The 115343-nt window shown below is 31.6% G+C and carries 96 protein-coding genes, 1 tRNA gene and 11 pseudogenes (2 of these 108 cut by a window edge); 79 read left to right on the plus strand and 29 right to left on the minus strand.

Annotated elements, in window-relative coordinates:
- Positions 1-716 carry the 3' portion of a choloylglycine hydrolase gene (gene bsh / locus IGM13_RS01985; protein ID WP_002355428.1) on the plus strand. It extends 259 nt beyond the left edge of the window, so 716 of the gene's 975 nt are visible here — the last part of the coding sequence; its start codon lies off the left edge, out of view; it ends in the stop codon at positions 714-716.
- Positions 717-1384: 668 nt separating this feature from the next.
- On the opposite strand, the pseudogene IGM13_RS01990 reads toward bsh, so the two are convergent.
- Together IGM13_RS01990 and IGM13_RS01995 are read right to left on the minus strand one after the other, a co-directional pair.
- A pseudogene (locus IGM13_RS01990) lies at positions 1385-1993 on the minus strand (IS6 family transposase); the annotation flags it as partial.
- Between the two features lie 31 nt (positions 1994-2024).
- Positions 2025-2210, minus strand: a complete 186-nt coding sequence (locus IGM13_RS01995) for a hypothetical protein (RefSeq protein WP_002358660.1) — start codon at positions 2208-2210, stop codon at positions 2025-2027.
- A gap of 29 nt (positions 2211-2239) precedes the next feature.
- Here IGM13_RS01995 and IGM13_RS02000 point away from each other — a divergent pair, with 29 nt between their 5' ends.
- The 3 genes from IGM13_RS02000 to IGM13_RS02010 all read left to right on the plus strand — a co-directional run bounded on the left by IGM13_RS02000 (position 2240) and on the right by IGM13_RS02010 (position 4698).
- Entirely contained in the window at positions 2240-2569 is a 330-nt protein-coding gene (locus IGM13_RS02000) for an LPXTG cell wall anchor domain-containing protein (protein ID WP_002358661.1), read from the plus strand.
- A 127-nt stretch (positions 2570-2696) separates the two neighbouring features.
- Positions 2697-3635, plus strand: a complete 939-nt coding sequence (locus IGM13_RS02005; protein ID WP_002370935.1) for a 2-dehydropantoate 2-reductase — start codon at positions 2697-2699, stop codon at positions 3633-3635.
- Positions 3636-3660: 25 nt separating this feature from the next.
- Complete coding sequence (locus tag IGM13_RS02010; protein ID WP_002355369.1) at positions 3661-4698, plus strand: PTS sugar transporter subunit IIC; 1038 nt, start codon at positions 3661-3663, stop codon at positions 4696-4698.
- 304 nt (positions 4699-5002) lie between these two features.
- Here IGM13_RS02010 and IGM13_RS02015 read toward each other — a convergent pair.
- Positions 5003-5888: pseudogene (locus IGM13_RS02015) on the minus strand (IS256 family transposase); the annotation flags it as partial.
- A gap of 129 nt (positions 5889-6017) precedes the next feature.
- Between IGM13_RS02015 and IGM13_RS02020 the strand changes: the two are divergent.
- Both IGM13_RS02020 and IGM13_RS02025 read left to right on the plus strand, forming a co-directional pair.
- Positions 6018-6662, plus strand: a complete 645-nt coding sequence (locus tag IGM13_RS02020) for an IS6 family transposase (RefSeq protein ID WP_002377952.1) — start codon at positions 6018-6020, stop codon at positions 6660-6662.
- A 172-nt stretch (positions 6663-6834) separates the two neighbouring features.
- The gene (locus IGM13_RS02025; protein WP_002403043.1) at positions 6835-7149 is read left to right on the plus strand and encodes a hypothetical protein; all 315 of its coding nucleotides are present in this window, start codon (positions 6835-6837) and stop codon (positions 7147-7149) included.
- A 337-nt stretch (positions 7150-7486) separates the two neighbouring features.
- On the opposite strand, the gene cylR2 is transcribed toward IGM13_RS02025, so the two are convergent.
- Complete coding sequence (gene cylR2 / locus IGM13_RS02030; protein WP_002370931.1) at positions 7487-7687, minus strand: cytolysin regulator CylR2; 201 nt, start codon at positions 7685-7687, stop codon at positions 7487-7489.
- A gap of 403 nt (positions 7688-8090) precedes the next feature.
- Between cylR2 and cylL-L the strand changes: the two genes are divergently transcribed.
- The 16 genes from cylL-L to IGM13_RS02110 all read left to right on the plus strand — a co-directional run bounded on the left by cylL-L (position 8091) and on the right by IGM13_RS02110 (position 28670).
- A complete protein-coding gene (gene cylL-L, locus IGM13_RS02035) occupies positions 8091-8297 on the plus strand; it encodes a lanthipeptide cytolysin subunit CylL-L (protein ID WP_002358485.1) in 207 nt (68 codons plus the stop codon).
- Positions 8298-8330: 33 nt separating this feature from the next.
- A complete protein-coding gene (gene cylL-S, locus IGM13_RS02040; protein WP_002358181.1) occupies positions 8331-8522 on the plus strand; it encodes a lanthipeptide cytolysin subunit CylL-S in 192 nt (63 codons plus the stop codon).
- A 60-nt stretch (positions 8523-8582) separates the two neighbouring features.
- Complete coding sequence (locus tag IGM13_RS02045) at positions 8583-11564, plus strand: type 2 lanthipeptide synthetase LanM family protein (RefSeq protein ID WP_002370929.1); 2982 nt, start codon at positions 8583-8585, stop codon at positions 11562-11564.
- Positions 11565-11575: 11 nt separating this feature from the next.
- Entirely contained in the window at positions 11576-13720 is a 2145-nt protein-coding gene (locus IGM13_RS02050; RefSeq protein ID WP_002370927.1) for a peptidase domain-containing ABC transporter, read from the plus strand.
- Complete coding sequence (locus tag IGM13_RS02055; protein WP_002368283.1) at positions 13717-14955, plus strand: S8 family serine peptidase; 1239 nt, start codon at positions 13717-13719, stop codon at positions 14953-14955. The genes IGM13_RS02050 and IGM13_RS02055 overlap by 4 nt, the downstream gene beginning before the upstream one ends.
- The gene (locus IGM13_RS02060) at positions 14956-15939 is read left to right on the plus strand and encodes a site-2 protease family protein (RefSeq protein WP_002368282.1); all 984 of its coding nucleotides are present in this window, start codon (positions 14956-14958) and stop codon (positions 15937-15939) included.
- A gap of 352 nt (positions 15940-16291) precedes the next feature.
- On the plus strand, positions 16292-16855 hold the full coding sequence (locus IGM13_RS02065; protein WP_002370925.1) for a hypothetical protein: 564 nt from the start codon (positions 16292-16294) through the stop codon (positions 16853-16855).
- 436 nt (positions 16856-17291) lie between these two features.
- Positions 17292-17759 carry a hypothetical protein gene (locus IGM13_RS02070; protein WP_002370921.1) on the plus strand — a complete coding sequence of 156 codons (468 nt, stop codon included), beginning with the start codon at positions 17292-17294 and terminating at the stop codon, positions 17757-17759.
- Positions 17760-17836: 77 nt separating this feature from the next.
- Positions 17837-18418: a hypothetical protein gene (locus IGM13_RS02075; RefSeq protein ID WP_002401490.1), complete on the plus strand. Its 582-nt coding sequence runs from the start codon at positions 17837-17839 to the stop codon at positions 18416-18418.
- Between the two features lie 94 nt (positions 18419-18512).
- Positions 18513-18719 (plus strand): S41 family peptidase, encoded by a 207-nt coding sequence (locus IGM13_RS02080; RefSeq protein ID WP_229017897.1) that lies wholly within the window; start codon positions 18513-18515, stop codon positions 18717-18719.
- Between the two features lie 269 nt (positions 18720-18988).
- Complete coding sequence (gene amaP / locus IGM13_RS02085) at positions 18989-19555, plus strand: alkaline shock response membrane anchor protein AmaP (RefSeq protein ID WP_010706722.1); 567 nt, start codon at positions 18989-18991, stop codon at positions 19553-19555.
- 16 nt (positions 19556-19571) lie between these two features.
- Positions 19572-19763, plus strand: a complete 192-nt coding sequence (locus tag IGM13_RS02090; protein ID WP_002358517.1) for a DUF2273 domain-containing protein — start codon at positions 19572-19574, stop codon at positions 19761-19763.
- 28 nt (positions 19764-19791) lie between these two features.
- Positions 19792-20328 (plus strand): Asp23/Gls24 family envelope stress response protein, encoded by a 537-nt coding sequence (locus IGM13_RS02095; RefSeq protein WP_002358518.1) that lies wholly within the window; start codon positions 19792-19794, stop codon positions 20326-20328.
- 274 nt (positions 20329-20602) lie between these two features.
- Positions 20603-26716, plus strand: a complete 6114-nt coding sequence (locus IGM13_RS02100; protein ID WP_430598721.1) for a Rib/alpha-like domain-containing protein — start codon at positions 20603-20605, stop codon at positions 26714-26716.
- A 199-nt stretch (positions 26717-26915) separates the two neighbouring features.
- Positions 26916-28124, plus strand: a complete 1209-nt coding sequence (locus IGM13_RS02105) for a YSIRK-targeted surface antigen transcriptional regulator (protein WP_002358521.1) — start codon at positions 26916-26918, stop codon at positions 28122-28124.
- Positions 28125-28253: 129 nt separating this feature from the next.
- Positions 28254-28670, plus strand: coding sequence for a hypothetical protein (locus tag IGM13_RS02110; protein ID WP_002358522.1), 417 nt, complete (start codon positions 28254-28256; stop codon positions 28668-28670).
- Between the two features lie 135 nt (positions 28671-28805).
- On the opposite strand, the pseudogene IGM13_RS02115 reads toward IGM13_RS02110, so the two are convergent.
- Positions 28806-28907, minus strand: a pseudogene (locus IGM13_RS02115) (IS30-like element ISEnfa364 family transposase); the annotation flags it as partial.
- On the opposite strand from IGM13_RS02115, the gene IGM13_RS02120 reads away from it, so the two are divergent.
- Positions 28895-29632 (plus strand): hypothetical protein, encoded by a 738-nt coding sequence (locus IGM13_RS02120; protein WP_002401428.1) that lies wholly within the window; start codon positions 28895-28897, stop codon positions 29630-29632. The pseudogene IGM13_RS02115 and the gene IGM13_RS02120 overlap by 13 nt on opposite strands.
- Before the next feature lie 45 nt (positions 29633-29677).
- On the opposite strand, the gene IGM13_RS02125 is transcribed toward IGM13_RS02120, so the two are convergent.
- Positions 29678-30298, minus strand: coding sequence for a recombinase family protein (locus IGM13_RS02125; RefSeq protein WP_033591050.1), 621 nt, complete (start codon positions 30296-30298; stop codon positions 29678-29680).
- 183 nt (positions 30299-30481) lie between these two features.
- Here IGM13_RS02125 and IGM13_RS02130 point away from each other — a divergent pair.
- Positions 30482-31101 (plus strand): annotated as a pseudogene (locus IGM13_RS02130) (recombinase family protein).
- Between the two features lie 746 nt (positions 31102-31847).
- Here IGM13_RS02130 and IGM13_RS02135 read toward each other — a convergent pair.
- Positions 31848-32666: a MurR/RpiR family transcriptional regulator gene (locus tag IGM13_RS02135; RefSeq protein ID WP_002358531.1), complete on the minus strand. Its 819-nt coding sequence runs from the start codon at positions 32664-32666 to the stop codon at positions 31848-31850.
- A gap of 155 nt (positions 32667-32821) precedes the next feature.
- Here IGM13_RS02135 and IGM13_RS02140 point away from each other — a divergent pair, with 155 nt between their 5' ends.
- From IGM13_RS02140 to IGM13_RS02150, 3 genes are read left to right on the plus strand one after another with little or no spacing between them, the layout of a single operon-like run.
- A complete protein-coding gene (locus IGM13_RS02140; protein ID WP_002358533.1) occupies positions 32822-33529 on the plus strand; it encodes an N-acetylmannosamine-6-phosphate 2-epimerase in 708 nt (235 codons plus the stop codon).
- Positions 33522-35024: a PTS transporter subunit EIIC gene (locus tag IGM13_RS02145; RefSeq protein ID WP_002358534.1), complete on the plus strand. Its 1503-nt coding sequence runs from the start codon at positions 33522-33524 to the stop codon at positions 35022-35024. The genes IGM13_RS02140 and IGM13_RS02145 overlap by 8 nt, the downstream gene beginning before the upstream one ends.
- Positions 35025-35034: 10 nt before the next feature.
- Complete coding sequence (locus tag IGM13_RS02150) at positions 35035-35517, plus strand: PTS sugar transporter subunit IIA (RefSeq protein WP_002358535.1); 483 nt, start codon at positions 35035-35037, stop codon at positions 35515-35517.
- Between the two features lie 632 nt (positions 35518-36149).
- Here IGM13_RS02150 and IGM13_RS02155 read toward each other — a convergent pair.
- Both IGM13_RS02155 and IGM13_RS02160 read right to left on the minus strand, forming a co-directional pair.
- Positions 36150-36914, minus strand: coding sequence for a YibE/F family protein (locus IGM13_RS02155; RefSeq protein WP_002358536.1), 765 nt, complete (start codon positions 36912-36914; stop codon positions 36150-36152).
- Positions 36911-37966: a YibE/F family protein gene (locus IGM13_RS02160; protein WP_002401430.1), complete on the minus strand. Its 1056-nt coding sequence runs from the start codon at positions 37964-37966 to the stop codon at positions 36911-36913. Before IGM13_RS02160 ends, IGM13_RS02155 begins: the two co-directional genes overlap by 4 nt.
- A 338-nt stretch (positions 37967-38304) precedes the next feature.
- On the opposite strand from IGM13_RS02160, the gene rpmF (IGM13_RS02165) reads away from it, so the two are divergent.
- The 5 genes from rpmF (IGM13_RS02165) (at position 38305) to IGM13_RS02185 (ending at position 41833) form a co-directional block, all read left to right on the plus strand.
- Positions 38305-38478, plus strand: a complete 174-nt coding sequence (rpmF, locus tag IGM13_RS02165; protein WP_002358539.1) for a 50S ribosomal protein L32 — start codon at positions 38305-38307, stop codon at positions 38476-38478.
- 21 nt (positions 38479-38499) lie between these two features.
- Entirely contained in the window at positions 38500-38877 is a 378-nt protein-coding gene (locus IGM13_RS02170) for a hypothetical protein (protein ID WP_002382844.1), read from the plus strand.
- A gap of 51 nt (positions 38878-38928) precedes the next feature.
- A complete protein-coding gene (locus tag IGM13_RS02175) occupies positions 38929-39333 on the plus strand; it encodes a NusG domain II-containing protein (protein WP_002358541.1) in 405 nt (134 codons plus the stop codon).
- 193 nt (positions 39334-39526) lie between these two features.
- Positions 39527-40597 (plus strand): ammonium transporter, encoded by a 1071-nt coding sequence (locus IGM13_RS02180; protein WP_010710139.1) that lies wholly within the window; start codon positions 39527-39529, stop codon positions 40595-40597.
- Between the two features lie 102 nt (positions 40598-40699).
- The gene (locus IGM13_RS02185; protein WP_002377959.1) at positions 40700-41833 is read left to right on the plus strand and encodes an NAD(P)/FAD-dependent oxidoreductase; all 1134 of its coding nucleotides are present in this window, start codon (positions 40700-40702) and stop codon (positions 41831-41833) included.
- A 1068-nt stretch (positions 41834-42901) separates the two neighbouring features.
- On the opposite strand, the pseudogene IGM13_RS02190 reads toward IGM13_RS02185, so the two are convergent.
- From IGM13_RS02190 to IGM13_RS02200, 3 genes and pseudogenes are all read right to left on the minus strand, one after another.
- Positions 42902-43216, minus strand: a pseudogene (locus IGM13_RS02190) (transposase); the annotation flags it as partial.
- Positions 43217-43318: 102 nt separating this feature from the next.
- Positions 43319-43594, minus strand: a complete 276-nt coding sequence (locus IGM13_RS02195) for an IS3 family transposase (protein WP_002367939.1) — start codon at positions 43592-43594, stop codon at positions 43319-43321.
- A 507-nt stretch (positions 43595-44101) separates the two neighbouring features.
- Entirely contained in the window at positions 44102-45268 is a 1167-nt protein-coding gene (locus IGM13_RS02200) for an ROK family transcriptional regulator (RefSeq protein WP_002358549.1), read from the minus strand.
- A gap of 357 nt (positions 45269-45625) precedes the next feature.
- On the opposite strand from IGM13_RS02200, the gene IGM13_RS02205 reads away from it, so the two are divergent.
- The 7 genes from IGM13_RS02205 (at position 45626) to xylB (ending at position 53181) form a co-directional block, all read left to right on the plus strand.
- Positions 45626-47701 carry a glycoside hydrolase family 31 protein gene (locus IGM13_RS02205; RefSeq protein ID WP_002382850.1) on the plus strand — a complete coding sequence of 692 codons (2076 nt, stop codon included), beginning with the start codon at positions 45626-45628 and terminating at the stop codon, positions 47699-47701.
- Positions 47701-48486, plus strand: a complete 786-nt coding sequence (locus IGM13_RS02210; RefSeq protein WP_002358551.1) for a PTS mannose/fructose/sorbose/N-acetylgalactosamine transporter subunit IIC — start codon at positions 47701-47703, stop codon at positions 48484-48486. The genes IGM13_RS02205 and IGM13_RS02210 overlap by 1 nt, the downstream gene beginning before the upstream one ends.
- Positions 48479-49291 (plus strand): PTS system mannose/fructose/sorbose family transporter subunit IID, encoded by an 813-nt coding sequence (locus IGM13_RS02215; protein WP_002358552.1) that lies wholly within the window; start codon positions 48479-48481, stop codon positions 49289-49291. The genes IGM13_RS02210 and IGM13_RS02215 overlap by 8 nt, the downstream gene beginning before the upstream one ends.
- A gap of 24 nt (positions 49292-49315) precedes the next feature.
- A complete protein-coding gene (locus IGM13_RS02220; RefSeq protein ID WP_002358553.1) occupies positions 49316-49798 on the plus strand; it encodes a PTS sugar transporter subunit IIB in 483 nt (160 codons plus the stop codon).
- An 11-nt stretch (positions 49799-49809) separates the two neighbouring features.
- The gene (locus IGM13_RS02225) at positions 49810-50217 is read left to right on the plus strand and encodes a PTS sugar transporter subunit IIA (protein ID WP_002358554.1); all 408 of its coding nucleotides are present in this window, start codon (positions 49810-49812) and stop codon (positions 50215-50217) included.
- Between the two features lie 104 nt (positions 50218-50321).
- Positions 50322-51629 carry a xylose isomerase gene (gene xylA / locus IGM13_RS02230; protein ID WP_002358555.1) on the plus strand — a complete coding sequence of 436 codons (1308 nt, stop codon included), beginning with the start codon at positions 50322-50324 and terminating at the stop codon, positions 51627-51629.
- A gap of 61 nt (positions 51630-51690) precedes the next feature.
- Entirely contained in the window at positions 51691-53181 is a 1491-nt protein-coding gene (gene xylB, locus IGM13_RS02235; protein ID WP_002358556.1) for a xylulokinase, read from the plus strand.
- An 883-nt stretch (positions 53182-54064) separates the two neighbouring features.
- On the opposite strand, the gene IGM13_RS02240 is transcribed toward xylB, so the two are convergent.
- A complete protein-coding gene (locus tag IGM13_RS02240) occupies positions 54065-55648 on the minus strand; it encodes a putative polysaccharide biosynthesis protein (protein ID WP_002377961.1) in 1584 nt (527 codons plus the stop codon).
- 2057 nt (positions 55649-57705) lie between these two features.
- Between IGM13_RS02240 and IGM13_RS02245 the strand changes: the two genes are divergently transcribed.
- The 33 genes and pseudogenes from IGM13_RS02245 (at position 57706) to IGM13_RS02405 (ending at position 97250) form a co-directional block, all read left to right on the plus strand.
- On the plus strand, positions 57706-58062 hold the full coding sequence (locus IGM13_RS02245) for a hypothetical protein (RefSeq protein WP_002377964.1): 357 nt from the start codon (positions 57706-57708) through the stop codon (positions 58060-58062).
- 1088 nt (positions 58063-59150) lie between these two features.
- Entirely contained in the window at positions 59151-59396 is a 246-nt protein-coding gene (locus IGM13_RS02250; protein WP_002377967.1) for a hypothetical protein, read from the plus strand.
- Between the two features lie 485 nt (positions 59397-59881).
- Entirely contained in the window at positions 59882-61558 is a 1677-nt protein-coding gene (gene kdpA, locus IGM13_RS02255) for a potassium-transporting ATPase subunit KdpA (protein WP_002377968.1), read from the plus strand.
- A 15-nt stretch (positions 61559-61573) separates the two neighbouring features.
- A complete protein-coding gene (kdpB, locus tag IGM13_RS02260) occupies positions 61574-63604 on the plus strand; it encodes a potassium-transporting ATPase subunit KdpB (protein ID WP_002377969.1) in 2031 nt (676 codons plus the stop codon).
- A gap of 13 nt (positions 63605-63617) precedes the next feature.
- Complete coding sequence (locus IGM13_RS02265) at positions 63618-64148, plus strand: potassium-transporting ATPase subunit C (protein ID WP_002377970.1); 531 nt, start codon at positions 63618-63620, stop codon at positions 64146-64148.
- Positions 64149-64216: 68 nt separating this feature from the next.
- Positions 64217-66787 (plus strand): sensor histidine kinase, encoded by a 2571-nt coding sequence (locus IGM13_RS02270; protein WP_002382887.1) that lies wholly within the window; start codon positions 64217-64219, stop codon positions 66785-66787.
- Between the two features lie 11 nt (positions 66788-66798).
- A complete protein-coding gene (locus IGM13_RS02275) occupies positions 66799-67488 on the plus strand; it encodes a response regulator transcription factor (protein WP_002358569.1) in 690 nt (229 codons plus the stop codon).
- 1631 nt (positions 67489-69119) lie between these two features.
- Positions 69120-69193 (plus strand) — tRNA-Ile (locus tag IGM13_RS02280).
- 2369 nt (positions 69194-71562) lie between these two features.
- On the plus strand, positions 71563-71832 hold the full coding sequence (locus tag IGM13_RS02285) for a hypothetical protein (RefSeq protein ID WP_156189865.1): 270 nt from the start codon (positions 71563-71565) through the stop codon (positions 71830-71832).
- Between the two features lie 12 nt (positions 71833-71844).
- Positions 71845-72105: a PTS sugar transporter subunit IIA gene (locus IGM13_RS02290; protein WP_002358571.1), complete on the plus strand. Its 261-nt coding sequence runs from the start codon at positions 71845-71847 to the stop codon at positions 72103-72105.
- A 470-nt stretch (positions 72106-72575) separates the two neighbouring features.
- Positions 72576-75029, plus strand: a complete 2454-nt coding sequence (locus tag IGM13_RS02295) for a hypothetical protein (protein WP_430598722.1) — start codon at positions 72576-72578, stop codon at positions 75027-75029.
- A gap of 77 nt (positions 75030-75106) precedes the next feature.
- The gene (locus IGM13_RS02300; RefSeq protein WP_002377972.1) at positions 75107-75211 is read left to right on the plus strand and encodes an LPXTG cell wall anchor domain-containing protein; all 105 of its coding nucleotides are present in this window, start codon (positions 75107-75109) and stop codon (positions 75209-75211) included.
- Positions 75212-75624: 413 nt separating this feature from the next.
- Complete coding sequence (locus IGM13_RS02305) at positions 75625-76344, plus strand: metal ABC transporter ATP-binding protein (protein WP_002377973.1); 720 nt, start codon at positions 75625-75627, stop codon at positions 76342-76344.
- A gap of 1 nt (position 76345) precedes the next feature.
- Positions 76346-77188: a metal ABC transporter permease gene (locus tag IGM13_RS02310; protein WP_002358574.1), complete on the plus strand. Its 843-nt coding sequence runs from the start codon at positions 76346-76348 to the stop codon at positions 77186-77188.
- Positions 77185-78135, plus strand: coding sequence for a metal ABC transporter substrate-binding protein (locus IGM13_RS02315; protein ID WP_002377974.1), 951 nt, complete (start codon positions 77185-77187; stop codon positions 78133-78135). The genes IGM13_RS02310 and IGM13_RS02315 overlap by 4 nt, the downstream gene beginning before the upstream one ends.
- 14 nt (positions 78136-78149) lie before the next feature.
- Positions 78150-78383: a metal-dependent transcriptional regulator gene (locus tag IGM13_RS02320; protein WP_002297302.1), complete on the plus strand. Its 234-nt coding sequence runs from the start codon at positions 78150-78152 to the stop codon at positions 78381-78383.
- A gap of 330 nt (positions 78384-78713) precedes the next feature.
- Complete coding sequence (locus IGM13_RS02325; RefSeq protein ID WP_071621209.1) at positions 78714-79298, plus strand: TetR/AcrR family transcriptional regulator; 585 nt, start codon at positions 78714-78716, stop codon at positions 79296-79298.
- A 129-nt stretch (positions 79299-79427) separates the two neighbouring features.
- On the plus strand, positions 79428-80096 hold the full coding sequence (locus tag IGM13_RS02330; RefSeq protein WP_086269736.1) for an energy-coupling factor transporter transmembrane component T: 669 nt from the start codon (positions 79428-79430) through the stop codon (positions 80094-80096).
- A gap of 1 nt (position 80097) precedes the next feature.
- Positions 80098-80553: pseudogene (locus IGM13_RS02335) on the plus strand (ABC transporter ATP-binding protein); the annotation flags it as partial.
- Positions 80554-80943: 390 nt separating this feature from the next.
- Positions 80944-81522: pseudogene (locus IGM13_RS02340) on the plus strand (ATP-binding cassette domain-containing protein); the annotation flags it as partial.
- Positions 81523-81539: 17 nt separating this feature from the next.
- Positions 81540-82109 carry an MptD family putative ECF transporter S component gene (locus IGM13_RS02345; protein ID WP_002358581.1) on the plus strand — a complete coding sequence of 190 codons (570 nt, stop codon included), beginning with the start codon at positions 81540-81542 and terminating at the stop codon, positions 82107-82109.
- 109 nt (positions 82110-82218) lie between these two features.
- Positions 82219-83973, plus strand: a complete 1755-nt coding sequence (locus IGM13_RS02350; protein WP_002358583.1) for an ABC transporter ATP-binding protein — start codon at positions 82219-82221, stop codon at positions 83971-83973.
- Positions 83957-85699, plus strand: a complete 1743-nt coding sequence (locus IGM13_RS02355) for an ABC transporter ATP-binding protein (RefSeq protein WP_002358584.1) — start codon at positions 83957-83959, stop codon at positions 85697-85699. Before IGM13_RS02350 ends, IGM13_RS02355 begins: the two co-directional genes overlap by 17 nt.
- Before the next feature lie 522 nt (positions 85700-86221).
- The gene (rpsN, locus tag IGM13_RS02360) at positions 86222-86491 is read left to right on the plus strand and encodes a 30S ribosomal protein S14 (protein WP_002297316.1); all 270 of its coding nucleotides are present in this window, start codon (positions 86222-86224) and stop codon (positions 86489-86491) included.
- A gap of 14 nt (positions 86492-86505) precedes the next feature.
- Complete coding sequence (rpmF, locus tag IGM13_RS02365) at positions 86506-86685, plus strand: 50S ribosomal protein L32 (protein ID WP_002297318.1); 180 nt, start codon at positions 86506-86508, stop codon at positions 86683-86685.
- A 31-nt stretch (positions 86686-86716) separates the two neighbouring features.
- The gene (locus IGM13_RS02370; protein WP_002358585.1) at positions 86717-87094 is read left to right on the plus strand and encodes a hypothetical protein; all 378 of its coding nucleotides are present in this window, start codon (positions 86717-86719) and stop codon (positions 87092-87094) included.
- Positions 87095-87114: 20 nt separating this feature from the next.
- The gene (gene rpmG / locus IGM13_RS02375) at positions 87115-87264 is read left to right on the plus strand and encodes a 50S ribosomal protein L33 (RefSeq protein ID WP_002358586.1); all 150 of its coding nucleotides are present in this window, start codon (positions 87115-87117) and stop codon (positions 87262-87264) included.
- A gap of 23 nt (positions 87265-87287) precedes the next feature.
- Positions 87288-87443 (plus strand): annotated as a pseudogene (locus IGM13_RS02380) (GTP-binding protein); the annotation flags it as partial.
- 347 nt (positions 87444-87790) lie between these two features.
- Positions 87791-89341 (plus strand): polysaccharide deacetylase family protein, encoded by a 1551-nt coding sequence (locus IGM13_RS02385; protein ID WP_002382901.1) that lies wholly within the window; start codon positions 87791-87793, stop codon positions 89339-89341.
- A gap of 364 nt (positions 89342-89705) precedes the next feature.
- Complete coding sequence (locus tag IGM13_RS02390) at positions 89706-93716, plus strand: GA-like domain-containing protein (protein WP_002404367.1); 4011 nt, start codon at positions 89706-89708, stop codon at positions 93714-93716.
- 803 nt (positions 93717-94519) lie between these two features.
- The gene (locus IGM13_RS02395) at positions 94520-94924 is read left to right on the plus strand and encodes a DUF7006 family protein (protein WP_002358592.1); all 405 of its coding nucleotides are present in this window, start codon (positions 94520-94522) and stop codon (positions 94922-94924) included.
- Between the two features lie 337 nt (positions 94925-95261).
- A pseudogene (locus IGM13_RS02400) lies at positions 95262-96778 on the plus strand (IS1182 family transposase); the annotation flags it as partial.
- 241 nt (positions 96779-97019) lie between these two features.
- Complete coding sequence (locus tag IGM13_RS02405; protein ID WP_002358594.1) at positions 97020-97250, plus strand: hypothetical protein; 231 nt, start codon at positions 97020-97022, stop codon at positions 97248-97250.
- 136 nt (positions 97251-97386) lie between these two features.
- Here IGM13_RS02405 and IGM13_RS02410 read toward each other — a convergent pair whose 3' ends face one another.
- The 13 genes and pseudogenes from IGM13_RS02410 to IGM13_RS02470 form a co-directional block, all read right to left on the minus strand.
- Positions 97387-98010: a TetR/AcrR family transcriptional regulator gene (locus tag IGM13_RS02410; protein WP_002358595.1), complete on the minus strand. Its 624-nt coding sequence runs from the start codon at positions 98008-98010 to the stop codon at positions 97387-97389.
- A 7-nt stretch (positions 98011-98017) separates the two neighbouring features.
- A complete protein-coding gene (locus tag IGM13_RS02415) occupies positions 98018-98662 on the minus strand; it encodes a TetR/AcrR family transcriptional regulator (protein WP_002358596.1) in 645 nt (214 codons plus the stop codon).
- 531 nt (positions 98663-99193) lie between these two features.
- Positions 99194-100369: pseudogene (locus tag IGM13_RS02420) on the minus strand (IS3 family transposase).
- A 241-nt stretch (positions 100370-100610) separates the two neighbouring features.
- Positions 100611-101096 (minus strand): hypothetical protein, encoded by a 486-nt coding sequence (locus IGM13_RS02425; protein ID WP_002358598.1) that lies wholly within the window; start codon positions 101094-101096, stop codon positions 100611-100613.
- 378 nt (positions 101097-101474) lie between these two features.
- On the minus strand, positions 101475-102053 hold the full coding sequence (locus IGM13_RS02430) for an Asp23/Gls24 family envelope stress response protein (protein ID WP_002358599.1): 579 nt from the start codon (positions 102051-102053) through the stop codon (positions 101475-101477).
- Positions 102054-102107: 54 nt separating this feature from the next.
- Positions 102108-102290 (minus strand): DUF2273 domain-containing protein, encoded by a 183-nt coding sequence (locus IGM13_RS02435; protein ID WP_002358600.1) that lies wholly within the window; start codon positions 102288-102290, stop codon positions 102108-102110.
- Between the two features lie 9 nt (positions 102291-102299).
- Entirely contained in the window at positions 102300-102860 is a 561-nt protein-coding gene (amaP, locus tag IGM13_RS02440) for an alkaline shock response membrane anchor protein AmaP (protein WP_002358601.1), read from the minus strand.
- A 717-nt stretch (positions 102861-103577) separates the two neighbouring features.
- Entirely contained in the window at positions 103578-104045 is a 468-nt protein-coding gene (locus IGM13_RS02445; protein WP_002358602.1) for a Dps family protein, read from the minus strand.
- A 134-nt stretch (positions 104046-104179) separates the two neighbouring features.
- Positions 104180-104713: an IbrB-like domain-containing protein gene (locus tag IGM13_RS02450; protein ID WP_002358603.1), complete on the minus strand. Its 534-nt coding sequence runs from the start codon at positions 104711-104713 to the stop codon at positions 104180-104182.
- Positions 104700-105125, minus strand: coding sequence for a hypothetical protein (locus tag IGM13_RS02455; protein WP_002358605.1), 426 nt, complete (start codon positions 105123-105125; stop codon positions 104700-104702). The genes IGM13_RS02450 and IGM13_RS02455 overlap by 14 nt, the downstream gene beginning before the upstream one ends.
- Positions 105122-106393 (minus strand): DUF3440 domain-containing protein, encoded by a 1272-nt coding sequence (locus IGM13_RS02460; RefSeq protein ID WP_002358606.1) that lies wholly within the window; start codon positions 106391-106393, stop codon positions 105122-105124. Before IGM13_RS02460 ends, IGM13_RS02455 begins: the two co-directional genes overlap by 4 nt.
- 969 nt (positions 106394-107362) lie before the next feature.
- A complete protein-coding gene (locus tag IGM13_RS02465) occupies positions 107363-107833 on the minus strand; it encodes an EF0163 family protein (protein ID WP_002399752.1) in 471 nt (156 codons plus the stop codon).
- A 199-nt stretch (positions 107834-108032) separates the two neighbouring features.
- A complete protein-coding gene (locus IGM13_RS02470; protein WP_229017899.1) occupies positions 108033-108248 on the minus strand; it encodes a hypothetical protein in 216 nt (71 codons plus the stop codon).
- Between the two features lie 975 nt (positions 108249-109223).
- Here IGM13_RS02470 and tnpA point away from each other — a divergent pair.
- Positions 109224-109667, plus strand: a pseudogene (tnpA, locus tag IGM13_RS02475) (IS200/IS605 family transposase); the annotation flags it as partial.
- A gap of 125 nt (positions 109668-109792) precedes the next feature.
- Here the strand turns inward: tnpA and IGM13_RS02480 are convergent.
- Genes IGM13_RS02480 through IGM13_RS02490 form a run of 3 tightly spaced genes read right to left on the minus strand, consistent with a single transcriptional unit; the run spans position 109793 to position 112479 of the window.
- A complete protein-coding gene (locus IGM13_RS02480) occupies positions 109793-110773 on the minus strand; it encodes an ornithine cyclodeaminase family protein (protein ID WP_002358614.1) in 981 nt (326 codons plus the stop codon).
- Positions 110774-110785: 12 nt separating this feature from the next.
- Positions 110786-111664 carry a sulfite exporter TauE/SafE family protein gene (locus IGM13_RS02485; protein WP_002382920.1) on the minus strand — a complete coding sequence of 293 codons (879 nt, stop codon included), beginning with the start codon at positions 111662-111664 and terminating at the stop codon, positions 110786-110788.
- Between the two features lie 14 nt (positions 111665-111678).
- Positions 111679-112479, minus strand: a complete 801-nt coding sequence (locus IGM13_RS02490; protein ID WP_002358617.1) for a TrmB family transcriptional regulator — start codon at positions 112477-112479, stop codon at positions 111679-111681.
- Between the two features lie 965 nt (positions 112480-113444).
- Here IGM13_RS02490 and IGM13_RS02495 point away from each other — a divergent pair.
- The 6 genes from IGM13_RS02495 to IGM13_RS02520 all read left to right on the plus strand — a co-directional run.
- Complete coding sequence (locus IGM13_RS02495; RefSeq protein WP_002400034.1) at positions 113445-113609, plus strand: hypothetical protein; 165 nt, start codon at positions 113445-113447, stop codon at positions 113607-113609.
- 155 nt (positions 113610-113764) lie between these two features.
- Positions 113765-114169, plus strand: a complete 405-nt coding sequence (locus IGM13_RS02500) for a PTS system mannose/fructose/sorbose family transporter subunit IID (protein WP_002370897.1) — start codon at positions 113765-113767, stop codon at positions 114167-114169.
- A 13-nt stretch (positions 114170-114182) separates the two neighbouring features.
- Positions 114183-114503 (plus strand): PTS system mannose/fructose/sorbose family transporter subunit IID, encoded by a 321-nt coding sequence (locus IGM13_RS02505; protein ID WP_002382925.1) that lies wholly within the window; start codon positions 114183-114185, stop codon positions 114501-114503.
- Between the two features lie 129 nt (positions 114504-114632).
- Positions 114633-114842, plus strand: a complete 210-nt coding sequence (locus tag IGM13_RS02510) for a hypothetical protein (RefSeq protein ID WP_010706711.1) — start codon at positions 114633-114635, stop codon at positions 114840-114842.
- A 78-nt stretch (positions 114843-114920) separates the two neighbouring features.
- Positions 114921-115259: a heparinase II/III family protein gene (locus IGM13_RS02515; RefSeq protein ID WP_224567184.1), complete on the plus strand. Its 339-nt coding sequence runs from the start codon at positions 114921-114923 to the stop codon at positions 115257-115259.
- A gap of 62 nt (positions 115260-115321) precedes the next feature.
- A protein-coding gene (locus IGM13_RS02520) for a heparinase II/III domain-containing protein (protein WP_010706710.1) crosses the window boundary here: on the plus strand, positions 115322-115343 show its 5' end (the start). It continues 527 nt past the right edge of the window; only the first 22 of its 549 coding nucleotides appear in the window; the start codon lies at positions 115322-115324; the stop codon falls past the right edge of the window.

A 115343-nucleotide genomic window follows, 5' to 3' on the forward strand; every position in this document is an offset into this window, starting at 1 on the left:
AAAAAATTGAAGAAGGAAAAGAAAATGTTTCTCCATTTGAGTTTATTCCTTGGGTATTGGGCCAATGCTCTACTGTAGATGAAGCAAAAAAATTATTGAAGAATCTTAATTTAGTAAATATTAATTTTAGTGATGAACTTCCGTTATCCCCTCTCCATTGGCTGTTGGCTGATAAAGAGCAATCTATTGTGGTTGAAAGCACGAAAGAAGGCTTACGTGTATTTGATAATCCTGTAGGCGTATTAACAAATAACCCAACATTTGATTACCAATTATTTAATTTAAACAATTATCGTGTACTTTCAACTAGAACTCCAAAAAATAATTTTTCAGATCAAATAGAGTTAGATATTTATAGTAGAGGAATGGGTGGTATTGGGTTGCCAGGAGATTTATCATCAGTATCTAGATTTGTAAAAGCAACTTTTACTAAGTTAAATTCTGTATCAAGAAGTTCAGAATATGAAAGTATTAGCCAATTTTTTCATATTTTAAGTTCTGTCGAACAACAAAAAGGATTGTGTGATGTTGGTGATGAAAAATATGAGTATACGATTTATTCTTCATGTTGTAACCTGGAAAAGGGAATTTATTACTATCGTACGTATGACAATAGTCAAATTACTGCTGTGGATATGAATAAGGAAAATTTAGAGAAGGATAGCTTAATTGTTTATCCAATGGTGGAAACACAACAAATTAACTATGCTAATTAATTTGTTGTAATTCTTGTTTTTATAAGTATTTTCGAAATGAGTTTAAATAAACGGGAATAATAGAAGAGTAGATTTAAGTTATTGATAACTACTAGGTAATTGATGATAAATTAAACAAATTAGATGCTTTAAGGAAAGATGACAAAAAAGTACAGTATTACATGAAAAAGTGGATTTTTGAGAAAAAAAGGGTTTAACAATTAATATCAAAAACAACTATTCTTATAAAACGAATAGTTGTTTTTTTGTATTCATATTTTCTATAAAAAAATGAATAGTAAACACTTGTAATTTTTTAATAAGAAGAATAGCTTGTTATAAGAGTAACTACGATTGTCCGCATAATTTTTTTGAAGTGTAAAAAAAATATAGAGTTATAAATGTGATAGGTGTATTAGTATTTATTTAAAAGACTAAAAAATGTGAAGGAGTTTGAATCGAAATGAAAAAAGTATGTGCTATTTTAATGATTTCTGCGTCAGTTTTAGGAATGGTGCCCAGTAATGTACCAATTTTTACAGCAGAAATAAATTATGCGCATGAAAATGAATTACAAATGAATCCGTTTGTTATAGCGTTTGTCGATAAAGTGAAGGGTTCTGTTGCAAAGTTTGAAAATCAAACGCGCCCTCTCTGAACTCCAAATATCTTAGGCTGGTATTCCCATTAACCTTGATTTCAGTAGACACCGAAAATCCGAAGAGCGTTCCATTTCTTCGGTTCTTTTTATATATTCCTCGAATGGTCTCCATGCCCTTAATCGTGGAAGAGGCTGTACGGAGACTTTGATAAAATTTATTCCGTCGTTTAATAGGTCGATGGTCTTGTTCTATTAAATTGTTAAGATACTTCACAGTTCGGTGCTCTGTCTTAGTATATAAACCCACACTCTGTAACTTTCTAAAGGCGGAGCCAAGAGAAGGTGCTTTATCGGTCACAATTGCTTGCGTATCCCGTTTCTTTCGTAACCAGATATCTAAGGTTAAGCCGTCCGCATCAATTGCACGATAAAGATAATGCCAACGTCCCTTAATTTTGATATAGGTTTCGTCCATTTTCCATGAATAGAAGGATTGTCTATTTTTCTTCTTCCAAAGATCATAGAGGACTTTGCTGTACTCTTGCACCCAACGATAAATCGTAGTATGACAAACATTTATTCCACGATCATATAACAATTCCTGAACTTCACGATAGCTTAGATTGTAACGCAGGTAGTAACCAACAGCGACAATAATGACGTCTTTTTTGAATTGTTTGCCTTTAAAATGATTCATTACTCTGTCCTCTCTGTCTTTTTTCTCAATTTTACACTAAAATAGATTTTTTGGAAAACTTTGCAACAGAACCTTTTTTTGCAATAGAATTACTAATGGGAAAACAAATTAATGCGATAACCAGACCGATAGCAATTTCGTGAAAAATAATTGTTATTAAGAATAAAACTATACTAGATATGAATAAACTTAAAACATGTATTTTATCTTCTTTCATAGGATCCTCCCGTTATTGTCATACAATAGTTGTTTGATTTATATTTTAAATTATCAATAAAAGAAAAGCTAGGAAAAAAGCATTCAAACGAAAACCCAGTTAATACAGATACAGGCGTTGTGATTGTCGCAGTTGAAGATAGTAAACCGATTATTCAATTAGCAGACGGAACAACAAAGAAAGTTGAAGCTAAAGAAATTGGAGCAGACGTTCAAAAAGACGGAACAGTAACGGTTAAAGGTTCAGACGGAAGAATGAAAGTTTTACCAAAAACAGGAGAAACAGAAAATATTGCATTGTCTGTCCTAGGTTCATTAATGGTATTAGGATCAGCATTCATTTTTAAAAAGAGAATCTAATTAAGTATTTATAAAAGCATGGTCGCAAGTTTTACACTCTCCTACTTGAAGTTTCCGAATGAAAACTCTATAATGAGAAATGTGAAAATGTTCACTTATTATAAATTAAGTTTGGAGGCTTTTATTTATGAAAATTGCAATTGCAGGGGCCGGCGCGATGGGTTCCCGGTTCGGACTGATGTTGAAACAAGGTGGTAACGATGTTTTGCTAATCGACGGCTGGCAGGAGCATATCAATGCCATCAAAGAAAACGGATTGAAGGCTAATTATAATGGCGAAGAAATTACTGTTAAAGTCTCAATTGTTAATCAGAATGAGGTGCCCACTGGTGAGCAATTTGATTTGATTATCTTATTCACGAAGGCAATGCAGTTGGAAAAAATGCTGCAGGATGTTAAACCATTAATTGCTGATCACACAGAAGTTTTGTGTCTTTTAAACGGTATCGGTCATGAAGACGTAATCGAAAAATTCGTACCGATGGAAAAAATCTTTATCGGCAACACCATGTGGACTGCTGGTCTAGAAGGTCCCGGCAAGGCTAAATTATTTGGCAGCGGGTCTGTTGAATTGCAAAATCTAGGTATTGGCCAAGAAGAATCAGCGAAAAAATTGGCGGAAACTTTGTCCGCGTCTGGTTTAAATGCCAAATATTCCGACAACATTCATTATTCAATTTATCGTAAAGCTTGTGTCAATGGTACGATGAATGGCTTATGCACGATTTTAGACGTCAATATGGCGGGGCTTGGTGCAACCAAACCTGCTCATGACATGGTAGTGACTATTGTTAACGAATTTGCAGCTGTTGCTGCCAAAGAAAACGTCAACTTAGACATTCCCGAAGTAATCGAACATGTAGAAACTTGTTTTGACCCGACTACGATTGGTATGCATTTCCCATCGATGCACCAAGACTTGATAAAAAATAACCGTTTGACCGAGATTGACTACATCAACGGAGCCATTTCTCGTAAAGGTAAAAAATATGGAGTAGTAACTCCTTACTGTGATTTCTTAACGCAACTGGTTCATAGTAAAGAAGAAATTCTAGGAGCGAAATAGTAATCATTAGAAAGAGGATGAGAAAATGGAAGAAAAATTAACTCCAAAAATATTTTTAAATAAAGTATTAGCGGGTACCGCAACGGGGATCATCGTAGGGTTGATTCCTAACGCGGTATTGGCAGCAATTTTGAAATTATTTGGTGAAAATACCTTAGCAGTAACGATCACACAAATGGCAGTTATTTTCCAACTAGCTACTCCACTATTGATTGGCGCTTTGATTGCGGTGCAGTTTGGCTTCAAACCAATGCAAATGTTAGTAGTTGCCGGTGCAGCTTTCGTTGGCTCCGGTGTTGTGAAATTCAATCCTGACACAGCTACTTATATCGGTGCTGGTACCGGAGACATCATCAATACCATGATTACTGCATCAATCGCTGTCGGCATGATCTTGTTGATCGGCGAAAAATTTGGGTCCGTGGCAATTGTTGCAACACCAATCGTTGTTGGTATCGGCGCTGGTCTAATCGGCTATTATTTATATCCTTACGTAACCAAGATTACTGCCGCTATCGGTGACTTAATTAATACCTTTACTACTTTGCAACCAATTTTGATGTCAATCTTGATTGCATGTTCCTTTGCTTTCTTGATTATCTCGCCGATCTCTACAGTTGCCATTGGTATGGCAATTCAATTGAACGGTGTTTCTGCTGGTGCAGCCGCTATGGGTGTTGCCGCAACAACAGTTGTCTTGGTAGTTAACTCTTGGAAAGTCAACAAACCAGGGGTTACTTTGGCCATCGCATTGGGTGCTATGAAAATGATGATGCCAAACTTGTTTAGGAAACCAATTATCTTGGTGCCATGTCTATTCACCGCTATCATCTCAGCAATTCCAGTAGCGTTATTCTCAGTCTCAGGGACTCCTGCTTCTGCTGGTTTCGGTTTGGTAGGGTTGGTAGGTCCGTTGGCTTCATTGGACGCCGGTTTGAGTATTATTCTACTATTAATCAGCTGGTTTGTTGTACCAATCGTAGCTGCTTTCGTAGGTCAAATCTTATTTGAAAAAATCTTGAAATTGTATGATCGTAAAGATGTTTTCGAATTTTTAGGATAGTCAACTAGAAAAAGTGTGAGCCTTGTGCTCACGCTTTTTTGTGCAATTGAAGTTGGTGAATCTCAGCGAAAAGAGAAAGGTACCTTAAATAGTGTGTTTCTGGTCAATAGCACAATGAAATATCTAAATACATTATGAACTGCTTTTCGTTTTATGAAGAGCAGTTTGTGCTATTTGAGAAATTGCTCAATTTAATCATTAAGTAGTTTCATCAATGGTGACTATGCTACTGCAATTCTTGTTGTACCAACCGGGAGCGTCAATAATTTTGTGTAAATAACTCGTCCTTCTGCAAAATAATGGGTTACTCAGTAAACATTGAAGCTAATGTATCCGTCACTTGTTGGAAGCCTTTATGGCTTCTATTTAAGAATTTTTGATTGTATGTATCAAAGATGGATACTAGGAAACGCTCTAGTGATTCTTCATTTTGAAACTGCTCTTTTCTGCGGCTGTATTTCTTGATTTGTTTATTGAAAGATTCGATTAAATTAGTTGAGTAAATGCTTCGGCGGATACCAGGCGGAAACTCATAAAAAGTCAATAAATCTTGATTTTTTATCAGTGACTGCGTCACTTTAGGATAAGTTTTCTGCCACTTCTCAATCATACTCCCTAAAAAGGTATTTGCCTCTTCCTTTGAGCTAGCTTGATAAACAGCCTTAAAATCATCACAGATTTCTTTTCGATCTTTGACACGTACTTTATGAGCAATATTACGGTAAACGTGAACACAGCAATGTTGGTATTTAGCTTTAGGATAAATCTGGTGAATCGTATCTTTCATGCCTTTTAAGCCATCGGTAATAAACAGTAAGACATCATGAATCCCTCTGGAGTAAATGTCCTGTAACAACTCATTCCAAACGTAGGTCGATTCAGTCGGAGCAATCGCATAACTTAGTACTTCTTTAGTGCCGTCTTCTCGTATACCAATGGCAATATAGATTGCTTCTTTGGAGACGGTTTGCCGTTTTAAAGAAATATAAGTAGCATCCATGAAAATAGCGACATACTTATCATTTAGAGTTCTAACTTTAAATGCATTTACTTCTTCAGTCTGCGATTTCCGACATGGTAATACCTTTTCGGAAGAGGTGAATGACGGTCTCCTCTAAGGTATCATTCGTCCGTCTATAAGCAGGAACAGTCTGTTGCTTGAACTCGCCGTTGCGGTCGCGCGGAATTCTGTGAATGTGTTGTGGTAACGGTTCTGTTGCAAAGTTTTAAATCTACTATCAAATAAGGTAGAATAATAGAAAAAGATAGCAGGAGGAATGACGGTGAATCATTTTAAAGGAAAGCAATTTCAGTAGGATGTGATTATTGTAGCCGTGGGCTACTATCTTCGTTATAACCTTAGCTATCGTGAAGTTCAAGAAATCTTATATGATCGTGGCATTAACGTTTCTCATACGACGATTTATCGTTGGGTGCAAGAATATGGCAAACTACTCTATCAAATTTGGAAAAAGAAAAATAAACAATCCTTTTATTCATGGAAAATGGATGAAACGTACATCAAAATTAAAGGAAAATGGCATTATTTGTATCGAGCCATCGATGCAGATGGTTTAACCTTGGATATTTGGTTACGTAAAAAACGGGACACACAAGCAGCCTATGCTTTTCTTAAGCGGTTAGTGAAGCAGTTTGATGAACCGAAGGTTGTAGTCACAGATAAAGCCCCCTCTATTACAAGTGCCTTTAAGAAACTAAAAGAATACGGCTTTTATCAAGGGACAGAACATCGTACCATTAAATACCTGAATAATTTGATTGAACAAGACCATCGTCCAGTAAAGAGACGCAATAAATTCTATCGAAGTTTACGCACTGCCTCTACCACGATTAAAGGCATGGAAGCCATTCGAGGATTATATAAGAAAACCCGAAAAGAAGGTACTCTCTTCGGGTTTTCGGTCTGTACTGAAATCAAGGTATTATTGGGAATCCCAGCTTAAATCATAGATACCGTAAGGGATTTTATTCTTTATTTAAAACTTTGCAACAGAACCCGCGGTAGGTTATGTGTCAAAAACAGCGGTTTGCCTTTTCTGTGTTTACCTTTTATCTTTTACATTTGTTTATGCTAGTGCGTTAAGTCACCAAAAGGAATCTTTTGAACGACAAAGTATGATATTAGCCGGTGATTTAAAAGATCTAGTGAACCGTGACACGGTGACCGTGCATAGTACCTCTTTATTTAAGGATTCGCCAGTATTTGTCAATAGTTCGAAGAATTATCCTATATTAAAAGAACTGGTTCCACCAAATGAAGCCCTTTATTGGCCAAATCAGTTTTTATTTAGAACGTACACTGGCTTAAATGTGAACATGGAGATCTTTGATATTAACGCGTTGAATAAAGAAGAAAGTGACTTAATGAAATCTAATTATTACCACGACATTTATGTAAAAGATTCAGAAGTATTTGTCCATGTTAAATAATCTTGAAATAAAAGTAATATCAAGGCAATTGAAAGGCTAAAATAAGTTATAACCTTAGAGACTGTCTCCCCCAAAAAAAGAGATAGTCTTTACTATACATTTGAGCCTAGTTTTTATTTAAATGAATGTAATCATAAGTGAGGGTTTTACTGATAAAAAATCAGTTATGATTAAAGTATAAAACAACAGTCATAATTATTTATGCTTTAAAATATAAACTGTTACTATGCCAACAATTATTCCTAAAAATAAAATCAGAAGGGATATAAACTTTTTCTTCATACGAAGCACCTTTCTTTTAATTTAAATATTCTGTGGTGAAATTTAAAAATCTTTTTTATTCAGGTTGCCATTGAAAAATATCTTCTAGTGGAGTATCCAGGTAGTAAGCAATTTTTAATGCTAACTGTAAAGAAGGGTTATATTTATTTTTTTCTATACCATTAATAGTTTGTCTGCTAACTTCTAATAAAGCAGCTAATTCACTTTGGCTAATTTTTTTTTTCTCTCTAATTAATTTTAAGTTATTGATTATCATTTATGAAGTCCTCTTGTTGAAAAAAAGTAGTAACAGAGAGTGCAATATCATTGATAGAGAGAAGTAATAGTAGATAAAATTAAATAGATAGTTTTTAGTAATAACATTAGGTAGTAAAAGAAAAATAGCAATTACTATAAGTATGGAAAAGTTAATAAATAAGTACATGTAAGTAGATGTTAAAGAAATTGTATATAAAATTCGCTCATCTTTTTTTGAATCAGTCAGATTAAAAACAAAGTAGACTACAGAAATGATATCCAATAAAAAAATAAAAATAGCCATTTTGATTCCTCCTTTTTGTCAAGTGTCACTTGACAAAAGATTAAAAGCTCTATAATATTAAATTGTAACATATTATGTTATGCAATATACAACAATTTTATGATGGAGGGTAAGAATTATGGAAAATTTAAGTGTAGTTCCTAGTTTTGAAGAACTAAGTGTTGAGGAAATGGAAGCGATTCAAGGTAGTGGAGATGTTCAGGCTGAGACAACACCGGTGTGTGCTGTTGCGGCGACAGCTGCAGCAAGTAGTGCTGCTTGTGGCTGGGTTGGTGGCGGTATTTTTACTGGAGTAACTGTAGTTGTGTCTTTAAAACATTGTTAAAATATACTATAAAACTTAGTGAGGTGAAGCACAGTGCTAAATAAGGAAAATCAAGAAAACTATTACTCTAATAAATTAGAACTTGTTGGTCCTTCTTTTGAAGAGTTAAGTTTAGAAGAAATGGAAGCGATTCAAGGTAGTGGAGATGTTCAGGCTGAGACAACTCCAGCATGTTTTACCATAGGCTTAGGAGTAGGTGCATTATTTTCAGCTAAATTTTGCTAATTTATATATTAAGAGGGCTAGTGAAACTAGCCCTCTTATACATAAAAAAGGAGTGCTTACATGGAAGATAATTTAATAAATGTTTTAAGCATAAATGAAAGATGTTTTTTACTAAAGCAAAGTGGTAAAGAGAAGTACGACATTAAAAATTTACAAGCTTGGAAAGAAAGAAAAAGTGTTCTTAAACAAGATGATTTAGACTACTTGATTAAATATAAATATGAATCACTGGATAATTTTGGATTAGGAATAACACCTATTGAAAACTTTCCTGATAAAGAAGTTGCAATTCAATACATTAAAGATCAATCATGGTATATTTTTTTTGAATCCATTTTAGATTCTTATAATGATAGTGAAGAGAAATTATTAGAAGTAGATGCTAGTTATCCTTTTAGATATTTCTTACAGTATGCTCGTTTATTTTTACTTGATTTAAACTCAGAGTTAAATATTTGTACAAAAGAATTCATTATTAATTTATTAGAAACTTTAACACAAGAGCTTATTCACTTAACAAGTAAAACATTAGTGCTAGATTTGCATACTTTTAAAAAAAATGAACCTCTAAAGGGAAATGATAGTAGCAAGCGATTTATCTATTATCTAAAAAAAAGATTTAACTCTAAAAAAGATATAATAGCTTTTTATACATGCTATCCTGAGTTGATGCGTATTACTGTTGTTAGAATGAGATATTTTTTAGATAATACTAAACAAATGCTTATAAGAGTGACTGAAGATTTACCTAGCATACAAAATTGTTTTAACATACAATCCTCAGAGCTTAACTCTATATCAGAATCACAGGGAGACTCTCATAGTCGCGGAAAAACTGTTTCTACACTAACTTTTTCTGATGGAAAGAAGATAGTATACAAGCCAAAGATTAATAGCGAGAATAAATTAAGAGATTTTTTTGAATTTTTAAATAAAGAATTAGAGGCAGATATTTATATAGTTAAAAAAGTTACTAGAAATACCTATTTCTATGAAGAATATATAGATAATATAGAAATAAATAACATAGAAGAAGTAAAAAAATATTATGAAAGGTATGGTAAACTAATCGGAATAGCTTTCTTATTTAATGTTACAGACTTACACTATGAGAATATAATCGCTCATGGAGAATACCCTGTTATCATAGATAACGAAACTTTTTTTCAACAAAATATTCCTATAGAGTTTGGTAATAGCGCAACAGTAGATGCTAAATATAAATATTTAGATTCTATAATGGTGACAGGGCTAGTACCATATTTAGCGATGAAAGATAAGTCAGATTCGAAGGATGAAGGGGTTAACCTTAGTGCGTTAAACTTTAAAGAGCAAAGCGTACCGTTCAAGATATTAAAAATTAAAAATACATTTACTGATGAAATGCGTTTTGAATATCAAACACACATTATGGATACTGCAAAAAATACTCCAATTATGAATAATGAAAAAATTAGTTTTATCAGCTATGAAAAATATATAGTTACTGGTATGAAAAGTATTTTAATGAAAGCAAAGGATTCTAAGAAAAAAATATTGGCATATATTAATAATAATTTACAAAATCTTATAGTTAGAAATGTAATCAGACCAACTCAAAGATATGCTGATATGTTGGAATTTTCATACCATCCTAATTGCTTTTCTAATGCAATAGAGAGAGAAAAAGTACTTCATAATATGTGGGCCTATCCATATAAGAATAAAAAGGTAGTTCATTACGAATTTTCAGACTTAATAGATGGAGACATACCCATTTTTTATAACAATATCTCAAAAACATCATTAATAGCTAGTGACGGGTGCTTAGTAGAAGATTTTTATCAAGAAAGCGCTCTGAATAGATGCCTAAATAAAATAAATGATCTTTGTGATGAAGATATTTCTATTCAAACCGTTTGGCTAGAAATTGCTTTGAATATTTATAATCCATATAAATATATTAATGATTTGAAAAATCAAAATTCAAATAAATATATTTATACTGGCTTAGAGCTAAACGGTAAAATTATTCAAGCATGTCAGAAGATAGAGAAAAAAATTTTCAAGAGAGCTATTTTTAATAAAAAAACCAATACTGTAAATTGGATTGACATAAAGTTGGATCAAGATTGGAATGTGGGAATCCTAAATAATAATATGTACGATGGATTGCCTGGTATATTCATATTTTATGTGGCTCTTAAATACATTACAAAGAATCATAAATATGACTATGTAATTGAATGTATAAAAAATTCAATTTATACAATACCATCTGAAGATATATTGTCAGCTTTTTTTGGAAAAGGAAGTTTAATATATCCTTTACTTGTAGATTACCGCTTAAATAATGATATAAACTCTTTAAATGTAGCCGTAGAAATTGCAGACATGTTGATTGAAAAGAAACCGATAAATAATGGCGAGTTAAAAAATGATTGGATCCACGGGCATAATAGTATAATAAAAGTTTTATTATTGTTATCCGAGATAACAGAGGATGAAAAATATAGAAAATTTTCATTAGAAATTTTTGAAAAATTATCCGAAGAACCCTATTTTAATTTCAGAGGATTCGGACACGGTATATATAGCTATGTCCATCTTCTATCAAAATTCAATAGGATAGATAAGGCAAATTCTTTACTTCATAAAATTAAAGAATCATACTTTGAAGAAGAACCTAAAAACAATAGTTGGTGTAAGGGAACTGTAGGTGAACTTTTAGCGACAATTGAATTATATGATGATAACATTTCAAATATAGATATTAATAAAACCATAGCATATAAAAATAAAGATTGTCTGTGCCATGGAAATGCAGGTACTTTAGAAGGGCTAATTCAATTAGCTAAAAAAGATCCTGAAACTTATCAGTATAAAAAAAATAAACTTATTAGCTATATGCTAAATGATTTTGAAAAAAATAATACACTAAAGGTTGCCGGAAGTGAGTATTTAGAATCACTAGGATTCTTTGTAGGAATCAGTGGTGTGGGTTATGAATTATTGAGAAACCTAGATTCTGAAATTCCGAATGCATTACTTTTTGAGTTATAAGAGGTGTAATTATGAAAAGATTGAAGTACGTTGCGCAAGGAGAGCATAGTGAATGTGCTTTGGCATGTATCACTATGCTACTTAATTATTATGGTAATCAAAGTACACTAGTAGAACTAAGGGAAAAATATGGGGTGCCCAAAGGAGGACTAACTATCAAGAATATTCGTACTGTCTTTGACGAATATGGATTTGATGTATCGACATTTAAATCAAGTTTTTCAAATTATTTAGATCTTCCGACTCCTGTAATAAGTTATTGGAATAATCAACATTTTGTGGTCATAGAGAAAATAAAAAAGAAGAAAGTATTAATCTTAGATCCTGCAAGTAATAAACGCTGGATTGATATTTCAGAATTCAAAAAAAATTTTTCAAATATATTAATATACGCACATAAGAAAAAGACTAAAAAAGAAGGCAAAAGGAAACAGTTTTTTTTAAAGTCATTTATTTTTACAAAATTCAAAAGATATTTCTTTAGTTTAATAATATTATCATTTGTTTCACAACTTTTATTACTCTTAATTCCTATTGCAACAAAGTATTCGATAGATAATATTAGATCTTTTCAAGAAATTCCTACCTATGTTCTGTTATTAATATTAACTAGTTTTTTTTCTGTTTTATATGTAGTTCAATACTTAAAAAGCTCTGTAGTAGCAGAATTTCAGTATGAATTTGATTTTAAATTAATGTTTTCTTATATTGATAAACTTTTTAGTATGCCACTAATGTATTTTAGTAATAGATCAACTGGAGAATTAGTGTTTAGAGCGAACTTAAATATTTATATTAGGCAAATATTGTCTCAAAAGGTAATAACAACTTTAATAGATAGTCTTTTTTTAGGGATATATTTGTTTTTAATGGTTAACTATTCTATTTTACTGACAATAATAGCTCTTGTTCTAATCTCTTTAATAGCTTTTTTAAGTATTATAAATTCGCATACAATAAAAAGATTTGTAGATAAAGAAATAATGGAACAAGGAAACGTCCAGAGAATTATTACAGAAGCAATTGAAGGAATTGAAACCATTAAATCTGCTAATGCAGAAAAGAGTTTTTTGTTAAATTGGAAAAACATGTTTACGTCTCAACTATTAATTACAAAAAATAAAAATAGATATATAGCTATTTTTGGAATATTACCAGAAATCATACAAAGTGTAATGCCAGCTCTATTTTTAATAATAGGTATTAAATTAATAATCAACAATTCTTTGTCATTAGGATCACTAATTGGTTTTGTTTCTATAGTAACAATGGTTATGAAGCCAATTCTAAGTTTGGTTTCCTCTTATAATGACTTTCTACTATTAAATGTATATTTTCAAAAATTATCTGAAGTTTTAACTTATGAAGAAAAAAATGATTTTAATAATAAAAAAGGAAATGTTGGAAAAGAAGAGTTTATTTATAGGGTTAATAATGTTTACTATACTATATCTGTTTTTGAAAAAAATATTTTAAATGGTATTTCTTTTGACATAAGAAAAGGGGATAAAGTTGCTATTGTTGGTAGAAGTGGGTCAGGGAAATCTACTTTACTAAAACTATTGGCTGGATTGTTACAACCTTCTAATGGAGAAATATTGTATGAAGGCTATCCTTTATCAAACAACTCCAATAATAGAAGAAACATTTTTTATGTTAATCAAAATGCGCATATTTTTAATGAAACTATCGAAAAAAATATTTCTTTAGAGTTTAAACCGAATTCTTCTATAAATGAGAAAAAAAGACTAAAAGAAAGTATGAGTAAATCAAAAATGGATGAGGTACTTTTAGGAATTCCTCAGTATGAGAAAACTATAGTATCAGAAAATGGTAGTAATTTCTCTGGTGGTCAAAGGCAAAAGATTGCTTTAGCTAGAGCGTTCTATTCTAATGTGAATACATTACTTTTAGATGAACCTACATCTGCAATGGATAATATTTCAGAATTTGAAGTTTTTTCTAATTTATTAGATGAGAAAAGAACAGTTATTACTGTTGCTCACAGAATTAGTACGGTGAGAAACTTTGATAAAATTATATTAATGGATAATGGTGAAATAGTATGTATTGGAAAGCATGAAGATCTTATTGAAAATAGCGAGTTATATCGTTCACTGTATTACAAAAAACAACAATTTGGAGGTACAAAATGAAAAAAAGAGGATTGACTTATATTTTAATCTCATATATTTTTTTAACATTAGGAACAACAGGTTATGCATCAGATCTCTCAAATAATATTTCATTTTTTATTGATAATTCGCAAACAACTGCTATAGAAGAAATTGAGTCTGAATTATCTTCTGAAAAAGTAGATTATATACAGGAAATAGGATTAGTTAGTTTTAAAAACCTGGATGATAGTGATAGGAAGTTTATAGGTAAATATTTTAATGTTTCGGAAGGGAAAAAATTACCAGATTTTAAACCTGAAGAAGTTAATAGTTCTATTTTAAACATTAATATTTTAAACAAAGATTTTAAGTCTTTTAATTGGCCATATAAAAAAATTTTATCTCATATTGATCCAGTGAAAGAACAACTAGGGAAAGATATAACCATAGCTCTAATTGACTCGGGGATTGATAGGCTTCATCCTAATCTTCAAGACAATAACCTAAGATTAAAAAACTATGTTAATGATATTGAGTTAGATGAATATGGTCATGGTACACAAGTTGCTGGAGTAATAGACACGATTGCTCCAAGAGTAAATTTAAATTCTTATAAGGTGATGGATGGGACAGATGGAAACTCTATAAATATGCTTAAAGCTATAGTTGATGCTACAAATGATCAAGTAGATATAATAAATGTGAGTCTTGGATCATATAAAAATATGGAAATAGACGACGAAAGATTTACTGTAGAAGCATTCAGAAAAGCTGTTAACTATGCAAGAAAAAATAACATTCTAATTGTTGCATCAGCAGGAAATGAGTCGCGTGATATAAGCACTGGTAATGAAAAACATATACCAGGAGGACTAGAGTCTGTAATTACCGTCGGAGCTACAAAAAAGAGTGGTGATATTGCTGACTATTCTAATTATGGGTCTAATGTATCTATATATGGTCCTGCAGGAGGATATGGTGACAATTACAAAATAACAGGACAAATTGATGCTCGTGAAATGATGATGACTTATTACCCTACATCGCTAGTTTCTCCACTAGGCAAAGCTGCTGACTTTCCAGATGGTTATACACTTTCTTTTGGAACAAGTTTAGCAACTCCAGAAGTAAGCGCAGCTTTAGCAGCTATTATGTCAAAGAATGTAGATAATTCTAAAGATTCAAATGAAGTATTAAATACTTTATTTGAAAATGCTGATTCTTTTATAGATAAAAATAGCATGCTTAAATACAAAGAGGTGAGAATAAAATAGATGAAATTTATATCTCCGATGATCTTTACGTTACTTCTCGTAATCTTTACTCTTGTTTTTGAATTAAATTTAGTGTCTACTGCATACTTTTCCTTGTTATTGTCTATCTTTGTACATGAGTTAGGTCATTTAGTTTTTGGATTATTTAATAAAGTTAGACCAGAGTCATTAATATTTGGGTTTATAAAACTTTCGTGGGAAAAACAGTTTAAGGTTAGATTAAATACACAGTGGGGATTTTTTGGTGGATTATTTAGATATAAGCCAACTACGTTTAATAATAAGAAAATTCTGAGGTTGTTAACCGGAGGACCAATATTTAGTCTTTTTTTTACATTAACTTTTTTTGTAAAAATTGAATTTTTTCAATATTTTTCTTTATTTAATTTTTCAATATTCTTGATTACTGCAGTTCCTTTTAATTTTAACGGGTTTATGAATGATGGATACAATATATATAAATTAGTTACTAAGGATTATATTTTCGAAATGTATTATATTGTATCAAATAGCTTACTTAATAAATATAATCAGTCAACTTTCTTAAATAGCAATGAGGTATGCAAAATAATAAAAAAAAATAAAGAATTACCATTATATGTGCTAAATACATTCTTACTGTATGTTATATATGAGTATTTAATAGACAAAAATAATAGGAAATTAAAACTAATATACCCAATACTTAGTAAAGAAGACAAGATACTGAATAATAAAAGTTATTTACAGAATTTTTATTTAGCTAATTTGTATATGATAGAATATATCTTATCTGTAGATAATAAACAAACTTTTAAAAAAATTAATTTAAAAATTCTAGACTCAATTAGTAGATCTAGAATTAAATATCTAAACTTTAAATGCTCAAAAAGTGCTGATGATGAAATAAGCCAATCAATGACAGAATTTAGCAATATCATAAAAAATTATTCAGATCAAACGTCAACTATGATTATAGCAGAAAAACAATGGGTTCAAAATTGAGATAAGAAACCAGCTAGACTGTCGACGTAAAATGATAGGCTAAAAAAAGTGATGTGTGCTTGCTACGATTTTTATACAGTATTTCATGATGTAATAAATAAATTTTCTATTAAAATATATTAACTAAAAGAACCAACAGGGTATGCCGTGTTGGTTCTTTTTCATATTCCAATTGTTACTAGGTAAACAGTAGGACATTCAAGTTGGGCATACGTCATTTGTGTAAAATATGAGTATACTCAATTTTTACATTTAATAATGCTAATTTAACAATTTGTTGTGGAGTAAGATTATCGTGCAAAATAAAGTAAAAGCATAATATTAAAAAAAGACAGGAGAATAGTTTAAGAAAATGAATAATGAAGAACAACAAACAAAACAAGAATGTAGAACTTTGAAAAAAGGAGCCGAGCATATAAAAAGACAAAGAATGTTCGAGAGTCGAAGTAATGAGATAAAAGAAGGACTGATCGATGAAGATACTTTTGCTAGACATAGATTAACGTATTCTAATAATCATTTAAAGGAAAACCTATTAAAGTCGTGTAAGAAAAACATAGATACTCATATTCAAAATTTAAAAATTTACAAGGGTAATAAAGCTCATGGAATATTTTTAATAGAATACAATGAAGAAATTGCATTATCAATGGCTGAAGTAATCTCTGTATCAGATGTCAATCATGGAGAACCCCAAATTTTTGATCACTATGTTTTTAGTAAAGATAAAGATATGTTACAACTTCTTAATGATTACAATGAAGAAATAGAATTCTTTATTGTTTCTACAAAATTTAATGGAACGGAAGTAATAAAAGTACGCGATATTCCTAACATTATAGACAGCCTACCTTATGAATACATTGTGGCGAGCAATTATGGAGAAGTTGAAACGGAAGCTTGGGTTAAAGAGTAGACCAAATCTTTTTAAACAGTTCTTCGAGTACAGTCATGGTATGTTGAATATGACACAAGCTAGTTGCGTTATATTTCTAACTAAAAACAAGCAGGTCAGAAACTTTTTAAGTTTTGAACTATATATTTTAATAATAAGAAAATGTATGGAATAAGATATAAGATGGTTGTGTCATTTTTAACTAAAGCAATCAAAGTTAGAAACTTAAAATAAAACTTGATTTAGGACTTTTGTATGATTTATTTTAGCTGTATTTATGATTTAATAAAACTAACTATTATTTCTTATTATAGTTGTCCTTTATGAAAGCGCTGTTTTGCGGTGTGCTTCGTCTATATTAACAACACTAATAAAAAGAGGATTTATTCAAAGTAAATAATAGGGAAAAAGTCGATAGAATAAGCAATAGTAATCGTTAAAAAAGGGAGATGCTAATATGGATATAACGGATAAAGAAAATTTTCAAAAACAGATGGATTTTTTGAAGAGACATAATTTTTACCAATATGTTTATCAATTTCGATGGCTATTTGTGTTTATACCAGTACTTGTTTTTTTTGATCTTATTTTTATCGATTTTTTTTGGCTGATAATAGTAAAAGGCATATTATTAATGGGAATATTGATCAGTGAATATTATGTTATGTATCGTTTCTTTAAACCAATTGCTCTTGATGAAAAACAAGATTTCTCTAGTGTTCAGCTATTCCTTAACCTTTTTATATTTAATGCTTTATTCATGTTTGTTATGCTAACAAACTTTCATCAAGTTTTTGTAGGAAAAGAATTTATTATTTTTGGTAGTTTCATGGGTGGAATATTTACGATTTGCTTAAAGGAACAACTAAAAGAATACCAGAAGCTAATGAATCAATTTATAGATATAAAGAAAGAAGTACATTGATGAAAAATAGAATTAGTTAGAACAGCCATGTATGGTGAAATATTGTAGTATATTACTTGTTAAGGACGATGAACAGGATGAGTATCAAAAAATATTTACTTTTTTATATTATTAGCACATGTGCCATTATTTTTGTTTCTCTTACTTTTTTCTTTTTACCTCTAAAATCGATTGATTCTAGGAGTTATGAAGTACTTCATACGATATCTCAATATGGAGTAATTTCTAATAAAGATGAGTGGAGGAATATTTTAGAATTAACAAGATACGGTAGAAAAGTAACTAATGTGGATAATTTAAATACATTAGTATATGGTGTTAACAAACATAGTTCTGTAAAACAAATAAGTAGTGACAAAGATATGGATAATATGGAAACTCTTAAGTTACCAAGTATTTCAAAGTATGAGGATCTTACAATTATTAACATTCCAAGTGTCTATAGCAATGATGATAACTTCTCAATTAAATATGCATCAAAGTTGACAGATTTAATCGAATATACTTCTGGTAACATTGTTTTAAATTTATCAAATAATTATGGCGGGCTGAAAGAACCTATGATTATTGGTGCGAGTTCTTTAATTCCTAATGGAATGCTCTTTAGCAATATTAATAATAAAAAGGAAAAGTATCCTGTTTACTTAAAAAAATGGTAAATTATTTGGTGGCATTCCAGGAACGATTAACGAACTGAATCTTTATAAATTATCATTACACAAAAAGAAACTAGGGAAAAAAGTTGCAGTTGTAATAAATAATAACACAGCAAGTGCCGCTGAGAGTTTACTTTTAGCGTTAAAGAATAATCCAAATGTAAAAGTTTTTGGTATGCCTTCTGCAGGATATACTTCGGTTAATTTAGGACGTTTTTTTACTAATCAAAATTCCGATAATTATTGGTGGTTTGTATATACTGTTGGCTATTATGAGACAATAAAGCCCATAAAGGGAAAATGATTGTTTAACAATCAACCTGTCCCGCCAGATTATTATGTAGATTTATCGATGTTAGATAGAAATACTCAAGATATTACACAATTTTCTAATACCAAGAAACTATTCAAAGAAATAAAAAATTGGATTAACTCTGATTGAGTTGAAGGTACATTAAAGTAAATGAATTCTTAATGTATAGTATAACTTGTAAGCATAAAATTTTTATAGGAGAAAGGCTTTTGCTAAAATTATATTGTGGTAAAAGTCACATGAAAGTGGGGGGAGAATCGATGACGAAAGGGAAAAAAATTTTGTTTAGTTTTATTTCTTTAGTTTTTGGAACTTTTTTATTTGCAGTATTTGTTCATTATCAGTTCATGTATTCATTACCTATTTATTTTATTAAGTTTGAAGAGTATCCTTTTATAGGGAATTACATTCAACTATATTTGTACTGGGGTAGTGTTATAGGTATGGTCTTTATCCTTTTATTTATTTTAGGGATTGTTTTAAGTCCAGCAGAAGTAACATCCGTGAAATTAAACGATGACAAAGGAATATTAGAAATCAAAAAAAGTGCTATTGTAGGAATTGTTCAGTCGCAATTAGATCAGTCCAATTTATTAAGGGATTCAAAAGTAAATGTAAAAATGTATAAGAAAAAGATAAAAGTACGTATTACAGGAAATACAAGTGACAATCTAGATATTATAAATCAAACGAATCAATTAGTAAAAAATATTGAGTTATATCTTAAAACTTTTATAGGATTAGATACTTCAATAAAAGCAGAAGTAGTTTTCAAAAATATATCTCGTTCAGGAAAGAGTAAGCAAAAACAAAAACGAGTGATTTAAAGAAAGAGGGGAGAATATGAAAGAATTGTTCCTAGAATATAAGTATCCAATTATTGGAGGACTAATAGGATTGGTATTAGCACTTTTCTTTTTCACTATTGGTTTTTTTAAAACAATTCTCTTATTAGTTATGGTTGGGATTGGTGTATTTATAGGGAGTTATATTAAAAATGAGGATTTATTTGGAAAATTTTTCCAAAATAAATAAAATAAAGAATATTTAGGAGTGGATACAAATGGAGAAAACAAAAGTAAGTGTAAAGGAAGAAACAAAGAAGGAAAATGTACAAGGAAAATTAACGTATGAAGATAAAGTGATTCAAAAAATTATTGGCATTTCTTTAGAAAAAGTAGAAGGATTGCTTACGGTTGATGGTGGATTTTTCTCAAATTTAGCTGGTAAGTTAGTGAATACCGATGATGTTACATCAGGTGTAGTGGTTGAAGTAGGAGAAAAACAGGTAGCAGTAGATTTAGATATTGTTGCAGAATATGGAAAAGATATTTATAAAATTTACAATGAAATGAAAGAAATTATTACAAAAGAAGTAAAAAATATGACTGGGTTAGAAGTTATTGAAGTAAATGTAAATGTTGTTGATATTAAGACAGAAGAACAGCATGAAGAAGATTCCGTTAGTTTACAAGATAAGGTTGGTGAGGCAACAGAATCAGTAAGTAATTTTGCCAGTGAGCAAACAGAGAAAGCAAAAGAGCTAGCTTCTAAAGGAAGTTCTAAAGCAAAAGAATTAACGGAATCTCGTGTTAAGTAATATAGAAAGAAAAATTTTTAATGAGAATAATTGAATAATAAAATAACTAAAAAATGTAGAGTAATAGTGAATCCAGAGGAGAAAATCCTCTGGATTTTTTTTACTTGATTTCTAGGGATGTTCCAGTGACCCCGTAAAGGTCGGTTTTTTTTATAATATTTTATTTTTTTGATTTTTTTACAAATATTTGTGATATTTACAAGAATTCCTATTTTGTATTATTTATAATAAAAATGTAATTTTAAATTTAAATAAGGAAGGGAGCAAATTTAGTTTGTTTGGAAAAAACAATAAGCATATGATTTTAAAAAAAGGGAGAAAAAGAGTATTAAAGTATAGCATAAAAAAATTAAGTGTGGGTGTTGCATCAGTATTAGTTGGTGTAGGCCTTGTTTTTGGGGCAACTGGAATAGTTAATGCACAAATGGGTGAAGGAAGATTAGTAAATTATTCTGCTTCAGGAAATACGTTTCAAGAAAATCCGGGATATACGAAGAATTATAATTTCTCGGATTTACAATTCAACCCTAAAGCAATAACTGGTGATGTGTTACAAGGAAATACAATTGATTTTGAGGTTTATGGGAAACATAATATTGCAGCTTCAACTGCAAACTGGGAAATTCGTCTTCAATTAGATGAACGATTGGCCCAGTATGTTGAAAAAATTCAAGTTGATCCGAAGAAGGGCGTAGGAAATAGTAGACGAACTTTTGTAAGAATTAATGATTCGCTTGGCAGACCTACAAACATTTGGAAGGTTAATTACATTCGAGCAAATGATGGACTATTTGCTGGGGCAGAAACAACTGATACACAAACTGCTCCTAACGGTGTGATTACATTTGAAAAAAATTTAGATGAAATTTTTAAAGAAATTGGTGCAGATAATCTTAAAAGCGACCGTTTAATGTATCGTATCTATTTGGTAAGTCATCAAGATGACGATAAAATTGTACCTGGAATAGAAAGCACTGGTTACTTTTTGACAGATCAAGATGATTTCTATAATAAGTTAGATGTATCCGAAAATAATTCTGATCAATTTAAGCATGGATCGGTAAATACTAAATATGAAGAAGCTAATATCCAAACAAAAGACGGTTCTGGGTCTACTGGTGCTAATGGAGCTATAATTTTAGATCATAAGTTAACGAAAGAAAAGAATTTTTCTTATTCAACTTCTGCAAAGGGAACGCCTTGGTATGCTAACTACAAAATCGATGAACGTTTAGTACCATATGTATCTGGAATACAAATGCATATGGTTCAGGCTGATAAAGTGGCATATAATGTTGCTTTTGAATCAGGAAAAAAAGTGGCTGATTTAGCAATTGAGCGACGTGAAGGTCATGAGAATTATGGTATGGGTTCAATCACTGACAATGATTTAACTAAACTTATTGATTTTGCTAATGCTAGTCCACGACCTATCGTTGTTAGATATGTTTTACAACTGACTAAACCTTTAGATGAAATCTTAGAAGAAATGAAAGCAGCGGATAAAATCGAAGAAAATGCGCCATTTGGTGAAGATTTCATCTTTGATTCTTGGTTGTCGGATACGAATAAAAAATTAATCCAGAACACTTATGGAACAGGTTATTATTATTTGCAAGATATTGATGGTGATGGAAACCCTGACGATAAAGAAGAGAGCGGAGACACGAATCCATATATCGGGAAACCTGAATTAGAAGAAGTATATGATGTTGACACAACAGTTAAGGGGAAAGTATTCATCCACGAGTTAGCGGGAACAGGTCACAAAGCGCAACTTGTTGATAAAGAAGGTACTGTATTAGCAGAAAAAACTATCGCTCCAAATGAAAAAGATGGGGCTCCAATTTCAGATACTGTAGAATTTGAATTTACGGGTGTAGATTCAAGTAAACTAATCGCGAAAGATGAATTAAAAATCCAAATCGTTTCTCCAGGTTTTGATAAACCAGAAGAAGGTTCAACCGTTATTAAGGAATCACCAAAAGCGGTTGATAAACAAACCGTGGTAGTTGGATTTAAACCAGATGCTAAAGAATCAATTCGGAATAATAAAAACTTACCTGAAGATGCAGAGTATTCATGGAAAACAGAGCCTGATACTTCTAACGTTACTGATAGTACGAAAGGTATTGTAACTGTTAAGATAGGAAATCGAACTTTCGACGTGGATGTAGAGTTTGCTGTAAAAGCTTCTCAAGCTATGGAAAATGATGCAACATACGTACCTATAACAACAACCCCAGAAACGACAATTCAAAGTGGTAAACCTACATTTGATAAACCAGATGTTCCTCTAGCTAACGATGCCTTTTCAGTTTTAGATGTTTATAATAAGGACTTCGGCAATGCAAGTGTTGACGCAAATACTGGTATTGTTACATTCACTCCAGCTAAAGGTGTAGGAGAATCGGAGCCGATTACTGGAACAATTCCTATTAAAATTGTTTACCAAGATGGTTCTGTAGGCACGACCGATTTAGCAGTAACTGTAAGTAAAAATATTTATGAAAATCCAGGAGAAAACATTCCTGCAGGCTACCACAAAGTAACCTTCACCGCAGGAGAAGGAACAAGTATTGAAAGTGGAACAACAGTCTTTGCAGTGAAAGACGGCGTAAGCTTACCAGAAGATAAACTTCCGGTGTTGAAAGCAAAAGATGGTTATACAGATGCGAAATGGCCAGAAGAAGCAACGCAACCAATTAAAGCAGATGATACAGAATTTGTATCAAGTGCAACAAAATTGGATGATATCATTGAAAACCCAGGGGATAACATTCCTGCAGGCTACCACAAAGTAACCTTCACCGCAGGAGAAGGAACAAGTATTGAAAGTGGAACAACAGTCTTTGCAGTGAAAGACGGCGTAAGCTTACCAGAAGATAAACTTCCGGTGTTGAAAGCAAAAGATGGTTATACAGATGCGAAATGGCCAGAAGAAGCAACGCAACCAATTAAAGCAGATGATACAGAATTTGTATCAAGTGCAACAAAATTGGATGATATCATTGAAAACCCAGGGGATAACATTCCTGCAGGCTACCACAAAGTAACCTTCACCGCAGGAGAAGGAACAAGTATTGAAAGTGGAACAACAGTCTTTGCAGTGAAAGACGGCGTAAGCTTACCAGAAGATAAACTTCCGGTGTTGAAAGCAAAAGATGGTTATACAGATGCGAAATGGCCAGGAGAAGCAACGCAACCAATTAAAGCAGATGATACAGAATTTGTATCAAGTGCAACAAAATTGGATGATAAATCTGATGCTGACAAATATACTCCTGAAGGTCAAAAAGTGACTACAGAATTGAATAAAGAACCTGACGCATCTGAGGGAATTAAAAATAAGAAAGATTTACCAAAAGATGCTAAGTATACTTGGAAAGAAAAAGTAGATATTAGTACAGCTGGAAATAAAAAAGGTACGGTTGTAGTGACATATTCAGATGGATCATCTGATGAAGTTGAAGTAGATGTCACAGTAACAGACAATCGCTCTGACGCTGATAAATATGAGCCAACAGTAGAAGGTGAAAAAGTAGAAATCGGTGGTAAAGTAGATTTAACAGATAACGTTACTAACTTACCAACGTTACCACAAGGAACAACAGTAACAGATGTTACTCCTGGTGGTACAATCGATACTAATACACCAGGTAATTACGAAGGTGTCATTGAAGTAACGTATCCAGATGGTACAAAAGATACAGTAAAAGTTCCAGTAGAAGTAACAGACAATCGCTCTGATGCTGATAAATATACACCAATGGTAGAAGGTGAAAAAGTAGAAATCGGTGGTAAAGTAGATTTAACAGATAACGTTACTAACTTACCAACGTTACCACAAGGAACAACAGTAACAGATGTTACTCCTGGTGGTACAATCGATACTAATACACCAGGTAATTACGAAGGTGTCATTGAAGTAACGTATCCAGATGGTACAAAAGATACAGTAAAAGTTCCAGTAGAAGTAACAGACAATCGCTCTGATGCTGATAAATATACACCAATGGTAGAAGGTGAAAAAGTAGAAATCGGTGGTAAAGTAGATTTAACAGATAACGTTACTAACTTACCAACGTTACCACAAGGAACAACAGTAACAGATGTTACTCCTGGTGGTACAATCGATACTAATACACCAGGTAATTACGAAGGTGTCATTGAAGTAACGTATCCAGATGGTACAAAAGATACAGTAAAAGTTCCAGTAGAAGTAACAGACAATCGCTCTGACGCTGATAAATATGAGCCAACAGTAGAAGGTGAAAAAGTAGAAATTGGTGGTAAAGTAGATTTAACAGATAACGTTACTAACTTACCAACGTTACCACAAGGAACAACAGTAACAGATGTTACTCCTGGTGGTACAATCGATACTAATACACCAGGTAATTACGAAGGTGTCATTGAAGTAACGTATCCAGATGGTACAAAAGATACAGTAAAAGTTCCAGTAGAAGTAACAGACAATCGCTCTGATGCTGATAAATATACACCAATGGTAGAAGGTGAAAAAGTAGAAATCGGTGGTAAAGTAGATTTAACAGATAACGTTACTAACTTACCAACGTTACCACAAGGAACAACAGTAACAGATGTTACTCCTGGTGGTACAATCGATACTAATACACCAGGTAATTACGAAGGTGTCATTGAAGTAACGTATCCAGATGGTACAAAAGATACAGTAAAAGTTCCAGTAGAAGTAACAGACAATCGCTCTGATGCTGATAAATATACACCAATGGTAGAAGGTGAAAAAGTAGAAATCGGTGGTAAAGTAGATTTAACAGATAACGTTACTAACTTACCAACGTTACCACAAGGAACAACAGTAACAGATGTTACTCCTGGTGGTACAATCGATACTAATACACCAGGTAATTACGAAGGTGTCATTGAAGTAACGTATCCAGATGGTACAAAAGATACAGTAAAAGTTCCAGTAGAAGTAACAGACAATCGCTCTGACGCTGATAAATATGAGCCAACAGTAGAAGGTGAAAAAGTAGAAATTGGTGGTAAAGTAGATTTAACAGATAACGTTACTAACTTACCAACGTTACCACAAGGAACAACAGTAACAGATGTTACTCCTGGTGGTACAATCGATACTAATACACCAGGTAATTACGAAGGTGTCATTGAAGTAACGTATCCAGATGGTACAAAAGATACAGTAAAAGTTCCAGTAGAAGTAACAGACAATCGCTCTGACGCTGATAAATATGAGCCAACAGTAGAAGGTGAAAAAGTAGAAATCGGTGGTAAAGTAGATTTAACAGATAACGTTACTAACTTACCAACGTTACCACAAGGAACAACAGTAACAGATGTTACTCCTGGTGGTACAATCGATACTAATACACCAGGTAATTACGAAGGTGTCATTGAAGTAACGTATCCAGATGGTACAAAAGATACAGTAAAAGTTCCAGTAGAAGTAACAGACAATCGCTCTGACGCTGATAAATATGAGCCAACAGTAGAAGGTGAAAAAGTAGAAATCGGTGGTAAAGTGGATTTAACAGATAACGTTACTAACTTACCAACGTTACCACAAGGAACAACAATAACAGATGTTACTCCTGGTGGTACAATCGATACTAATACACCAGGTAATTACGAAGGTGTCATTGAAGTAACGTATCCAGATGGTACAAAAGATACAGTAAAAGTTCCAGTAGAAGTAACAGACAATCGCTCTGACGCTGATAAATATACACCTAAAGGTCAAAAAGTAACTACTGAATTAAATAAAGAACCAGAAGCATCTGATGGAATTAAAAATAAATCGGATCTACCAAAAGGAACTATGTATTTTTGGAAAGAAAAAGTAGATGTGGGTATACCTGGAAATAAAAAAGCTACTGTTGTAGTAATATATCCAGATGGATCTAAAGAAGAGGTAGAGGTTGTTATTTCTGTAGTAGATAAAAAAGCGCCGAATAAACCTCAAGTTGATCCTATTACAGATGGTGACAAAATTGTTACTGGTAAAACTGAACCAAATGCAGATGTAACAGTAACGTTACCTGATGGAAGTCAATACCATGGCACAGCTGATAAGAGTGGTTACTTTAAAGTTAACGTTCCTAAATTAGAGGCAGGGACAAAAGTAAAAGTAACTTCAACTGATGAATCTGGCAATACTAGTGAACCTACTGATGTAGTTGTTTCGTCAAATGAATTAAACGGTGGAAAAGGTAATGGAACAGACAGTAAGACTAACAACAATCAAGATAAAAAACAATTCTTGAAAACTTATCCTAAAACAGGAGAGGTTGATAGTAATATTTATACTATTGCTGGTGGTTTAATATTGTTAGGAACTTTAGGGTTATTAGGGTATGAAAAATGGAAAAAAGAGGATGAATAGAAGTTTAAATTATTAAATATTCTCTGAAAAGAGGAAGAAGTCTCTTCCTCTTTTTGTTTTATTGTTGTTTATTTAAATAATATTGTGGATTTTATTATTTTTTATTAAAATAATGTTGATATTAAAATGAGTAAATAATTACTAGATAATATTTATTTACTTATAGTAAAAGTTCATATTTAAGTAAAGGAGTTTTTTTTTGAATACGGATAAAGAAGTTTTATTAAAGTCATTACATGTATGCTTAGGGATACCTATATTAGTATTTAATGAAGATTACACTCTTGTAGAAGAATATAGATCTGATAGGACTATATCATTATTTTATGATTTCCCAACTTTTTTAAAAAAAGTTGGGAAAGACAAGCTTAAATTTGATTATATAACTGGTAATTATAATGAGTTGTTTTTATTGTACGCATACAATAAAAAACTGTTTTTGTTTGGTCCATTCAGATGTAATACCATAGAAAAAGATAAATTCTATTCTATGGTTCAATATAAAAGTATAAAGCATTCTGATAAAGAATCCTTATATAAATTATTAAATGAATTACCATTATTTTCATTAGGGGATATTAGAGATATTCTTATCCTTATAAATTATTTTTTTACGGGAAAGATTGAAGACTTATTTCATAAGCCGTTACATGATTATGAGAAAAAATTTTCAGAAGATATCCAAATAGAACGGATAGATATGTTATTATCTCAAAATTATGATCCAGAAATTTATTTATTTTTATATGAAAATAAAATTTTAGAATATGTTGTAAATGGTAATGTACAAGAATTAAGTAATATGATATTTAAACTAAGTAATGGTGTTGTTCCTGTGGTTAGTGGGGATAACGTACGTTCTGAAAAGAATTATTCAATAGTTGTATTTGAGAAGTTAGCACAAGCAGCTATAAATATGGGAATGGACTTAATAAATGCATATCAGAGTCGAGATAGTTTTATAAGGAAAAATGAACTATGTATAAATTTAAAAGAAGTATTAAAAGTTAGAGATACTGCTATAGTATTTTATACCTCTGAAATAGGAAAAGCTAAAGTAAGGAATCTTTCTCCTCAGATATCATCAATTGTTCAGTACATTGGTCTAAATATGTATACAAAGATTACAGTAAGACAGATTGCTCAATATTTTTCAATGAGTGAAGCTAGGTTACGCACAGCTTTTAAAAAAGAAATGAACATTAGTATACATAATTATATTTTAAGAAGAAAAATTTCAGAAGCTAAAGTAATGTTAAAATCTAATTATCCTATTAATGATATTTCACTATTATTAGGTTTTTCAGATACGTCTCACTTCACTAAAGTTTTTAAAAAGATAACAGGGACGACTCCTAAAAAATATCAGATGTCAGTTGATTCTAAATTTACATTAAATTTAGACTAAAAAATGTTTTAGTACGAAACATTTTTTAAATAATTATCTAACTTTTGGAAATGAAATTAATTGTTTAGGTGTTTTATTTTACACTTAAAAGTTCATATCATTAATAGTTATAGAAAGGATAGAGATAATATGAAATTTTATTGGGAAATCAATCCAGAAGATTTATTAAAAAATGGTAATTATGAAAAAAATAATTTATCAGAATGTGCATATAATTTAATGATTATGTATAACAAGTATGCAGAAAAAGGGAAGAAATTACAACAGTCTATTAATTCAAAAAATTTCAAAAAGAATATAGAACAATTATTAGAAATAGAAGCTATTCTTTCTGAAATACAATTTTATTTAGAGGAGATAAATTTAGAATCTGCAGATACAAATAATGTTATTTCACAGATAGAAACTGAGTATTTAGTAGATTATTATTATAAAATTGGAAATGCAGATAAAGAGGGAAATTTTTTTGCTTCATTACTAAGAAATAAGGTATGTAAACAAAAACAACTAAGATTCGGTATTTTTCCAGAAAGAGTTATTATTTAAATGTTTTTAAATAAAAAATATGGAGATAAATGGCAGATCGTTTGTTGCTTTTTTTAATTTCGAATTATCAATTAAGTACAACACTTTATCCTGTAAAAACTTCATACGATGTTTTTCATTTTAAGCACTTTTGTGGTCTAGTCTATGCATAAAGGATTGAATATAATTATCTGGAATTAAGATTATATCTTTCTCTTTTGGTAGGTACTCTCTTAATAATCTATTTGTATTTTCATTTAGTCAAAAACTGGGTAAAGGAGTCTACAAAGATAAACCTAAAAAATAATTTTGCACATATGCTTGATGACCTTCCTGGAGTAGCTGATAATGCTAAAAAAATATTGTTTGATATGAAATGTACTACTGTAATAGACGATTGTAATGTTCATTTACGAGATGTACTTAATTTATTAGAAGATGAAATGCACAGCTTTAGATTATCTTCTATTGAAGCTAATGATTTAGATAAACTATATGATACTTTTTATTACTATGGAAAAAAAGAACAATTAATAGAATTTCTGCTTGACCAGATGACTAATGCGATAAATTTTAAACAAGCTGATAAGGATTTTCTTATTTATTCATGGCTTGTAGAAAAACTTACTGAAGAACAAATATGCGAAATGCTCGCGAGAATTAATGAAAATACCCAATACCATTGGAATAACAACCTTAATTCATTTGTTGATGAGTTCGTTGCTTATTATAAAGAAACAAATGGAATTGATCTAAGAATAAATTATTTGGGAGCAATTTATACTAATTTAAAAATTCTCAGCGATGAATATACTCTCTCTATCTCAGATTACGAGCTTATTTTCAAATTTTTTGAGGATATAATAGAGAGTCATAGCGAAACAATATTTGATTTTCAGCGTAAATATAAAAAGGATATTGAAACAAATTTTGGTAATAGTTTGGAAAACTTTCCTAAACTGAATAAGTTATTGTTCGAATAGATTTTGAAAAGCTTACAATAAATAAAAGTATTAATTTTTGTTACATCAATTAATCTCTAATTCATGAATTTCTTTTTTGATTCTATATATAGTTTGTCTCGTAATATTGTAATCTTTCGCAATCTTTGAGATAGCAACCCCATTCTTAAGATCCTGAACGATGCTTTTATAAACAAGGCGACGTTGGGGATCTTTTGTGTCTGCACTGTATAACTTAGGACGACCTTTATAGACGCCGTTTGCTTTCGCAATCTTTATCCCTTGTGCTTGGCGTCTTTTAGATTCCGTACGTTCTTGCTCGGCAATCATGGCCAAAATCTGAATGATTAGGTCTTTGATAAATTTATCTAGGAGTGGATTTCCGATTGCTTCAGCCATGATTGGTAAACTGGTAATAATTAGCCGCACATTTTTCTTCTTTAGATAATTTACTGAATCGATAATCTCGTCATAATTACGTCCAAGTCGATCGATGGCCTCTACAATAAAAATATCTTGGGCTCTAACAAAATCTAGAGCTTCCTGAAAAATCGGTCGATGAGTAATAGTCGCTCCGGATTGTTTCTCGATAAAAATTTTTTCAGCACCAAACTTGTTCATTTCCTCAATTTGACGTTGTTCATTTTGATCGATTGATGAAACTCGAATATATGCAATTTTCCAAATTTTTACCTACTTTCTATAATTTTTAAAATACACCCTAATCATACATTCAAAAACCATATTTTTCAATGTTCTGTTGGTGTCTATTTAGGGGTCCTTAATTAGACAATCACAACTATTTGATTTTCTTGTTTTTTAAATGCGTGATCAGGGTGTATGATAAAACTCTTGGAAAGAGGCAGAATTTTGAAAGTTGCATATGCAAGAGTTTCATCCATTGGCAAAACTTGGAACGGCAAATTCAAGAGTTAAAAAAATTAGGAGCGAAAAAAATATTTGTAGAGAAAAAATCTGGCGCAAGTATTGAACAACGACTAATTTTTACAGAAGCTATCTATTTTGTGAGAGAATCCGATATTTTTATGGTAGAAGCCATTGACCGATTAGGCAGAAATTACGATGAAATTATTCAGACGGTTAATTTATTGAAAAATAAAAATGTTCGACTCATAATTACAAGCCTTCCTATTATGGCTGAAGTGGTTGGTAATCCATTATTTGATCGTTTTATTAAAGATTTGATAGTCCAGATTTTGGCAATGATTGCGGAACAAGAAAGAACAGAATCTAAGCGACGACTAGAACAAGGAATTAAAATTGCAAAAATGAACGGTGTTTATCAAGGACGTCCTGAATTATATAGTCCAACAGCAAAAGATCTCCAAAAAAGAGCTGTCTATAGAAATATTATAGAAGAGTTACAAAAAGGCACTGCTATTTCAAAGATTGCAAAAAAATATGGAATTAATCGACAAACAGTTTATAGAATAAAAAAAGACTATGAGTCAAATCAAGCAGATTCTTAATGAATCATAAAAGAAATAAGAGGGCTTATTTGGTGAAAAACAGAAAGGAGTAGTTATTCTGCAAATTATTAAAGATACAAAAAACACGTAGAAAAAGAAAATAAGCCAATGGTTATTTTTGATATGATGTCAGTAAAAGTGGAAAAATTATTATTAGAGTTGTCAGAAGAAGTATTTCGAGTGTGTCCTAAAACAAAGAAAGAATTTAGAAAAATGGTTTCAAGATATAGCTTTAGAAATGGAGAGAATAAGATGGTTGTTCTAAAAAAATATGATTACTGGGAAATATAAATTACTACGTGGAATAAGGCAAATATGGTTGCTTATGTTGATTGTGACCAATTGGCTAGAAGAGAGTTAGGAAAATATAATCATCTTATGTATAGTAATTGTAAAAAATATAAATTAATTAAGAGCGTTTGCGTAGAAATAAGCGCAGAAAAAAATAAAAAAAGGTGAAACCTTGATAAAATAGTAATAGGCAACAACTAACTCCTCAATATTAATATAATAGTGTCAATTAAAATGCATAAATTAATCCCTAAATTGTTAGTTATTACCTTCATAATAAATAGAATTGTGAAATTTATTGTCTAAGGTGAATAGTTGTGAGAAGAGAGTACGATTATCAGAAAATTGAAAAACAAGTGTTTACCAATGGCTGTGAACTAGAATCCAAAATACGTACTACGTGAACAATGTGTAGTATGTATTTTGGTGTTTTCTTAATAACTAATTTTGAATAATCATTCAATTCTTTTATCAATAATTGAACGTAAGACTTTTTCTCTTAAATCCAATGAATTAATCTTGTTATTTTGTTCATATTCATGTACTAACAAATCACAAATATAAAGTTGTGAAATTTTTCCAGCTAAAGAACCACCATTTAAAAATTCTTCGATTGCTGTTTGTAAAACTAAATCTGCAGATTTTCCTATCGGTGAATGAATATAATTCGTTATAGCAAGTATTTTTGCTCCATTATTTTTTGCAATTTTTAATGAGTCATAAGTATCTTTTGTTTTTCCAGATAAAGAAAAGATAATAACTAAATCTCTATCTGTTAACAAAGAAGCAACTTGAGCTTGATAATGAGGATCTAATACAGCTTTAGCTTGTATTCCTACCCTCAAAAACATACTTTCCAAATCAAGACTAGTATTTCCACTAGATCCTACACCAAAAATATATAGGCTGCTTGCTTGATTAATAAGTTGGATTGCTTTTGTTAATTTTTCTTCATTAATTAAACAAGAAGTAGACTGAAGTACTTCAATCAAACTTTTAGCAACTTCATCGTGGTATTTACCACTAGATGGTTGTTCTTTTTTTTTGCTAAAATCTTCTTTAGCAATTTCAATTTTTAGATCAGAAAAACCAGAAAATCCAAGTTTTTGACAAAAGCGAATGATTGTTGCATCGCCAACATTCGCTTTTGTTTTAATATCATTCATAGTACTGTAAATAATAGATTCTCCAGAGTTAAGAATAAAATCAGCAACTTTTCGTTCCGATTTTGTTAATAAGGGATAATGTTCATTAATTAAATAAATGTAATTCATAAAATCTCCTCTAGAATGTAATTTTTGTTTATTATACACTATAAAAATTAAAAAACTCCAAAATTCTCCATTTTTCTTGACAACAATGTAAGCGGATGCTAAACTTTTTTTGGAGTAAAAATCCTAAAAAATATAAAAGTGGAGGTTTGTGGAGTTTGAACAAAGCAAAATTCTTAGAAGTAATTTCAGGCGGTTTAATTGTTTCGTGTCAGGCGCTACCTGGTGAACCATTTTATACAGAGGAAGGAGGTTTAATGCCATATTTTGCATTAGCAGCTAAAAATGCTGGAGCTGTTGGTATACGTGCAAATTCTGTTCGAGATATTAAGGAAATCAAAGAGAAAGTTTCTTTACCGATTATTGGCATAATAAAAAGAGATTATCCTCCTGAAGAGCCATTTATTACAGCAACTATGAGAGAAGTAGATGAATTAGTTGCAATTGGTGTGGAGGTAATTGCTTTGGACTGTACTTTACGTAAACGTCATGACGGATTATCTATTAATACTTTTATAGAAAAAGTAAAGAAAAAGTATCCTCAACAATTATTAATGGCTGATATTTCTACTTTTGAGGAAGGAAAGAATGCTTATCAAGCTGGTGTGGATTTTGTTGGTACAACCTTAAGTGGCTATACAAAGGAGAGCAAAAAACAAAATGGCCCAGATATGAAATTAATTAAACAATTAGTACAAGAAAATATTTGTGTTATTGCTGAAGGTAAAATTCATACACCTGAACAAGCAAGACAAATTAAAAAGCTGGGTGTTGCAGGAATTGTCGTTGGTGGTGCAATTACACGACCACAAGAAATTGCTAAAAGATTTGTCGATGCATTGAATAAGGAGGAAAAAGATGTTTAAGAAGTTTTCACAATTAGGTCGCGCATTTATGTTACCGATTGCAATCTTACCAGTAGCAGGTTTACTTTTAGGCCTTGGTGGTGCTTTAACAAATGAAAGTGCAATGAATGCGTATCCAATTTTAGAACAGCCATGGATCCATACAGTATTAAGTATTATGAGTTATGCAGGAAATGCTGTCTTTACTAATTTAGCATTGATTTTTGCTATAGGTATTGCTGTAGGGTTAGCAAATGGGGATAAAGGAACAGCAGGTCTAGCCGGTGGAGTATCTTACTTAGTGTATACAGCAACGATCAGCGGCTTTCTTGCGTTATTTTCTGCTAAAGATGCAACTCTTGATACTGGTGTTGTTGGATCTATTGTAATTGGCGGAACTGTTGCATTTCTACACAATCGATATCGGAAAATTGAACTACCGCAATTTTTGGGCTTTTTTGGCGGATCGCGTTTTATTCCAATCATTTCTAGTTTAGCGGCAATTATTATCGGTTCTTTCTTTTATTTAATTTGGCCACCAATTCAAAATGGATTAGCAGTAGTTGGAGAACATATTGCACAAATGGGAAGTCTAGGTACTTTTTTGTATGGATTTTTACTTCGTTTGACTGGCGCAGTAGGATTACATCATACTATTTATCCACTTTTTTGGTATACGTCTTTAGGAGGTACAGAAAGTGTAGCTGGAGTTACTGTTTCTGGTGCACAAAATATTTTCTTTGCGCAACTAGCTGATCCAAACCATACAGGACTATTTACTTATGGTACTCGTTTCTTTGCAGGTAGATTCGCGACAATGATGTTTGGTTTACCAGCAGCTTGTTATGCTATGTATCGTGCTATACCTAAACAAAATCGTAAAAAGAATGGTGGACTTTATTTTAGTGGTGGCTTGACTTCATTTTTAACAGGGATTACTGAACCAGTTGAATATATGTTTTTATTTGTAGCCCCATGGTTATATATAATTCATGCATTCTTAGATGGTCTATCTTTTTATTTTGCTGATATTTTAAATATCCGAGTAGGAAATTCATTTTCTGGTGGATTAATTGATTTCTTATTATTTGGTGTACTCCAAGGAAACGATAAGACAAATTGGCTGAAATTAATTCCTTTCGGAATTGCTTGGGCAATTGTTTATTTCTGCGTATTTACTTTCTTCATTAAGAAATTTAAAGTAGCTATTCCTGGAATGGGAGAAGAGTTGCCAACGACTACTGAAAATAAATTAAATAAAAAAACATCATTAAATGATGAAGCTCAAATAATCATTAAAGCTCTTGGTAGTAAAACCAATATTGAATCCGTTGAAGCTTGTGCTACTCGTTTACGTTTAGCTGTTGTAGATGGCCGAATGGTTGACAAAGAAACTATTAAACAACTAGGTGCTACTGCTGTTTTTGAAGTGAATGGTGGTATTCAGGCAGTTTTTGGCGGTAAAGCTGATTTACTTAGTCAAGAAATTAATCAAATTTTAGAAATTGAGAATTAGGAGATATCTTATGTTTAATCTATTTAAAAATAAAAAACAAGAAGGAATTTCCATTACTGCTCCTTGTTCAGGGAGGATTATTCCTATTTCAGAAGTAAATGATCCAATATTTTCAAAAAAAGTACTTGGAGAAGGATTTGCAGTTGTTCCCGAAGGTAACAAAATATATGCTCCTTTGACTGGACGAATTGAAGCTGTTTTTCCAACAAAGCATGCAATTAGTATAAAAAGCGATGCAGATATTGAGTATTTAATTCATATTGGTATAGACACAGTTGAATTGGAGGGTAAACCTTTTTCAATTTTTGTTAATGCAGGAGAGAAAGTTACTACCGAAACATTATTAGCCGAAGTTGATTTTGATCAAATTAAACAAGCAGGAAAAGATCCATCTGTCATAGTTGTTTTTACTAAACCTGAACAAGTTAATGAAGTCATCTTAAATAGTTATACAACTATATATGGTGATTCGTGTGGTAAAATTATACTTTGACGTAGAGTTAAGTATGTTATCGGATTAAATTTAAATGAATAAAAGGTGATTATAGACTGTGAGTTATAGAATTTAAGTAAATTATATTAACAAAACACCCTACTATTATATAAATCAGTAGGGTGTTTTCTACTTATCCGAACTTTAGTATATTCAAAAATATTAACACAAGAAAATCTTTTTTTGATTTTCTTGTGTTAGAATATGCAATTTTAACTTTTACGATTTTGTGATAATTTTGAATAAATCAATTAGGAATAGAAGTAAAAAATATAAATTAAGAATTATACTATTACAATAAAAGTTTAAACTTACTGTATCAGTATGCACAATTGATTTTTACTGAAAAGTCATAGTTAAGTTACTGTGAATTTTGTTGAGTATATTACATAGAATAACAGATAAATTAGTTGTGGATTCTTTTATTTAAGTATTTGGAAAAGAGCGGACTGGATTAGAGGGTGTTTTTTCACACTAATCAAGACTTACATAACAAATGGATTTAATTATTTCAATCACCAATAAATCAAAACGAAACTTGGCTGCAATTTTGTTCAATATAAGTGAACGGTTAATTGTATAAAAATACCAAATATATTTCTATAAAAGGTATTCGGCCTAGCTTTTGGGTTTCAATACAAAGTGTGGAATCTTTTTTTTAATATCCAGCTACCTAGTAAACAGGACAAAGGTAAAATTAAAATTCCTGCACAACCAGTTAAAATACTTACTAATAGTTCCCCTACAAAAATTTTAGAATTAATTAATTCTAAAAATGAATAGTTTAAATCCTGTAAGTAAATTACTAATGCAAAATTAGATGCTATAAAAGCAAATAAGAGAGTGTATATAGTCGAATTTAATACCTCAATTACTACGTTAAAACTAGAATTAAATAGTTCTTTAAAAGTTAAATCTGGGTTCTTCGTATATATTTCGTAAGTAGAACTACAAATAGCCATACTTCCGTCAATAACGGCACCAGAAAAACTAATTAAAATAATTGAGACGTTTAGTTCAGAAAAAGGGATATCAACATTTAAATCAAAATTAGCTAATTCAATTAATTCTTCAGAAGAAAATCCTTGTGTCTTAAGAGCAGTGATTAATGGTAGTGACACAATAGTAAAAGTAACTAAAAAAAATATAACACAGATAAAAGCCAATTTTGTTTTAGCATTACGTCCATTTATCCAATAAAGAATTACTATCGTCATTAGTAAAAAAGATACAAAGGTTACCAAATATACAGAAATATGAAGCGATATAGCTATTAGATAGCCAATAAAAATGACTATATTCAAAAATAATCCTGAAATAAAGTAGAAAGAATTATTTTTAAATATGATAATTGAAATAAAGATAAAAATAATGACTAATAAACTAATTACATTCATCTGTTTTCCCCTTCTTTTTTTATTTTTTTAAATAAAAGAAAAAATAGAAATGAACTTGGGATAGTGAACAAGATGGCAAGTCCTCCACATAAAATTCTCATTATTTCCAATGAAAGATGCATTTTGAATGTCTCAACAAAATCCCATCCATTAGCTAAATAGAAAATAAAAAAAGGCGTTGCACTACTTAGATAGGCAAATAACAAAACATTAATCATCGAAGTAGTGGTATCTGAAGCGATATTCTTTCCTGATTCTATTAATTCTTTTGTATTTATCTCAGGAGTATGTCTTACAAGTTGATCTAAACTTGAAATTATAACAACAACATTGTCTAGTGCTGCTCCAATTCCTCCTAACATTAAGCTGGCAAGAAAAACAGTTCGATAAGGTCTAGTTAAAAATTGCATTTCTTCATAGCGCAGTCCTTGATCGTTTAATAATTTCATAGTAATTGTGGTAATAAAATAAGATAGAAAAACACTAAATATTGTTGCTAAAACCTTCCTTAAATCAATTTTTTTTAGTCCGTAGAGAGTACCAGTTGATATAATAATAGCAATTATTGTATAGATTGATATTAGCAATAGTAAGTTTATGGATCTGTTTCGCTGATTTATCCAAAGCAAGAAAAAAAGAAAGATTATATTGAATAAAATACCAACTAAAGAAAAAAATCCTTTTTTTCCAGCGATACCTAAGACTAATGAAACAAAACTAACTACTAAAATAAAAGTATAGCCATCTCTTTTTAGAGAAATAAATTCCCACTTTTTAGTGGAATTATCTAATAATATTTGATTATTTTTATTAAATACTGGATTGGTACTTTCATTTCCATTAAATTTTACTTTTACAACAACAGTTTTTTTTGTATTATTTACTAGTTTAACTGTTAGTAATTGTTCGCTGTCAATTATTTTTACTGATTTTACAATACCAACAGGTGTAGTATAAAAGTAACCGCTAAATCTTTGAATTAATAGACCACTAAAAATAATTACCAACAAGCTAAATAATGTAAATTTAAATTTTTTCATATAGTCCCTCATTTCTCTGTATGATTAATTAAAAAGTATATCTTTGGTTTTATCGAAATCAGTTTAAAGGATACCATAAATTTATAAAAAATATATGGTATGATTATCCATTTTTTGTTAAAAGTAATCAATAATATCTTAAAATTAATAAATTATGCTATATGCTAGACTAATTTATTATAGAAAGGTTATTGACAAATTAGACACAGCTTGATAGTATAAAGCGAACAAAACGTAATCATTACGATTTGTTCGCTTTATCTGTAATATTTCGCTATAAATAGTTTCAAATAGTATAGTTTGAATGCTCAAGTATTTCAGCAACTTTTATAACACAGGAGGTAATAAATATGGCTGTACCAGCGAGAAGAACATCGAAAACAAAAAAAAGATTGCGTCGAACACATGAAAAATTAAAATCACCTGAAATTTCGTTTGATGAGAATCTTGGTGATTATCGTAAAAGTCATCATGTATCTTTAAAAGGCTATTATGGTGGAAAAAAAGTGATGGATAAAAAATAGGAGGTAATAGTATTGAAGAAAATGAATATTATTTATCCACCACTTGTGGAACAGAGCTTTCAATTTTATCAAGATTATGAACAAGAAAGATATGATAAGTCTGAATTATACAGAATAATGGTTATGAAGAATATTATTAATGAAAATGGCACTCCAACAGAAGAGGCTCTTAAAAAAGGATTAGTTAAAGACTTTTATGAAGAATATGATTTATCTTTTGAAGAATTTTTAAAATTGTACCCGTTTTTTAATAATTATGACCCTGATTATTTCCAGAAAATAGATGGTTTTTGGGAAGTTCCCGTTTGTTTAAAAGAAGAATTAATATTATTACTGAATGATAAAGATTGTGCCTATGATGTACGGATTCAAATTCAACAATTTCTTGAAGAAAGGTGAGTAAAGACAAGATGTTCAGAAACAAATGGAAAAACAGTTCACTAATTAAAAATGTGTAAAAAGGGTCTGATGAAAAAAGGAGACATAATAGTTATTATCTTTTTAATAGCTATCTCTTTTTCTCCATATTTTATTTTTTTTCACAATAATCCATTTAACTCCAAAAGTTTTGACGACACTAAATATGCTGTGGTCAAGATAGATGGGAAAGAGATTGAGCGTATAAATTTAGATGATTCAAAAGAATTTATCAAAACATATTATCCATCAAAAGGGCAATATAATACTATAGAAGTTAAAAATGGGCACGTTCGTGTAAAAAAAGATAATAGTCCAGATCAAATTGCGGTGAAAACAGGATGGATATCAGAACCAGGGCAAACTAGTATCTGTATTCCTCACAGATTCATTTTAGAAATTGTTCAACAATATTCTAAGGATTATTATATTTACTAAAATCATTTTTTGGCATACATGCTAAAAAATGATTTTTTGTAAATATTTTATTGCATTAATATCAATATAGTTTAGTTTTATTTGGAAGAATGTAATAACAAATATGAGATGGGATTGTCCTTATTAAATAACATTTATAAATGTTATATTTTAAGTGAAAGTAATGATTTACAGTTAATTAAATGGAGGTTTTATGAATAACCTATTTATTTTTGTTTGCTTTTGTTTTATGTGGTTAATGATTTTTGGAGTAATTTTATACTATGTTGGTCTAGTTAATCACAGATATATACATCATACTTTAATTTTGGGTTTAGTAACTATTATTTCTGGTACTCTATGTTGGTTATTTGTAGGATACTCATTAAGTTTTTTTGGAAATATTCAATATAGTATCTTTTATAGCCCCTTAGCTTCTAGTGAAATTGTTTCTATACTGATACAATTACTTTTTTGCTTATATTCTGTAATTATGATAATTGGTTCAGTATTAGAAAGAGGTAATTGGAAATATATTGTGTTGTTTGTTCCTTTGTGGATTGTATTTGTTTATGCACCTATTTGCTTTTCGTTATGGGGACATGGAAATTGGCTAGGGAAAATGGGAGTACTGGATTATTCAGGCGGACTAGTAGTCCATACTACCGCTGGAATAGGAAGTCTTGTTTTAGCAATAACATCACCAATACGTTTAAAGAATTCATTGATATTTAAATCACAAGAAATGATAGCTTTTGTAGGAATGCTGTTTATTACCTTAGGATGGTTCGGATTTAATATGGCACCTTCTGGAAAAATCGGTGAAGAAGCCATTCAAGTTTGGTTAAATACACTTATTTCAATTTTAGGCGGTAGCATTAGCTGGACTTTTACCCAATGGATTTTAATAAAAAAAGTATCTATCTATTCTATAATGAATGGAATAATCGGCGGATTAGTAGGTAGTACTTGCTCGGTTGGATATGTATCTCCTGCATTTAGTTTATTAATTTCGGTAATTGTATGTACCCTTTGTCCAATTGTTATTCACATAATGCATCTAAGCATAGCAAATTTTGATGACGCTGCAGATTCTTTTGGGATGAATGCAGTGGGTGGAATTGCAGGATCGATTTTAACTGGTGTCATGGCAGAAAAAGGGGACTTTTTTCTTCAATTATTTGGGACTTTTTTAATCAGTATTTGGAGCCTTAGTTTAAGTCTTTTGATTCATTATTTATTGAAAAAAATAGTAAATGATTGTTATTCTCAATGTATTAAATAAAAAAATTAAAATTATTCCTAGTGTGTATGAATATCAAAATAATAGTCAATAATAACACTCAGGAAGAAATTTGAAGACTTTAAATTTTAGTGGAGGTAAATAATGGAAAATAAAGAAGTTATAATTATTGGAGCAGGCGCTGCTGGCGTAGGTATGGGGGTTGCTTTAAAAGATTTTGGCATAAATAATTTTGCTATTTTAGAGAGAAAGCAGGTAGGTAATAGTTTTATTAAATGGCCTGAGCAAACAAGATTTATCACTCCTTCTTTTACAAGTAATGGATTTGGGATGCCTGATTTAAATGCAATAGCAATTGATACATCTCCTTCATATACTTTAGGTGAGGAACGTTTATCTGGAAAAGATTATGCTAAATACCTACAATTAGTTTCAGAAGAATATAAGTTACCTATTAAGACAAATTGTAAAGTTCAATCTATTAAAAAAGAAAAAACTGGTTATTTGCTTGAAACAACAAAAGGATTTATTTATGCAGAATATGTAATTTTTGCGATGGGAGAGTTCTCTTTTCCAAATAAATCTAGTATTAAAGGTGCTTATAAGAATAGTTTACATTATGGCGAGATTAATTCTTGGATTGAAATTAAAGGGGATAAGCAGACGATTATCGGAGGAAATGAGAGTGCGATTGATGCAGCTATTGAATTAGCTAAATTAGGTAAACGAGTTACAATTTATACAGATACTTTGGGGTTAAATATAAGAGATGCTGACCCGAGCAAAAGGTTAGCACCACGCACAAGACAGAGATTTTTTGATTTACGTGTAAACCAAAAAAAATTAGATAGTATTAAAATATACACAACTACCAAAGTTAAAAAAATTGAAAAAAAGTCTACTAGTTATATATTGATTACAGAAAATGGGAAATCATTACCTGTAGAAAATATACCAATTCTTTGTACAGGTTTTAAAAATGGCACAAAATCTATTACTGCATCATTGTTTAAGTATAAGGAAAATGGAGAGGTTCTTTTAAATGATTTTGATGAATCGACAATAGCTAAAAATATTTTCTTAACCGGTCCAAATGTACGTAAAGGTAATACCATTTTTTGTTATATATATAAATTTCGCCAACGTTTTGCCGTAATCGCTAATGAAATTGCCCGACGAAAACATATTACTATTGACGAAAAAAAATTGTCATACTATAAAAATCAATCTTTTTATTTAGATGGTTGCTCTGGGTGTGAAGTAAGATGTAGTTGTTGACAAATAAGTAATTGTTACAACTTATTTTATAAATTAAAAGATTTTTAAATAATTTAAGTAATACTAATCAATGAAATTTGAATTTTGAAATAGTTATTTATTTTCATTTTAAATACGTCTTTTAATTAACATTAACCTATGATTGACTATAATAAAAAATAGGCTCTCTTTGTATAGAAAGTCTATTAAATTTTAATAATTTATTTAGTTGACAATAAGAATATACCTTCAGCAATTTTATTTTTAGTAATAGGAATTACTTCTGAATAACCTTTAGAGTTTGTTATAATAACCATTATTGTATCATAAAGGCCTGAATTTTTGATCATTGGGTTGTCCAATGTTCCAAGAACCTCCCCCTTTTTACTTTTTGATTAGCAACAAATTTTTTAGCGAATCATTTACTACTTAATGATACTGTATCAATACCAATATTAATCAGTAACATGTCCAGTTTCAAATAGAACTTGAACAATACCACATCTACTGGAGAATAAATAGTGTTTCTATTTGGCTTAATAGGAACTATTTTCTTATTGTTGATCCGTCTTGTGTTTGTATTGAAAAAGAAGAAATAATGAGGGATTTAAAATTAGCAAAAAAATTGGTAAAATGAACTAAGGTAACGATCGCACCCTCAATATAATAGTGTCATGAATTTAAACCTCGATTTTTTTGCGGTTGTTACCTTTTTATTTTAGGGTGGAAAATAAATGTTCTCTTTATTTCTTTTTGTTATTTCGCAAGTGATAAACTCCTGTTAAGATAGTGGCTATATAAAAAAGGCAGATACTTAAGAAGAGTATATTCATGATTTCCTCCTAGTTTAAATGAAAGTCATGAATGATTGTACCAAGATTTTTTAGAGAAGTTAAGATTGAATAGAAAAGTAAATACGATAAAATTTTTATAGACTGTTACGTTGAAATGTTCTTCAGAGACTATTTCTTCCAATACCGCCTACTAGATAGGTGGTTTTAATCATTATTTTCGGAGGTTGTGTTTTGGCCAAAAAGTAAAGATTTAATGGATGTAGGTTCATTTGTGAGCCCATCTAGATAGAACGTTTCAGGACTTTAGTGAGGCATGAAACGATTCGATGCAAGCATTATCTGAAGGTGTCCCTTTTCGGGACCTACTCATGGTAATGCCTTTTTTTATTTGGTTCTGGTAGTCAAAAGAAGTATAAACAGAGCCCTGATCACTATGCAATAGACAATCCGTTGTTTGAGGCAATTGATCAAATGTATCCAGAACAAAATCCGTATCTTGCTTATCACCGATGGTATAGGCGATAAATTCACCATTGTATAAATCCATAATTGAAGACAAATACAATTGCTTTTTACCAAAAGGCAGATAAGTAATATCTGTTACCAATTTCTTTAAAGGAGCGTCTGAAGAAAATTACTTATTTAGCTTGTTCTCGACAACCGTGTAAGGTTGTCCCACTTTACTGCGTTTCTTCATTTTCACGCGACAATTCTAATGATATTTCCGCATAATCTTTTGTACGGTGTTTTTATTTACTTTGTATTCCTGATTAATCAACGCAGTAATCTTTCGATAGCCATATCGAAACTTATGCTGGAAGCAAAGTCGACGAACAGCTTCTTCAAGAGGCGTTAACTTTCCCAAGTCTTTTCGATGAGTCCAACGATAATAAGTAGCTCGCGAAATGCCGAAAAGTTGACACAATGCAGTAATGGGTAATTTTCCTTTCATTCTTTTAACTAATTCTACAAATACTTCTGGCTCCACGTTCTTTCCAATTCTTTGAACTTTTTAAGCACCTCAATGTGCATTTTTAAATAGTTATTTTCATTTTTAAGCTGCTGTTCATTTGATAGATTTTCTGGACCTTTTCCATAAGCATATTTTTTTCAACGGGTTGAATCAGACGATGATGATTCTCGCCATTACGATACCCCAACGCCACCATGTGTCAATTTGTGTTTTGTTTTTAATTCCTAATTCTTCCATAATCGTTTTTACAGGAATATTCTCTTTTTTCATCTGTATAGCCATTTCTTTGATGTAAATAGGATAAGATACTCAATTTCTCATTGAAAAAGCACCTCCTAGTTAAATTCATTTTAACGTGAATTCAACAAGAGGTGCTTTTTTTGTCTCAGTTTATTGGGTCAGTTCCCTATTTGTTTGGTCACTTTTATTTTAGCAAAGGTGTTCTTATTTTTATACAAAAAATAATCCAGATGTCAATCAATCTTATTAATTGTTATCTGGATTTTTCAAGCTCTTGTTGTACTAAATTTTATTTAATTTACCGAGTTTTAATTGTTCAATATTTAAAAATTTCTGTATTGAAAGTGAGATAGCTCCACTAATTACAGGATTCCATTCGATAGGGCTGTTAATAACTAATACGTCTTTTGTAAATTGATTGTTTAAATTTCTTTGGATTATGTTTATTATATCTGGAATTTTTTTTGTTAATGGACTATTGAAAATTACTAATTCAGGTGCATATAACATGATAGCATTATTAACACCAATAGATAAATAGTAGGCATATTGTTCAATCATTTTAACAACTTTTGATTCTTTGTTATTATATAGAATAGAAACTACATCTGAATTTATTTTATTGAGATTTTTCTCTTTCGAAATTTCGTGATAAATCACTTGTGTAGAGCAATATTTTTCTAAGCAACCATGATTTCCACAAGTACATTTTCTTCCATTGGGAAACAAAATAGTATGTCCTAATTGTCCAGCATAACCTTTATTACCAACATCTAGTTTACCATTTTTCACAAGTCCGACACCAATGCCACTATGAAGACTAATGGATGCTAAGTTTTCTATATCTGATGAAAAAGTATATTCACCCAACGCTGATAAATTAGCTTCATTTTGTAAGAATACTGGGAAGTTGTATTCTTGGTTTAACATTTCAACTAGGTTTATTTCAGCAAGATCATTGTAGGAAGTACTGATAATTTTATTATTTAGAACTTGACCTTGAAGAGCTATTGTCATACCTACTATGCCATAATGGGTATGAGGACAATCTGAAGTAAGCTGATTGAATACTTTATGAATTAAATCTTGGACATTTTTTTTGTTAACATAGGTATCAATAAGTTGAACCCTATGGATTTCTTTTCCATCTAAAGAAGCTAATGCGCCATCTATATAGTTATAGCCTAGATCAATTGCAATTACTAAGGCTGAAGAACTACCGTTAAAGGTCAGCATGATAGGTTTTCTTCCTCGATTTGTAGCTTCTCCGATCCTTTTTTCAATGATGAATCCATCGTTTATTAGTTTGTTTGTAATTGAAGAAACAGATGCTTTATTTAAAGAGGTGATCTTACTTAATTCGGCTCTAGATATTTCTCTATGTTTTATAATTTGATTAAGTATTTGAGCTTCATTTTGTTCTCTAATAGTGTATTTGCTGGAAATCATTTTTCTCTCCTTAAATTAGAATAAATTAGTTGTAATTAAAGTTTAAGATTCCTATTTGCTAAAAGCAAATTAATTTATCAAAAAAAATATAGCGTTTACAGTTGACATTTTACTGAGCCTGTTTTATAGTCTATTTATTAATTAGTTTAACGTGCTAACGAATAAATTTCAAGTCATTGATGCTTATTATCTTATGTTTATTTTTTTAGTTAATTAGTTTATCGTGAAAACAAATTAATCTATAACCTTTTGTTGACACAGAGAGAGCAAAAGGCGTGCGTATGAAAGCGTTTGTATTGTTGCGATTACTAGTATTGTTATCATATACAAACTAATTAAGAAGAAATTGAAAGTGGGTTGGAAGATGTGATTGAAGTTACACCAAAATCTTTTTCGAGAACTTTTGATGATGAATTATTGATTGTAGAAGCTTGGGGTGAAAATGCCGTTAGAGTCAGATCGTTTGTAGATATGAACTTTGAAAATAGACTTAATTCTTTAATTGGTGAGCCTGATGCTTTAGGTACAGTCATAATAAATCAAGACGAAAATAAGACAGAATTAATAAACGGGAAAATTAGAGTTGTGTTAGACCATCGGGACCGATTGACTTTTTATAATGAAAAAAATGAAGTGCTATTAAAAGAGTTTATCAGATTGAGAGCTGTCAAACATGATGACGGAAGTGAAGATGCAGGTACAATTGAAATAACTAAAGATTTTAATTCAACGCTGAAGTTGAAGTCTAGAGAATACCACTCTAATTTACAAGGTGGTTTTCAGGTTACAACTAGATTTGAATCTGAATCAAGTGAGAAGATTTTTGGAATGGGACAATATCAACAATCTTATCTTGATTTGAAGAATACAGTTCTAGAATTAGCTCAAAGAAACTCACAAGTATCTATACCATTCTATGTATCGAGTTTAGGATATGGATTTTTATGGAATAATCCAGGTATAGGAGAGGTATCATTTGCTAAAAACATGACTCGATGGAAAATGGCTTCTACTAATTATATTGACTATGTAGTAATTGCAGGTGATACCCCAAAAGAGATACTTCGAAATTATAGTGATTTAACTGGTAAAGTTCCTAAAATGCCTGAAAACTTATTGGGATTATGGCAAAGTAAACTACGCTATCGATCTCCAAATGAAGTAATGGATGTTGTAAAAAAATACTATGCTTTGGGAATAAAACTTTCAACTATAGCTATTGACTATTTCCATTGGCCTAAACAAGGTGAATATCGATTTGATGAAGAATATTGGCCTCAACCTGAACAATTTTTAAGAACATTAAGAGATGAATATAATGTAGAGCCAATTATTTCCATATGGCCTACTGTACAAACTGATGCAATGAATTTTAATGAATATCTAGAAAATGGTTACTTAGTGAAAGTAAATCGTGGCGTTAGATTAACAATGCAAATTCAAGGAAATACAATTTTTGTTGATATGACTAATGAGAAAGCACGAGAATATGTTTGGAACCTCATTAAAAAGAATTATGTTAACAAAGGAGTTAAATATTTTTGGCTAGATGTAGCTGAGCCTGGGTATTCTGTATATGATTTCGATAATTATCGATATAAAAAAGGAACCGATTTACAAATTGGGAATTTGTATCCAATCGATTATTTATCAATGATTTCTGAAGGTTTAGGAAATAATCAATCAGTTGTTACACTTGTAAGAGGTGGATGGGCAGGGGCACAACGCTATGGAGCTTTGTTATGGTCAGGAGATATTGATTCTAGCTTTGAAGCTTTTCGTAATCAAGTAAATACTGGATTAAACGTTGGGTTGGCTGGGTTACCTTGGTGGACAACAGATATTGGAGGATTTCATGGAGGAGATCCTAAAGATCCTGAGTTTAGAGAATTACTAGTCCGCTGGTTCCAATATGCAACATTTTCGCCTATTTTACGAATGCATGGTGATCGCTTACCACACAGCAAACCATTATCTGATCATGGAGGAGGATCAATGGTTACCGGAGCTCCAAATGAAATTTGGTCTTATGGTAAAGAAGTCGAACAAATACTAACGAAATATATAAAAATACGAGAAGAATTGAAGCCTTATATTAGTAAGTTGATGAGACAGGCCCATGAGTTTGGTGATCCACTTATGAGAACATTATTTTATGAATATCCACATGATCAGAATGCTTGGAATATTGAAGATACCTATTTATTTGGAGATGCGATTCTTGTTGCGCCTATTGAAAATTATAAAGAGACTAGTCGAGAAGTTTATTTACCAAAAGGTGAAAGTTGGACAAACCTATGGACAAGAGAAAACTTTGATGGTGGAAAAACAGTGGTAGTCGAAGCAGACATTCAACAAATCCCGATTTTTATCAAAACAAGTGAAAAAGGTAAATTTTCAAAATTATTTGATGTAATTAAGGAGGAAAATTAATGGAAGCAAGTATTTTTCAATTAGTATTAATTGTGCTGTATGGATTTTTTATTAACTTTGAAAAAAACTCAACAATGTTTGGAACTTATCAACCGGTAACAGCGGGTTTTGTTACAGGATTAATCCTAGGTGATATATCAACAGGTTTATTTATCGGTGGTACTTTACAGTTACTATCTTTGGGAATAAGTAATTTTGGAGGAGCTTCAATACCTGACTATCAAACAGCAAGTATCGTAGCAACTTTTATTACAATTACTACTGGGCAAAAACCATCTGTAGGAATCTCTATTGGTATACCAGTAGCTTTATTGATGGTCCAACTAGATGTTATCAGAAATACCATAGGTATCTGGATGGTTCACAAAGCTGAAGCAGGTGTGAAAAAAGGTGATTATAGTATGATTACCAAAATGCAAATGTTTGGCGTGTTTTTAACAGCAGCAACAACAGGCATACCAGTAGCATTGGCAGTAATTTTCGGTCCATCATTAATTAATACAATTCTATCGTATACTCCAGAATGGCTAACCAATGGATTAACTGTTGCTGGAGGTTTACTACCAGCTGTCGGTATAGGGTTACTACTGCGATATTTACCTGCAAAAGAATATTTTAGTTATCTTGTTATTGGTTTTGTAATGGCTGTTTATATGAAAATACCTTTATTAGGAGTAGCGCTTGTAGGGGCAGCTATTGCATTAATAATTTATAAAAAAAATAGTCAAGATTTAGTAAAGAATACTGTGATTAATATAGCAGGGGGGATGGATGACGATGAATAATATCGAACAATTAAAATTACGCATTGATACAAAAACTAAACGAAGTGTTTTGTGGAGATGGTTTTTTACAAGCTCAGTTTCTTCTAATTATGAAAAGATGCAAGCGCTAGCATATTGTTATGCAGTATTACCATTTTTAAAAATAGCATATAAAAATAAACCAGAAGCATTACAAAAAGCGGTATTAAATCATTTACAATTTTTTAATACTAATCCTTGGGTGGCACCTTACATTTTAGGTATTAATGTAGCTATGGAAGAGAATGCTGACGAAAACACAGAAGAGGCTGTAACATCTATTAAGACAGGCCTTATGGGCCCGGTAGCTGGTTTGGGTGATAGTTTATTTGTAGTTATTCCTTGGACTATATTTGGTGCTATTGCAGCAAATATGGCCATTGATGGTAGTCCAGTTGGAATTTTGTTATGGATTGTTGTAAGTGTAGCGCTAAAATTAGTTAGTATTCCATTATTTAATGCAGGATATGCCTCAGGAACAAAATTAATTGCTACTATAGAAAAAAGTTTGAAATTATTAACTGAGTCAACTTCGATTTTAGGATTAATGGTCGTGGGGGCATTAATACCTTCAGTCGTTAAAGCTAATATTACTTTAAACTTTAAACAGGGTAATTTTTCAATGAAAGGTCAAGATATTTTGGATCAAATAATGCCTGGATTATTGCCTGCATTATTAGTTGGTTTAGTTTTCTGGGCATTAAAGAAGAACGTTAAACCTATTTACTTAATTCTTGGTGTTATGGTATTGTCAATTGTTTTAGCGGCTCTAGGTATTTTAAAATAAAATAATTTATGGGAGGCATTTTCGATGGAAATGAAAGGTATTAACAATATTAGAATTGATGATCGCTTGATCCATGGTCAAGTAGCTACAATGTGGAGTAATAAATTGGGAGTAACACGTTTAATGGTAGTGAACGACAACGTTGCTAAAAATGATTTACAAAAGCAGGTTTTAAGAATGGCAGTTCCTGCTGGAATTTCTTCGTCTATCATAACTGAAGAAACAGCTATTAGTAATATTAAAAATGGCAAATATGAAGGACAAAATGTTCTGATGATTGTCAAATCACCCGTAGATTTATTACCATTTATTGAAAATGATTTAGAGATAAAAAGAATCAATGTTGGTAATATGTCAAATCGTAATAATACTACTGTTTTAAGACCAAATATTAGTGTCACTGATGAAGAGCGATCTGCTTTTGAGAAACTATTAAGTCGAGATATTGAAATAACAACAATTATGACACCAGATGATAAAAAGACTTTTTTAAAAGATATATTGTAAAGGAGATCATTATGACCAACGAAGTAATTTTAATGAGCCATGGCCTTATGGCGAAAGAAATTTTGAATTCGGCTCAAATGATCTTAGGTGATCAAATAAATTATCCTGTTGTTTCTATGACGCCTGATGATGGTATTGAAGGGACCTTTAATAAATTAGATAAAATTATTGGTACTTTAAATGATGCAAAAAGAATTGTGATTTTAGCAGATCTGATGGGTGGGACTCCAGCAAATACTGCCATGATGCTAGCAAGTGAAGACTCAAGAATTCAGGTAATAACTGGAGTTAATTTGGGAATGGTTTTAGAATCATTCTTTGCTATAAAAGAGGAAAATCTTGTAGAACATTTATTGAAAATAGGTACCGAAAGTATTAAAATACCGAAGTTACAAATTGCTGAAGAAGAGGAAGAGTAAAATTAAAACTACCTCTGACTAATTAATTTTCAATAGTATATAAATTATAAAAATATTAATCGAATTGAAATAACAATTTTAAAGATGATAAGGAGACTTTTAACATGGTTTACTTCCCAAAAATCGAAAAAATTAAATATGAAGGAACGAACACAAAAAATATGTACGCGTTTCGACACTATAACCCAGAAGAAATAATTATGGGAAAGACTATGAAAGAACATTTACGATTTGCTGTAGCATACTGGCACACTATGACACAAGACGGTTCAGATCCTTTTGGAAAAGCAGTTAATAAGCGAAGTTGGTTGGGAGAATCTCCTATGGAGACTGCAAAAAAAAGAGTTATAGCTTTTTTTGAAATTTTAGAAAAGCTAGATGTTGAATATTTTTGTTTTCATGACATTGATATTGCTCCAGAAGGTAACTCTTTAAAAGAATTCTTTTCTAATATTGATGAAATTACAGATTTAATAAAAGAAAAGATGGATGAAACTGGTATTAAACTATTGTGGAATACTGCAAATATGTTTTCAAATCCTCGTTATGTCAACGGCGCAGCATCTACAAATAATGCAAACGTATACGCTATCGCAGCTGCTCAGGTAAAAAAAGGTTTAGATGTTTCAAAAAAATTAGGTGGAGAAAATTATGTTTTTTGGGGTGGACGTGAAGGATATGAAACATTACTAAATACTGATATGAAGTTTGAACAAGATAATATTGCGCGTCTATTCAAAATGGCTATATTTTACGGTGAAAAAATTGGACACAAGCCACAATTTTTGATTGAACCAAAACCCAAAGAGCCTTCAAAACATCAATACGATTTCGATGCTGCAACTACTATGGCATTTATTTTAAAATACGGGTTAGAAAAGGATTTTAAGCTAAATCTAGAGGCTAACCATGCAACTTTAGCTGGACATACATTTGAACATGAACTTAATGTAGCTCGAAACTATGGTGCCTTGGGTTCAATTGATGCTAATCAAGGTGATGTTCTGCTTGGCTGGGATACAGATGAATTTCCTACTAATGTTTATGATGTTACATTAGCTATGTATGAAATACTAGAAAATGGGGGTATTGAACCTGGGGGAATAAACTTTGATTCTAAAGTTAGACGTTCATCTTTTGAAATGGAAGATTTATTACTTGCTCACATTGCTGGAATGGATACATTTGCGAGAGGATTAAAGAGTGCGATGAAATTAAAAGAGGATCGTTTCTTTGAGGATCTAAAAGAACAGCGTTATTCATCGTTTAAAAAAGGTATTGGAGCAAAAATTATTTCTGGAAAAGAAAATTTAGAAAGTTTAACTAATTATGCCCTAAAAAATGATGAACCAATAATAGAATCAAGTCATATAGAATATGTAAAAAATATTTTAAATGATTATCTGTATTAAGAAAAATGAGCTGAAATATCTTTTGTAGGTATTTCAGCTTTTTTGAAAGGATTTAATAATTATGAGTTATGTTTTAGGTATAGATTTAGGTACAAGTTCATTAAAAGGATTATTGGTATCTGAAATAGGGGATGTCATTGCTACGTCTTCATCAGATTATCCATTGTTTTCTTCAAGACCAGGATATAGTGAACAAAATCCACACGATTGGATTAAAGCAATTGAAAATGTAATTAATGATTTATTGAGTGAATTTCCCGAAATGAAAAAAGAATTGAAAGGGATTAGTATATCTGGACAAATGCATAGTTTAGTATTATTAGACAAGGATAATGAAATAATTCGTCCTGCTATTTTATGGAATGATGTACGTACAACGAAACAATGTGAGGATATTATGAATTGTATGGGGAGAGAAGTACAGGAAATTACTAAAAATATTGCTTTAGAAGGCTTTACTTTGCCAAAAATTTTATGGGTTCAAGAAAATGAAGAAAAAAATTGGACTAAAACGAGGCATATAATGTTACCTAAGGATTATTTGGTACATTGGCTAACTGGTTGTTATTCTACGGATTATTCAGATGCAGCTGGTACGTTAATGCTAGATGTTAAAAAGCGCGTTTGGTCCAAGACAATTCTTGATAAGTTTAATATTCCTAAGGAGTATTTGCCAACATTATTTGAGTCTTCAGCTAAAGTTGGTAATATGAGAAGTTCGTTGATTAATAGATTTGGACTAGAAACAAAAGTGGAAATTTTTGCAGGTGGAGCTGATAATGCTTGTGCGGCTATTGGAGCTGGGATAGTTAATTCTGAAGTAGCAATGCTGTCAATTGGTACTAGTGGCGTCTTTTTGTCAATGGAAGACGATGCTGAGAACGAATATCAAGGTAATCTCCACTTATTTAATTCAGCTCTGCCTAATTCTTATTACTCCATGGGAGTAACGTTGGCAGCAGGTAATTCTTTAAAATGGTTTAGAGATACATTTGCTAAAGATGTAGAATTTTCTGATTTGTTAGCGAATATTGATGAAGTAATAGTAGGAAGTGAGGGCTTGATTTTTACTCCCTATATAAGAGGAGAAAGAACTCCGTATCAAGATAGTCAAATTCGGGGGAGTTTTATTGGTATCGATAGTCGACATAGTCTAAAACATTTTACACGATCAGTTATTGAAGGAATAACTTTTTCATTAAAAGAATCTAAAGTAATCATGGAACAAAGAAAAAATTTGAAAATAAAAAAAATTATTTCTGTAGGTGGAGGAACGAAAAATCAACAATGGCTTCAGATACAGGCTGATATTTTTGGCCTTCCTATCACTACATTGGAAACGGAACAGGGTCCTAGCTTGGGAGCTGCAATATTAGCAGTTATTGGTTGTGGTATGTGTGCAAACATTGATAGTTGTATTAAAATGTTTGTGAAATATAAAAAAGTATATCAACCAATTGAAAAAAATGTGTTGTTATATAATAAATTCTTTCAAGTATATAGTAAAGTTTATTCTACTACTAAAGAGATTTGTTATCAATTACAAGAGTAAACGTTAGTCAATTTAATATAATAGTGTTAGTCAAAAAGCATAAAGTAATATTTTAAATTTTTGTCTCCATGATAAATAGAATTGCATTATTTAAGGTAAATAGATAGTACAAAAGATTATGCTTTCTAGAAAATTAAAATAGTTAAGTAAGAAAAGGCGTTTTGTTTGAATATATTTCTTATAACTATTGTACAACGAATAGAATATAAAAATTATGATAGATAGTATGAATGTGTATTTGATGGATAATATATAGATAAAAAAGAGCGTAGCAGGCAATGAAATAGAAAGAAAGTACTATATTTAACTTACCGTAACTATTCTGTAACATTTAGAAAATAAGAATAGTTAGGGTAAGTTAAAAAACGTTTTATAATTTTTGTTTTCGAGATAAAAGCTAATGAAAAAGAAGATAATTAAAGTTTTAGTTATTTGTGTTGAAATTAGTATTGGTTTCACAGCATTAGGGACAATTTTGAAAAAGGTTACTCAATTAATAATACGTTAGCAAATCCGTAAAATTCATTAGATAGAAACTTAAATAATCTTTTATTAAAATGAGGATAGAACTTTTATCAGTAAAAGCATTGTATAATAAAAAAAGAGTTTAACTAACAATTAGTGGTTTTGCTCTAAGAAATAAATATTAGAATTACTAATGCCGATATAAATTCTTTAAGGATGGTTAGTTTTTTTCATAGCCTTAGAATAGTTGCAAAATTTCATATAGGACAATGAAAAATAATTGAATATAAGAAAACTAATGGCTAGGAAACTCCAAAATTCTTGAACGACAATGGGGGGTATTTTTTAAATTATCTATATCCTTTTAATGATAATATATCGCAAAAAGAAAGTGATTATTACTGTTAATCATGTTGTATTAAAAAAGCTTGCCTAATTTAGAAATAAATTTATTTCTAAATAATGTTACAGAAAATACTACTCCACCTAAACATCCGATTAAGCTTATTAAAAAAAATAGTTGAAGAGTACTTTCAAATTTGTAAACACTAGAAATGATTTTTAACATTAGTAAGCTTAAAATAGTCATTACTATAGTTGAATAAACTAATCTTGAATAATACTTTCTGTTATATTTTATTGGATTAATATCAAATTTTCTACTTAGAAATCTATAAGCTATGATGGTTGTAAACATCGTACATATAATTGTAGCAATCGATAATCCATACCCTTTAAATAGATATATACATGGAATTTGAATAATAAGTTTTAATAAAAGAGTTATTGAAGTGATTTGCATAGCTTTCTTATGAAAACTTAGTGCTTGTAAAATAGATAATACTATTGTAAAAATCCCTAATAGAGATGTGCTAATAATTGTTGCTGATAAATATCTACTTCCATCTAAATTAAATCCAAAGAATAATGTATTAAGAGGATTGCATAATATTATCATTCCTATCGAAGTAGGTAGTAAAAATGTAAAGGCTAATCGTAGTATTTGTGAGGTACCTTGTAATAACTCAGGTTTTGATTTTACAGTACTTATTAAAGGTAGAGCTGAAATAGTAATTGATCCAATAATACCTAGTAGTACTGGAGCTAATTTATTAGGATTTGCAGAGGCTAATGTATACAATGTTTGAAGTTCGCTTAAACTACTTTGAGGAAAAAACAAAGAATACAAAACCTTTAAAGAAAATTGATCAATTAATTGTAAAATAGAAATAGCCGATCCTACATATACAAACGGCAATGATTCCTTGATTATATCTATAGCAAGACCTTTCATGTGAGATATAGATTTTAAAGGTAAGAAGTAAAAATCTTTAAGTTGAAACAAATTTCTTTTTTTTCCGATAAAAAGTAGATAAAGAAATGCAACTATTCCCCCTATGGAGGATGCAAATGTACTTAATATAACTGCAGATAAAATACTACCATTAAATTGAACTCTAATTAGATAGGTTCCTACTAAAATACAAACTACTCGAACTAATTGTTCTAGTAGTTGGGAAACACCAAAAGGAAAACTATAATTTAGACCTTGAAAATACCCTCTTAGTGCGCTAAGTATAGGAATAATTAATAAAGAAAAACAAAGGCTACGGATTGCTGTGATACCCGCAGTATGATCAACTATTGGACTTATTTTACTTAATGTAGGAGCAAAAATAAACATTAATAAAGCAGAGAGAATCCCTATTATTTCCATAACTATCAAGCCACTTTTGAACAATTCTTTTATTTGGTTTTTATTTCCATTAATATTTAATTCAGCAATTTTTTTAGCAATGCCACTAGGAAATCCAGCTGTACCAAGTGATAAGAATAAAGCATAAGGTAAGTATGCAACATTATAAATAGCTTGAGCAGTTTGTTGATTGTGGATAGTTCCCATAAATTTTAGCCAAGGTATTAGATAAATGAATCCGAGAATTTTACAAACAATATTAAAGAATGATAACCAAAAACTCCCTATTAATAACTTTTCCCTCATATAGTAACCTCCAATCTATTATAAAAAGTATAAATAATTAGTTAGTAAATCTCTATGGTAAGATTCATTTTTTTATAAAAATTAAAACTTGTATTAATACTTACCTTGAAATAAAACGGAATAAAATCTAATTTAATCAAATTCGAAGGGCACCAACTTACAAAATTGTTAGATAGAAACCTTTGTCTCAATGTTTACAAAACTAGATCAATGGAGCTACAATTCTTGCGTGGAAGACGTTTTCTAATTTTTATTTTCGAGATGAATACTAATGAAAAAGAAGTTAGTTAAAAGTTTAGTTATTTGAGGCATGATTGGGATTGGTTTTACAGCATTAGAAACAAATATAGAAGTTGAAACTAGATCATATAGAAATATTGTAAAATGCTGTTTCTTTTATAGATAAAAATAGCATGCTTAAATACAAAGAGGTGAGAATAAAATAGATGAAATTTATATCTCCGATGATCTTTACGTTACTTCTCGTAATCTTTACTCTTGTTTTTGAATTAAATTTAGTATCTATAGCATACTTTGCCTTATTATTGTCTATCTTTGTACATGAGTTAGGTCATTTAGCTTTTGGATTATTTAATAAAGTTAGACCAGAGTCATTAATATTTGGGTTTATAAAACTTTCGTGGGAAAATCAGTTTAAGATTAGATTAAATACACAGTGGGGATTTTTGGTGGATTATTTAGATATAAGCCAACTACGTTTAATAATAAGAAAATTCTGAGGTTGTTAACCGGAGGACCAATATTTAGTCTTTTTTTTTACATTAACCTTTTTTGTAAAAATTGACTTTTTTCAATATTTTTCTTTATTTAATTTTTCAATATTCTTGATTACTGTAGTTCCTTTTAATTTTAACGGGTTTATGAATGATGGATACAATATATATAAATTAGTTACTAAGGATTATATTTTCGAAATGTATTATATTGTATCAAATAGCTTACTTAATAAATATAATCAGTCAACTTTCTTAAATAGCAATGAGGTATGCAAAATAATAAAAAAAAATAAAGAATTACCATTATATGTGCTAAATACATTCTTACTGTATGTTATATATGAGTATTTAATAGACAAAAATAATAGGAAATTAAAACTAATATACCCAATACTTAGTAAAGAAGACAAGATACTGAATAATAAAAGTTATTTACAGAATTTTTATTTAGCTAATTTGTATATGATAGAATATATCTTATCTGTAGACAATAAACAAACTTTTAAAAAAATTAATTTAAAAAATCTAGACTCAATTAGTAGATCTAGAATTAAATATCTAAATTTTAAATGATCAAAAAGTGCTGATGATGAAGTAAGCCAATCAATGACAAAATTTAACAATATCATTAAAAATTATTCAGATCAAACGTCAACTATGATTATAGCAGAAAAACAATGGGTTCAAAATTGAGATAAGAAACCAGCTAGACTGTCAACGTAAAATGATAGGCTAAAAAAAGTGATGTGTGCTTGATACAATTTTTATACAGTATTTCGTGATGTAATAAACAAATTTTCTATTAAAATATGTTAACTAAAAAGACAAACTTTTTGGGGGCACTACATATACCTTGTTGGTCTTTTTTATATTCCAATTGTTATTAGGTATGTAGCAGGACATTTAAGGTATATTTTGATTTGTGTTCTGGGTCAGCGCACCAAAAACAAAAATGAAACGTGTGTCAGAGGAAGTATGTGTGGTTTTCCAATAAAAACAGCTGATGGTCCAATTTTAAAGAATAATATAGCACAGGAGAATATGAATGAAAAAAGGAAAGTTACCATTAATGATATAGGGAGAAATATAGTGTATTTAAGGAATTTGAGTAACGGTAAATAGTTGATGAATATATACTTTTTTAGTAGAAAAAAAACACTGATAGGAGGTATAATATTGAAAAAGAGAATATGTATCACTACTGGAGTTGCAATGTTATTAGGATTATCACCGATATTAACAACAGGGGCTACAGTATACGCAAATGAAGAGAGTAACTACGTATAAGTAAATTCTACAACAAAAGAGCTAGAGCAACGGATGGAGGCGCTAGCCAATCAATACAAAGGAGTTTCTCTATTTGAAACCGAATTCAATAAAGAAAATATGACTCCTGTTCAATTAGAATTATATAACAAAGTTTTAGATCTACAATATGATATTGCTTTACAAAATGGAAGTGCAAAAGGGATGTCTAGAGAGCAATATAAACAATATCTATCAAACGCGATACAAGGTTTTATAATACAACCTAGAAATACTGGACATGGTTTGATTTCTGTTGACGTCTTAGAAACAGTTTTAGATACTGCGCTTAATGTTGTATTAATTATCGGAAGTTTTGGGTCAATGTCTGCAATGGTTAAAGAATTGGGTCAAGAAGGCGCAAAAAACTAATTACAAGATAAAGCAGTTGGATTAATTATTAGTGTGATTCTAAGTTCTGGAAAGCAAGCTGCAAAATTATTAGATTCTATTGACAAAATACCCAATAATGGCTACATTGAATTAACTTAATAGAGTTTACGAAAGGATTGAAAAAGATGTACCTTGTAATAGGGTCAATTCTAATAATCTTTATAGTCTCAGTTTTTATCTCTACTATAGGGGCTTTGAATGAAAAAATAAAAAATAAATTCTACTTATTTGTTAAATTTTCGTTTAATATTTCTATTGCTTGTATTTTTTTAGGTGGTATATCTTTTCTTTATGCTTACTTTGTTTTTGATGCGTTTAAAAATTTTAAAATTATCTTGATATCCATATTTTTATTTGTAATCTCTTACAAAGGTTATATGGATAAAAAATATTTTCCATGAAGATGTATGATACTAGACTTAATTAGTAAGAAGGAGACATATTGATGGTTCAACTAATTTCTATTATTTTTGCGTTTTTGATTATACACACTTTATTTAAAACAAGAGAAACAAGTAATTCTTCAAGAAAATTAAGAATGTTAGTGTACACTTTTTTGGGGATAATTTTTCTATTAGGCTTAGTAAGTGTCGTATTAGGAACCTATGGGCTGTTGAATTCTTATAACATTAGTGGAAATTGGCGTATAAATATGTCCTCTATTTTAGTTGTGTTGGCTGGAATTTTACTAGTTGTACTTTCTTATGTTGGTATTTCAAAATTTAAAATGAATTGTTAGGTGAATTAAATGAAGAAAGTTATCTCTACCATTTTACTAGTAATCCTTTTTGTGGGATCAGGTTATGTGGTAAACGCTGCTCCTGAAATGAAGAGTTTGACTAATTTCGAAACGAATGATCAACATTATGATTTACAAGGGATAGAACATTCCTTTTGCTAAAGTGTTAAACTTTAAAACAAGTAGAAAAGATATTACAGCAAAAACGATATTAAAATTTGTATATCTAAAAAAGACAGACAATGAATTGAATAATGCTTCTGCATCTATTAAAGATTGTATTCGCTATGCCACTTCTATTGGGGTAAATATGGAATAGCTTGATGCAATGAAGAATGAACTTGATTTCAACCAAGTGAAGAGTGAGATTGATAAGGATCATCCAGTATTACTATGTTATAAACCAAACAAAACCGATTTAATGGAACCTTATTTATTAGCTGTAGCGCATGGATACGTATACGTTGCTCCAGATGGTCAAAATACTAAAGAACCATTTATGAGTACAAGTATCTGGATGTCGAACTATATATATCCTTCTATCCTGACTACGTTGGCGAATAAAAATAAGTAACAGTTACATATTTTTCAGTGAATAATGCGCCACAAAAAGATTATACATTTATTGGTATGATTATTTTTAAGTAAGAAAGGTTGTAAGGAAATTGAAAAAATACATTTTGTGTTTGAACACATTTGATTGAAGAACATCAACGCGACTATCTCTATGGTAATTAGGGGCACGTACTAAGTGCCTTTTTGAATGTAGAGTCATTTATTATGCTTAAGAAAAAAACTTACACAAAACTCTATACAGATCCGATTTCACTGTAACTGCTTTTAAAGAAAAGACGATATAAAGATAGTATAAAGAAATAAACTTAAGTTTCACACTATCTTTAGGTCTTTTTTTTTATGCTTACAGAGTAAAGAAAATTAGTTAGTTTATTTAACTGGTTGTTTTGAAAAGGAGTGAAGTGAAATGACGATTATTTTAGGAATTATTGGACTCTTATTAATGATCTATCTTTTCTGGTTTTTATTTAAGGGGGAAGAATTATGAATAGCTTGATTTATCAAGGATTATTTTTCCTATTCATATTATTGTTATTGGCAGTGCCGTTAGGCTGGTACATTAAAGAAATCATGCAGGGGGAAATCCCTAAAGGAGTATCCTTCTTACAGCCAGTAGAACGTTTATTTTATAAAGCGATTGGACCTATCAGCAAAAAAGAAATGTCAGCGAAACGCTATGCACTGAATGTGCTGCTGTTAAGTTTCTTCTCAATCGTACTTTTGATTGCTATTTTAATGACACAGCACTTTTTACCGGGAGGTTCCTCAGTAAAAAATCTAACGCTGCCGTTAGCGATAAATACGGCCGTCAGTTATGTTACGAATACCAACTGGCAAGCATATGTAGGTGAAACGACTTTATCAAATACATCGCAAATGTTTGGTTTGACAGCTCAAAATTTTGTTTCAGCAGGTGTGGGACTTTCTGTTTTGGTAGCATTGCTTCGAGGACTTTCACAAGTCAAAAAGAAAGCTTTAGGAAATTTTTGGCAAGATTTAACTCGTAGTTTAGTTTACATTCTGTTACCGATATCAATCATTCTTGCTGTTTTATTAATTTCACAAGGAACCGTTCAGTCTTTCCAATCCGGAGTCGCTTATCAAGGTTTGGAAGGGAAAAGTCTTTGGTTGCATTTAGGTCCGGTAGCTAGTCAGGTGGCAATCAAACAACTTGGTACAAATGGCGGTGGTTTCTTTGGTGCTAACTCAGCATACCCATTCGAAAACCCAACACTATTCTCAAACTTTTTAGAGAATATTGCGATCTTGTTGCTCCCAGCGGCATTGATCTTTGCTTTTGGCTTTTGGGTCAAGGATTGGAGACAAGGACGAACGATAATGATAGTATCCTTGTTTTTCTTACTATTAGCTTTCGTCGGCGTTGCTTTTAGCGAGTATTACGGGCCTGAATTTACGCATGTTCTTGGATCGACCAATTTGGAAGGAAAAGAAATTCGCTTCGGCATTGGCTGGTCTAGCTTATGGTCCGTCGGTACGACCGCCGCTTCGAATGGTTCGGTGAACGCGGTGTTGGATAGTTTTACACCGCTTGGTGGCGCCATTCCAATGTTCTTAATGCAGCTTGGCGAGATAATTTTTGGTGGTGTTGGGAGCGGACTGTATGGAATGTTGGCATTTCTATTGCTAGCAGTTTTTATAGCAGGTCTTTTAGTTGGGCGGACACCTGAATATTTAGGTAAAAAAATCGAAGCTTTTGATATCAAAATGGCTAGCCTAGTTATCTTAACACCATTGATGTTGACGCTTTTCGGGGCAATGGCTCTAGTCCTACATCCAGAGGTAATGTCTTGGTTAACGAACCAGGGTCCCCATGCTTTCACTGAATTGCTTTATGGGGCAACTTCATTAGCCAACAACAACGGAAGTGCTTTTGGTGGGTTGCTAGCTAATACGACATTCTTAAACCTTTTAGCTAGTTTAATGATGGCTGTTTCAAGATACTTGCCGATCATCGCCATCTTACTTTTAGCGGAAAATATGGGAAGTAAAAAGAAAGCAGCTTTAAGTTCAGGAACATTATCCACGGTTAGTCCAACATTTGTTTCTATGTTGATTATTGTTATTTTGGTAATTGGAGCTTTAAGTTTCTTACCATCATTGGCACTAGGTCCGATTGCGGAATTCTTTACGATGAAATAGATGGAGTGAGTAAAAATGAAAAAAATCTATCAATGGGCAGTGGGACAATCCTTTAAAAAATTGGATCCACGCCAACAAGTTAAAAATCCCGTGATGTTTGTCGTTTATTTAGGTGCGCTCATCACTACAATATTATGCTTCTACCCAATGGGTATACCGTTATGGTTTAACATTTCAATAACCATTTTTCTTTGGTTGACTTTGCTTTTTGCGAATTTTGCTGAAGCTGTTGCAGAAGGACGAGGAAAAGCACAGGCCGATAGTTTGAAACAAGCAAAAAAGGAAGTCATGACTTATAAAATTAACAGTTTAGAAGATATCAAAGAAGAGAATTTCATTGAATTACAGTCTTCTGATTTAAAGCGAAACGATTTGGTCTATGTACGTGCAGGAGAGCAAATCCCAGCTGATGGTGATGTAATCGAGGGGGCTGCATCAGTAGATGAAAGTGCCATTACTGGCGAATCAGCGCCAGTAATTCGTGAATCTGGTGGGGATCGCAGTGCGGTTACTGGCGGAACAACCGTCGTTTCCGATTATTTAGTGATTCGTGTTACCTCGGAAAACGGTCAATCCTTCTTAGATAAAATGATTGCCATGGTAGAGGGAACTCAACGAAAAAAGACTCCGAATGAGATTGGTTTGCAGATTTTCTTGATTACTTTGACCATTATTTTCTTAACTGTATCAATTACTTTAGTCCCATTTACTGATTTCAGCAGTCAGTTATCTGGTAAAGGAGAAGCTTTATCACTGGTTATTGTGATTGCTTTACTAATCTGTCTGGCGCCAACGACGATTGGGGCCTTAATCTCTTCGATCGGGATTGCAGGTATGAGCCGCTTGACGAAGGAAAACGTCATTGCCATGAGTGGTCGTGCGATCGAAGCAGCTGGTGACGTGGATGTTCTTTTACTCGACAAAACAGGAACCATAACATTGGGAAATCGACGAGCAAGCGATTTTTTGCCAGTCCATGGTGTTAGTGAAGAACAGTTAGCGGATGCGGCGCAATTATCTTCTTTAGCTGATGAGACAGCAGAAGGTCGAAGTATCGTGATTTTAGCAAAAGAACGTTTCAACTTGCGGGAAAGAGAATTCCAGCAATCAGAGGTTAAATTTATCGATTTCAGTGCCAAAACACGCATGAGCGGAATTGATTATCGCGGTGACGTGATTCGCAAAGGTGCCGCAGACACCATGAAAAAATATGTACAATCTAAAGGAGAGGACTATCCATCTGAATGTGACAAGATTGTTGATAAAATCGCTCGAGCAGGTGGAACACCTCTAGTAGTTATAAAAAATAATCGTGTGATGGGTGTCGTCTATTTGAAAGACATCGTTAAGAATGGTGTAAAGGAAAAATTTGCTGATATGCGTAAGATGGGTATCAAGACCATCATGATCACTGGGGATAACCCCTTAACAGCGGCAGCGATAGCAGCGGAAGCTGGAGTAGATGATTTCTTGGCAGAAGCTACCCCAGAAAATAAAATGAATCTGATTCGCGAGTATCAAGAAAAGGGTCACTTAGTTGCAATGACTGGTGATGGGACAAACGATGCACCAGCATTAGCGCAAGCCGACGTTGCGATGGCGATGAATACAGGAACACAAGCCGCGAAGGAAGCGGGGAACATGATTGATTTGGATTCCAGTCCAACAAAATTGCTGCAAGTCGTACAGATTGGGAAACAATTGTTGATGACTCGCGGCGCGTTAACTACGTTTAGTATCGCAAATGATATCGCTAAGTATTTTGCGGTGATTCCAGTACTATTTTACAGTATTTATCCGCAACTGGATCGATTGAATATTATGGGATTAGGTAGTCCACTGACTGCGATTCTATCCGCTGTCATTTATAATGCAGTCGTTATCGTGGCCTTGATTCCACTAGCATTAAAAGGTGTGAGGTATCAAGAAAAACCGGCCAGTCAAATTTTGAGTCATAATCTGCTGATTTATGGACTTGGGGGAATTATTGCACCATTTATTTTTATCAAGATTATAGATCTGATTCTCTCGCTGATCATTTTATAAAGGAGTAGAAACAATGAAAAAAAGTATTCTAGGCAGTTTGCGTTTTTTGATTTTTAGCCTGATCGTTTTTGGTGGGCTATATACCGTTGCAGTTACTGGCATTGGTCAATTGTTCTTTTCAGATCAGGCTAACGGCAGTAAGGTTTCAGTGAATAATCAAGTTGTTGGTTCAAAGTTGATTGGGCAAACTTTTGAACAGGCAAAATATTTTTCAGGACGTAGTGAGGAAGTTAGTCAGCTATCACCTGTTTCGGCGGAGCAAAAGCAATTAGTTGAGAAGCGCACCGTTGCAGAATTGGAAAAAAATCCAGCAGAGAAAAAAGTTCCGAATGATCTCGTGACAGCATCTGCTAGTGGTGTGGATCCGGATATTAGTTTGGCAGCAGCTCATTTTCAAGTTGCCCGAATTTCTAAAGAACGTGGCTTGTCTCAACAATCAATTCGTAAACTCATCGATAAACATAGCCAAAAAGATTGGTTTTCAGACCGATTTTATGTCAATGTTTTGCAGTTAAACCTAGCATTAGATAAACTAGGAATATAATATAGAACAATTCTCTAACCAAAAATGGTTAGGGAATTGTTGTGCATACAAAGAGAGGAGAACTGTTGATGCAGACAACAGAAGAAATGCAATCTGGCGATGGACGCCGAGGTCGATTGCGGATATTTTTTGGATTTGCGGCTGGTGTTGGGAAAACCTACGGTATGTTGACAGAGGCTCATGAATTATTGATGATGGGAAAACATGTTGTTGTCGGCTATATCGAACCTCATGATCGTCCAGATACCAATCGATTATTAGAAGGATTACCGCAAATTCCTCCTAAGAATATTTTTTATAAACAAATGGTTTTAACAGAGCCGGATATTGATCAAATCATTCAACAGAAGCCCGAAATCGTGTTGATTGATGAACTGGCTCATTCCAATGCGGAAGGTTCTCGAAATCGTAAACGATACCAGGATATTGATGAACTGTTGAATGCAGGAATCGATGTTTTTACTACGGTCAATGTTCAACATATCGAAAGTTTGAATGATATCGTTGAAGAAGTTACCGGAATTGAGGTCAAGGAAACGGTGCCGGACACTTTTCTACGGCAAGCGACAATAAGAGTGATTGATGTGGAGCCCGATGAGCTGATCGAACGACTTGAACAAGGAAAAATATATGCGAATGAAAACGCGAAACGTGCCTTGAAAAATTTTTTTATTCCACAAAAATTGGACCAATTACGTGGATTAGCAATTCAGCGAGCGTCGGATCATATTAATCGAATTAGTGGAAAGACAATTGGGATACAAAGTAAATTATTGACGGTGGTGAACGATGCCTTTCCAAAAATGACCGAAAAATGTATTCGCTGGACAGCACGTTTAGCGCAAGGCCTAGTTGCCGATTGGACAGTGATTCAAGTTCGTACGCAAGAAAATACACCAACGAACATTCCTTTAGCCGATAAATTAGGTGCGGAGGTTATTAGTATTGAAGAGGATGATAGTTTTGAGACGATTGTCGAGTTCGCAAAAATGACGGGTGTTACTGATATTATTATGGGGAAAAATCTAAGGCAGCCGTGGTATGAAAAAATCTTTATTGAAGCGTTTGATGATCGCTTGTTAAAACGATTGAAAGATACGGAACTTCATTTAATTCCTTTCAATGAAGAAAAGCGGTCTTTATTTTTTAAGACTCGTAAAGTCATTGAGGGTGGCGGAAAAGATTTAGTGATTGCAATTGGTGGTGTTTTTCTAGCGACGGTCGTGACGGAATTGATGCAATATATCCACGTTGGCGATCAAAATCTGATGCTTATTTATATTTCATTCGTATTATTAGTCGCTCGAACGACATCCGGTTATTTTTGGAGCTCATTATCCTCTATTTTAAGTGTTTTGTCTTTTAACTGGTTTTTTGTCGAACCATTATATTCTCTGACAGTATATAAACAGGGATATCCTTTTACTTTATTGCTCATGCTAGTTGTTGCCCTGATGAGCAGTAATTTAATGATTCGATTAAAGAAACAAGCAGATACTTCTATGAAAAAAGAGCACCAAATGGAAATTTTGTACGAATTGAACAAACGATATGTTTTAGTGGAAAGTCGAAAACAAATTCTTGATATTTCTGCCACTTATTTATCAAGATTATTGGAACGAGAAGTGATTATTTTTGATCGTCAAGTGAAGACAGAGAGTGTTCATTGTATCAACGAAAAAAAATCAATATTAAATAATGAAGACGAAGCAGCTGTAGCCTTTTGGGCAGCAAAGAACCAAAAAGAAGCTGGGAATGGTACAGACACACTAAATGGAGCTAAAGGATTCTATTTGCCGATTGCTGCAGGCAGGAAGACGTTGGCGGTATTAGGCATTGAACGAAATGCAGATCTTGATTTGGAAAATGATCAGCTCAATTACTTAAAATTGGTGCTGACTCAAATTGCGGTCATCTTGGAACAAACAGAATTGAAAGATGAGAAAGAGCAAGTTGAGTTAGAAAATGAACGGGAAAAAGTCCGCAGCAATTTATTACGAGCCGTATCTCATGATCTGAGAACACCATTAACTGTTATCTCAGGGATTGCTGAAACATTAGGCATTGGAAATGATTTAAAAGAAGAGACACAGCGAAAATTATTAAAGGATATTCAAGAAGAGTCACAATGGCTGATTCGGATGGTTGAAAATCTTTTATCCATCACGCGAATCAACATGGATACTATGAAGGTTAATAAAACTGCTGAACCAGTAGAAGAGGTCATCGAGGCTGTTTATAAGCATTTGAGGAAGGTCTATCCAGACGGCCAAGTGGATATTCACCTGCCAGAAGAGGTCATTTTTATTCAAGCGGACCCCATTTTGATTGAACAAGCGTTGTTTAATCTGATAGAAAATGCGTTTCGTCATGGAGAAAATGATCTACCAGTCAAACTAAACGTCTATCAGGAAAAAGAACAAACAGTTTTTGAAATTGAAAATCACGGCGAAATTCCATTAAAACAATTTCAAAAGATCCAATCAAACTTGTCCGGCACAAATGAAGTACCGGTTGACTCAAAAAATGGTTTAGGAATCGGATTGAGTATTGTAAAAACAATCGTCCATGCGCACAATGGTAAAATGGAAATGACGATAGGTAGGGGCAAAACATTGGTTCGAATTTATTTGAAGTGAGGGGAAGAATTATGAAGCAATCCATTTTATTGATTGAAGATGATCCAAATATTACGGATTTTATGGAAGTTGTTTTGGGACAGGAACGCTATCAGTTAACGATTGCTAGTACTGGAATGGAGGCATTGACTGCTTTTCAAACAACATCGTTTGATTTAGTTTTGTTAGACTTAGGATTACCAGACATTGATGGGATTGATTTGTTAAAAATCCTTCGCAAGCGAATGCATTTGCCCATCATCATTATTTCTGCTAGAAATAATGAAGAGGAGAAAGTTAAAGCGTTGGATTTAGGTGCGGATGATTATGTAACTAAACCATTTGGAACGAATGAATTACTTGCGAGGATTCGTACAGCTTTGCGCCATCAAAACGTTCAAACGGAATCACTAACTGTCGTGGAAAACAAAGACTTGAAAATTGATTTCGAAAAACAGTTAGTTTATAAAAAGGGACAAGAAATCCATCTTACAAAAAACGAATATCGAATTTTAGCGCTGATGTTTCGTCAGTTGGGAAAGGTAGTTGCGTATCAAACCTTGATGACAAAAGTATGGGGCCCCTACAGCAATGACTCGCAGACATTGCGGGTGAATATGTCTAATATTCGTAAAAAGATCGAAAGTAATACATTGAAACCAGAATATTTGATAACTGAGATTGGAGTGGGCTATCGTTTGCGGGATCATCGTTTGGAGTAATAAAAGATACAACAAACCGGAGTACTCTTAAAACGTATCAAGGATAAAGCAATCCTGTATTAATATGTTTTTTATGTTCTCGAAATCGATCATCCCTAGTTCATTAAAATGATTAAATTTTTCAAGAAACAAAATATAGGGATTTTTACAAAAGATTGAATCTATATTAAATGCGCTTAAGAGAATTACAGTTCTGTAGTGCTCCCCCAAAGTTAGACCTAGAAATCTAACTTTTGAGTTTTTTTGTATGGCAAAATAAAATTTTGAATTTAAACTTAAATTTGTTCTCAAATAAACAAATGGATTAATGTCTATAAAGACTTGGTGAAAAAGGACTACTTCGTAGTCAAAAAAGTAAGAATTATTCTGTTCAATTTAAGCTAGATGCGATAAAGTTGTCCTATTAAGAAGTTGCTAATCTTTTAAAAACGAACAATCCATCATTGATTGCGAATTGGCTTAGAACGTATCGGAAGTCTAGCGTAAGGGACTCTCTAAATAGAAAGGGTGTCCACCTACCATGTCTAAGAAGAAACGAAATGAACCCAAAACATTATAAGTGAACTATCTCAAGTAGAAAAATTAGAAAAAGAAAATAGAATGTTAAAAAGTGAGAATGCCTATTTAAAAGAGTTGAGCAGACTGCGTTTAGAGGACGAATAAAAAATGGACGAATCAAACGAATTATTCATAGTTTCCAAGGACAATTTCGATTAAAAGTTATTCTGGAAACCTTAAGGTTTCCAAATATCACTTACATGTACTGACAAAAACGTCTCGACAGAACAGCTCTAACACAAATAATCGAAGAAGAAATTCAAGTGATTCGTAAAAAAAACATAGGCATTGTACAAGAATTTGGATAAATCTACCTTCCAACAAATTCTTAACACTAACTTAGTCACGAGTTAGTGAAAAGAGTATCAATCTTAACAAAGTTATTCTTGAAAAGAACGGGTATCTTAGTTGGTACCTGTTCTTTTTATATGATAGATATTGAAATTTAAGGATAAAATCTTTAAAATATGGATATCTTTTAAAGATTTTATAATTGACCTTCTTATGAGAGATATCTTGTTCAAAAGAAGGGAGCTCCTATCTTTTTCCAAGTTTTAAGTAGGAGTTTTTATATGTAATACTTTGCTTAGTTTAAAGCTATCGTATTATATGAAGAAAATACTTATTAAGGTATCATCAATTATGAATGTAAAAAAGAAAACTATTTTTATAAATAATTTATATAAAAAGTATTGCATTAAAAAATAGGTTGTTTTAAAATAAAGTTGTCATCATAGTATGACTCTTTTCGATAGAATCTCCTATTGGAAACGATATGGATTCTTTATTGAAAAAGAATGTTGGAGTAATGATTCCCTAACAGTATTTTACAATTACTTTTTTATTTGCCGCCTTTCCCCAATAAGGCGGTATCTTTTTGCATAAAAATATTGAATTAAAATGGTATTGTCTACGTACGCACTTTTGGACATTTTCACATAGATCTCCTTTTTACCGAGAAGGTGGCCATTTTTTTGTTGAAAATTGAAAATGAGTAAAGTAATATTATTATATATTAAGCTATAACTATAACCAGTAAGAACTATTTTACCTTAATAAGCTAGCTCTTGCTTGGACCATTAGCTCAGCTGGTTAGAGCAAACGGCTCATAACCGTTCGGCCACAGGTTCGAGTCCTGTATGGTCCATAAAATATTTAGTGAGTAACAAGGAGTATTTCTCATTTGAGAGATAAGCCTTGTTTTAGTTGTAGTAATCCACCTTTATATATTCGAAGTTGGATATCATTTGAAAACCAAATTAGTGATACTCAGACTTTTTTAGTTAATATCAAAATCATAAAATCTCTATTTGACAGTGTTTGTTCACGAAAAAATAAAAAGAGTGTTCATTTATAACTTCTTGAAAGAGGAAGGTTATTTGTCTTAAATGAATTTATAGGATAACGGTTCTTAGTATAGAATGTAAAAAAAGCCAGCCAGTATTTGGCTGGCTTCTGTGGTAAAGCGCAGCCGTTTTCCGCCAGTTGCACTTTAGGTGCGTGTTAGCACTTGCTTCAATAAAGAATTAAGAATTACTATTATTATGCCATAAAAGAAAAACTTTGAATAGATATGGATAGCAAAAAACCAGTGAATAAAATTCGACTGGCAAGATAGATTTTGGATAGAATTCCTTGAGGAAAAGTTAGAATTATTATGCCACCATGGAGGAATAGTTGCTATGATGTTGCTATCAGAAATTGATTACAAAAAGACAAAAGTAATGTTCATCGATTATAAAAAATGTTGAATTTTACAACGTATGTGATGTGTATAAGTACATTTGCAATCTCCTATATTATTTGATATTCCACTTTGTGAATGTTAATGGAGCATAGATTAATTGGTAGAGCAGCGGTCTCCAAAACCATCAGTATAGGTTCAATCCCCATTGTTCGTAGCATTGCTACTTAAATAAAAGAATCGCCAATAGATGTTTCTGCTGAATTCAGGATGAGTCACTAGATTGCAAGTGTTCCTTTTTTATTTGGCAGAAGAATGAAGAATTATGTATAATAACTTTTGCAGAAAAGTGAAAAGATAATGGCTAATCTCTTGAATAAAGGGGTGATGCCTATGGTTCATAGCTTTATCTCTAGATGTAGTAGACATGTCTGGATTCGAAATATTATTGCTAATGGTTGCATTCGTAACGCTAGTTTTGCTGGGGATAGACCGTATGAACACAAAAAATAACCATCTCACTTGACGGGGCGTAGCTGGTTATTAAAACTAATTTATGACAGTAACCGTCTTTTTAACGGTTCTACATAAGGATATGTTAATAGCACATTTTTTTCTATATATATTATACCATGTAACAAAATAAATTCATTCAAGATTACTCAACATAAGTGAGTGGTCTTTTTTGTGAATAAAAAAGCCACTAGGACAGGGAACCTAGTGGTCAGGGTAGCAAATATTATTAGTCGTAAGTGTACAATAAAAATAATTTTTATAGGAATATTTAATCAACATCATAATACTATTATTATAAGGAGTTGCTACTCAGAATTATTATATCAAATACTAAAATAATTTTGCAATAAAAAAGTTATACACTAAAAAGCCACTAGGCTGTGGGCCCTAGTGACTAGGTAGCAAGCATTTTCAATTGGAGTTTTACACAAAATTTGAGGATTATTATAATACTTATCTGAATCGATAAATTATCATATATATAGGGAGTTGCTACCCAATGTTATTTTAGCAGAAAGCAATTTACTAAATCAAGTACATAGAATTTAGAGAAAGTAAAGAAATACATATGTTAACAAAGGATTAGCTAGAAATGTGGTGAGGCCATGGCAAAATATACAAAGTGGCTAACTGATGAAGGATTAATTAAAATTGAAAGGGTGAGCACGAGAGGGTCTCGCAGATGAACGAATAGTACAAAATATTGGGATTAAAAGACCAACCTATGATTGAAAAAATAAATATTCTGACATTACTGACACCCTAAAAAGAGAAAAAGAAGTTGTAGATTGCCAAGTGGAAAACGCACTATTTAAAAGAGGTGCAGGCTATGAATACACCGAAGTTACAAAAGAACTGACAGAAAATGGGATAAAAATCACAAAAAAAGGTTACAAAACAATTGAATTATATTGAGATTTAAGGTTTTTAATGGAAAGCATGTCACTTTTAAATTTTTGATCTGAAGGCATAGCATAGAAAATTATTTTAGAAAATTTTGTGTAGCCAACAGGAAAGCATCAAAAACGCGATCTTCAAAAGTATGCTGCATGTGTTGTAGTTAACTTATTACCATTTGGTGGCGTTGTTTGGGATATACTTAATTGTGAAAATCTAATGCAGGTTTTAATTAATCCGTTGCAATGAAAAAAAAATTATGGTTATGATGTTAAAATACTTTTAGATGTAGGGAAAAGAAGTTTAACTCCTGAACAATTTGCAAAATTCAATGCTTTAACTATTGCAGCTGGTATAGCAATTACTGCTGTGGCTTATTAGGGAATTAATTAGTTGAGCGGTTATGTGAGTATATACGATTGTTAGAAGAAAAAATAATATCATTTTTAAAGTTTTTAAAAGTTAACCCTCAGAATAATTGTTTTACATGTTATAGTTATTCACACCCTATTTTAAATAGTCTTCCTTTTAGCCTTTTGGTGCAGTGTTTTGAGATAAAGGACTATTCTGCTTTAGGGTTGGATTCTGGATATTTATTTACAATAGAAGCTGAGAAAAAATGCTATTATCATATTGCTAACGTAACAGGAAATGATTTTTCTACTAGAAATTTTTTCGAACGGTATTGAAGGAACAATAAATTGAATAAAATACTGGAAGAAACAAGTGACATACGAAATATTATTATATTAATAGACCTAATGGGAGGAACACCTGCAAATGTAACTATGATCAAAGCAAGTATGGATAGAAGAATTCAAGTAGTAACTGGAATGAATCTAAGAATGGTATTAGAATCTTACTTTAAAATTAATGAAGAAAAACTTGCTGAGCATTTAATAGAAATAAGTATAAGTAGTATTAAAATACCTGAGATACAGATTAGTGGCGGAGAAGAGTAATTATGATGTAATAATCTTAGCAGCGGTGGGGTGTGATCTATATACAAATATTAATATTTGTGTTAAACATTTTTTTGATATAAGAATGTTGTCCAATCAAATTCTAGAAATATTTTAGACTATAAAATTTATTATACGGGGAAAATACAACTTTTTAGCTAATAAAGATGAAATTGCTTTTTAGCTATCTGAAAAATAATCGAGTTAAATTTTATATTAATCTATTTTTGACACTTAAATAAAATGAACCTTCATTTTTATTGACATTCTTAAAAAAATTTGTAAAATTAGTTTCCACAAAACGTAATCATTACGTTTTGTGGAAACTAATTAGAAAGGAGATAGGGACATGTTTTTATTCAATATAACAATGTTTTCCTTTTGTAGTATTAAGAATTAAAGTAGCTAGAATGTTAAGATAAAAACTATTTTTTTGAGCTTAATAAATAGAATTTAAGGAGAATGATATTATGAAATCAAAGATAATTCTTGGCGGTTTGCTACTATCTACAGCAGCTTTAGTTTCACTACAATCCCCACAAATTACTAGTGCAGAAAGTTTAACAAATTCAGCAGAAATTATAGTACCGCTCAGTTTAAAAGTAAAAGCACATTACACAAATGGATTACCACTTGAAGCGGGAAAAGAAGTACGCTTAAGAAATTTAACAGATGGATCAACAGAAGTAATTAAGAAGCAGGTAGACGCTAACGGAGAAGTTGTATTTACTGAGCAAGATGGTATAAAAAAGGAAGTAAATTATGGTATTGAAACAGATGGAGTAAGAAATGGCTATACAGTAAGATATGATCTTGGTGGAGAAAAAGAAAAAGACATAACAGTCAATTTACCCGGAGCAGAATTACCACTTAGTTTAAAAGTAAAAGCACATTACACAAATGGATTACCACTTGAAGCGGGAAAAGAAGTACGCTTAAGAAATTTAACAGATGGATCAACAGAAGTACTTAAGAAACAAGTAGACGCTAACGGAGAAGTTGTATTTACTGAGCAAGATGGTATAAAAAAGGAAGTAAATTATGGTATTGAAACAGATGGAGTAAGAAATGGCTATACAGTAAGATATGATCTTGGTGGAGAAAAAGAAAAAGACATAACAGTCAATTTACCCGGAGCAGAATTACCACTTAGTTTAAAAGTAAAAGCACATTACACAAATGGATTACCACTTGAAGCGGGAAAAGAAGTACGCTTAAGAAATTTAACAGATGGATCAACAGAAGTAATTAAGAAACAGGTAGACGCTAACGGAGAAGTTGTATTTACTGAGCAAGATGGTATAAAAAAGGAAGTAAATTATGGTATTGAAACAGATGGAGTAAGAAATGGCTATACAGTAAGATATGATCTTGGTGGAGAAAAAGAAAAAGACATAACAGTCAATTTACCCGGAGCAGAATTACCACTTAGTTTAAAAGTAAAAGCACATTACACAAATGGATTACCACTTGAAGCGGGAAAAGAAGTACGCTTAAGAAATTTAACAGATGGATCAACAGAAGTACTTAAGAAACAAGTAGACGCTAACGGAGAAGTTGTATTTACTGAGCAAGATGGTATAAAAAAGGAAGTAAATTATGGTATTGAAACAGATGGAGTAAGAAATGGCTATACAGTAAGATATGATCTTGGTGGAGAAAAAGAAAAAGACATAACAGTCAATTTACCCGGAGCAGAATTACCACTTAGTTTAAAAGTAAAAGCACATTACACAAATGGATTACCACTTGAAGCGGGAAAAGAAGTACGTTTAAGAAATTTAACAGATGGATCAACAGAAGTACTTAAGAAACAAGTAGACGCTAACGGAGAAGTTGTATTTACTGAGCAAGATGGTATAAAAAAGGAAGTAAATTATGGTATTGAAACAGATGGAGTAAGAAATGGCTATACAGTAAGATATGATCTTGGTGGAGAAAAAGAAAAAGACATAACAGTCAATTTACCCGGAGCAGAATTACCACTTAGTTTAAAAGTAAAAGCACATTACACAAATGGATTACCACTTGAAGCGGGAAAAGAAGTACGCTTAAGAAATTTAACAGATGGATCAACAGAAGTACTTAAGAAACAAGTAGACGCTAACGGAGAAGTTGTATTTACTGAGCAAGATGGTATAAAAAAGGAAGTAAATTATGGTATTGAAACAGATGGAGTAAGAAATGGCTATACAGTAAGATATGATCTTGGTGGAGAAAAAGAAAAAGACATAACAGTCAATTTACCCGGAGCAGAATTACCACTTAGTTTAAAAGTAAAAGCACATTACACAAATGGATTACCACTTGAAGCGGGAAAAGAAGTACGTTTAAGAAATTTAACAGATGGATCAACAGAAGTACTTAAGAAACAAGTAGACGCTAACGGAGAAGTTGTATTTACTGAGCAAGATGGTATAAAAAAGGAAGTAAATTATGGTATTGAAACAGATGGAGTAAGAAATGGCTATACAGTAAGATATGATCTTGGTGGAGAAAAAGAAAAAGACATAACAGTCAATTTACCCGGAGCAGAATTACCACTTAGTTTAAAAGTAAAAGCACATTACACAAATGGATTACCACTTGAAGCGGGAAAAGAAGTACGTTTAAGAAATTTAACAGATGGATCAACAGAAGTACTTAAGAAACAAGTAGATGCTAAAGGAGAAGTTGTATTTACTGAGCAAGATGGTATAAAAAAGGAAGTAAATTATGGTATTGAAACAGATGGAGTAAGAAATGGCTATACAGTAAGATATGATCTTGGTGGAGAAAAAGAAAAAAACATAACAGTCAATTTACCCGGAGTAACGAAAAATACAAATTCTAAACAAAGTTCGGATAGTAAAGCTAGTGATAAACAAGCTAACTCTAATCATCCTTCTATTTTTTTTAATAACAAAAAAAATTATCTAATCTAAATTATAATAATAGCAATGAAAAAAGGAAACTAACGAATCAAGAAAAAAAGAAAGAAGATAATCGAAATAAAAATACTATGGAGTTACCGAAAACTGGAGAAAAGTATAATGGTCTTCCCATGTATTTAGGATTATTCACGGTAATTGTAAGTATTATAGGGCTGAAAAAAAATAAATTTTAATATGGGAAGTATTACTATTTATCTAATTCAATTTGAACAATTTAAATTATGAAAATCAATAAAGAGAACATTTTAAGTTGTTAAGTTAATTAAATTTCGATTGGAAGCATAGTTGAATAAGCCTAACATGTTACGAAAGGATAAATAACCTACTTTTCATTTCTAGAAGAGAATGTCTTGATGCTCATAAACAAATTCAGCTCCCTATCCACTTCAAGCTTAATTCTTTTGTATACAAATAAAGTAGTTTTAGGAGAGTGTTCTCATTAGAGAACGCTCTTTTTCAAATAATTTTATCATCCTAATCTTCAACAACAGAAAAAATCCAAATTTAAAAATTTAGGCTTGACTAAAATATTATTTTTGTGTACCATACAATCGTGATAATCATTATCATTTAGAAGGAGAAAGTTATGTTAGAAGTGAAAAAGCTTACTGTTTGTTATAACGATTTTTTAGCATTGAACGAGATTTCGTTAAAAATACAAGAAGGTGCTTTAACAGGTATTTTTGGTCCAAATGGTGCTGGAAAATCTACTTTGCTTAAAGCAATGTTAAATATTATCCCTCATCAGGGAGAGGTCTCCATTAATAATGAAGATATCAATAAAAAACTGGTAAAGATTGCATATGTAGAACAAAAAGCTGATATTGATTTTACTTTTCCAATAAAAGTAAAAGAATGTGTATCTATGGGAACATATGCCGGAATGAAAGTTTTTCAAAGAATTAAAAATGCAGAATGGCAAAAAGTTTCAAAGGCTTTGGAAAAGGTCGATATGGGAAAATATTCTAATCATCAAATAGGAGAATTATCTGGAGGACAATTTCAACGTGTACTTTTAGCAAGATGTCTTGCTCAAAATGCGGATTTTATATTTTTAGATGAACCATTTGTAGGGATAGACTTAGTTAGTGAACGAATAATTATGGATACGTTAAAAGAATTGAAACATCAGGGAAAAACAGTGCTAATTGTGCATCATGATTTAAGCAAGGTAAAGAAGTATTTTGATAATATTATTCTTTTGAATCGAAATCTAATTGCTCACGGAAGTGTAGAATCTGTATTTAATGAAGAGAATTTAAAAAAAGCCTATGGAGATACTATATTTATTGGAGAGGGGGAATAATATGCTTCAAAATTTTATTAATGGTCTGTATGACTTTCACTTTTTACAGAATGCTCTAATTACATCTGTAGTTATAGGGATTGTTTCTGGAACAGTAGGTTGTTTTATTATTTTAAGAGGAATGTCTCTTATGGGCGATGCTATTTCTCATGCTGTTTTGCCAGGAGTAGCAATTTCTTATATTTTAGGCATTAACTTTTTTATTGGTGCGATTGTATTTGGTCTATTAGCTTCTATCATTATTACTTTTATAAAAAGCAATAGTGTAATAAAAGGAGATACAGCAATTGGTATTACTTTCAGTTCTTTTTTAGCACTAGGAGTTATCCTTATAGGTGTTGCAAATAGCTCAACCGATTTATTTCATATCTTGTTTGGAAATATTTTAGCTGTACAAGATATTGATAAGTGGATTACAATTGGCGTTTCTGTTTTAGTGTTGGTTATAGTAGTTCTATTTTTTAAAGAATTATTAATCACTTCTTTTGATCCATTAATGGCAAAAGCAATGGGGATGAATGTCAATTTTTATCATTATCTATTGATGGTTCTATTAACTTTAGTAGCAGTAACAGCTATGCAAAGTGTAGGAACTATATTAATTGTTGCAATGTTAATTACGCCAGCAGCTACAGCATATTTATATGCAAATAGCTTGAAAACTATGATATTTATTTCTGCAACAGTCGGAGCAAGTTCATCATTGCTTGGATTATTTATTGGTTATAGTTTTAACATAGCCGCAGGATCAAGTATTGTTTTAACAGCGGCATCCTTATTTGTAATTAGTTTTCTAATCTCACCAAAACAAAAATTTTTAAGAAAGAAGGAGAGATCGTTATGATGAGAAAATGGAAAGTAGTAGTGGGAAGTCTGGGAATGTTGATTGCTCTTTTTATATTCGGGGCATGTTCAACAAATAGTAAAGACAAAGATACAGTGGCTTCGAACGAAAAATTAAAGGTAGTAGTTACTAATTCGATTTTAGCAGATATTACTGAAAATATAGCAAAAGATAAAATTGATTTACACAGTATCGTACCTATTGGGAAAGATCCCCACGAATATGAACCTTTGCCTGAAGATGTTCAAAAAACTTCAAAAGCAGATTTGATTTTTTATAACGGTGTTAACTTGGAAACTGGAGGAAATGCTTGGTTTACAAAATTAGTAAAAAATGCGAACAAAGAGGAAAACAAAGACTATTTTGCAGCAAGTGATGGCATAGATGTTATTTACTTAGAGGGTCAGAGTGAGAAAGGGAAGGAAGATCCCCATGCTTGGTTAAATTTAGAAAACGGTATTATTTACGCTAAAAATATTGAAAAACGGTTAGCGGAAAAAGATCCTGATAATAAAAAATTCTATAAAGAAAATCTAGATAAGTATATTGAAAAGTTGGATTCTCTAGACAAAGAAGCTAAATCTAAATTTGCTTCAATTCCGAATGATAAAAAAATGATTGTTACAAGTGAAGGATGCTTTAAATATTTCTCGAAAGCGTATAATGTGCCTTCTGCTTACATTTGGGAAATCAACACTGAAGAAGAAGGAACACCAGATCAAATAAAACACTTAGTTGAAAAATTACGCACAACAAAAGTTCCCTCCTTATTCGTAGAAAGTAGTGTGGACGATAGACCGATGAAAACAGTATCAAAAGATACCAATATTCCTATCTATTCAACGATTTTTACTGATTCAATTGCAGAAAAAGGACAAGATGGTGATAGTTACTATGCGATGATGAAATGGAACCTGGATAAAATTGCTGAAGGCCTTTCGAAATAATTTGGAGGGTAGGTATGGTACAAATTAAAACAACTACTATACTAATTTATTTACTAGCAATTCAGGAATTATCAAAAAGAAAAAAGAAATTAAAAAATAATGATTTAGCAAAAGTTCTAAGTGTTAGTCCAGCATCTGTAAGTGAGATGCTGGCTAAACTTAGATATGAGGACTATTTAGATATAGGATTTCAATTAACTGATAAAGGGAAAAAATTTATTGACGATTACAAAAAAGGTTTTAAGTAAAAGACTTTATTTTTAGGGAGGATAAGAAAATGGCTATTGGAGTGATTATGATAGGACTTATCCTAATAGCTGGATATAATTTTTTTAAATCTTTCTCGGATTATTTTAGAAAAGGTGAATGATTTAGATGAGTCTATTAATTCTTGTAGGATTGCTTTTTGTATCAGTTATTTTGCTCTTTCTCATTAGTTTAGCTCTAAGGAATGAGTTCAGTAATAGACGTTAACGATTGAAACTTCAAGTCCTGTGTAAGATAATATAGTTAATTCATCTTATTAGGAGGAAGTACCCATAGAAACCAGAGATTATATTACAACTCACCAAAAATTAATAGAAAGTGGACTAAGCCATTTTGAAAAAGAAGGATTTCAGCAAACTAAGATAAGGCAACTGTGCTTGACCGCAGGCGTAACTACGGGTGCTTTTTATAAACATTTTACTTCTAAGGAAGCGTTATTTGAAGAAATTATTCAGCCGCATATTAATGCGCTTATTAACATGTATAATGAAGAGTTTGCCAAATACCTCTTAAACTTAGAAAATATAGATATAGAGAAAAGTTGGAGAGAGAACTTCAATGAATTAGATCCATTTATTAATTATATTTTTGAGAATAAACGTATATTCGATTTGGTTTTATTCCAATCAGCTGGAACCAAATATCAAGATATTGTTGAAAAAATTACATCATTTGTGACAAAAAAGACAGTCTGTTGTCTAGATAAGTTAAAGACTATCGGAATGATCAATCAAAATTTAGTCTTTAATGAAGAAGAAATCCACTTCTACATTTACTCATTCTACGCTACATTCTATGATATATTGAAGCATAGCTATTCAAAAGAAAAGACTATGCTATTAACCAGAAGATTGTATCAATTTTCTGTTCCTGGGTGGATTGAATTACTGAGTTAATTAAAAAAAGCTTGCATTGAGAATTGTTCTCAGTTATGCTTTTTGATAAGATCGCACTGTTATCTGAATAACGGTGCATTTTTATCAGCTTAAGATAACAGTGCGATCTTATTTTTTGGAGGTGAAAGAGTGTCAAAAATCAATCCGTTAACCTTGATTACTTTAAATATTTTTTTCCCAGTCATTATTTTTTTAGGAAAGGGAAATATATTTCAAGTGGGGTGTTTCATTATTGCTACAGTTTTAGTATTGATGTTTCGTAAAATAAAGACATGTATTTATTTCATCTTGATTTATTCAGTTCTGTTTTTAGCAATGAAAATTATTGATGCTATCAAGATAGAGTTTTTTACTATTTTTTTTGGGACATCCTTATATATTGTATTTCGAATGTTGCCGGTCGTAATGATTTCATGGTTGTTGGTTAGTGTCTATACTAGCAATGAATTATTATCCTCTTTAGAAAAAATACATTTACCGAAAAAAATAATGTTAAGTATTACAGTAGTGATCAGATTCTTTCCGACTTATCGTTCTGAAATAAGAATGATTAAAGAATCTTTAAAAATGAGAAACATTCGCTTGTCTTTTTTTCAGCCTCTGCAATATTTGGAATTTCTGTTAGTTCCCGTTCTTATACGTGCAACTATGATTGCTGAAGAAATGACCGCTAATGCAATAACAAAGGGGATAGAATCTCCTGTGAAAAGAAGTTCTTACTATAAAACAAACATGAGCTTATTAGACTATACCATCCTGTTTTCCGTTACTATTTTTTTCTTAAGTATTTTGATTTGAGGTGAAAGAATTGTTTGAATTTAACAATGTTTCTTTTTCATATAAGGATGTTAAGGAACAAGCGCTTGTTGACCTTAATTTTTCAATAAAAAAAGGTAGTCTTACATTGATTACTGGTTCTTCTGGGAGTGGGAAATCCACACTATTAAAGTTAATGAATGGACTTATTCCAAGACTTTATGACGGAAAATTGGTTGGGGAAATTTTATTTGAAAATAACTCGCTACAATCCTTAACACAAGAAAGTATATCAAAAAATATTGGCTACGTAAGTCAAGATCCTAGAGGACAATTCTTTACAACAAATACAACGAGTGAGTTAGTATTTTCGATGGAAAACTTTGGATTTACAAAAGAGCATATGGATAAAAGAATCAATGAATTAGCTGAATTATTAGATCTTTCAAATATATTAGATAAAAACATTTTTTCGCTATCAAGTGGTGAACGGCAGAAAATTTCTATTGGATGTAGTTTATCGCTAAACTCTAAATTAATTATATTGGATGAACCGTCTTCAAATTTGGACTTCCAAGCGACTAAGAAACTTGCTGACTTACTTTGTGATTTAAAAAATAAAGGATTTACTATTGTTATAGCTGAACATCGTTTTTATTATTTGAAAGAATTAATTGATCAAGTTCTATTTGTTAAAAATAGAACTGTAAAAACTACAACTATTCAGTTGTTAAAAACTGAAAACAATAACGCATTAAGGAAATTTGACATTTTTAATAGTTCGATTGAAGTTCCCTATATCGAAAAGGCAAGTGCAGATGTATTAAAAGTTGAAGAAATTACTTATGAAAATATTCTAAAAGACATAAATTTTGATGTCAAAGTTGGAGATGTTATTGGTTTGGTAGGGAAAAACGGTGTGGGGAAAACAACCTTACTAAGAATACTCATGAAGATTATTCGCCCTACCAAAGGAAAGATAATCGAAAATAAAAAAAATTTGTCATCGCCGTTTTTAGTAATGCAAGAAATGGATTACCAATTTTTCACAGAATCAGTGAGGAGCGAGTTAGCCCTGGGGAATGAAATAGTTAGTAAAGATCAGCAAGAAAAAATTTTAAAAAAAATGGAACTTTATAAAATGAAAGATCAATTACCGTTTGATTTATCCGGTGGAGAAAAACAAAGATTATTGGTTTCTATAGCTTCATTGTCAAAAACTAATTTATTTCTATTTGATGAACCTACAAGTGGGTTGGATTATATCAATATGGAAAGGATTGCTGACCTTATTAAAGATTTAAAAGAAAAGGGTGCAGTAGTCATAGCCACTCATGATCCGGAATTTCTTTATAAAACATGCAATAGAATTATTTATTTAAAAAATGGTGGAATAAAAAAAGATATAAAACTTAGAGTAGAAGATTCAACTTTGATAGAACAGATTTTTAATGACATAACGAAATAGAATTGAGGAAAATATATATGAAAACAAAAGATTATATTTTTATTGGTTTAGCTACAGTTATTTCCCTAGTAATTTACTTTTTTTCAATAATGGTTAGTAGTATTGGTGGGGCGTTTGGTCACAGCATATCCCCAGGGATTTTTGGATTATTATCTGGAATCATATTTGTTTATATTAGCTATAACTACCCTAGAAAAGGAATTTTTACTATTTACACAATTGTTTTATTGTTATTTTTTACGTTAATGGGCGGGGCGTACTTACCTTGGTTTATCAGTTCGATTAGTATGGCGATCTTAGCTGATATTATTCTATATGTATTTGGATATGATCGAGCAATTCCTCAAGTTGTGTCTTGGGTTCTAATGCAACTAGGCAGTGCTGCCGGACAGTGGATTCCCATATGGTTCTTTACAGATCGTTTTCGTCAAGACTGGATAGATAGAGGACAATCTGCTGCAACAATGGATGCAATGATCCACTACGCGGTGGGTATATGGGGAATTATTTCAGTGTTAGTTGTAGCAAGTTTATCTATGATTGGTGTATTGATTGGAAGAAAAGTCTTAAAAAAATACAAAAAATAGAACGTAGTTTACCTTCTATCTGTTTGTACATCTCTAATTTACGCCATTACGGAAAGCATTAACAGTTGTAAACGAATAAGAGAAAAAATTGAATGCGGGGGAGGAAAAAATGAAAGTATACAAAAAATTATTTAGTTATGTCCCTAAAATGAAATACTACGGATGGTTAGCCACTTTATTTTCTGATTTTTCTGTCGTATTAACAGTCTATGGATATTACAGTATTTACAAATTTCTTCAGTCTCTAATTATTGTAGGAGATGAATATTTAGCTAAGAGTTATGCGGTTCAAACTGTTGCTTGGTTAACTTTAGGAGCTTTATTTTATATTTTTTCTGGCTTATTTTCTCATATCCTTGGGTTTCGCTTAGAGACTAATTTGAGAAAAAAGGGAATTAGCGGTTTAACAAAAGCAAGTTTTCGTTTTTTTGATTTAAATTCTTCGGGATATATTCGAAAGACAATTGATGACAACGCGGCTAAAACACATATGGCAATTGCTCACTTGATTCCAGATAGTGCTCAAGCCATAGTAACACCTGTTTTATCAGTTGCCTTAGGCTTTTTCATTAACTTTAAAATTGGATTGGTTCTAATCGCCATGTTAGTAATTGGTGTATTCTTGTTAAAGAAAATGACAGGGAATACAAATTTTATTCAAAAATATCAAGAATCGTTAGATGTGTTAAGCTCTGAAACGGTAGAATATATCCGCGGAATTCAAGTTATAAAGATATTTGGTGCTAAAGTAACATCATTTAAAGCCTTGAATAAAGCAATTAACGATTATGCTAAGTTTGCATATAAGTATTCTTTGAGTGGGAAAACACCTTTTGTTCTTTTTCAATGGCTATTTTTTGGCATAGTTTGCATTTTGATAGTTCCTATAACCTTTTTTATAACTTCTCTTACCACTCCCAAGATATTAGCTGTTGACTTGTTGATGTTGTTTTTTTTAAGTGGAATTATTTTTGTTTCTTTCATGAGAATAATGTATGTAAGTATGCACTTGTTTGAAGCAAGATATGCAGTCGAAACACTAGACTCCCTTTATTTAGAAATGAAGCAAGACCAACTAAAATATGGGAACGAGACACAGATTAAAAATTGTGACATTGCATTTGAAAATGTCAGCTTTTCATACAAAGAAGAGTGTGTTTTAGAAAATTTCAACTTAGTTTTAGAACAAAAAAGAATTTATGCATTAGTAGGAAAATCAGGAAGCGGAAAGAGTACGATAGCTAAACTAATTTCAGGTTTCTACAATGTGGATAAGGGACAGATTAAAATTGGTGGTAAGCCTTTAAATCACTATTCAAAAGACACAATTATTAATACAATTGCTTTTGTCTTTCAAGATACGAAACTATTCAATCAGAGTATTTACGATAACGTTTCTATAGCAAATCCTCAAGCGCCAGCAAGTAAAGTATTTGACGCGCTAAGATTAGCCGGTTGCGAATCGATTTTAAAAAAATTTCCCGAAAGAGAGCATACCTTAATTGGTAGTAAAGGAGTTTATCTGTCAGGAGGAGAAAAACAACGTATAGCTATTGCCAGAGCAATTTTAAAAGATGCAAAGATTGTTATTATGGATGAAGCTAGTGCATCTATTGATCCAGATAATGAGTATGAACTACAAAAGGCTTTTCAATATTTGATGAAAGAAAAAACAGTTATTATGATAGCTCATCGATTATCCAGCATTAAATCTGTAGATGAAATTCTTGTCTTGTCAGAAGGAAAAATAGTAGAACGTGGAAATCATAATGAATTAATGGCTAAACATCGAGTGTATAAACAATTGGTCACTAATTATGAGAATGCAAATGATTGGAGGCTTGACAATGAAAAATTTTTATAAAAAAAAATTTGCTTTAACTGATCAGGGCGCAGAAGCTTTAACTAAAGCTTCTATTTCTAGTTTTTTTGTATACTGCATTAATATGGTACCAGCATTCATTATAATGATGCTGATAGACGAATTAGTTTTAGAAAATGCAAAGCCCCGTTGGCTTTATTTTGCAGTATCGTTTGTTACTTTGCTTTTCATGTATTGGTTGTTAGATAGGGAGTATGAAAACTTATATAATAGTACTTATAAAGAAAGTGCGCATTTAAGAGTGCAAATTGCAGACGATTTGTCAAATTTACCATTATCCTATTTTTCAAAACATAATTTATCAGATTTATCTCAAACTATCATGTCTGACGTTGAAGGTATTGAGCATGCGATGAGTCATGCAATACCTAAATCCGGCGGTATGGCTCTGTTTTTCCCTTTTATTTCAGTGATGCTTTTGGTTGGTAATGTCAAAATGGGATTAGCTGTTATTTTGCCAACGTTATTTAGTTTTGTCTTAATCTTGTTATCAAAGAAATCCCAAACGAAAGCCAATACTAAATATTACGATACTTTGAGAGAAAACTCGGAAGAATTTCAAGAAACTATTGAACTGCAGCAAGAGATTAATAGCTTTAATCTATCTAAAAAAGTTCAAGACAGACTTTTCAAAAAAATGGAAGAGAGTGAAAGGATTCATTTAAAGGTAGAATTAAGTACTTTTTCAGTCATGGCCTTATCCTCTATTTTCTCATATGTTAGTTTAGCAGTAGTCATTCTAGTAGGTGTTCACTTACTGTTAACGGGTGAAGTGACTATACTCTACGTCGTTGGTTACTTACTAGCCGCAATAAAAATAAAGGATTCCTTCGATTCTATGAAAGAAGCAGTGCTTGAAATATTTTATTTAGCTCCTAAAATACAGCGAATTAGAGCTATGAAGGAAACCAGTATCCAAGAGGGATCAGATAGTCCTCTGAAATCTTTTGACGTTGAGTTGCGAGATGTCTCTTTCTCATATGATAACAATACCCCAATTTTAGATCATATCTCTTTTACGGCTAAACAAGGAGAAGTGACTGCGTTAGTAGGTGCTAGTGGTTCCGGGAAAACTAGTATCTTGAAATTAGTGTCTAGACTGTATGATTATGATGAAGGCTGTATTTTAATTGATGGGTATGATATTAAACGTGTATCTCCAGCTTCTTTGTTTAGCAAAATCGCTATTGTTTTTCAAGAGGTAACTTTGTTTAATACAAGTATTTTGGAAAATATACGTATTGGAAATAGTCAAGCGTCAGATGAGGAAGTGAAAAAAGCAGCTCGTTTAGCTAACTGCGAAGACTTTATTGAAAAACTACCTGACGGTTATCATACATTGGTCGGAGAAAACGGAAGTTCACTTTCTGGAGGAGAGCGACAACGCTTATCCATAGCACGGGCTTTTTTGAAAAATGCGCCAATTTTAATTTTAGATGAAATTACTGCCAGTTTAGATGCGGAAAATGAAAAACGTATTCAGGAAAGTTTAAATCGTTTAATACAAGATAAGACAGTACTAATTATATCGCATCGCTTGAAGTCTATTGAAAAGGTAAATAAAATTGTAGTGATGGATCAAGGAAAAGTAGTTGATCAAGGTACTCATAGTGAGTTGTATCGAAGGTCAGAAATATACAAAAATCTCATAAAGAAAACTAAACTATCTGAGAAATTCGTCTATGAAAAAGAAGCTCAATCACGATGATGAAATAGGCTTTAAATTAACCTACAATTTTTGGGATATAGTTATAATTCTTTTTCAAAAAGAATAATTTTATTAAACAGCATCTAATTTTGAATACACGAAAGAATCAGTATGATTGAATTAGTTCACTTAATGTCTATTCTTATAATATAAGGAATAATCAAAGTTTTAAAAAATTGGCGATAAACCAGTTAAACATAAAAGGTTGAATAAAAAGTTATAGTTTCTTTCATATTGCCGTTTTAAGTAGAGGAAAAGCTACTTAAAACGGTATTTGTGTTTGATTGGACTAATAAAAGTGAATTCTTATTTTTCAGAGCTTAAACTGCATATTCTTTTAAATGATTTGATTATCTCTATGTACCGATAAATTCGTTTTCAAATAGTTATCTATTCATATGAGTTTTATTTCATGTTATTTATTGTTGACAAGAGCAACTCTTGTTGGTAAAGTATCAGCGTCAAAACGTAACGTTTACGATTTGAGATGTCTAAATCAAAATAAAAGGAGTATAAAGGTATATGGCAAAAAAGTCGAAAATTGCTAAAGCAAAGAAACAAATGGCGATGATTGAAAAGTATGCAGATAAACGTCAGGAATTAAAAGCCGCAGGAGATCGCACCGCTCTCGCTAAATTGCCAAGAGATTCAAATCCGAATCGTCTGAGGCTTCGTGATCAGACGGATGGTCGTCCAAGAGGGTATATGCGAAAGTTCGGTATGTCCCGTATTAAGTTTAGAGAACTTGCCCATCAAGGGTTGATTCCTGGAGTAAAAAAAGCAAGTTGGTAAGAGGAGGAAATATCATGGCAGTGCCAGCAAGAAAAACATCTAAGGCGAAGAAACGGTTAAGAAGAACTCATCAAACTGTAGTAAAACCAGAAATTTCATTTGACGAAGCGAATGGTGATTATAGACGTAGCCATCATGTATCTTTAAAAGGTTACTATAATGGAAAGAAAGTAATTAAAGGAGCTTCAAAATAGTTTAATATATAACTTTTAGGAGGGAACCCAAATGGAAATTATTTACCCACCTTTAGTTGAAGAAGGATTAAAGTATTATCTTGAAACGACCCAACAATCGCTAGATAAAAGTACTTTTTATCGTTCGATGGTAGAGAGAGGAATTATTACTGAAACGGGTTTACCGACCCAACAGGCAATTGAAAATGGATTAGTCAAAGACTATTACGAGGACCAAGGGTTATCATTTGATGATTTTTTAAGAATCTATCCAATTTTTGAAGAGTATGACGAGGAGTTATTTCAATGTATCGATGGTTATTGGGAGATACCTGTTGATATGAAAGAAAATTTAGCTTCACAATTGGAATCTGGCGAGTTAACTTTTGAAGATGCACAACAGATTCAAGCGTATCTTGAAGATCGATAAGTATTGAAGGAGGAAAATTTATGCGTCAAAATATTATTTTAGAATGTGTCGAAACTGGAGAACGTCTGTATCTCACTAGCAAAAATAAACGGAATAACCCTGAACGGATAGAATTAAAAAAGTATTCTCCAAAATTGCGCAGACGGGCAATTTTCAAAGAAGTGAAATAGGCAAGTGGTAAAAAGGAGACAAAATGGGCATACCAGTTACAATCGTTTCTGGGTTTTTAGGGGCTGGAAAAACAACGCTGATCAATCAAGCCTTGCAAGTCTCACCCCATCCCAGGGAAGAAATTATTATAATTGTAAATGAGTTTGGTGAAGTTGGAATTGATCACAAATTAAAGGTATTAAAGTAGTATATTTAATCAAATAGAACAAGATTGGATAATAGTTTATATTTTTAATCCTAGACCATTATTGGTGATTCAAAGACTGCAACCATAGTGATTAACCTATCGAAGGGTACAATTCCAAAAACTAAAATCAAAACTAGTGATTCTAATGATATCAAAATTGAGTTTAACATTAAGTAGCCACAATATCTAAAATGGTGAGGAATTAGCGATAATTACTACGCCAAAAGAAAAAGAATAATAGAGAAAACTTTCTTGTAAAAATTATCTATAAATTATTTTTTATTACAATTGCGCTGTTTCATTTTACTTTATGATGATAAAAGGAAGGATAAAGTCATATGTCTGATAAAAATATCTATGCACGTCGTAGTCAACGTCACAAACAAGAACCTGATATCTGTGAAAATGCAAATCAATTGAATGAAGCTGTAAAGCCCAAAACCGGAAACGAAAACAAACAACCAAAAATACCGAAGAAAAAATCTAATTATAGCAAGTATATATTCGCATTGTTTACCGCACTTATTCTAGTAATTGTCGCTACTGGCGGCTATATTGTTTATACATTAAAACAGCAAGAAGTAGAAGCTCAAGCCAAATATGAAACTGCTGTAAAAAATCTCATGGCTTCAATCCAAGAAGAGCAAGACCAAAGTGGAATTTCAACGAAAATAGATACTATAAATGACGGAGAAAATAAGTGCCTTATTTACCGTCCAGTTTATGAAAGTACTGTTCCTTTTAAAAATGCAAACCAGCTCTTAGACGAGCTTGCTCAAAAGCAACAAAAGAAGCATCGTGAAAAAGAAGTGCTTACAGTTGCCAGAATAAAAGCAACAGCAATATCTTCTAAAATTGGTCAGTATAGAATTGAAGCAGATAGTTTTATCTGGGATCGCAGTAAGGAAAATTTTAAAAAGCCAGACAGTATTTCTGAGAAAGCCATTTATGTTTCCGAAAAAACTGGTAAAGAAATCACAAATAAGGATTTGATTCCGGATGAAGGAAGTCTCTTAGGTATTCAACAGGTGATTCAGCAATCCATTCTTGATCACGCCAAAGAGCCTAAAAAAATAATTGATGCTGTATTAACGATGGATAGAATTTCTTACGAGAGTAAAATGACTTATACACCTGATGAATTGACCATCGACCTACCAAAGAACACAACTGGAACTACTAAAGTTATTCTAAAATACAGAGACATTGCGCCTTTTATTGATACAGATCTGGTTTCGCAAGAAAGTATAAAAGATGCGTTACCTGCATTAGATGAAAATAAAAAGTATGTCGCTCTTACTTTTGATGATGGACCCAATAATAGCTCAACACTTGATTTGTTGAATATACTAAAAACAAACAACGTGAAGGCTACTTTTTTCATGTTAGGACAGATGGTGGATCAAAACCCAGATGTTGCAAAACAAGTCCACGACGAGGGTCATGAGGTAGCATGTCACTCGTATTCTCATCCACAGTTGAATACACTTTCGACAGATGAATTACAAAGTGAAATGAATAAAGCTAATAAAGCAATTTTTAAGGCTACGGGCGTCTTGCCTCGCAATATCCGTCCTCCTTATGGCGCTATTGATAAAAAAAGTGCTGAAACAATTGGCATGCCAATTATTCAATGGAATATTGATTCGCTAGATTGGAAAACAAGAAATCCTGAAGCAATCAATAATGTTGTCAAACAGAATGTCTTTAATGGCGCAATCATCTTAATCCACGATATCCATCATGAATCAGTCAAAGCTGTATCAGGATTGATCACTATGTTAAAAAATGAAGGATACGAATTTGTGACGATCGATCAACTATTGTCAGGAAAACAAAAACCATTGCATCAATATTTTGGTATGAATGATGAACGGTTAGTAGACTGACTGTTATTAAATTGCTAGGTACGTGAAGAAGTTATATTTGTAGTTTCTCTCTCAGAAAAAAAGTTAAGCAAAACAAATGGATAAAGAGTATCAAGAATGCTAATCCTTATTAGTTAAAGTTCTATCTGGAAAAAGCAAAAGTATTTGAGACACAACACGCAGCCTATAGAGATTCAAGTGATCTGTGTAAAGAATTAAAATAAAAAACGAACGTTCATGTTGAAATTAGAAATTAAATGTTTTATCATACTAATAGTATAAATTATCTGTAATGGATAATTATTTTTTATAGATTGAATAAAATGTTCGTTCATTTTATTGTTTTGTTACTTAAATAGTTTTGGAATTTTAAGGAGGAGAAAAAATGTTTTTTACTGGTAAAGAAAGGAATTTGAAATTTGCTATTAAGAAGAAACACGGTGGCGGTGGTGCAGCATCAGTAATTATCGGATGTATTATTTTCGGAAGTATTGCGTTTGGTGGGACAACATTAGCTTACGCTGATGAAGTGCATAATAGTATAAATCAGGATATACAAGATTCTGGTAGTACAATTATTGGAGAAAATGATTCTTCTACCAAATCAGCTGAGTATAAAATGATTCATGAAATTGATGGAACTAAAATTAGTAACGGTGAAAATAGTAAAGAAACAACTACAAGTTCAGGAACTATACTGGCTGAAGAAGCAATAGAAAGTTCAAATCAAAAAAATTCAAAGACAAGTGAAGTCGAACAGGATCTTCATAAAGATGTATCAGGATCTGAATCAGTAAAACAAGTAGAAACTTCTGATTCTATAAAAAAATCTGAAGAATCAGCTGTTAAAACATTAAATCTGGATGATTCACAAGAGAATACTAATTCAATAACTACCAAGGCAGAAAATGATGCGCTATCTACAGTTAATGATGAAAAAGTATTAAATGAAAGTGATAGTATTATCAAATCAATTCCTTCGGAAACAGAGAATGTCGATAATAATAGTAAAAGTGATAATAGGGACTTAGTAGAAAACTCAGTGGAAACTACTAAGGAAATAATGAAAGAGGCTGATAAAACTGAAATAGCTAAAAGGAATGACAATATCTCTGTATTGAATGCTGGAACTGAATCATTTAATGATAGTGATAAAATAAGAAGATCTAAAAGAGATAATGAATCTCCTGTTCCAAGTTTGAGTATTCAAATGCCAGTCACAAAAGAGATTTACGAAAATGATAGTACTATTAAAGGAAAGTCTGAACCAGGAGTAACGATAAAAATTTATAAAAATGGTATTGAACTGGGGTCTATTAAAGCAGACGATGATGGAAATTTTGAATATCCTCTAGAATCACAAGCTATCAAAAGTGATAACTACTCTTTCGTTGCGGAAAAAGATGGAGCGAAAAGTATAGAGAGCTCTGTAAATGTAGTAGAAAATAAAGAAATAGTAGGTAATCAACGAGATGCGTATACTCCATATGGGTTTGGTATATATAATCGAGGTTTAGTTACTACTGATGATGGAAAGAAACATTATACAGTTGATATGGAGGGGAATTTAGCATCTGAAGCGTACTTTGATCTTGCAGGCGGAACAATGTACTATTCAATTGATGAAAAATTTGCACCATATGTTGAAAAAATAGTTCTAGATGGTAAAACAATTATTTCTAAAAATCCGTATGAATTGCCCAATAAAACCAATATTTGGTCTTCTGGTATTCTTAGTACAGATAAAAGAGGAGGATTGGTTCGTGCTGCTTTAGTGGGTCGTACTAACGGAACAATAGATATTTATTTTAAAGATGATACTCCTCAAGAAGTTCTCAATAGTGAAATACCTTTCCAAGTTTGGGCTAGATTTAAAGAGAAAAAAGAGGGAGTAAAAAATGATCTAATTTCTGATTTTGATCTAAATATTTTACTTCAAAACAATAAATTAATATTAAGTAAAGATACCTTTTTCAAAGATGAAGATATTGTCAATAATAATGGTCCTAAAATTAGTTCTAATTTTAACTATACCAATAATACTATTGATATTAATTATGGAGTAAATACTGGTAATTATGGCTTAACGATAGGGAAACGTAGTCCTTATAACTTGCATATTAATACAGGGAAAGAATTAAGTGATTTAGTTGATACGATAAAGATTGACAATAAAAATTATGAGTTCGAAAAACTTCCTGATGGTTCGTTAGTGATTAAAGATATATACAAAAAGGGAATTTTAGGTGGAGCATTACTTAACCGCCAAGAGATTACAATCAGTTTAGGATTAATAGCGAAAAAAAATCTGGGCGATCTCATTGATTTCAAACAAGAATTATTAAAACTTGATGTATCTATTAGAGATAATACAACCTTTAAGCTAGTAAAAGGAGAAGCTACAGAAGCTATCCGTAAAATAGATTCCTCATTCGATACATTTAAACAGGAATTAACGAAATGGATTGAAAAAAGAGATAGTAATCCACAGGAACCTATAACTATTAATTCTGGAGACAATACTTCTATAGTGGATCCTAAAGAGATGGTTGAATTTGCAGTAAAAAATCCAACCACAGAAAATATTAATAAAGCACGTAGTTTGGTTTCTAAAATGTGGCTTTGGGACAAAAACAAATATAATCCAGTTCTTAATGCTGCTGAAGAAGTAAACAGATATCTTTCAACTACGTTAAATGGTTCATCAAATGATGATGGCTTGATATTAAATAATACTCATGCGGCAACTTTCGTTAAATTAATTGATACGGATAAAGATGGGATACTTGATAGATACGAAGCAAACATGGGAATTGGAACCAACTACACAAATGCTGATTCTGATGGTGATGGAAAAAGTGACGGATTTGAAATTTTTAATGATACTGATCCTTTGGTGAGTCCGTACGATTGGTTTGATAAAAATGGAGAAAAAATAAAAATAGTAACAACCGATACTGATACGATAAGTGGAAGAATAGGAAATAACAACTATGATACTGAAAATGTCTACCCTAGAACTGTTCAATTAATAAAGGTTACTGATAACGGAGAAAATCTGATTTCTGAAATTAGTTCTTCTGAAGATAGAAAAGGGACTTTTGAATTTACTGGATTGAGTGGTAAATTAAGCAAGGGAGATAGACTCGTTGTTAAAATTATTACTAATGAAGTACAAAGAGAAATTGATCGACAAAGAAATGTTGTTCAAGTTGGTTATGATAATCCAGAGGTATCTGAAGAAGTAATTGTTCAGGGCGCACAAGTAACAGTCTCTTTTGACTTTAATTATAATCAAACTGATCCTGACTTTGACCGTCAACCAGTTACTCAAGTAGTAGAATTAGAAAAAGGTTCAAGGCTTTTAAATAGTTATTTTACTCCAGAACGAAAAGGCTATAAATTTATTGGATGGAATACTGATAAACTTGGAGTAGGACAAACTGTCAATGATGGTTCTAGTTTTAATGAAGATATAACGGTATTTGCTCAATGGGAAAAAGAACCTAACCTAGCTGGAGAAGTACATGCTCCACAAGGTCCTATTGAAGAAGGTAAAAGTATTGTTCTAAATAATGTAGTACAGTCCAATAAATCAGGGTCTGTAATTGTAACTGGAGAACTTCCAAAAGGGCTCTTTGGGTTATCTATAAATGAAACAGGTAATCTAATTGGTACTCCACTTATCAATGACTGGATTGATGGAGAAAATAGTCGGGAAGTAAAGATTCCAGTTACAATTAGTAATGGTGACGAAAAGGTTATGGTGGAAGTTCCATTAACGATCCTGCATGATACTCGAGCGGCAGACGCAGTAAAAGCAGCAGAAGACGCAGGCAAAGCTGGAGCAGATAAGAAAGCCGAAGTGGAAACCGACGGTTTAGTGACTCCAGAGGAAAAAGCGGCAGTGGATGGCTTGAATGACACGACTACCGCGAAGAAAGAAGACGCAAGCAAGTTAGTGGATGCCTTGCCAGAAGGACCAGTAAAAGATAGCTTGAAAGATCGCTTAGATAAAGTGACAACCTCTGAAGTAACAGTGAATGATGCAGATAGCAATGGCAAAGCGGACGATGTAGATTTAGCTGAAAAAGCAGCGGCAGACGCAGTAAAAGCAGCAGAAGACGCAGGCAAAGCTGGAGCAGATAAGAAAGCCGAAGTGGAAACCGACGGTTTAGTGACTCCAGAGGAAAAAGCGGCAGTGGATGGCTTGTTAGAAATAAAACAGTCTTCATTTATGCCGTTTGAAAATTTATTTTCGACTACAAATGATTACTCACAGTTTCCTAAAACTGGTGAAAAATCTGATTCTATTTTAACCATTTATGGAGGTTTATTATTCTTAAGTAGTATAGGATTATTAGGAATAAAAAAAAGAAAAAATAATACGAATTAAGTTTGTTTGTATTCTTCTTTAAGAAAGGATAGGTGTATAAATTTTATCAATAAAAAGCTGACTATTTGTCAAATAGAGTTGATAGAATGATAATAAAAGATCATCTAAGGTAGGATTTCTCTTTTCTACTTTAGATGACTTTTTGTTTAAATATCAGATAAATTTTGATTGGACCTGTAGTTGAATATAGATCTGTCGTAGTTACAGAAGGTAAATCGCATACTTTTCAATTCTAGAGGGGAAGTCTTGTTGAGTATTAGCTATTAAGCATCATAGCCCAGTTTTGAATTGCCTAACCACTTCGCTTGTAATTCTTTCATGCGTAAACAAAGTAGTTTTAGGAGTACATTCTCATTAGTTAAGTTGAGTAGCATTATCTAATGCAAAAAGGTTTGGCTTTTAGCTCATAATAATCTTTACTAAGTCTCCTCCTTTCTTCGAGTATTATTTCATTTGTGTATAAATTGCATCTTTTTCTTCTTCTAGTTTCATGATTAACAACTAAAAATTTTTTTAGAAGGACACAAGATAATACATTTATGCTGTAATAGATAAAGAGGATAATTATGTTTAATCAAAAGGAAGAGAAGCAGTTCAAATATGCAATCAAAAAGAAAAAGGGGGCGGTAGAGCATTTTTTTGTATTATCGGAGTAGTATTGTAAGAAAACTAAAGATTAAAAATAGCAAACGGAAATTATTTCCATTTTCTTATTTTTGCAAAAAATGAATGTTCATGTGTATGAAAGTAACCAATAAATTTATCTTTTCTCGAAGGAAGTTTATTTTTAATAATTTGAGAGGGTGATTATATTGTGTTTTGAAAATAAAGGGTATTTTTTTGAAATCTCAGACATTGCTGAATTTGTTAAAGTAGAAAGAAGGAAGCAACGCGGCTCAGCTACATTAAATACTTATGACTATATTTTGATTAATATTGTAAAACAATTGTGTAAGCAGCAAAAAAAATTGATTTACTTAATAAACTCAAAGAATTTCAAGACTATATTAAGCAATTTAATTGAAGTGGATGCCAAAATTTCTGATTATCTTTTTTTCTTGATTAATTGTAGATTTGAAACTGATAAAGAAGTAATAGAGTGTGTAGAAAGTGTAGAAAAAGATGCTCTTAGAGACTACTATTGTGGGTTAAATTTCAGCGATAACATAAATAACTATAAATTAATAGTTCATACAACTAAATATTAATTTTTTTTAGAACCATGTTAAAGGACTATGTGATATTTACAATTCCATCTCGTATGTGCTAACCTTTTATCGTTAAAGCTATTTCGTTTATGTGTAGAAACGTGAGTTTTTGTTTCGTACGTTACACGAACGAAAATGATTAAAGTCAATAATGAAAATGGGACGAGAATGGGACAATACTCAGAAAAAAATCTGATTATTGCCCCATTTTTTTGATTTCAAAGTACACAAAAAGCACTCATTCCTGTAAGATTAAAGTGACGAAACCCAATCAGAAAGGAAGCGAGTGCTTTATTTTTAAAATTATACCATCAATCAAACAACTTTACCATTAGATATGGAACAATATATTCCTGAAACAGATGTCGCTTTTGCGGTCAATGATTTAGTCGAAGCCATGCCACAAACACTTTTTCTTAAATTAGAAGAACAACTAGGATGACTGGCCTACCACCCTAAAATAATGTTAAAAATTATTCTATGTGCTTACACGCAGCGTGTTTTTTCAGATCGTAAAATTGGATTTCTATTAGATGACAGCTATCGTATGCGTTGGCTAGCAAACCACGAACAAGTCAGTTACCGGACCATCAATCGCTTCCAAAGTCAGGAAACAACTGCTCACCTTTTAGCAGAAGCCTTTGTCTTATTCCGCTGTCAATTAATCACCAATCAGGTAATTGACAATGAAGCGCTATATATTGATGGCACAAAAATCGAAGCGGATGCCAATAAATTCAGTTTTGTCTGGCGCAAAGCAACAAATCAGTATGAAGCTTCTTTGGATAAACAATCAAACGAATTCTATCAAACCCTTTATAAAGAAGAAATCTTGCCTTCTTTAAAAGAAGAAAACCAAAGTGATAGATTGACAAGCAACTAATTGGAAGAAATCGTGCATCACTTGGAGACAGAATTAGTGACGACAGAAGAACAACTACAAAATGAAAAAAGAAAGAAAAACAAAGCCAATTAAAGAAAAAAAAGAAGAATCTACAAAAAATATCTACGCAAAATCCAAGCGGATTATCTACCAAGGAAACAAAAATATGAAACCTATAACCGATTTTTTCAAGAGCGAAATAGTTTTACTAAATCAGATACAGATGCCACATTTATGCGAATGAAAGATGATTATATGCGCAATAGTCAACTAAAGCCAGGCTACAATTTACAAATCGCAACAGAAAATCAATATGTCCTAGCGTATGATCTGTTCCCAAATCCAACAGATATAAAAAACTTACAGACATTTTTAGACAGCTTTTTGGAACAACACAACGAATTACCCGAGTATATTGTAGCGGATACCGGCTATGGAAGTGAAGAAAATTATACGTATATCAACGATGTCTTACATAAAACGCCATTAATCACTTATGCTAGTTATCGTAAAGAAAATAAAAAGACCTATAGAAACAGTCCTTTTATGGTTGATAACTGGCGCTATTTGGAAGAAGATACATATATTTTTCCTACCCATCGGGCAGTTCCTTTCAAGAGATATAGTCGAGGAAAAGAGAAAGGCGGATTTGTACGTGACTTCAAAATTTATGAATGTGAAAATTGTCGAGATTGTCCTGTTCGTAGTCAATGTACGAAAGCAAAAAGTGAGCAAAACCGACAAATTTTAGTGAATAATACATGACGCTATTTCAAGCAGAATGTAAAAAGAAGCTTTTAGAGGAAAAGACAGGTTCGATTTATCGGAAACGAAAAATCAATATCGAACCAGTGTTTGGCCATCTAAAGGCTCATTTGGTGTTCCAACATTTCCACTTACGAGGGAAACAAGGAGCCGAGATTGACATTGGATTGGCACTCATGGAATTAAATTTAAGGAAATTAGGGAAATAATTTCTGAGTATTGTACCGGATTAGATGCCCATCAAAATAATGTTGTGTTTTGAAAGGTCCATTTATTCAAATAAATAGAATGTTGGAGTATAACTATATTGCTTATGTAATATAATTTATTTTTATTGTATATTTGTTCCCTTTTCGTACTTTTCAACTTTTACTACCAGAGTATACTAAAATATGCTATATTTTTACTACAGTAGTTATAAATTTGAGATAAAAAAGGAGTTTTTTTTTGGATAAAGGAGTCGCTGATATTGTAAAAATTAAGCAAGTGTTGAAACAAGAATCAGTAAAAAGCTTAGTAGAAGGAACTGGGTTAAGCAAGAGTACTATTTCAAGTTTAAAATCAGGTACTCGAAAAGTAGAAAAACTAAACCTTTCTGCAGCTATTAAACTGACAGAATATTCAGATCAAGTTTTTAGACCTATTATTGAAATCTGGGGAGAAAAACCGAAAAAATAACCACAGTTATTTTATGAAACTAATAGGATTAAAAATAGAAGAACTAGAAGTTTTTTAGATGAATGCTTGTTTAGCTCTATAATGGATAGAACTGAAAGATAATATTCTTCAGTCCTACCATTATAGAGCTATAATTTTATTCAATTTCAAGAAGTCTTTTTTTTACCAATAATTTAAGATATTTCATAAGATCTTCTTCAAATTCTATAGATTCCCTATCTTGTTGGTACAAAGATAAATAAAGAAATATTTTTTTTCGATAGAATACGTTAAAATATGAATAGATATAGATAGTAATTATATTATCTATAAATAGTAGAGTATAACGATCTTTTATTTTTGGATTTTCTATAAATTTTAAGTAGTAAGAAAATCTTTTTCGTTCAAACTTTTCTATAATCTCTAAATTTTTAATTTGAACAGAATTAGTTGAAATAAGCATATAAAAATTTAATAGTAATTGCTCCTTATCAGATTTTAGACGTACTCTTTCAATTATATTCATGATATATTCATCGATGGTAGAGCTTTTATCAGCAATTTTTTCTAATTCAGAGTTTATTATATCCAAATTATACACAATCACTGCCTCATATAAATCATGTTTTGTTTTAAAAAAGCTATATACGGTAGTAGTGCTGGTTTTAGCTTCATTAGCAATATCTAAAAGTTTTGTTTTTTCATAACCAAATTTAGAAAAGTGTTTCATTGCGGTAAATATAATTTCTTCCTTTTTAATATCTTTCTTATTTATTGACATAAATTTATTACCCCTTCGCAAGTACAGTTAGCGTCTCAAGAACATTTTCTTTTAATATTAATGAACTTTTTATAGAGTCTTCTAGAAAAACTTTGGCTTTTATTTCTTGATATTGTGTATTTTGAAGCAGCTCTCCAGATAACATCATTGTATCAATAATAAATGTATAGATAACTGGATCAATTTTAGTACTAATTTCTTTTTCATTTTGTAGTTCTTTAACAGTACTCCAGTAAACGTCAAAAAAACTTCTATTATTATAGAATTGTTTAACCCATTCAGTTATCATTTTTTTATCACTAGGAATTTTATTATAAAATATGATGAGTTCAGGATGTTGCTTTCCTAATTTTAAAATCATTTCAAACATTATTTCTAAACGATCTTTTAGTTTTAAAGGAGCGTCGTTTATAGTACTAACATATTCATCTAAAATAACAAAAACGTGTTCTATCGCGACTGTTAACATACCTTCTTTATTGTTGAAATACTGATATAATGATCCTACACTTAAATCTGCTTTACTGGCAATTTTACGAACAGAAGTTGCTTCATAACCAACTCTCCCAAATTCATCTAAGATGTAGCATAAAATAAGTTGCTTTTTTTCTAATTTTAGTCGATTAAATAATTCAGTTGCTGTTTTATACATAACTATCTCCTCAAAAAAGATATTTTAATTTAGTATACCATATTTATTATATAAAAACGACCGCTCATTTTTTTGCGATCCTTAATTGAATCTTAGCTTGATAAAAATTAAATTACATATAAAACAGTTAACCTCTGTAAGAGAAAATTGCCAAACTATCTACCTTCTCAAAAGTCTATTATCCTTTATCAAAAATAGCTATATATTTATACTTCTTTATAGAAGAATAGTAGAAGTAATAGCCTAACTGATATGATAGATTTAAATGACTAAATTTGTAGATTGCGTCATTTTTGCGCAATTTTAAGTCTGCTAGTCCATCAACCAGTTTTTCCGTATATTCCGTATATAAGGATACTATTACCTTAATAATTATATTTTTAGAGATTTTAATATACAAAATGGAATGGTAACGTTCTTTTTGACAAAAATTATAAGGTGTTGTGAATGCCGTGATGTTATTGCTCTGATTGCTTTTGACAATGAGCCTCATCGGATCTGATTCTCTCCGGCAGAAGCGCAATCATTTAATTACGCTGCCTCTCCAAAGATATCAGACCCGAGCTCATTATCAAGGGCTCGCTTTGCCAATCTCTGTTGTCGAAATTGTATCGGTGTTTCATACCCAATGTCCCATGCAATCGCAGGTAGTTCCACCAATGCACATAATCAAACAATTCTAGGCGTAGTTGTGCCAATGTTTTAAATTGGTATTGATGCACGAATTCTACTTTGACAAATTTATACGTTGATTCCGCAACAGCGTTATCATACGGAAAGCCTTTCTTACTCAAAGAGCGCGTGATCCCAAACCCATTTAAAATATCATCGATGGATTGATTATCAAATTTTTTTCCATGATCTGCATGAAAAAGTTTGACGTCTGTTAAAGGATAGGGAATCCGACCAAAGGCTTCTTTTACCAATGCGGTATCTTTTTTTCTCACCACAAGAATAACCGATGATTTCTCGATTAAATAAATCAAGAATTAAGAAGATATAATGCCATTTTTTCCCTACGCGAACATAGGTAAGATCGGTGACAATAGCCTCCAATGACCGTTTCTTGTGTAAATGTCCAATCTAATACAATTTCAATACATTCGTTGTCTCCGCTTCATTACAAGCTGTTCGTTGGGCATTAAAATGAGCGATCGTATAGGTGAATTTCAACCTGCGTTGTTTCATGATCCGACCGATTCTGCGACGACTGATTTGAAGCGCACGCTTGGCTAAGTATTTCTTTAATTTCGGGGTGCCGTAAGCTTTTCGGTTACGGATAAATTCTTCGTGAATAAGTTCTTTCAGATCTTCTTCGCTTTTAATGGGTGTTGCCTGATTAATAATAGGTCTGAAGAGAAATCTTTAAGATTTTATACAGCGCTGATATCGAGTATTTGTGTTTGTTGACATCAATCACTTGTCTTTTCGTCCGAATATCAACGACGCTTGCTTTAAAATATCATTCTCCATTTCAAGCTACTTATTTTTCTTTCGTAGTGCGATCAATTCTACTTATTCCGGGGTTAAGGTATCTTTTTTCTTGAACGATTCTGTTGAATGTGTTTGCTTCACCCATTTATCGAAGGAAGAAGGCGTAAGCTCATGTTCTCGAATGATTTCTACACGCGGCTTGCCTGCAAGGTAAAGATCGACGACGTGTTGTTTGAATTCTTTTGAATAGGTTCTTCGTTGACGTCTTGACATAAAAAATCCTCCAGTGTGTTTTTTATTATTCTACACATCTTATTTTTTCTTTCTAGTGTAGCCGATTCAGAAAAAGAACCGATAGTTAATTCGACCATATTCATTATAGTTAAAGACATGTAAATGAAATGATCTCTCAAAGAATATGTATTCCATTTTTCTCTTAATGAGAACTTACTAAATAAAAATTGACAGATTGTCTCATTGCATTACTTTATTGTACATCTTAAAATTATCTGCCTTATTTTGTTTGACCATTCACTTTTTTTTTAGATCCTAAATATACTTTTATCCGTTCATAAGAGCAGCCTGAATAAACACAACCTACAATAATACCCAAAACTACTGCTCCAATAAGATTGTAGAAAAAGCCAATTTTTTTTACAAATGTTTGATAAAAATTTGTCATTATTATCATCATGACTACACTGTTACACAAGTCATACATAAAAAATAATTTAAGAAAGAGAAAAGAGATCATTCCTTTTTGATCAATTCTTCTATAAAAATTATATATCCAATACAAATAAAGAAACATACTTCCTACCAATAAAAGTAATTTTAGTACAAACCACCACGAAAAATGTGGATAGAATAAAAAATCAATCAAACATAATAACGGAATAAAATAAAGGAATTGATGAGAGTGGGTTAGATATTTCCAAAAGGTTTCTTGTTTTAATCGTTCCATTTGTTGATAAAATTTTTGGTCATCTATTATTTCCATTTATTTACTCCTTATCTTAATATCATACATAGCAACATGTACAACCTTATAAAAATAAATAATTTACTTATTTATTTTCATCGCAATCGACATTCATTAGTAGATATGTTTGTTAGTATTAAAAGAACTTGTGATTATTAAATTAGTAAATGTTTTATCATATAGAACTTATTGATGGTTATTAAAAAAAAGCTTCTTTTCTATAATTTAAACACATCTATAGGTAGATAGATATAGAAATTTATACAACATTCAAGTAAGAATTTATTTATTAAAAATGTGGTCTTTCTAGTAAAAGAAACAAAAAACCAGTTAAGCATTCTATCTAACTGGTTTTTTACTAAATTTCAGTTGTATCTTTCTATATTAATTAAGTTGTTATTTTACGCGAGGTTCAGTTTCTTCTTTTACGTTTTGTACACCATCACTTACTTTTTCACTTGCTACGCCTAAAGCTTCTTTTGATTTTTCAAATTGTTTTGAAGCAAATTCTCCAGTAGCAGAAGCTGCATCGGAAAGATGATCTTGTAGAGTAACTGAATCATTTTCATGTTGTTCTTTCGTTTTTACATCTACGACGTTTACATTAATCTCAATTACATCTAGGCCAGTCATTTTCTTAACTTCATTTGAAATAACTTGCTTCATTTTATCATAAATTGTAGTTACATCTTTACCATATTCAGCCACTATTGAAAGATCTACTGCGACTTGTTTTTTTCCTACTTCAACATCCACTCCAGAAGTTGTGTTATCCGTATTTACTAGTTTTCCAGCTATATTTGAGAAGAAGCCTCCATCAATCGTTAGAAGACCATCAATCTCATCTAATGCAATACCAATTATTTTTTGAATTACTTTATCTTCAAAAAATAGTTCTCCTTTAATAGTCTCAAAAGTTTTTGACATGTCCTTTTTTTTGATCTCTGTTTTTGTATTATTTGTTTTGTTTTCCATTATTTTTCCTACTAAAAATATAAAATTTATTTTTACCGTAAAAACGGTTATTAACTAATTTTGTTTGTCAAAAAAACCAACAGTTTCTAAATAGATACCTAGATAAAAACCACAAAGAGTTAGCACTGTTAATATTACTGTTTTAATAAATCCTAATGTAAAAAATAATATTCCTAAAAATAGTCCCAAACATCCAAAAATCAAAGGATATTTATATTTTGATATGAATTCTACCATTGTTTTCTCCTATAAAACTTTTGATTTAGTCTTTGTATTTTTTTCATGATAATCCTTAAAAATTATTTCGGTTAATATTATTTGCTCTGCACCAAATAATTCATTTAAATTAGTATTTACCTTTCTTATAAAGGCTGTTTGTCGCTCTCCCGTTTGAAAAGCTTTGCGTATTTTTCCTTGTATATAGATTTTGATTTTCTTTTTCTTAATTACAGATTTTACTGTTGGATCAACAATAAAAGGTTCTTCTTTTGCAGCAATTAATACAAAGTTTTCAATTGCTTTTTTTTGGACTGCTATTTTTCCACTATCAGTCTTTTTTTCTATACAATTATGTGCTTTAGGATAAAACAATACAATAATTAGAATAATAAACAATAATGTTAGCAAACATCCACTAATCCAAAACAAAAACTGTGCCATACTATTACCAATGTACGGATAGTTTGTAAATGGAAGTAGGTAAAATGGTAAACTAACAACACCTTGCATTGTTATTAATGTGTGTGCTAAAGGAAAAAATAAAAAAAATAAAACAAGGATTAATAATAATTTTAATCTTTTTCGCATAATACACCTCTTTGTCTACGTTGTGAATATATTCAATTATCTAGTCATTCCTTGAAAATTCACAATTCAAATAAAATATATACTATTAAAAATTTCTAAAGATTTTGTCACTTTGACTTCTATAACCTTCTCTCCTTTCAACTGTATAACTTATTTAGGTGAACTGATAAAATAAATTTTATCAGTTACTATTTCTAAAATTCTTAAAGTAATCAGACCTCATTTCAGAAAAATAATGAATGTTTATTTTATAAAATAAAATATTTGATGAAACAATATTAACAAGAAAAATCTACTAAGTCAAACAAAATGAACGATCATATTTTTAGGGAAGAAAAATAATTTAAATTTTACAATGAATGTATGAGCAAATTTGTTGAGCTAATATTTGGATATTTTTATAATAAGTTTAGGGGTATCCCAATATCACTCTCTAGGGGTGACTCAGAGCAGGGGAAGGAGTTACCCCTAAAAAGTATGTTAGAATGATTTTATCGCATCATATCCTTTTTTATGTAATTAGTTGATAAAATCTATCTGTACTTATATTTAACGACTGAAATCGGTCACTTACTGAAAAAACATCTAAGGTAGAAATGAATCTCACCTAAGATGTTTTTTGATTTTTTATCCATCTTACTTATATAATATATAAATACTGAAAAACACTCCTTATTCACAAGGAAATATCATAACCATTCACTTGGAGTTTTGTATCTATTTATCTAACTCAGGTGAGTTACCTAACTCTACTTTTAACATCCAAATCTCTTTTTCTAGCTCTGATTTAGAACCAATAAAGATATCTTCTGTACAGTCATCTCCTTCTTTCCCTGCAATTTCAATTCCCTCTTCATATATCGAAATAAGATAACTATAACCTTCCAATAAATAATTAATTTGTTCATCAATAGTTTTATTCCAAGAACCTTTCTCTTCTTTTAATTTAGAATTTATAAAAAACTCTTCTAGAGTTGAATACGGAGATCCGTCAAGCGTAATCAGTCGTTCTGAAATTACATCCAACTGATCATTAATTTGCTCCATAAGATCATCCATTTTTGGATGTAGCGTTAGAAATCTTCCTCCACGCATATACCAATGAACTTGATGAATTCTTACTGAAAATACGCTTAAATCGGCTACCAATTGATTTAATATTTTTTTTGTTTCACAAAATTTCATAGTATCACTCCTAATTTAGTGTTATTTAAAAAGAAATCATTCCGATTTACGTACAATTTAATATAATAAATATATCTTGTCAAAAATAAAATGAACGTTTATATTAAAAAAGTGTTTATAAAAATCTTTACAACTTATTCATCCTTTTGTTTAGGATAGTTTTTTTTTACAAATTCATCCCATGATTCACTAAATTCATGGTTCAAAAAGGCACTTTTCAACCCTGTTACTTGTTTTAATCTAAGAACTTCTTCTTTTTCCATTCCTAGTTCTTTCCCTATTTTATGATCGTCCCACCCTTCATTGACAAGCAGTAGAACTAATTCGGACATTTTATCTATTTCATGTTTTCCTCTAGCTCTATTGTGTCTAATTGTACTTGACATTCTTTGCTCCAATGGCTTATCGATTACAACAACTGGAAGTTCTTTTAAATCAAGCTTGCTTTTTCCAATTAGATACCTATGGAAACCATCAATAATAATATATTCGTCTTTTTTATCATCACAATAGCAAACAATCGGTTGTGTATATCCGTCTTTTAAAATCGATAATTCTAAAAGCTCCATTTCAGGTCCAGCGACATGATTTGGGTTATAACTATTACTTTTTATTTTCTCTACTGGAACCATTTTTACATTTAAAACGGGCATATCAATCTTGTTCATTGATTTCTCTCCTAAAAAATAAATAATTCTTTGTCTCTCTATATTGTTTAAAACAATAATGTTTCAGATTATTTAAGTACTGGTCTTTTTTTAAAGAAATTCGTACACACTTTTTTTCACATTTCTTGTCTATGAAAAATAAAACCTTCTCCAATAAATACTTTCGAGTATCGTCATTTTCATCTTCAACAAAAACATCTCCAATATCAATAAACTCATTGGAAATTTGAATGGAAGAAAATCCAATTATCCTTTCCTTATTCATTAACAAAAACCAAATAGTACTAGATGTATTTATTAAATAAGGTAATTTTCTTCTATATACTCTTTCAGCAAAATATTTCCCCATTAAACTGTAAAAATTTTGTTTATTGTATGGGGGTATATAAACTTTAATATCTATTTTGCTCATTTCATTCCTCCTATTTTTTGTACAATATTTTCGTATTTCTTTCCTTTTAATTGATTTATCCCCAAAAAGTCTTTATATTCTTTAAACATTTCATATAGTTCAGCTTCATCTTTTTTCGTTAAACTATAATTTCTAGTAGATAAAACAAAGTCATTTTTTTCTAAAGCTTTAGCTATCCCTTTCCAGTCATTCCAAAGCCTTTCATCTTTTATCCAATCTTTTCTTTTTGATTCATCTGGCATATCTTGGATATCCATATTATATGTATTCTTGTAATAAGCAAAAAGAATACATATCTTTCTGTAATAATGATTCATTAAAAGAGGAGAATATAATCCTAATGTTTCTAGTAAAAAAATAGAATATCTTTGCCAAGTCATAAATGAAGGTTTTTGAGAAGTATTTAATCCTAAAAGACTAGTTTTACCATATATATTTCCAAAATTAACTCCACTTACTCTTTTTACTAATTTATCCCATGTTTCAGGTTCAAGTTCAGCAAATTGATTTAACGCTTTTCTTTGTTGTAATCCGAAAGGCTGGCATACTCTCATGTCCCGGTACTTATATCCAATCTTATACATTTTCTCATAGATATAATTATATTCTAGTTCACATTTAAAAGTTGCAGCCCAAATGTCACCAACTTTCCAATCAAATAAAGGATAAAACAAAATATTTCCTTCTAAAGTTATATTTATCCAACATCGATTCTTATATTTATTTTCACCTTTTGTAACAGCACTATGTCTGTGTAAACTTTCTTGTGCCCTTATACCTACACCACATGATATAGCACTTTGGGGATATTGTTCTTTATACCAATTTTGAAAATAGCGAAGAAATCTGTCGGGATTACCATTTGATAATGAATAATATTTTTTTAAACCGTCATCAATATTTTCCAAAGTTATGGCATTTTTAGGAAGAGAATGAATCCATTTTTCTTTTTCGCTTGGATCCCACATTTTCCATTGAGGTTGAAAAAAACTAGTGTTGTTATCCTCAAAAAAAGGTAAGCAAAAATGATAAATATTTTTTACTCTAGGTAACTGTTCAATTTTTTTTATAAAATCAACAGTTGCTGTGTAATTTGCTTCAATATTTAATATTAATAGATCAAAATTTCTATCTAATTTTTCTGCAACTAGATTAGCTAACTGAACCATTAGCCCACTATCCTTACCGCCACTAAATGAAAAATACACCTTATCAAATTCTTCAAATATGTATTCTAATCTCTTTAAAGTAGCATCAAAGACATTCATTTTCCATCCTCCCTAAAAAATAAGCATTTAATATCAATGGTAATACATTAAAAACTTTGTCAATAATAAGGATATATTCCAAAATCCATTCATTGGAAATAGAGACCTTCTTTATTAATGTATTATTACTTACATAGCGAAGCAATACAAACATTATCCAATAGTTTCATCTACAAAAAATAAATTACTTTTAAAACATCTTGATTATGAATTCATTTCCCAAAGGCCTTTTAAAATTGATACAGATGTTCGTTCACTTTTTTTAGACTTATTGTACAAGTCTTTTTAATAGTCCCAGAACAAAATAGTTTGTTTATCCAGCTTCAAACCATTAAAGGCTAATGAACGGTTTATTTTTTCGATTACTTTAGATAAAGCTACAGAAATTTTTATATTTTCACAATGCTCAGTTTGAATTTCAATAATTATATCATCAATTAGTTTTTGAATTTCTTACCTATCAACATATTCAGTCTTAGAAAGAGAATCTTTTAAAGCTACTAGTGATTCAACGATTTCAGACATTTTCTTCCTCCTTTCTAGTGGCCTGTAAAACCGTGTAGAACAGAGTCCATCGAACCGGTAATTACACTATCTACAGCGCCATTCCAATTTACTCTACATTTTCATTTTTCAGATTTGTCAGCCCATACAGATAGCCTTTTTGACGTTCATATTCGGATTATACCATTCAGCCGCAGAAGCAGATTCGCTCGACACAAACAATCCCATACCAACAAAACCAATACACATCACACTATAGCCAACTAGTTTTTTCCTCTCGTATCCATCTCCTAAAAAATAGAATAGTTCTTGTAATTATTCATAAGATATACTTTTCCGTTTTTTATCCTTTCTGCTTTATAACAACTTTTTTCAAGTAAAGAATGACATACTTCTTCTTAAAAAAACAGTCTGTTTTTTTCTATTTTTTCGGTGTATAATTAATACGAATGTTCATTTTTTGTTTTAATACGCACTCCGTACATAATAGATCTTGATTGCATCAATCTTTTGTACTTTTTGATTTATCTTAAGCTGAATGAATAGAAACCTAGTTACCGCATTACTTTTTTGTTCTCCAAATAACAAGTAATGATCCGTTTGGGTTATATCTTGTGAAACATTATGAATACGACCAATGTTTTTTTGTTGTACATGTGGATCGTTGTCAATTCCATTTTCTTTTATACAACAATCGATTAAATAGTTTTTTACGGATTGATTTCGTTCGTATATGTCCGTGTAATTTACCCATTTTCTTCCAAAATCCTTTAACAAATGTTGAATTACTTCAAATATGTTGGATTTTATTTTGTTTTCCTGATTTCTTTTACTTTCTATACTTAAACTTTCTGCTTGCATCATCGTTTCTCTTGATATTGAGGAAACTGCTGTTTTTTTCTTCAGAAGAAACCCACCTACAACTTCTAAGGACAAACAAAAGCAACCAAGAAAAAACAATACTTTTTCACAATTGTTTCATCTCCCTTTTCTACTAAAAATTTTCATTGAGAGAATTCTTTTATTTGGCTTTACGAATCAAACTTCGAATTTTCGTTTGGTTATAGGTGCGTTGATACAGTGCTATGATTCCCCTTGCTTGGCGTTCTGTTCCACAGTTGAAAAATAATTCTCACTATCTGAAACATCCGTTATGATACCGGTGTGTCCATAGATTCCAGGAGACAATTGGCTTTACCAGTTGGCCATGAAAGGATTCTTTTAAACGACACTGAAATAAAAGAAAAGAAGCCAAATAATTATAAGGCTTCCTTCCTTGAAATTGTTTTCGTGTCATTGAAAAAGCAAATAACCACGGACAAAAAATTTGTCGAGTAATCGTATGTTCCATATCAAATGGAAAAATTCGAAAAATCCCCCCCAAAAAAGCCAATCCTAAACCATACCACAAATGTTTGTGTTACGGGACGAGGTAACGCGACCCCGTCCCACAATTTATAAAACACTCGCTCTATATACCAAATCTTTGTCCAATTGCGTATATTGCTCATTTTATCGCCCCCATGACCGCATGCGATCCAGAATCCAATTGAATACTCCAGACGTATCTTCAACTAACCAAACAGCTACTGCCAGCACAAGAATCAATGGAATGGCTTTGCTTGCTTTTCGTTCAAAGGCAATATAGGCCGCACCACCCCAAGCATCGCCAATATAATCAAATAATTAAAATCCCCAACAAAATTGGTAAACACATTTTGAAAAAAATCATTTGCTTTTTTCCTCCCTGTTAATACACATTGAACTAATGACAATACACATCACCACAGAGCACAACTGATAAAAATTTCACTTGATATTCCTCATTATGCATTTGTTCTGTTCTTTGATTGCTGTTTTTACGTAAGAATTATAAATAATTTCTCACACGGCGATACATTATTTTCACAGGAACATGCGTACAATAAATCCGGTTCTGCGTACTTTTCTTTGTTTTAGGATCAAGTTTCATAGAATAGAAATCATAAAAATATTTACCACTTTTTTATCATATGTTCCTTCGATCACTAGTGAAAAGCTAGGGTGGTAAATCCAACAAATATAATTGATACTTCCCTCTACTGGATAAAGGGACAAAACCAAGTACCTTTAAATGGTCTGATACAGTCATAAACACGATCTATCTCCTCCCAAATAAAACAAAAAAAGGCTGTAATCGCATTTTGATTACAGTCTTTTTTTGTAAATGTATTAATTAAAGCTTTACTTCCGGTCTTTTTATTTAATGACTTTAGTCAGTTGAAATCTCTAAAGAGATTTCGACAAAAAAACCACGCGTAATGCGCGTGGAGGTCAGAGCTTTAGCGATAAAAGTTTAGCACATACTCGTTGGAATTGTAAGTATCATCTTGTGTTTACACCAAAATATAGAAGAAAAGTAATCTATGGTCAATTGAGGCGAGATATAGGGAAAATACTAAGAAAATTGTGTGAGATGAAAGAAGTCGAAATCATTGAAGCGCATGCAATGCCCGACCATATCCATATGTTGGTAAGAATTCCACCGAAGTTGAGTGTATCAGGTTTTATGGGTTTCTTAAAAGGAAGAAGTGCAGTAATCATTCATGAACGTCATGCGAATTTAAAATACAATTATGGAAATCGATCTTTTTGGTCAAAAGGTTATTATGTGAGCACTGTAGGACTGAACCAAAAAACGATAGCAAAGTATATACGAGAACAAGAAGCAGAAGATCGAGTAAGGGATAGTATAAACAAAAGAGAGTATAAAGATCCATTTAGGAAGTAACAGCTAGATAAGAATAGAAAGGTAGCGGTTGGCGGTCTCTAAAAAAGCTCCCTTAAAGGGAGCAGCAGGTAGCGAGCCCTTCTAGGGCTATTAAAAAGCCACCCGCTATGCGGGTGGATATTTACTTAATAAATCAATTTTCCCAAATTATTTTCTTTAGCTTTCTTAACGATTTCTGTTGCAACTACCACATCTAATACAGCCGAACCAACTGTTTTGAAGATCGTGATTTGTTCTCCACTTGTCCGACCGACCAATTCTTCATTGATCAGTTGGCCTAGTTCTCCATGATAGCTGTCTCTTTGAATATATCCATCTTGCAGCGGTGAAATGAAGTCCCCAGCTTCTTTTAGAACACCGTCCATGGTATCAAAAATAACAACATCTGCGGCTTTAATTATTTCTCGTGGAATTTCACACATTTCCGGTGTGTAAGCACCGACTCCATTGATGTGCGCACCTTTTTTGACCCACTCAGCAGAGAATGTCGCACGTTTTGAAGTGGTCACACTTGTGATGATGTCTGCTCCTTCAACGCATTCTTGACTGGTTTTTGTTGGGCGCATCGTTACAGAAAATTGTTGCATCATTTCTTCAGCAAATTGGTTGGCACGCTCAAAATCAATATCAAAAATCCGAACTTCTTCTAATTTACGAACGGTCAACATTGCTTCTAATTGTGACTGTGCTTGTCCACCGGTTCCAATCAGCGCGCCGATTTTAGCATCTTTTTTTGCAAGAAGTTCTGTTGCTGCTCCTTGAACAGCGCCTGTTCTTAATTGTGTCAAATAAGTACCATCTAAACAAGCGGATACCATACCCGTTTCTGGATCCAATACGATCATCGTTGCTGGTACACTTGGTAAGTTTTTCTTGATGTTTTTAGGATACACGGAAACGATTTTGACACCTAGTGCTCCTTCGCCACCTTCTACATAAGCTGGCATATATAAGCTTTGTCCGTTACTTTTTGGCACATCGATATTGGTGCGAAGAGGCACAATTGCCTTTCCTGCTGAATACAATGACAATGCTTTTTTGTCTGCATCGATGGCTTCTCTCATTGAAAAATTTTTGATAATATCTTCTTTTTTAAGAAATAGCATTTGAATCGCTCCTTAATTAGCTGCTGTAGCTTTTTTTAATTGACTGCTCAACATCGTATATGCACTGTATAGTAAGACCAAAATCACGATCCATTTCAGAATATAGGTATCTAAAGATTTGACTAGGAATACAGCGACCAATACCCCTAATACACCGAAGGTTGAAGTGAAAAGTGTGATTTTTCTGCTGTATTCATCAAATTTAATGAATTGAACACTGCCGATCGGTACTGAGAATGTACAAGCCCCCATCATAATAGGAAAGGCTGCAACTGGATTCAAGCCTAGCAAGTAGACAGTTACCATTGTTAACGCATAAGAACCAATGCCGATATTGTTCAATGCGCCATAGACAAAGAGTAAAAATCCTGCCAAGATTAATTTTCCGCCATACAATTCACTGGCTGTTCCGTTTGAGGGAATCCAATTCATTTGTCCCATAAAAATTAAGAATGCAGCAATGACCAATCCTATGCCGACAAACAGTTTGATCGTTTTCTCTGGTAACTTCACGACAAATCTTGGTCCTAAATATGCACCGATAATTTGGCAGATAATACAAACAGCTAATGTCTTGATCCCTACGTTGATAGCAGTGATATAAGACAATGCCATGACGGCTACCGGTACTACACATTGGGTATTCAACGTTCCGGGTAGTTTTTTCATGCTGACCCATTTCAACTTTGGATAAAGGACGGTTCCGATAGCAAAGTCGGAAACGCCAAATGTTGAAAGAAAGAAGGTGATAAATGACGTGAAGGGCAACAGACGCATATCCCCAGGTTCTTCTTTGAAATTTTGTTTGTTTTTGAAAAGGTCTCTTAGAAAGTAAATAATAAAATATAGATTGATTGCGACAATTAGTGCCAGCAAAATATTCCGAATCATAAAAATTCCTCCTACTAGTAAATCTTTCTGATTCCCTCAAAGTTCTCACCATATTTTGCTTTAAGTTCTTCAGAAGATTCTGCAATCACTTTTAGTGTATATGCATCATGTTTGACATATTCTTTAGCTAGATTGACCATGGCGTGGTTTTTTGTCCAAGTGACATCGGTTGATTGCAGTTCTTCATTAATGGTGCCAAACACGACTTCTTGCTCATCGGCGACGATGTTGATCCATCTTGCCCCAAAGTCATCAAGTTTGTCTGTTTCAAAACCATGAATGTAATACTTTTCTAAGGGAAGATCATATTCATGGGTAGAACTGAATAAAATCAGTACAAATTTATCGACTTTTTTTTCGGCCTGCTGCAATGCCTTTAGCAGTGAATCCGTGAGGTTCTCATGCCAAACTTGGATGAGCAAACTTTCTTTTGCATTTTTCACCAAATGCTCTGCTTTATCCAGAACATACTCGATGCCATCAACTTTCCACAGCATGTCTTCTTCATCTTTTTCCTTAATCATTCCTAGATTCTTTGTAAGAAAAGAAAGATCATTTTTAACACTTTTTTCTAATTTCTCTAAAAACTCATTTGCCGAGATGGCATGATAAAGTTTAGGTTCTGATTTATTGACGACAATCAAATTCTTTTTTAATAGTTTTTCCAAAATGTTATATACTTTCGAGCGTGGCACACCTGAGATTTTACTTACTTCATATCCTGTAAGATTACCTTTTTCTAATAGGGTGGTATACACTCTTGTTTCCATCTCTGAAAAATCATATTTTTTCATGATTTGAATCATCGTTTCCATTGATTAATCCTCACTTCATTTTTAGTAGCTACTACGGTAACAACTATAATTTTTTTTTGATCATCTGTCAAGAGTTAGTTCAATAAAACACATATAAGAATTAGCTTAAAAACAAGCTTTTTATTAAAAATAAATAATATAATATGAATATTTGTGAAAAAATACTAAAACTTAGTTATTCTTTACAACGATTTATAGAAAAACAACCTCTTTAAATATAAAAGATACGGGATACAGATTACTTGAAAATCTTTACGTTCCAGTTTTATTCTTTCTAAAAAACGTACTCACTTTTTTTCTTAGACTTCTTTTTTTGATTTTCCTCTTTTAGGTCTTGTCCTTTTTGTCTTCAAAATATTTAAATAAATCCCTTTCAAAAGTATTTATAGGTTTTGGACAATAAGGAATATCTTTTTTCTTCATATAAACACCTCATTAAACTATTTTATATCATCACATTATCAAATTAACAAATGTATTAAAAGAAAGTTTTTTATTAAAACTTTCTTGGCCTTTTGGGAGATTTCAGTGCGATTTCTTTTTATTCCAATACTTTTTTGTTGGTCACTTTCGTATACCCATTCTAAGCGATAATCGGCGACAATGTTTTTACAACGAATGGTAGGACAAAACAATGGGAGAAAAAACTTTTTCTACAGCAATCCCTTGTTTTCACCTACCACATGTTGTGAACCCAAAGCACGCCGACGAACGCTTAGTTATACGAAAATGACCTACCAAAAACAAAAAAAGTGAGGTGAATAGAAACAAAAAGAAATTGAAATCTCCCAAAAGGTCGTCCACCTCGGGGGCAACTTTCTGCCGAAAATAGTAGTTGGGCCTATGAACAAACTAACGTTACTTTTTGGTAAATTATTAAATTAACCGAAAAAACAGCATGGTTTCTCCCCATCAAAAAGCAAACTGTAAAAACATATACTTCTATGAGTGGAGAAACTATGCCAATGCTAAATCAATTTATCGATTATCCACTTGCACGAACCAAAGACAGCATTGTTAGAAAACAAATTAACCCAGCCTTATATACCAATAAATTATACGGTAATCGTAGTTGGGATACATTTTACTACTATGATAATCAACTGGTTTATGAAAGCAGTTATTACTAAGAGGGAATTTTCTTCTTAGTTAGCGTTAAAAATAACAAAAATAAAAGGAACAAGAACAATGAAAACAATAACTCTCTATGAAATCTTAGGTGAAGAAGGGTCTGACAAATATATTTCTGTATTCAAATCTTTAATTGCTTCCAATTTTACAGAGAATGAAGACATTTTATCAAGGTGTCAGCTATTTATACACAATAATGTCAGTGCTGAAGAAAATTTATAAAGATGAACCAGAAAAACTGAAAGAGACGGCAAGCGCAAACTTAGAATTTTATAACACGAATCCACAAATGTTGACATTTATTACCAGCATGCAGTTAGCGATGTATGATAATGATCAAAGTGTCTCAGATACACGCAGCATTAAGATGGCACTTATGGGACTCCTATCAGGAATCGGAAACTCGATTGCTCGATTTGGGATTGCCTCCTTATTTTCAACAATATTTGCAGGATTAGCGATGAATGGTCTGGGATTTGCTCTGATGTTTTTTTGGTTATCGATGTTAATCTCAATGCTAGTCATCAAATTATTAATGGGAGGGATATTTAGGGTTTAAACTTGGAACGAGTGTGATCGAAACCTTAAGTGATAAAATTGGTAAAATTTCTTCAGCAGCAAATATTGGCGGAGTGGCTGTTATTGCGGCATTAAATACTTCTTTTGTTAAGGCAAATATCGCCATTAAGTATTCACATAATGTAGAATCTGGTGAAAAACAAGTAATTGCTATTCAAGATATTTTAGATAAGATTACGCCCAAAATGCTTCCAGTCATTTTAACTATTTTAGTTTTTTATTTGATCAAAAAAAGAAAATGGAACACGTATCAATTGTTATTTTTTTTATTCGTGATTGGGATTCTAGCCTCTGACTTAGGGATTTTAGCATAGTAAGTGAGTGTAGTAAGGGACAGGGTTTTCGATTTCGAGTAAACCTTGTTTCCTTATTTATAAGTTTTCTGAGTGATGGGCATAATATTTTTTCAGTTAACGGAAATAAAATTTGAAAGCGAGAACACGATGAATCTTCAAAAAATCGAAAACTACCAACTAAAGTTTTATCAGAAAGATTTACTTTCAGGATATTTGGAAAAACATTCAAAACTTTTGGAACCACTTTTTGAACGTACTTATTTTCTATTAAAAGATCAGATTATTTACAATGATGCGATGGATATGGAAGCCTGTTCTATTCCGTATTCTCTAAAAGAAAATACACGGAATCGATAACATGGAGATGACCCAGAATGGCTCTTTATGTTGAATTGACAAAGTTTTCTTCTAGATTTATCACAGGCATACGCGTTAATAAAAGAAAAATGCTATTTACAAAAATGGTGCAGTCTGCTTCTTGATTTTATTCAAGAGGAAGGCGAACCAAATTCTACTAATAGGAATGTTTGGCGACACCTTGATGTTGGAATTCGAGTGATGAACTGGATGAAGAGTTTGACTTATATTTCTATTGCTGATTATAAACAATTGGGAATTGATAAAGTGTTGCGAAACGCTTTGCTGGTTAATCTCGAGTATTTGGAGAGGAGCTATATCGATAAGTACAGACTTAGTAATTGGGGAGTATTGGTAACGGGTGGAATGGCTGCTATGGATCTATTTCTTCCAGAACTAGTGAACAGAGTAAACTAATATGGGACCGGTTAACTGACTTACAATTTTATTCAGATGGCATTCATTGGGAACAGAGCGCATTGTATCAATATGAAGTTTTGA

It is taken from the genome of Enterococcus sp. DIV0561 (assembly GCF_050539875.1).
Lineage (GTDB): Bacteria > Bacillota > Bacilli > Lactobacillales > Enterococcaceae > Enterococcus > Enterococcus faecalis.

What these genes read in the sequence shown, in the direction of transcription:
- IGM13_RS01995 (WP_002358660.1), bottom strand. Translation starts at nt 2,210, where the DNA reads ATGAAAGAAGATAAAATACATGTTTTAAGTTTATTCATATCTAGTATA.
- IGM13_RS02005 (WP_002370935.1), top strand. Translation starts at nt 2,697, where the DNA reads ATGAAAATTGCAATTGCAGGGGCCGGCGCGATGGGTTCCCGGTTCGGA.
- IGM13_RS02010 (WP_002355369.1), top strand. Translation starts at nt 3,661, where the DNA reads ATGGAAGAAAAATTAACTCCAAAAATATTTTTAAATAAAGTATTAGCG.
- IGM13_RS02025 (WP_002403043.1), top strand. Translation starts at nt 6,835, where the DNA reads ATGATATTAGCCGGTGATTTAAAAGATCTAGTGAACCGTGACACGGTG.
- cylR2 (WP_002370931.1), bottom strand. Translation starts at nt 7,687, where the DNA reads ATGATAATCAATAACTTAAAATTAATTAGAGAGAAAAAAAAAATTAGC.
- cylL-L (WP_002358485.1), top strand. Translation starts at nt 8,091, where the DNA reads ATGGAAAATTTAAGTGTAGTTCCTAGTTTTGAAGAACTAAGTGTTGAG.
- IGM13_RS02045 (WP_002370929.1), top strand. Translation starts at nt 8,583, where the DNA reads ATGGAAGATAATTTAATAAATGTTTTAAGCATAAATGAAAGATGTTTT.
- IGM13_RS02050 (WP_002370927.1), top strand. Translation starts at nt 11,576, where the DNA reads ATGAAAAGATTGAAGTACGTTGCGCAAGGAGAGCATAGTGAATGTGCT.
- IGM13_RS02055 (WP_002368283.1), top strand. Translation starts at nt 13,717, where the DNA reads ATGAAAAAAAGAGGATTGACTTATATTTTAATCTCATATATTTTTTTA.
- IGM13_RS02060 (WP_002368282.1), top strand. Translation starts at nt 14,956, where the DNA reads ATGAAATTTATATCTCCGATGATCTTTACGTTACTTCTCGTAATCTTT.
- IGM13_RS02065 (WP_002370925.1), top strand. Translation starts at nt 16,292, where the DNA reads ATGAATAATGAAGAACAACAAACAAAACAAGAATGTAGAACTTTGAAA.
- IGM13_RS02070 (WP_002370921.1), top strand. Translation starts at nt 17,292, where the DNA reads ATGGATATAACGGATAAAGAAAATTTTCAAAAACAGATGGATTTTTTG.
- IGM13_RS02075 (WP_002401490.1), top strand. Translation starts at nt 17,837, where the DNA reads ATGAGTATCAAAAAATATTTACTTTTTTATATTATTAGCACATGTGCC.
- amaP (WP_010706722.1), top strand. Translation starts at nt 18,989, where the DNA reads ATGACGAAAGGGAAAAAAATTTTGTTTAGTTTTATTTCTTTAGTTTTT.
- IGM13_RS02090 (WP_002358517.1), top strand. Translation starts at nt 19,572, where the DNA reads ATGAAAGAATTGTTCCTAGAATATAAGTATCCAATTATTGGAGGACTA.
- IGM13_RS02095 (WP_002358518.1), top strand. Translation starts at nt 19,792, where the DNA reads ATGGAGAAAACAAAAGTAAGTGTAAAGGAAGAAACAAAGAAGGAAAAT.
- IGM13_RS02110 (WP_002358522.1), top strand. Translation starts at nt 28,254, where the DNA reads ATGAAATTTTATTGGGAAATCAATCCAGAAGATTTATTAAAAAATGGT.
- IGM13_RS02135 (WP_002358531.1), bottom strand. Translation starts at nt 32,666, where the DNA reads ATGAATTACATTTATTTAATTAATGAACATTATCCCTTATTAACAAAA.
- IGM13_RS02145 (WP_002358534.1), top strand. Translation starts at nt 33,522, where the DNA reads ATGTTTAAGAAGTTTTCACAATTAGGTCGCGCATTTATGTTACCGATT.
- IGM13_RS02150 (WP_002358535.1), top strand. Translation starts at nt 35,035, where the DNA reads ATGTTTAATCTATTTAAAAATAAAAAACAAGAAGGAATTTCCATTACT.
- IGM13_RS02155 (WP_002358536.1), bottom strand. Translation starts at nt 36,914, where the DNA reads ATGAATGTAATTAGTTTATTAGTCATTATTTTTATCTTTATTTCAATT.
- IGM13_RS02160 (WP_002401430.1), bottom strand. Translation starts at nt 37,966, where the DNA reads ATGAGGGACTATATGAAAAAATTTAAATTTACATTATTTAGCTTGTTG.
- rpmF (WP_002358539.1), top strand. Translation starts at nt 38,305, where the DNA reads ATGGCTGTACCAGCGAGAAGAACATCGAAAACAAAAAAAAGATTGCGT.
- IGM13_RS02170 (WP_002382844.1), top strand. Translation starts at nt 38,500, where the DNA reads ATGAATATTATTTATCCACCACTTGTGGAACAGAGCTTTCAATTTTAT.
- IGM13_RS02175 (WP_002358541.1), top strand. Translation starts at nt 38,929, where the DNA reads ATGTGTAAAAAGGGTCTGATGAAAAAAGGAGACATAATAGTTATTATC.
- IGM13_RS02180 (WP_010710139.1), top strand. Translation starts at nt 39,527, where the DNA reads ATGAATAACCTATTTATTTTTGTTTGCTTTTGTTTTATGTGGTTAATG.
- IGM13_RS02185 (WP_002377959.1), top strand. Translation starts at nt 40,700, where the DNA reads ATGGAAAATAAAGAAGTTATAATTATTGGAGCAGGCGCTGCTGGCGTA.
- IGM13_RS02200 (WP_002358549.1), bottom strand. Translation starts at nt 45,268, where the DNA reads ATGATTTCCAGCAAATACACTATTAGAGAACAAAATGAAGCTCAAATA.
- IGM13_RS02210 (WP_002358551.1), top strand. Translation starts at nt 47,701, where the DNA reads ATGGAAGCAAGTATTTTTCAATTAGTATTAATTGTGCTGTATGGATTT.
- IGM13_RS02215 (WP_002358552.1), top strand. Translation starts at nt 48,479, where the DNA reads ATGAATAATATCGAACAATTAAAATTACGCATTGATACAAAAACTAAA.
- IGM13_RS02220 (WP_002358553.1), top strand. Translation starts at nt 49,316, where the DNA reads ATGGAAATGAAAGGTATTAACAATATTAGAATTGATGATCGCTTGATC.
- IGM13_RS02225 (WP_002358554.1), top strand. Translation starts at nt 49,810, where the DNA reads ATGACCAACGAAGTAATTTTAATGAGCCATGGCCTTATGGCGAAAGAA.
- xylA (WP_002358555.1), top strand. Translation starts at nt 50,322, where the DNA reads ATGGTTTACTTCCCAAAAATCGAAAAAATTAAATATGAAGGAACGAAC.
- xylB (WP_002358556.1), top strand. Translation starts at nt 51,691, where the DNA reads ATGAGTTATGTTTTAGGTATAGATTTAGGTACAAGTTCATTAAAAGGA.
- IGM13_RS02240 (WP_002377961.1), bottom strand. Translation starts at nt 55,648, where the DNA reads ATGAGGGAAAAGTTATTAATAGGGAGTTTTTGGTTATCATTCTTTAAT.
- IGM13_RS02245 (WP_002377964.1), top strand. Translation starts at nt 57,706, where the DNA reads ATGGAGGCGCTAGCCAATCAATACAAAGGAGTTTCTCTATTTGAAACC.
- IGM13_RS02250 (WP_002377967.1), top strand. Translation starts at nt 59,151, where the DNA reads ATGAAGAATGAACTTGATTTCAACCAAGTGAAGAGTGAGATTGATAAG.
- kdpA (WP_002377968.1), top strand. Translation starts at nt 59,882, where the DNA reads ATGAATAGCTTGATTTATCAAGGATTATTTTTCCTATTCATATTATTG.
- kdpB (WP_002377969.1), top strand. Translation starts at nt 61,574, where the DNA reads ATGAAAAAAATCTATCAATGGGCAGTGGGACAATCCTTTAAAAAATTG.
- IGM13_RS02265 (WP_002377970.1), top strand. Translation starts at nt 63,618, where the DNA reads ATGAAAAAAAGTATTCTAGGCAGTTTGCGTTTTTTGATTTTTAGCCTG.
- IGM13_RS02270 (WP_002382887.1), top strand. Translation starts at nt 64,217, where the DNA reads ATGCAGACAACAGAAGAAATGCAATCTGGCGATGGACGCCGAGGTCGA.
- IGM13_RS02275 (WP_002358569.1), top strand. Translation starts at nt 66,799, where the DNA reads ATGAAGCAATCCATTTTATTGATTGAAGATGATCCAAATATTACGGAT.
- IGM13_RS02295 (WP_430598722.1), top strand. Translation starts at nt 72,576, where the DNA reads ATGAAATCAAAGATAATTCTTGGCGGTTTGCTACTATCTACAGCAGCT.
- IGM13_RS02300 (WP_002377972.1), top strand. Translation starts at nt 75,107, where the DNA reads ATGGAGTTACCGAAAACTGGAGAAAAGTATAATGGTCTTCCCATGTAT.
- IGM13_RS02305 (WP_002377973.1), top strand. Translation starts at nt 75,625, where the DNA reads ATGTTAGAAGTGAAAAAGCTTACTGTTTGTTATAACGATTTTTTAGCA.
- IGM13_RS02310 (WP_002358574.1), top strand. Translation starts at nt 76,346, where the DNA reads ATGCTTCAAAATTTTATTAATGGTCTGTATGACTTTCACTTTTTACAG.
- IGM13_RS02315 (WP_002377974.1), top strand. Translation starts at nt 77,185, where the DNA reads ATGATGAGAAAATGGAAAGTAGTAGTGGGAAGTCTGGGAATGTTGATT.
- IGM13_RS02320 (WP_002297302.1), top strand. Translation starts at nt 78,150, where the DNA reads ATGGTACAAATTAAAACAACTACTATACTAATTTATTTACTAGCAATT.
- IGM13_RS02345 (WP_002358581.1), top strand. Translation starts at nt 81,540, where the DNA reads ATGAAAACAAAAGATTATATTTTTATTGGTTTAGCTACAGTTATTTCC.
- IGM13_RS02350 (WP_002358583.1), top strand. Translation starts at nt 82,219, where the DNA reads ATGAAAGTATACAAAAAATTATTTAGTTATGTCCCTAAAATGAAATAC.
- IGM13_RS02355 (WP_002358584.1), top strand. Translation starts at nt 83,957, where the DNA reads ATGAAAAATTTTTATAAAAAAAAATTTGCTTTAACTGATCAGGGCGCA.
- rpsN (WP_002297316.1), top strand. Translation starts at nt 86,222, where the DNA reads ATGGCAAAAAAGTCGAAAATTGCTAAAGCAAAGAAACAAATGGCGATG.
- rpmF (WP_002297318.1), top strand. Translation starts at nt 86,506, where the DNA reads ATGGCAGTGCCAGCAAGAAAAACATCTAAGGCGAAGAAACGGTTAAGA.
- IGM13_RS02370 (WP_002358585.1), top strand. Translation starts at nt 86,717, where the DNA reads ATGGAAATTATTTACCCACCTTTAGTTGAAGAAGGATTAAAGTATTAT.
- rpmG (WP_002358586.1), top strand. Translation starts at nt 87,115, where the DNA reads ATGCGTCAAAATATTATTTTAGAATGTGTCGAAACTGGAGAACGTCTG.
- IGM13_RS02385 (WP_002382901.1), top strand. Translation starts at nt 87,791, where the DNA reads ATGTCTGATAAAAATATCTATGCACGTCGTAGTCAACGTCACAAACAA.
- IGM13_RS02390 (WP_002404367.1), top strand. Translation starts at nt 89,706, where the DNA reads ATGTTTTTTACTGGTAAAGAAAGGAATTTGAAATTTGCTATTAAGAAG.
- IGM13_RS02410 (WP_002358595.1), bottom strand. Translation starts at nt 98,010, where the DNA reads ATGTCAATAAATAAGAAAGATATTAAAAAGGAAGAAATTATATTTACC.
- IGM13_RS02415 (WP_002358596.1), bottom strand. Translation starts at nt 98,662, where the DNA reads ATGTATAAAACAGCAACTGAATTATTTAATCGACTAAAATTAGAAAAA.
- IGM13_RS02425 (WP_002358598.1), bottom strand. Translation starts at nt 101,096, where the DNA reads ATGGAAATAATAGATGACCAAAAATTTTATCAACAAATGGAACGATTA.
- IGM13_RS02430 (WP_002358599.1), bottom strand. Translation starts at nt 102,053, where the DNA reads ATGGAAAACAAAACAAATAATACAAAAACAGAGATCAAAAAAAAGGAC.
- IGM13_RS02435 (WP_002358600.1), bottom strand. Translation starts at nt 102,290, where the DNA reads ATGGTAGAATTCATATCAAAATATAAATATCCTTTGATTTTTGGATGT.
- amaP (WP_002358601.1), bottom strand. Translation starts at nt 102,860, where the DNA reads ATGCGAAAAAGATTAAAATTATTATTAATCCTTGTTTTATTTTTTTTA.
- IGM13_RS02445 (WP_002358602.1), bottom strand. Translation starts at nt 104,045, where the DNA reads ATGAAATTTTGTGAAACAAAAAAAATATTAAATCAATTGGTAGCCGAT.
- IGM13_RS02450 (WP_002358603.1), bottom strand. Translation starts at nt 104,713, where the DNA reads ATGAACAAGATTGATATGCCCGTTTTAAATGTAAAAATGGTTCCAGTA.
- IGM13_RS02455 (WP_002358605.1), bottom strand. Translation starts at nt 105,125, where the DNA reads ATGAGCAAAATAGATATTAAAGTTTATATACCCCCATACAATAAACAA.
- IGM13_RS02460 (WP_002358606.1), bottom strand. Translation starts at nt 106,393, where the DNA reads ATGAATGTCTTTGATGCTACTTTAAAGAGATTAGAATACATATTTGAA.
- IGM13_RS02470 (WP_229017899.1), bottom strand. Translation starts at nt 108,248, where the DNA reads ATGGAACATACGATTACTCGACAAATTTTTTGTCCGTGGTTATTTGCT.
- IGM13_RS02480 (WP_002358614.1), bottom strand. Translation starts at nt 110,773, where the DNA reads ATGCTATTTCTTAAAAAAGAAGATATTATCAAAAATTTTTCAATGAGA.
- IGM13_RS02485 (WP_002382920.1), bottom strand. Translation starts at nt 111,664, where the DNA reads ATGATTCGGAATATTTTGCTGGCACTAATTGTCGCAATCAATCTATAT.
- IGM13_RS02490 (WP_002358617.1), bottom strand. Translation starts at nt 112,479, where the DNA reads ATGGAAACGATGATTCAAATCATGAAAAAATATGATTTTTCAGAGATG.
- IGM13_RS02495 (WP_002400034.1), top strand. Translation starts at nt 113,445, where the DNA reads ATGCTAAATCAATTTATCGATTATCCACTTGCACGAACCAAAGACAGC.
- IGM13_RS02500 (WP_002370897.1), top strand. Translation starts at nt 113,765, where the DNA reads ATGAAGACATTTTATCAAGGTGTCAGCTATTTATACACAATAATGTCA.
- IGM13_RS02510 (WP_010706711.1), top strand. Translation starts at nt 114,633, where the DNA reads ATGAATCTTCAAAAAATCGAAAACTACCAACTAAAGTTTTATCAGAAA.